The 115,343-nt window shown below is 64.5% G+C and carries 104 protein-coding genes and 1 tRNA gene (2 of these 105 running past the window's edge); 35 read left to right on the top strand and 70 right to left on the bottom strand.

Going from position 1 to position 115,343, the window contains the following annotated elements; all coding sequences use genetic code 11:
• The 3 genes in view from xerD to ABJ363_09010 are tightly spaced (at most 7 nt apart) and all read right to left on the bottom strand, a layout consistent with a single transcriptional unit that may run on beyond the window.
• Positions 1-552, bottom strand: partial view of a site-specific tyrosine recombinase XerD gene (xerD, locus tag ABJ363_09020; GenBank protein ID MEP4379127.1) — the 5' portion only. The gene continues 405 nt to the left of window position 1, outside the view; only the first 552 of its 957 coding nucleotides appear in the window; the start codon lies at positions 550-552; its stop codon lies off the left edge, out of view.
• On the bottom strand, positions 549-2,555 hold the full coding sequence (locus ABJ363_09015) for a hypothetical protein (GenBank protein MEP4379126.1): 2,007 nt from the start codon (positions 2,553-2,555) through the stop codon (positions 549-551). The genes xerD and ABJ363_09015 overlap by 4 nt, the downstream gene beginning before the upstream one ends.
• A gap of 7 nt (positions 2,556-2,562) precedes the next feature.
• Positions 2,563-2,694 (bottom strand): hypothetical protein, encoded by a 132-nt coding sequence (locus ABJ363_09010; protein MEP4379125.1) that lies wholly within the window; start codon positions 2,692-2,694, stop codon positions 2,563-2,565.
• A 164-nt stretch (positions 2,695-2,858) separates the two neighbouring features.
• On the opposite strand from ABJ363_09010, the gene ABJ363_09005 reads away from it, so the two are divergent.
• The 4 genes from ABJ363_09005 to ABJ363_08990 all read left to right on the top strand — a co-directional run bounded on the left by ABJ363_09005 (position 2,859) and on the right by ABJ363_08990 (position 6,578).
• On the top strand, positions 2,859-3,464 hold the full coding sequence (locus ABJ363_09005) for a shikimate kinase (GenBank protein MEP4379124.1): 606 nt from the start codon (positions 2,859-2,861) through the stop codon (positions 3,462-3,464).
• Positions 3,461-4,591, top strand: coding sequence for a 3-dehydroquinate synthase (gene aroB, locus ABJ363_09000; GenBank protein ID MEP4379123.1), 1,131 nt, complete (start codon positions 3,461-3,463; stop codon positions 4,589-4,591). Before ABJ363_09005 ends, aroB begins: the two co-directional genes overlap by 4 nt.
• 25 nt (positions 4,592-4,616) lie before the next feature.
• A complete protein-coding gene (locus ABJ363_08995) occupies positions 4,617-5,912 on the top strand; it encodes an HlyC/CorC family transporter (GenBank protein ID MEP4379122.1) in 1,296 nt (431 codons plus the stop codon).
• Between the two features lie 102 nt (positions 5,913-6,014).
• Positions 6,015-6,578: a DUF2889 domain-containing protein gene (locus tag ABJ363_08990; protein ID MEP4379121.1), complete on the top strand. Its 564-nt coding sequence runs from the start codon at positions 6,015-6,017 to the stop codon at positions 6,576-6,578.
• Between the two features lie 41 nt (positions 6,579-6,619).
• Here the strand turns inward: ABJ363_08990 and ABJ363_08985 are convergent, their stop codons facing one another.
• A complete protein-coding gene (locus tag ABJ363_08985; GenBank protein MEP4379120.1) occupies positions 6,620-6,928 on the bottom strand; it encodes a ribbon-helix-helix domain-containing protein in 309 nt (102 codons plus the stop codon).
• 99 nt (positions 6,929-7,027) lie between these two features.
• On the bottom strand, positions 7,028-7,312 hold the full coding sequence (locus ABJ363_08980; protein ID MEP4379119.1) for a BolA family protein: 285 nt from the start codon (positions 7,310-7,312) through the stop codon (positions 7,028-7,030).
• An 81-nt stretch (positions 7,313-7,393) separates the two neighbouring features.
• On the opposite strand from ABJ363_08980, the gene ABJ363_08975 reads away from it, so the two are divergent.
• The 4 genes from ABJ363_08975 to ABJ363_08960 are packed head-to-tail and all read left to right on the top strand — an operon-like array spanning position 7,394 to position 11,929.
• Positions 7,394-7,972: a J domain-containing protein gene (locus ABJ363_08975; GenBank protein MEP4379118.1), complete on the top strand. Its 579-nt coding sequence runs from the start codon at positions 7,394-7,396 to the stop codon at positions 7,970-7,972.
• A 46-nt stretch (positions 7,973-8,018) separates the two neighbouring features.
• Complete coding sequence (cobS, locus tag ABJ363_08970) at positions 8,019-9,026, top strand: cobaltochelatase subunit CobS (protein ID MEP4379117.1); 1,008 nt, start codon at positions 8,019-8,021, stop codon at positions 9,024-9,026.
• Positions 9,027-9,033: 7 nt separating this feature from the next.
• Positions 9,034-10,920, top strand: a complete 1,887-nt coding sequence (gene cobT, locus ABJ363_08965) for a cobaltochelatase subunit CobT (GenBank protein ID MEP4379116.1) — start codon at positions 9,034-9,036, stop codon at positions 10,918-10,920.
• Positions 10,921-10,972: 52 nt separating this feature from the next.
• Entirely contained in the window at positions 10,973-11,929 is a 957-nt protein-coding gene (locus ABJ363_08960; GenBank protein ID MEP4379115.1) for an esterase-like activity of phytase family protein, read from the top strand.
• A gap of 23 nt (positions 11,930-11,952) precedes the next feature.
• On the opposite strand, the gene tgt is transcribed toward ABJ363_08960, so the two are convergent.
• The 11 genes from tgt to ABJ363_08905 all read right to left on the bottom strand — a co-directional run bounded on the left by tgt (position 11,953) and on the right by ABJ363_08905 (position 26,916).
• Complete coding sequence (gene tgt, locus ABJ363_08955; protein MEP4379114.1) at positions 11,953-13,188, bottom strand: tRNA guanosine(34) transglycosylase Tgt; 1,236 nt, start codon at positions 13,186-13,188, stop codon at positions 11,953-11,955.
• Between the two features lie 117 nt (positions 13,189-13,305).
• Positions 13,306-13,593: a 50S ribosomal protein L28 gene (gene rpmB, locus ABJ363_08950; GenBank protein ID MEP4379113.1), complete on the bottom strand. Its 288-nt coding sequence runs from the start codon at positions 13,591-13,593 to the stop codon at positions 13,306-13,308.
• Positions 13,594-13,691: 98 nt separating this feature from the next.
• Entirely contained in the window at positions 13,692-14,696 is a 1,005-nt protein-coding gene (gene meaB, locus ABJ363_08945; protein MEP4379112.1) for a methylmalonyl Co-A mutase-associated GTPase MeaB, read from the bottom strand.
• An 8-nt stretch (positions 14,697-14,704) separates the two neighbouring features.
• A complete protein-coding gene (locus ABJ363_08940; protein ID MEP4379111.1) occupies positions 14,705-15,181 on the bottom strand; it encodes an Lrp/AsnC family transcriptional regulator in 477 nt (158 codons plus the stop codon).
• A 212-nt stretch (positions 15,182-15,393) separates the two neighbouring features.
• Positions 15,394-18,417 (bottom strand): hypothetical protein, encoded by a 3,024-nt coding sequence (locus ABJ363_08935; GenBank protein MEP4379110.1) that lies wholly within the window; start codon positions 18,415-18,417, stop codon positions 15,394-15,396.
• A complete protein-coding gene (scpA, locus tag ABJ363_08930; protein ID MEP4379109.1) occupies positions 18,417-20,573 on the bottom strand; it encodes a methylmalonyl-CoA mutase in 2,157 nt (718 codons plus the stop codon). The genes ABJ363_08935 and scpA overlap by 1 nt, the downstream gene beginning before the upstream one ends.
• Positions 20,574-20,635: 62 nt before the next feature.
• A complete protein-coding gene (locus ABJ363_08925; protein MEP4379108.1) occupies positions 20,636-22,474 on the bottom strand; it encodes an adenylate/guanylate cyclase domain-containing protein in 1,839 nt (612 codons plus the stop codon).
• A gap of 103 nt (positions 22,475-22,577) precedes the next feature.
• Positions 22,578-23,453, bottom strand: coding sequence for a TIGR01459 family HAD-type hydrolase (locus ABJ363_08920; protein ID MEP4379107.1), 876 nt, complete (start codon positions 23,451-23,453; stop codon positions 22,578-22,580).
• Positions 23,454-23,584: 131 nt separating this feature from the next.
• Complete coding sequence (locus ABJ363_08915) at positions 23,585-24,823, bottom strand: EAL domain-containing protein (GenBank protein MEP4379106.1); 1,239 nt, start codon at positions 24,821-24,823, stop codon at positions 23,585-23,587.
• A 68-nt stretch (positions 24,824-24,891) separates the two neighbouring features.
• Complete coding sequence (locus ABJ363_08910; protein MEP4379105.1) at positions 24,892-26,070, bottom strand: M20 aminoacylase family protein; 1,179 nt, start codon at positions 26,068-26,070, stop codon at positions 24,892-24,894.
• 21 nt (positions 26,071-26,091) lie between these two features.
• A complete protein-coding gene (locus tag ABJ363_08905) occupies positions 26,092-26,916 on the bottom strand; it encodes a carbon-nitrogen hydrolase family protein (protein MEP4379104.1) in 825 nt (274 codons plus the stop codon).
• A 139-nt stretch (positions 26,917-27,055) separates the two neighbouring features.
• Between ABJ363_08905 and ABJ363_08900 the strand changes: the two genes are divergently transcribed.
• The 5 genes from ABJ363_08900 to ABJ363_08880 all read left to right on the top strand — a co-directional run bounded on the left by ABJ363_08900 (position 27,056) and on the right by ABJ363_08880 (position 32,359).
• Positions 27,056-28,471: a mannose-1-phosphate guanylyltransferase/mannose-6-phosphate isomerase gene (locus ABJ363_08900; GenBank protein ID MEP4379103.1), complete on the top strand. Its 1,416-nt coding sequence runs from the start codon at positions 27,056-27,058 to the stop codon at positions 28,469-28,471.
• A 91-nt stretch (positions 28,472-28,562) separates the two neighbouring features.
• Positions 28,563-29,966: an aminotransferase gene (locus tag ABJ363_08895; protein MEP4379102.1), complete on the top strand. Its 1,404-nt coding sequence runs from the start codon at positions 28,563-28,565 to the stop codon at positions 29,964-29,966.
• Positions 29,967-30,016: 50 nt separating this feature from the next.
• Positions 30,017-30,433 (top strand): cupin domain-containing protein, encoded by a 417-nt coding sequence (locus tag ABJ363_08890; protein ID MEP4379101.1) that lies wholly within the window; start codon positions 30,017-30,019, stop codon positions 30,431-30,433.
• 152 nt (positions 30,434-30,585) lie between these two features.
• Positions 30,586-31,797 carry a 5-aminolevulinate synthase gene (hemA, locus tag ABJ363_08885; GenBank protein MEP4379100.1) on the top strand — a complete coding sequence of 404 codons (1,212 nt, stop codon included), beginning with the start codon at positions 30,586-30,588 and terminating at the stop codon, positions 31,795-31,797.
• A gap of 7 nt (positions 31,798-31,804) precedes the next feature.
• Positions 31,805-32,359 carry a hypothetical protein gene (locus ABJ363_08880; GenBank protein MEP4379099.1) on the top strand — a complete coding sequence of 185 codons (555 nt, stop codon included), beginning with the start codon at positions 31,805-31,807 and terminating at the stop codon, positions 32,357-32,359.
• A 3-nt stretch (positions 32,360-32,362) separates the two neighbouring features.
• Here the strand turns inward: ABJ363_08880 and ABJ363_08875 are convergent, their stop codons facing one another.
• From ABJ363_08875 to ABJ363_08850, 6 genes are all read right to left on the bottom strand, one after another.
• Positions 32,363-32,917, bottom strand: a complete 555-nt coding sequence (locus tag ABJ363_08875; protein MEP4379098.1) for a cupin domain-containing protein — start codon at positions 32,915-32,917, stop codon at positions 32,363-32,365.
• Between the two features lie 326 nt (positions 32,918-33,243).
• Positions 33,244-34,029 carry an SDR family oxidoreductase gene (locus ABJ363_08870; protein ID MEP4379097.1) on the bottom strand — a complete coding sequence of 262 codons (786 nt, stop codon included), beginning with the start codon at positions 34,027-34,029 and terminating at the stop codon, positions 33,244-33,246.
• 51 nt (positions 34,030-34,080) lie between these two features.
• Positions 34,081-34,341: a hypothetical protein gene (locus tag ABJ363_08865; GenBank protein MEP4379096.1), complete on the bottom strand. Its 261-nt coding sequence runs from the start codon at positions 34,339-34,341 to the stop codon at positions 34,081-34,083.
• A gap of 113 nt (positions 34,342-34,454) precedes the next feature.
• A complete protein-coding gene (gene pdxH / locus ABJ363_08860) occupies positions 34,455-35,036 on the bottom strand; it encodes a pyridoxamine 5'-phosphate oxidase (protein ID MEP4379095.1) in 582 nt (193 codons plus the stop codon).
• A gap of 42 nt (positions 35,037-35,078) precedes the next feature.
• On the bottom strand, positions 35,079-35,879 hold the full coding sequence (locus ABJ363_08855) for a class I SAM-dependent methyltransferase (GenBank protein MEP4379094.1): 801 nt from the start codon (positions 35,877-35,879) through the stop codon (positions 35,079-35,081).
• Positions 35,876-37,162: a YihY family inner membrane protein gene (locus tag ABJ363_08850; GenBank protein ID MEP4379093.1), complete on the bottom strand. Its 1,287-nt coding sequence runs from the start codon at positions 37,160-37,162 to the stop codon at positions 35,876-35,878. The genes ABJ363_08855 and ABJ363_08850 overlap by 4 nt, the downstream gene beginning before the upstream one ends.
• Positions 37,163-37,307: 145 nt before the next feature.
• Here ABJ363_08850 and fabI point away from each other — a divergent pair, with 145 nt between their 5' ends.
• From fabI to ABJ363_08825, 5 genes are all read left to right on the top strand, one after another.
• On the top strand, positions 37,308-38,150 hold the full coding sequence (gene fabI, locus ABJ363_08845; GenBank protein MEP4379092.1) for an enoyl-ACP reductase FabI: 843 nt from the start codon (positions 37,308-37,310) through the stop codon (positions 38,148-38,150).
• A gap of 28 nt (positions 38,151-38,178) precedes the next feature.
• Positions 38,179-39,297: a chorismate synthase gene (gene aroC / locus ABJ363_08840; GenBank protein MEP4379091.1), complete on the top strand. Its 1,119-nt coding sequence runs from the start codon at positions 38,179-38,181 to the stop codon at positions 39,295-39,297.
• A gap of 280 nt (positions 39,298-39,577) precedes the next feature.
• Entirely contained in the window at positions 39,578-40,204 is a 627-nt protein-coding gene (locus ABJ363_08835; protein MEP4379090.1) for a peroxidase-related enzyme, read from the top strand.
• 287 nt (positions 40,205-40,491) lie between these two features.
• Positions 40,492-41,118, top strand: coding sequence for a DUF1007 family protein (locus ABJ363_08830; protein MEP4379089.1), 627 nt, complete (start codon positions 40,492-40,494; stop codon positions 41,116-41,118).
• Positions 41,109-42,065: a nickel/cobalt transporter gene (locus tag ABJ363_08825; GenBank protein ID MEP4379088.1), complete on the top strand. Its 957-nt coding sequence runs from the start codon at positions 41,109-41,111 to the stop codon at positions 42,063-42,065. The genes ABJ363_08830 and ABJ363_08825 overlap by 10 nt, the downstream gene beginning before the upstream one ends.
• Before the next feature lie 116 nt (positions 42,066-42,181).
• On the opposite strand, the gene ABJ363_08820 is transcribed toward ABJ363_08825, so the two are convergent.
• Complete coding sequence (locus ABJ363_08820; protein ID MEP4379087.1) at positions 42,182-43,477, bottom strand: class I SAM-dependent RNA methyltransferase; 1,296 nt, start codon at positions 43,475-43,477, stop codon at positions 42,182-42,184.
• On the bottom strand, positions 43,467-44,240 hold the full coding sequence (locus tag ABJ363_08815) for a TlyA family RNA methyltransferase (GenBank protein ID MEP4379086.1): 774 nt from the start codon (positions 44,238-44,240) through the stop codon (positions 43,467-43,469). The genes ABJ363_08820 and ABJ363_08815 overlap by 11 nt, the downstream gene beginning before the upstream one ends.
• Before the next feature lie 211 nt (positions 44,241-44,451).
• Here ABJ363_08815 and ABJ363_08810 point away from each other — a divergent pair, with 211 nt between their 5' ends.
• From ABJ363_08810 to ABJ363_08800, 3 genes are read left to right on the top strand one after another with little or no spacing between them, the layout of a single operon-like run.
• Positions 44,452-45,372 carry an NAD(P)-dependent oxidoreductase gene (locus tag ABJ363_08810; protein MEP4379085.1) on the top strand — a complete coding sequence of 307 codons (921 nt, stop codon included), beginning with the start codon at positions 44,452-44,454 and terminating at the stop codon, positions 45,370-45,372.
• Between the two features lie 36 nt (positions 45,373-45,408).
• A complete protein-coding gene (locus ABJ363_08805) occupies positions 45,409-46,266 on the top strand; it encodes a mechanosensitive ion channel domain-containing protein (GenBank protein MEP4379084.1) in 858 nt (285 codons plus the stop codon).
• A complete protein-coding gene (locus tag ABJ363_08800; protein MEP4379083.1) occupies positions 46,266-47,438 on the top strand; it encodes an alpha-hydroxy acid oxidase in 1,173 nt (390 codons plus the stop codon). The genes ABJ363_08805 and ABJ363_08800 overlap by 1 nt, the downstream gene beginning before the upstream one ends.
• 301 nt (positions 47,439-47,739) lie before the next feature.
• On the opposite strand, the gene ABJ363_08795 is transcribed toward ABJ363_08800, so the two are convergent.
• From ABJ363_08795 to ABJ363_08775, 5 genes are all read right to left on the bottom strand, one after another.
• On the bottom strand, positions 47,740-48,927 hold the full coding sequence (locus tag ABJ363_08795) for an acyl-CoA dehydrogenase family protein (GenBank protein MEP4379082.1): 1,188 nt from the start codon (positions 48,925-48,927) through the stop codon (positions 47,740-47,742).
• A gap of 137 nt (positions 48,928-49,064) precedes the next feature.
• Positions 49,065-50,987, bottom strand: coding sequence for a 1-deoxy-D-xylulose-5-phosphate synthase (dxs, locus tag ABJ363_08790; GenBank protein ID MEP4379081.1), 1,923 nt, complete (start codon positions 50,985-50,987; stop codon positions 49,065-49,067).
• Between the two features lie 31 nt (positions 50,988-51,018).
• A complete protein-coding gene (locus tag ABJ363_08785) occupies positions 51,019-51,921 on the bottom strand; it encodes a polyprenyl synthetase family protein (GenBank protein MEP4379080.1) in 903 nt (300 codons plus the stop codon).
• Between the two features lie 2 nt (positions 51,922-51,923).
• The gene (locus ABJ363_08780) at positions 51,924-52,187 is read right to left on the bottom strand and encodes an exodeoxyribonuclease VII small subunit (GenBank protein ID MEP4379079.1); all 264 of its coding nucleotides are present in this window, start codon (positions 52,185-52,187) and stop codon (positions 51,924-51,926) included.
• A 42-nt stretch (positions 52,188-52,229) separates the two neighbouring features.
• Positions 52,230-53,156 carry a histone deacetylase family protein gene (locus ABJ363_08775; GenBank protein MEP4379078.1) on the bottom strand — a complete coding sequence of 309 codons (927 nt, stop codon included), beginning with the start codon at positions 53,154-53,156 and terminating at the stop codon, positions 52,230-52,232.
• A gap of 281 nt (positions 53,157-53,437) precedes the next feature.
• Between ABJ363_08775 and ABJ363_08770 the strand changes: the two genes are divergently transcribed.
• From ABJ363_08770 to ABJ363_08760, 3 genes are all read left to right on the top strand, one after another.
• Positions 53,438-54,730 (top strand): efflux RND transporter periplasmic adaptor subunit, encoded by a 1,293-nt coding sequence (locus ABJ363_08770; GenBank protein ID MEP4379077.1) that lies wholly within the window; start codon positions 53,438-53,440, stop codon positions 54,728-54,730.
• A 5-nt stretch (positions 54,731-54,735) separates the two neighbouring features.
• On the top strand, positions 54,736-57,918 hold the full coding sequence (locus tag ABJ363_08765; GenBank protein ID MEP4379076.1) for an efflux RND transporter permease subunit: 3,183 nt from the start codon (positions 54,736-54,738) through the stop codon (positions 57,916-57,918).
• 67 nt (positions 57,919-57,985) lie between these two features.
• Positions 57,986-58,684 (top strand): Crp/Fnr family transcriptional regulator, encoded by a 699-nt coding sequence (locus ABJ363_08760; GenBank protein ID MEP4379075.1) that lies wholly within the window; start codon positions 57,986-57,988, stop codon positions 58,682-58,684.
• Between the two features lie 344 nt (positions 58,685-59,028).
• On the opposite strand, the gene ABJ363_08755 is transcribed toward ABJ363_08760, so the two are convergent.
• The 3 genes from ABJ363_08755 to ABJ363_08745 all read right to left on the bottom strand — a co-directional run bounded on the left by ABJ363_08755 (position 59,029) and on the right by ABJ363_08745 (position 63,033).
• Complete coding sequence (locus tag ABJ363_08755) at positions 59,029-60,474, bottom strand: hypothetical protein (protein ID MEP4379074.1); 1,446 nt, start codon at positions 60,472-60,474, stop codon at positions 59,029-59,031.
• A 92-nt stretch (positions 60,475-60,566) separates the two neighbouring features.
• Positions 60,567-62,828 carry an adenylate/guanylate cyclase domain-containing protein gene (locus ABJ363_08750; GenBank protein ID MEP4379073.1) on the bottom strand — a complete coding sequence of 754 codons (2,262 nt, stop codon included), beginning with the start codon at positions 62,826-62,828 and terminating at the stop codon, positions 60,567-60,569.
• Positions 62,829-62,880: 52 nt separating this feature from the next.
• Positions 62,881-63,033, bottom strand: a complete 153-nt coding sequence (locus ABJ363_08745; protein ID MEP4379072.1) for a hypothetical protein — start codon at positions 63,031-63,033, stop codon at positions 62,881-62,883.
• A gap of 149 nt (positions 63,034-63,182) precedes the next feature.
• Here ABJ363_08745 and ABJ363_08740 point away from each other — a divergent pair, with 149 nt between their 5' ends.
• Both ABJ363_08740 and ABJ363_08735 read left to right on the top strand, forming a co-directional pair.
• Complete coding sequence (locus ABJ363_08740; GenBank protein ID MEP4379071.1) at positions 63,183-63,308, top strand: hypothetical protein; 126 nt, start codon at positions 63,183-63,185, stop codon at positions 63,306-63,308.
• 49 nt (positions 63,309-63,357) lie between these two features.
• Positions 63,358-65,016: a FecR family protein gene (locus tag ABJ363_08735; GenBank protein ID MEP4379070.1), complete on the top strand. Its 1,659-nt coding sequence runs from the start codon at positions 63,358-63,360 to the stop codon at positions 65,014-65,016.
• 21 nt (positions 65,017-65,037) lie between these two features.
• Here the strand turns inward: ABJ363_08735 and ABJ363_08730 are convergent, their stop codons facing one another.
• Both ABJ363_08730 and ABJ363_08725 read right to left on the bottom strand, forming a co-directional pair.
• Positions 65,038-65,799 (bottom strand): aldolase/citrate lyase family protein, encoded by a 762-nt coding sequence (locus ABJ363_08730; protein ID MEP4379069.1) that lies wholly within the window; start codon positions 65,797-65,799, stop codon positions 65,038-65,040.
• Positions 65,800-65,879: 80 nt separating this feature from the next.
• Complete coding sequence (locus ABJ363_08725; protein ID MEP4379068.1) at positions 65,880-67,241, bottom strand: MFS transporter; 1,362 nt, start codon at positions 67,239-67,241, stop codon at positions 65,880-65,882.
• A gap of 200 nt (positions 67,242-67,441) precedes the next feature.
• On the opposite strand from ABJ363_08725, the gene ABJ363_08720 reads away from it, so the two are divergent.
• The gene (locus tag ABJ363_08720) at positions 67,442-68,890 is read left to right on the top strand and encodes a SidA/IucD/PvdA family monooxygenase (protein MEP4379067.1); all 1,449 of its coding nucleotides are present in this window, start codon (positions 67,442-67,444) and stop codon (positions 68,888-68,890) included.
• A 15-nt stretch (positions 68,891-68,905) separates the two neighbouring features.
• Here ABJ363_08720 and ABJ363_08715 read toward each other — a convergent pair whose 3' ends face one another.
• From ABJ363_08715 to ABJ363_08700, 4 genes are read right to left on the bottom strand one after another with little or no spacing between them, the layout of a single operon-like run.
• Positions 68,906-69,556 carry a PA14 domain-containing protein gene (locus ABJ363_08715; protein ID MEP4379066.1) on the bottom strand — a complete coding sequence of 217 codons (651 nt, stop codon included), beginning with the start codon at positions 69,554-69,556 and terminating at the stop codon, positions 68,906-68,908.
• Positions 69,517-69,819: a YciI family protein gene (locus ABJ363_08710; GenBank protein ID MEP4379065.1), complete on the bottom strand. Its 303-nt coding sequence runs from the start codon at positions 69,817-69,819 to the stop codon at positions 69,517-69,519. Before ABJ363_08710 ends, ABJ363_08715 begins: the two co-directional genes overlap by 40 nt.
• Positions 69,820-69,854: 35 nt before the next feature.
• Entirely contained in the window at positions 69,855-71,063 is a 1,209-nt protein-coding gene (gene pcaF / locus ABJ363_08705) for a 3-oxoadipyl-CoA thiolase (GenBank protein ID MEP4379064.1), read from the bottom strand.
• 26 nt (positions 71,064-71,089) lie between these two features.
• Positions 71,090-72,154, bottom strand: a complete 1,065-nt coding sequence (locus ABJ363_08700; GenBank protein ID MEP4379063.1) for a maleylacetate reductase — start codon at positions 72,152-72,154, stop codon at positions 71,090-71,092.
• A 212-nt stretch (positions 72,155-72,366) separates the two neighbouring features.
• On the opposite strand from ABJ363_08700, the gene ABJ363_08695 reads away from it, so the two are divergent.
• Both ABJ363_08695 and ABJ363_08690 read left to right on the top strand, forming a co-directional pair.
• Positions 72,367-73,761 (top strand): DUF3179 domain-containing protein, encoded by a 1,395-nt coding sequence (locus ABJ363_08695; GenBank protein MEP4379062.1) that lies wholly within the window; start codon positions 72,367-72,369, stop codon positions 73,759-73,761.
• 146 nt (positions 73,762-73,907) lie between these two features.
• A complete protein-coding gene (locus tag ABJ363_08690; protein ID MEP4379061.1) occupies positions 73,908-74,510 on the top strand; it encodes a cupin domain-containing protein in 603 nt (200 codons plus the stop codon).
• Between the two features lie 109 nt (positions 74,511-74,619).
• Here the strand turns inward: ABJ363_08690 and ABJ363_08685 are convergent, their stop codons facing one another.
• Both ABJ363_08685 and ABJ363_08680 read right to left on the bottom strand, forming a co-directional pair.
• The gene (locus ABJ363_08685; GenBank protein ID MEP4379060.1) at positions 74,620-75,765 is read right to left on the bottom strand and encodes an NADH:flavin oxidoreductase; all 1,146 of its coding nucleotides are present in this window, start codon (positions 75,763-75,765) and stop codon (positions 74,620-74,622) included.
• A gap of 65 nt (positions 75,766-75,830) precedes the next feature.
• A complete protein-coding gene (locus ABJ363_08680) occupies positions 75,831-76,676 on the bottom strand; it encodes a sulfurtransferase (GenBank protein ID MEP4379059.1) in 846 nt (281 codons plus the stop codon).
• 103 nt (positions 76,677-76,779) lie between these two features.
• Between ABJ363_08680 and ABJ363_08675 the strand changes: the two genes are divergently transcribed.
• Entirely contained in the window at positions 76,780-77,682 is a 903-nt protein-coding gene (locus tag ABJ363_08675; GenBank protein ID MEP4379058.1) for a DUF1932 domain-containing protein, read from the top strand.
• Here the strand turns inward: ABJ363_08675 and ABJ363_08670 are convergent.
• The 9 genes from ABJ363_08670 to ABJ363_08630 form a co-directional block, all read right to left on the bottom strand.
• Positions 77,645-78,178, bottom strand: coding sequence for a hypothetical protein (locus ABJ363_08670; protein MEP4379057.1), 534 nt, complete (start codon positions 78,176-78,178; stop codon positions 77,645-77,647). The two genes, ABJ363_08675 and ABJ363_08670, sit on opposite strands and share 38 nt — an antisense overlap.
• Positions 78,175-78,738, bottom strand: coding sequence for a SprT-like domain-containing protein (locus tag ABJ363_08665; protein MEP4379056.1), 564 nt, complete (start codon positions 78,736-78,738; stop codon positions 78,175-78,177). The genes ABJ363_08670 and ABJ363_08665 overlap by 4 nt, the downstream gene beginning before the upstream one ends.
• Before the next feature lie 13 nt (positions 78,739-78,751).
• On the bottom strand, positions 78,752-79,258 hold the full coding sequence (locus ABJ363_08660; protein ID MEP4379055.1) for a thioesterase family protein: 507 nt from the start codon (positions 79,256-79,258) through the stop codon (positions 78,752-78,754).
• A gap of 63 nt (positions 79,259-79,321) precedes the next feature.
• On the bottom strand, positions 79,322-80,656 hold the full coding sequence (locus ABJ363_08655) for an FAD-binding oxidoreductase (protein ID MEP4379054.1): 1,335 nt from the start codon (positions 80,654-80,656) through the stop codon (positions 79,322-79,324).
• Between the two features lie 29 nt (positions 80,657-80,685).
• On the bottom strand, positions 80,686-81,795 hold the full coding sequence (locus ABJ363_08650) for a hypothetical protein (GenBank protein ID MEP4379053.1): 1,110 nt from the start codon (positions 81,793-81,795) through the stop codon (positions 80,686-80,688).
• A gap of 105 nt (positions 81,796-81,900) precedes the next feature.
• Complete coding sequence (locus ABJ363_08645) at positions 81,901-82,377, bottom strand: RidA family protein (GenBank protein MEP4379052.1); 477 nt, start codon at positions 82,375-82,377, stop codon at positions 81,901-81,903.
• Positions 82,378-82,432: 55 nt separating this feature from the next.
• A complete protein-coding gene (locus ABJ363_08640; protein MEP4379051.1) occupies positions 82,433-83,467 on the bottom strand; it encodes a hypothetical protein in 1,035 nt (344 codons plus the stop codon).
• 175 nt (positions 83,468-83,642) lie between these two features.
• Positions 83,643-84,209: an NADPH-dependent FMN reductase gene (locus tag ABJ363_08635; protein ID MEP4379050.1), complete on the bottom strand. Its 567-nt coding sequence runs from the start codon at positions 84,207-84,209 to the stop codon at positions 83,643-83,645.
• A 120-nt stretch (positions 84,210-84,329) separates the two neighbouring features.
• Positions 84,330-86,021 carry a GMC family oxidoreductase N-terminal domain-containing protein gene (locus ABJ363_08630; GenBank protein ID MEP4379049.1) on the bottom strand — a complete coding sequence of 564 codons (1,692 nt, stop codon included), beginning with the start codon at positions 86,019-86,021 and terminating at the stop codon, positions 84,330-84,332.
• Between the two features lie 174 nt (positions 86,022-86,195).
• On the opposite strand from ABJ363_08630, the gene ABJ363_08625 reads away from it, so the two are divergent.
• Together ABJ363_08625 and ABJ363_08620 are read left to right on the top strand one after the other, a co-directional pair.
• Entirely contained in the window at positions 86,196-87,860 is a 1,665-nt protein-coding gene (locus ABJ363_08625) for a thiamine pyrophosphate-dependent enzyme (protein ID MEP4379048.1), read from the top strand.
• Between the two features lie 8 nt (positions 87,861-87,868).
• Entirely contained in the window at positions 87,869-89,143 is a 1,275-nt protein-coding gene (locus ABJ363_08620) for an MFS transporter (GenBank protein ID MEP4379047.1), read from the top strand.
• Between the two features lie 49 nt (positions 89,144-89,192).
• On the opposite strand, the gene ABJ363_08615 is transcribed toward ABJ363_08620, so the two are convergent.
• The 4 genes from ABJ363_08615 to ABJ363_08600 form a co-directional block, all read right to left on the bottom strand.
• Positions 89,193-89,684, bottom strand: coding sequence for a tetratricopeptide repeat protein (locus ABJ363_08615; protein MEP4379046.1), 492 nt, complete (start codon positions 89,682-89,684; stop codon positions 89,193-89,195).
• 178 nt (positions 89,685-89,862) lie between these two features.
• Positions 89,863-89,938 (bottom strand) — tRNA-Glu (locus ABJ363_08610).
• A gap of 88 nt (positions 89,939-90,026) precedes the next feature.
• Positions 90,027-91,094 carry a beta-eliminating lyase-related protein gene (locus ABJ363_08605; GenBank protein MEP4379045.1) on the bottom strand — a complete coding sequence of 356 codons (1,068 nt, stop codon included), beginning with the start codon at positions 91,092-91,094 and terminating at the stop codon, positions 90,027-90,029.
• Positions 91,095-91,104: 10 nt separating this feature from the next.
• Positions 91,105-91,419 (bottom strand): hypothetical protein, encoded by a 315-nt coding sequence (locus ABJ363_08600; protein MEP4379044.1) that lies wholly within the window; start codon positions 91,417-91,419, stop codon positions 91,105-91,107.
• A 119-nt stretch (positions 91,420-91,538) separates the two neighbouring features.
• On the opposite strand from ABJ363_08600, the gene ABJ363_08595 reads away from it, so the two are divergent.
• Both ABJ363_08595 and rpoH read left to right on the top strand, forming a co-directional pair.
• On the top strand, positions 91,539-92,501 hold the full coding sequence (locus ABJ363_08595) for an RluA family pseudouridine synthase (GenBank protein MEP4379043.1): 963 nt from the start codon (positions 91,539-91,541) through the stop codon (positions 92,499-92,501).
• Between the two features lie 105 nt (positions 92,502-92,606).
• Entirely contained in the window at positions 92,607-93,500 is an 894-nt protein-coding gene (rpoH, locus tag ABJ363_08590; protein MEP4379042.1) for an RNA polymerase sigma factor RpoH, read from the top strand.
• A gap of 54 nt (positions 93,501-93,554) precedes the next feature.
• Here rpoH and ABJ363_08585 read toward each other — a convergent pair whose 3' ends face one another.
• The 3 genes from ABJ363_08585 to ABJ363_08575 form a co-directional block, all read right to left on the bottom strand.
• Positions 93,555-94,046: a hypothetical protein gene (locus ABJ363_08585; GenBank protein MEP4379041.1), complete on the bottom strand. Its 492-nt coding sequence runs from the start codon at positions 94,044-94,046 to the stop codon at positions 93,555-93,557.
• 2,151 nt (positions 94,047-96,197) lie between these two features.
• Positions 96,198-97,490, bottom strand: a complete 1,293-nt coding sequence (locus ABJ363_08580) for an adenylosuccinate synthase (GenBank protein ID MEP4379040.1) — start codon at positions 97,488-97,490, stop codon at positions 96,198-96,200.
• 12 nt (positions 97,491-97,502) lie between these two features.
• The gene (locus tag ABJ363_08575; protein MEP4379039.1) at positions 97,503-98,687 is read right to left on the bottom strand and encodes an ATP phosphoribosyltransferase regulatory subunit; all 1,185 of its coding nucleotides are present in this window, start codon (positions 98,685-98,687) and stop codon (positions 97,503-97,505) included.
• A gap of 171 nt (positions 98,688-98,858) precedes the next feature.
• On the opposite strand from ABJ363_08575, the gene ABJ363_08570 reads away from it, so the two are divergent.
• On the top strand, positions 98,859-99,941 hold the full coding sequence (locus tag ABJ363_08570; GenBank protein MEP4379038.1) for an outer membrane beta-barrel protein: 1,083 nt from the start codon (positions 98,859-98,861) through the stop codon (positions 99,939-99,941).
• Positions 99,942-100,032: 91 nt separating this feature from the next.
• On the opposite strand, the gene ABJ363_08565 is transcribed toward ABJ363_08570, so the two are convergent.
• The 14 genes from ABJ363_08565 to ftsH form a co-directional block, all read right to left on the bottom strand.
• A complete protein-coding gene (locus tag ABJ363_08565; protein ID MEP4379037.1) occupies positions 100,033-100,386 on the bottom strand; it encodes a hypothetical protein in 354 nt (117 codons plus the stop codon).
• Between the two features lie 248 nt (positions 100,387-100,634).
• A complete protein-coding gene (locus tag ABJ363_08560) occupies positions 100,635-101,690 on the bottom strand; it encodes a VCBS repeat-containing protein (GenBank protein MEP4379036.1) in 1,056 nt (351 codons plus the stop codon).
• Positions 101,690-103,267: a phosphoglycerate dehydrogenase gene (gene serA, locus ABJ363_08555; protein ID MEP4379035.1), complete on the bottom strand. Its 1,578-nt coding sequence runs from the start codon at positions 103,265-103,267 to the stop codon at positions 101,690-101,692. The genes ABJ363_08560 and serA overlap by 1 nt, the downstream gene beginning before the upstream one ends.
• 63 nt (positions 103,268-103,330) lie before the next feature.
• Positions 103,331-104,512: a phosphoserine transaminase gene (locus ABJ363_08550; protein ID MEP4379034.1), complete on the bottom strand. Its 1,182-nt coding sequence runs from the start codon at positions 104,510-104,512 to the stop codon at positions 103,331-103,333.
• A gap of 111 nt (positions 104,513-104,623) precedes the next feature.
• Complete coding sequence (locus ABJ363_08545) at positions 104,624-106,498, bottom strand: SLC13 family permease (GenBank protein ID MEP4379033.1); 1,875 nt, start codon at positions 106,496-106,498, stop codon at positions 104,624-104,626.
• Between the two features lie 57 nt (positions 106,499-106,555).
• On the bottom strand, positions 106,556-107,011 hold the full coding sequence (locus ABJ363_08540; GenBank protein ID MEP4379032.1) for a MaoC/PaaZ C-terminal domain-containing protein: 456 nt from the start codon (positions 107,009-107,011) through the stop codon (positions 106,556-106,558).
• The gene (locus ABJ363_08535) at positions 107,008-107,466 is read right to left on the bottom strand and encodes a MaoC family dehydratase (GenBank protein MEP4379031.1); all 459 of its coding nucleotides are present in this window, start codon (positions 107,464-107,466) and stop codon (positions 107,008-107,010) included. The genes ABJ363_08540 and ABJ363_08535 overlap by 4 nt, the downstream gene beginning before the upstream one ends.
• Positions 107,467-107,534: 68 nt before the next feature.
• Positions 107,535-108,434, bottom strand: a complete 900-nt coding sequence (locus ABJ363_08530) for a methylated-DNA--[protein]-cysteine S-methyltransferase (GenBank protein ID MEP4379030.1) — start codon at positions 108,432-108,434, stop codon at positions 107,535-107,537.
• Between the two features lie 119 nt (positions 108,435-108,553).
• Positions 108,554-109,441 carry a DMT family transporter gene (locus ABJ363_08525; GenBank protein ID MEP4379029.1) on the bottom strand — a complete coding sequence of 296 codons (888 nt, stop codon included), beginning with the start codon at positions 109,439-109,441 and terminating at the stop codon, positions 108,554-108,556.
• 16 nt (positions 109,442-109,457) lie between these two features.
• Entirely contained in the window at positions 109,458-110,366 is a 909-nt protein-coding gene (locus tag ABJ363_08520) for an EamA family transporter (GenBank protein MEP4379028.1), read from the bottom strand.
• A 13-nt stretch (positions 110,367-110,379) separates the two neighbouring features.
• Positions 110,380-111,189: a bifunctional hydroxymethylpyrimidine kinase/phosphomethylpyrimidine kinase gene (gene thiD, locus ABJ363_08515; protein MEP4379027.1), complete on the bottom strand. Its 810-nt coding sequence runs from the start codon at positions 111,187-111,189 to the stop codon at positions 110,380-110,382.
• A 19-nt stretch (positions 111,190-111,208) separates the two neighbouring features.
• A complete protein-coding gene (gene glmM, locus ABJ363_08510) occupies positions 111,209-112,558 on the bottom strand; it encodes a phosphoglucosamine mutase (protein ID MEP4379026.1) in 1,350 nt (449 codons plus the stop codon).
• Between the two features lie 77 nt (positions 112,559-112,635).
• Entirely contained in the window at positions 112,636-113,802 is a 1,167-nt protein-coding gene (gene folP / locus ABJ363_08505) for a dihydropteroate synthase (protein MEP4379025.1), read from the bottom strand.
• A gap of 21 nt (positions 113,803-113,823) precedes the next feature.
• Positions 113,824-115,343, bottom strand: partial view of an ATP-dependent zinc metalloprotease FtsH gene (gene ftsH / locus ABJ363_08500; protein ID MEP4379024.1) — the 3' portion only. 409 nt of this gene lie beyond the right edge of the window; only the last 1,520 of its 1,929 coding nucleotides appear in the window; the start codon falls outside the window, past its right edge; its stop codon occupies positions 113,824-113,826.

The raw sequence follows: 115,343 nt of genomic DNA, 5'->3' as shown, positions 1-115,343 counted from the left end.
CCGCACGATCAAAACCTCCGGATCGCGCTGCACCGCCGCGAGCGGCAGACCGACAAGCTCCGTGACCCGCATCCCTGTGGCGTAGCAAAGCTCGACCAACGCGCAGATCCGTTTTCCTTCGGGGTCGTCGCGCGCCGCCGCCGCGCCGAGCAGCGCGCCCACATCGGTCTCGGAGAGGATCTTCGGCAACGAGCGTCCCTGCCGCGGGCTTTCGAGAATGGCGCTCGGATCGTCGGTGCGCAGTCCGTCCGCATACAGGAAGCGATAGAACTGACGCAGGGTGGACAGGCGCCGGGCCGAGGTTCGCGCAGCCATACCGCGGCCCTCGAGATGCTTGAGGTAGCGCCGCAGGTCATCCGTCGTGGCGCCGTCGAGCACCGCCCTGCCGCCCTTGTCGGAGCCGTCAAGGAAAAGCGCCGCGTCCTCGAGGTCGCGCCGGTAGGCCGCGACCGTGTTGGCCGACGCCCCCCGTTCGGCCAATAGCAGTTCCAGAAATGCATCGAAATACCGGCTGACAGCCGCCGATGAAACGGGCTCGCGCCGCCGGCTCATTGCACCCGCGCGGCCAGCACGGCACGAGCGATGGCCTGTGCGTCGGCTTCCAGCCCCACGCGCTGCAGACCGCGCACCACAGTACCGACCACGCCCGCATGGGGTGCGTCGCCCGCCTGCCCGAGTACGATCATTGCGTAGGCCGTGGTCTCGGCGCGCCGTCCCGCCGCCGAGGCACGCGCCAACCCGGCAAGCGCGGCGACACTTGGCATCGTTGTCGTGCCTTCTGTCGCGCCGTCGGCCGGGGCATCATCTACGACCGCGGCGCTGCGCCAATGTTCTTCCGAAACCGGGTCACCCAGTATCTGCAGGAGGTATAGCGCCGCACCGATATCGGTCGTCCCGGCGTTGTTGCCCGCCAGGTCGATCCACCGGCCCAAACGCGTCGGGCTCCAGGGCACCGGCTCGCGGAGGGGTTGCGAAACAACCAACTGCTCGAGTGTTCCCGAAGCGGGTATACGTCCGATTGCGCGCGTGACGGGCGCCGCGATACTGGCTGGCACACCGGTTTGGGGTGCGGTGGGTGCCTCCGGAGCTTCAATCGGCTCAGCGTCGGCTGCATCGGGCAGATTGCGACCGATGATCCGCATCTCCGGCCACAGGAGCGCCGTAGCACGGGCCATATCCGCCACGGAACGCGCCTGACGAACGACGAGCTGATACCATTCAATGGCAAGTTCATCCTCACCCGCCAGCAACGCCGCGCGTGTCGCCGCAGCCGCGAGCCAGCCGAAATCCGATGTCACCGGAATATCCGCCAACAATGCCGCGGTGGTGGTCATGACGATATCGCCCACTTCCGCCGCCTGCGCGAGCGTCCATGCTTCCCACAGGGCCTCGGAGCGGGCGATCGCGACGCTCTGATTACGGACCGCGAGATACAGATAGGCGAGCCAGATGTCCCGATCGACGGAATCCGGGTCGATGAGCACCGCGGCGATGTCCGCATCGCCCGCGCCCAGTGCATCATAGACGGCCACAACATCACCGGTGCCGACCACACCGCGCCGCAATGCACGATGGGCCAGGGCGAGTTTTCGCGCCGGTTCGAGTTGCGCTGAGGCCAGCATCGCGCGCACCAACGCCGGATCATTGCTCGCCAGCATCCAGTCTGGCGGCGCGGCCTTGGCGACGGTCAGAATCGCAAATGTCAGGACATCCGTGGCCTCGGGCGTTTCGAGCTGTTCCGGCGTGACCGGTGCGCCCACGGCTGCGGAGTAGGCAACATTCTGAAAAACGCTGTCGGTATCGCCGCGCTCCTCGCGCAGCAGATCGAGCCCGAGGGACGCTTCGGCACCCTTCGCGCCGGCGATCTGGCAGACGATCAGCGCCTTCTGCCAGAAGCGTTCCACATAGCCGGCCTCATACCTGGCGAGCACCTCACACCCTGCCGCGAGATCGCCGCGCAGAAAATGAGCTTCGACGATTGAGCGTGCAAGGTGGTCCGGCACATGGCGCGAACTCACGGCCCGTGCCAGTTCGATTGCATCACCCGGCGCTCCGATCGCGACCAGGCCCGCCACGCGTGCTGCCAGGAGACTGGCGTTTTCGCTGCCGGCAACCGGCCCGCCGCCCGCCGGCGGCGTCGCGATGGACAGCAGGAGACGGCGGGTCAGGTCGCGCACTTCCCCGAGCGGGTAGCGTGCCGGCAAGTTCGTCAGAAGACGAACCGCCGTGGTGCGATCGGTCCCGGCCCACATGTCGTCACCCAGGCCGCCATTCGATGCGTCCAGCACACCGACCGTGTCCTCGTCCACAGCACCGAGGCCGCGAATCACCACGCCCCCCGGCTCGAGGGTAGTGTCCACCGGCGTAACGGCCGGCTGCGCATCAGTGTTGTCGGCGGGATCGTCGATGGGTCCGTCGGCGCGGGTCTCGGGCGCCGGCAGCGGCGCCAGACGGATCGGACCGGACTGCTGCGCGCCCGTCGTCACGACGGTGCCGGCCAGGACACCCAGCGCGAGCGCAAAAATCGAAGCAAATGTGACGGCGAACTGGCGCATGGGACTGTTAGCGCGGGAAACGATCGTTGGGGATCGTTTTCTCGACGCTTTCCGTCGGCGCCGGGATGTCCCATGTCGCGAGGAACACACCACCGGCGACGATCACGGCAAGAAACAGGACAATGATGTACTTGGCCACGCGATCCTCCTAGCGAATCTGATGGGCGGTTTGAGACACGCGGCCCGTGCCATGACAATCTCCGGTCTCGCAGGGCAACGCGTGAATGCTTATTATGCCATCCGAACCATGGCGATATCGCGGCGAATTCTTTGCCGGACCGAATCGCATCAAGATAGCAGCGCATGAGCGATTCTGAACAAGCCGAAGGCGAACACAAAGCGGCGGAAATTCGACCGGCAGCACGCGACCGGGATCGTTCCATCGTGATGGTCGGCCTGATGGGGGCCGGCAAGTCATCCATCGGGCGCCGTCTGGCGGAACGTCTGGACCTGCCCTTCGTCGATGCCGATACGGAAATCGAGGCTGCGGCCGGTTGCAGCATTGCCGAATTTTTCGAACGCCACGGCGAGGCCGAATTTCGCGACGGCGAGCGTCGGGTCATCGCGCGCCTGCTGGAGGACGAACCCAAGGTCCTGGCTACCGGCGGCGGCGCCTTCATGGATCCGGAAACCCGCGCCGCGATCGCCCATGCCGGCATTTCGGTCTGGCTGCGCGCCGATCTCGACACGCTGGTGCGACGTACGTCCCGGCGCACGGATCGTCCGCTTCTCAATGACGGCAATCCCGCGAGCACACTGGAAAGCTTGATGGAGACCCGCCATCCGGTCTATGCGCAGGCAGATATTGTCGTCGAGAGCAACGACGGCCCGCCCGACGATACCGTCGAGCGGGTGATCGACGCTCTGGCGACGTTCAGGGACAGGACGGAGGCATCGCCCGCAAAATGAACTCTTCGGCACAAAGCATGCGCACCATCCGGGTTGACCTTGGCGCGCGCTCCTACGATATCGCGATCGGCCCCGGGCTGATCGACCAGGCCGGCACGCTGCTCGCCGAACGGTTGGGCGAACGCCGGGTGGTCATCATCACCGACACGAATGTCGGCCCGCTCTATGCGGACCGGCTCGACGCTGCGTTGTGCCAGGCGGGGCACCAGACGCGGATAATCACGGTTGCAGCGGGTGAGGCGTCGAAGTCATACGCCCAGCTCGAAACCCTGCTGGAAGACCTGATCGACGGCGGTCTCGAACGCGGCAGCGTCCTGATTGCGCTCGGTGGCGGTGTGATCGGCGATCTCACCGGGTTTGCCGCCAGCATCGCGCTGCGCGGGGTCGAATTCGTCCAGGTACCCACGTCGCTGCTCGCCCAGGTCGATAGTTCCGTCGGCGGCAAGACCGCGATCAATTCCCGCCACGGGAAGAATCTGGTCGGCACATTCTACCAGCCGCGGCTGGTCATCGCGGATACCGACACGCTCAAAACCTTGCCAGCTGCGGAACTGCGCGCCGGCTATGCGGAAACCGCCAAGTACGGCCTGCTCGGCGACGCGGCCTTCTTCGAATGGCTCGAGACCAACGCGGCCGCGATCCTCGGCGGCGATGCCGCCTCCCAGATACATGCGATCGAGCGAGCCTGCGAGATGAAGGCCGAAATCGTCAATCAGGACGAGCGCGAGACCGGCCGCCGCGCGCTGCTCAACCTTGGCCACACCTTTGCTCATGCACTGGAAGCCGAAACCGGATATGGCGCGGGCCTGCTCCATGGCGAAGCCGTCGCCATCGGCATGGTCCTGGCGTTCAAACTGTCGGCGCGCATGGGTTTGTGCGCGCCCGACGACGCAGCGCGGGTCCGGGCGCATCTCGATGCCGCGGGCCTGCCCACGGGCTTCCCCACCCATCCGGGAACCGGTTGGGACGCGGATATCCTGCTGGCCCATATGGGACGCGACAAAAAAGTCCAGGAAGGACGCCTCACATTCATCCTGGCGAACGGTATCGGCGATACGTTCGTCACCAACGAGGTGGCGGCCGACGATGTGTCACGCCTCCTTACCGAGACGGCGACCGCCGCCTGACGCAAATCCAACAGGTTCTATAACCATGAGCGATCCCCTCACTCTCATCGTCATCGGAATTGTCATTCTCCTGGCGCTTTCGGCGTTCTTCTCGGGCTCCGAGACGGCGCTGACCGGCGCATCTCGGCCGCGCATGCATCTGCTGGAGAGCGAGGGCAACCGACGGGCCGGGACCGTCAACCTGCTGCACGCCCAGCAGGAACGCCTGATCGGCGGCATCCTGATCGGCAACAACATCGTCAACATCCTCGCCTCGGCGCTGGCCACCAGCGTGATGATCACCCTGTTCGGGGATGCCGGTGTCGCCTACGCGACGATCGCCATGACAACACTGGTCGTGATTTTCTCCGAGGTCCTGCCGAAAACCTATGCCATCCGGCATGCCGACGACGTCGCGATCGCCGTCGCGCGGCCGATCCGTTTCGTGGTCCTGGCGCTGACGCCGCTTTCACGCGCGATCGAAATGATCGTCGGACTGCTCCTGAGTTTGATGGGCGAGAAAACGTCCGCGGAGGAGGACGCCGCGCGCGAGCAGGAACTGCGTGGCGCCATTCGCCTGCACGCCGACACGAACAGTGTGTCCGCGCATGAGGGGCTGATGCTCGGCGGGGTGATGGATCTCGACGATGTCGAGGTCGGCGAGATCATGACCCACCGCACCGATGTCCAGATGGTCGATGCCGGCCTGTCGGCCAGCGAGATCGTGACCAGGGTCCTGGATTGCCCGTTCACCCGATTGCCGCTGTATGTGGACGATCCCGATAATATCGTGGGCGTGCTCCACGCCAAGGCGCTGCTGCGCGAAGTCCAGAACCACGACGGCCATATCGACGAGATCGATATCCGCGCGGTGGCTTCGGAACCCTGGTTCGTTCCCGAATCGACCGACTGCCTGCGGCAGCTGCACGAGTTTCGCGACAGGCGCGAGCATTTCGCACTCGTGGTCGACGAGTATGGCGCGCTGCAGGGCGTCGTCACGCTGGAAGACATCATCGAGGAGATCGTCGGCGAGATCGACGACGAGCATGACATTCCGGTTCCCGGCATGCGCCGCCAGGCCGATGAGACGTACATCGTCGACGGCCGGGTGACCATCCGTGATCTGAACCGGGAGTTCGACTGGAACCTCTCCGATGAGGAAGCGTCAACCATCGCGGGTCTCGTGCTGCACGAAGCGCGGTTCATTCCAGAAGAGGGACAGAGCTTCGATATCGAGGGCCTGAAGATCGACATTCTCCGGCGCACCGGCAATCAGTTGCGCTCACTGCGGATTACGCGGCGCGCGCCCGAGACCGAAGCCGACGGCCCCCCGAAGGCCTAGCGCCTCGCCACCGCGCGTCTGCCCCGAGGGGCGCCATTCTTGACCGGGACCGGGACGATCCTATAGTCCGGCCCAACGATATTTCCTTCGAGGATCAAGCCCATGCCACTGTCGAGCCCGGTCGCGCGCGAACATATTCACAATCGGACCGTCGAGTGCAACGGCTACCGGCGCCAGGACGGGCTGTGGGATATCGAGGGTCGCCTTGTCGATGTGAAGGCCTACACGTTCCACAACAATGAGCGCGGCGACGTGCCGCCGGGCGAACCGGTGCATGAAATGTGGATTCGTCTGACCGTCGATGACGACCTCACGATTCACGGCGTCGAAGCGACGACGGAATACAGCCCGTTTTCAGTCTGCAAGCAGGTGGCGCCGAACTTCGAGCGCCTCGTCGGGGTCTCCATCGGCCCGGGTTGGCGCAAACGGGTGCGCGACCGGGTGGGCGGCGTCGAGGGATGCACCCATATCGTGGAAATGCTTGGCCCGGTCGCCACCACGGCATTCCAGACCATCTACCCGCTGCGAAACAAGGAGAAGCCCGAAGGCGAAAGCGTTTCCACGCGCCCGCCGCGGCTGTTGAACACCTGCCATGCGTTTCGCAGTGACGGTCCGAAGGTAAAGGAATTCTGGCCCGAGCATTACGACGGCCCCGCCGGCGACTAGCAGCGGGTGACCAACGATCAGCGAAGAGCGGCGTTGAGACTCTAACCGACGGCGCGGGTCGCCGGGACGTAGGGCGCACGGTACGACGCGGGCCGTTCGATCATCGCGGGGGTCTTTGCCGTCGCCGCGAGGCTCTTGCGGGTCCGGATTTCCGCAAAGTAGCTGGCGATGAAGACACGGATCGCCGCCGTGCGCCCCAGTTCGCCCGCATTGGCGTCGATGACCGTGCAGAGGCGGTCAACCGCCATCTGTTCACGTGCCGCGATATCGGACAAGGCTTCCCAGAATTGGGGTTCCAACCGCACGCTGGTGCGCAACGAACCCACTGTGATGTTGCGATTTACAAGCATATTGGCTGCCCTTTCGACCCCTTCCGGGATTCGCGAATATCAACTGGGAGCAAGGTAAGGCGCTCGCAACAAATTTGCAACAGATAGAATATTATTGTTTCAGTTTGTTTCGTTCTGTGCTTCCTCCGGCGTTAACGCACGCATCGAAAGTGCATGCAGACCACCCTCGAATTCCGTGGAAAGCATGGCGAAAACCGACCTCTGTCGATTCACACGCGATTGCCCGACGAAATCCGGACTTACGATCACAATATCGAAATGTGTTTCCCCCTCGGGTCGTGCACCCGCGTGGCCCGCATGGAGGTGTGAGTCGTCCCGCACCTCGATTCGCTGGACATCGAGCCCCTTCTCAAGCGCGACCCTGATGCGTTCTGCGCGATTCATCGAATTCTCCAACCTTTGTGTCCTCTACGTATTTGCGTGCCTGATATTGCCTCGAACAGGTCCACCAGACATATTCCGCCCATGACACGGCGGCGCAAATCCATCGATCTGGACGACCTGCTCACCGAAGGCGGTGACGGCGCAACCGGCCTGCGCATGTGCGCGCAGTCCGGCTGCGAACTCCCGGGTGAATTCCGGGCCCCGAAGTCACGCGACAATGTCCGCGAGTATATCTGGTTCTGCCTCGATCACGTGCGCGCATACAACAGTTCGTGGAATTACTATGCGGGAATGTCGGAAGACGAAATCGAAACCGACCGGCACGGCACCACATTCTGGCACCGGCCGACCTGGCCGTTGAACGGCAAACGCCCCGGCGAAGGCATCCGGGACGATTTCGGTTTCTTCGAGTCGGAAGCCGATGCGGCCGCAGGGGCCACGGCCGGCGCCCATACCGCCGGAATGGACTCCGAAACTGTTGACGCCCTTGATATAATGAAATTGTCGCCACCGTTGACCGCAGACGCTATAAAGCGGCGCTACAAGGAGCTGGTCAAACAGCATCATCCTGACGCGAATGGCGGCGACAAGCTGGCGGAAGAACGTCTCAAGGCGATCAACCAAGCCTACGCAACGTTAATGCAATCGGTCGGCCCCTGAGGGAGCCGCACCGCACGAAGAAAATTTGACGAAAGTGGACCGGATTATGGAAGCAACTGAATCGATCACAAGTGCAGATATGCCCGTCAACCCGGAGCCGGACATCAAGGTGTCGGCCCGCCAGGTTTTCGGCATCGATTCCGACATGGAGGTTCCGGCCTTCTCCGAAGAGACTGTGCACGTACCGGCGCTCGACGAGAGCTACCGGTTTGATCACGACACCACGCTCGCGATACTCGCCGGCTTTGCCCACAATCGCCGTGTGATGATCCAGGGTTATCACGGCACCGGCAAGTCCACCCATATTGAACAGGTCGCCGCACGCCTCAACTGGCCGTGCGTCCGGGTCAACCTCGACAGCCATATCAGCCGCATCGACCTGATCGGCAAGGATGCGATCGTGCTGCGCGACGGCGTGCAGGTCACGGAATTCCGCGAGGGCCTGCTGCCCTGGACCCTGCAACATCCCTGCGCCCTCGTCTTTGACGAGTATGACGCGGGCCGACCGGACGTGATGTTCGTGATCCAGCGTGTGCTGGAAGCCGACAGCAAGCTGACCCTGCTCGACCAGAACAAGGTCATCCGCCCCCATCCCAGCTTCCGGCTCTTCTCCACGGCGAACACCGTTGGTCTGGGCGACACGACGGGCCTGTATCACGGCACCCAGCAGATCAACCAGGCGCAGATGGATCGCTGGAACATCGTCACCACGCTGAACTACCTGCCCCATGAGCAGGAAGTCGACATCGTGACGGCGAAATGCCCGGCCTATGACAGCAAGGAAGGCCGCGAGAAGATTTCCGCCATGGTCGCGACTGCCGACCTGACGCGTTCCGGCTTCGTCGCCGGCGACATCTCAACCGTCATGTCGCCGCGAACCGTGATCACCTGGGCCGACAACGCCGAAATATTCGGTTCGATCCCGCTCGGCTTCCGGGTCACCTTTCTGAACAAGTGTGACGAAGTCGAACGTTCGACGGTCGCCGAATATTATCAGCGCTGCTTCGGGACCGATCTCGAAGACGGCGTGGTCGCACCGGCCCCGACCCAGTAAGACGCCGATGGCGGGATCAAACAGAAGCGGCAACGACGGACCGGTCGAGGAGTTCCGGCGCGTCACGGCTGCGGCCATGCGCGCCATCGCCCGCGAGCCGGAACTCACTGTCTCGTTCACACCTGACCCGCCGGGCATCAGCGGAGAAGAGGCGCGCCTGCCTCTGCCGAATCGTGACCTGCCGGCAGAGGATGTCAGCGTGGTGCGTGGCGAGGCCGACGCGCTGGCGCTGCATCTGCGCCATCACAACAGCGAACTGCACGCGACCCGATTGCCCTCGGCACCGGCCGCACGCGCGCTTTATGACGCGGTGGAGCAGGCGAGGGTCGAGGCCATCGGCGCCAACCGGATGTCCGGGGTTGCCGACAATCTGGGCGCCGCACTCGAAATGCGCTGCCGGGACAAGGGTTTTGCGCGGGTGACCCAGCGCGAACAGGCGCCGGTTTCGGAAGCCGTGGCCCTTCTGGCGCGGGAAGCGCTGACCGGCGCACCGCCACCGCCCTCAGCCCGCCAGATGGTCGACGTGTGGCGGCCCTTCGTGGAATCCAAGATTGGCGGCGCATTGTCGGAACTGAGCGACAGCCTGGATGATCAAGTCGCCTTCCAGGATGTCATCCGGCAAATGATCACCGATCTCGGACTTGCCGATGAAGAGATGGCCGCCGATACCGATTCCGACGACAGCACCGGAGAGGATCAGGAGAACGCCGACGGCGAGAGCACCGGTGAGGGCGAGAGCGACGGCGAAGCGCGGGCCATGGACGGCGAAGGCGAAGACGAAGAGGCCGGTGCCGAGAGCGAAGAAATGGACATGCCGTTCGAGGATGGCGATGGCGATATGGAGCAGGGCGCGGGCGAGGAAGATCCCGACGCACCGGGTCAGCCCTGGCGCCCGCCCGAGTATGGACACAACCAGGGCGAACAGTTCGTCTATGGCGCCTACACGACGGAATATGACGAAATCGTCGAGGCCCCCGACCTTTGCGACCCCGATGAACTCTCGCGCCTGCGCCAGCAACTCGACCAGCAGCTCGGCCATCTGCAGAGCGTCATCTCGCGGCTCGCCAACCGGCTGCAGCGCCGCCTGATGGCGAAACAGACGCGAAACTGGGAATTTGATCTCGAGGAAGGGCTGCTCGACACCGCGCGCCTGACCCGCGTCGTGACCAATCCGGCGCATCCCTTGTCCTTCAAGATGGAGGAGGACACGAATTTCCGCGATACGGTCGTCACCCTGCTGATCGACAATTCGGGCTCGATGCGCGGCCGGCCGATATCCGTCGCCGCCATGAGCGCCGATATTCTGGCGCGCACATTGGAACGCTGCGGCGTGAAGGTCGAAATCCTCGGCTTCACGACCCGCGCCTGGAAGGGCGGCCAGGCGCGCGAAAACTGGCTCGCCGCTGGAAAGCCTGCCAACCCGGGCCGGCTCAACGACCTGCGCCACATCATTTACAAATCCGCCGATGCGCCGTGGCGCCGCGCCCGCAAGAATCTCGGCCTGATGCTGCGCGAAGGCCTGCTCAAGGAAAACATCGACGGTGAAGCACTGTTGTGGGCCCACAACCGTTTGCTCGCGCGCACGGAGCAGCGGCGCATCCTGATGATCATCTCGGACGGTGCGCCGGTGGACGATTCGACCCTCTCGGTGAACGCCGGCAATTATCTGGAGCGTCACCTGCGCCAGATCATCGATTGGATCGAGACCTACTCGCCCGTCGAACTGCTGGCCATCGGCATCGGCCATGATGTGACCCGCTATTATCGCCGCGCGGTGACGATTGTCGACGCCGAGCAGCTCGGCGGCACGGTGATGGATCAGCTGGCCGAGCTCTTCGACGAGGAAGACGGCGCGGCCCGCAAGCCGCGCGGCGGATCGCGGCGCGTCGCCTGAAGCCGGTCACTTCGGTCATGTTCGTGCTGCGGAATGCGGCTATAAAAGACCCATGATCCGGCTTTTCACCTGTTTCCTGATTGCCTGCGCAATCGCGCTGCCGCCGGCGCTGGCGGACACCACACCGATTCCCCTGCACAAGGGACTGAGCGGACAGGACCGCGTGGGCCGGCTGGTCTGGCGCGGCGGGATCGAGATGAACTTTGACAATCCCCGCTTCGGTGGCATCTCGGCCATGGAGATCGAAGCCGGCGGGCGGACCCTGACCGTGCTCACCGACCGCGGCCACCGGGCAGAACTGTTCCTCGAGTATGATCCGTCCGGCGACCTGTCCGCCGCAAAGCTTGTCGACCTGGAACCCGTGACCGGTGCCGTCGGTCGGTCGATCGAGGACGACCGGAATTCCGATATCGAGGCGATCGCGCGGATGCCCAACGGGGGCTGGCTTGTCGCCTTCGAGCGCAATCACCGGCTGCTGCACTTCCCCGCATCCTACGCACCGCTGCGCGCCTCCCCGCGCCTGCTTTTGACTCCACCGGGGCTGGAGCGCGCGCGCTCGAACCGGGGCATCGAGGCCGCGAGCGAAACCGCCGACAAACAGATCCTCCTGATCTCCGAAGACCTCAAAACTACTCCCGCATTCAACTTCGCCTGGCTCGGTAACGGCGCCGACTGGACGCCGATGTCCTACACGCTGTTTCCGCCCTACAAGCCTACCGGCGCGGCGTTACTGCCCAATGGCGACATCGTGGTGCTGGAACGTCGGTTCACACCGCCCGGCGACGTGGGTTCCCGGATCGCGCGAATCGCGCGCCGAAGCCTGCGCCCGGGCGCACCGATCCAGACGCGGGAACTCGCCCGACTCGAGAGACCGTTCGTGACAGAAAATTTCGAAGCGGTGACCGCGCGCTCTGCCGGGCGCGGACAAACCCTGATTTACATCGCGAGCGACAATAATTTCTCGGACAAGCAGCGAAATTTGCTGCTGATGTTCGAACTTCTACCCTAGTCCATTGGGACAGCGCGGCCCGATCAGCCGTCGATCCACCAGGCCCGCCGCACGGCGTAGTCATCATTGTCGATTGCGGCGCGCACGTCTTCGAGCAGACGGTTCATGAACCGCACATTGTGGACCGCCAGCAGCGACACCGCGTTCAGTTCACCCGCCTTCACGAGGTGGTGCAGGTAGGCTCGCGAGACGCTGGTGCAAGTCGCGCAATCGCATTCGGGATCGAGCGGCGTGGGGTCCTCGCGAAACCGCGCATTCTTGATGTTGATGAACTCGCGGCCATTGTCCGTCTCACCCAGCCCGGGCCTGATATAGGCGCTGCCATGGCGTGCCAGACGGGTCGGGTTGACGCAATCGAAGGTGTCGATGCCCTTGGCGACCCCGTTCCAGACATCGCGCACGCTGCCCACGCCGAGCAGGTGGATCGGACGCGGGGTCGTGGCTGCGGCGTTGAGTGGCGCCATGGCGAGGGCGACCACCTCGTCCATCTCTTCCGGCGTACCGCCGAGACAGCCGCCGACCGCGTAGCCGAAATAGGGCTGGGCCGCGGTGAACTCCGCGCTCTCCTTGCGAAGGTCTTCATAGACCCCGCCCTGGATGATCCCGTACAGCCCCTGCGGTCCCGCCGAGCCTTCCTCGGCTTCCTGGAAGGCCGTGATAGAGCGCAACGCCCAGCGGTGGGTCAGCCCCATCGATTGGGCCGTGTAGTCACGATCGACATGGTAGGGTGTGCACTCGTCGAGGACGAGAATGATGTCGGCGCCGATCTGGCGCTGAATACGGATCGAATCTTCCGGCGTCAGCGTCACCCGGGCCCCGTCGACATAGGAACGGAACGACGCGCCGGCCTCGTCGATCGCCAGCAGGGACGGGTCGCGAACGTCCGTGCGGCTGCCCTTGATTTCTTTCTCATCCCCGCCCCGACCCAGGGAAAAAATCTGGAATCCGCCCGAATCCGTCAGCATCGGACCGTCCCAGCCCATCATCTTGTGCAGGCCGCCCAATGCCGCCACGCGCGCCGCGCCGGGCTGGAGCATCAGATGGTAGGTGTTGCCGAGAATGATCTGGGTGGATTCGGCCCGCGCCTGGGCTGGCAACACGCCACGCAACGCGCCGCGGGTCGCACAGAATATAAAGGCCGGGGTCTCGATCACCCCATGGGGCGTGGTGATACGGCCGCGCCGCGCCGCATCGGGCCAGCCGTCCTGGCCCGTCACGCGGCGGGTCACTTCAAAATCGAAACCTGGATAGTCGGTCATGCTCGGTTCAATCCGGGTTGTCGGCACCCCGACGATATCGGGGCGCGATCATATACATCACGGGCGCAAAAAAGCCCGCGAAACGCGGGCCTTTGTCGTGATCGAACCGAGTCGCGGCTAGGCGGCCACGGCGACCTTTGCAAGATCACGTTTCATGCGGCGCAGTTCGCGCGGCAATTTCGCCGCGGCCGTGCCGCGCAGGAACGCATCAACGCCACCCTTGTGCTCGATGGTGCGGATCGCTCGCGCCGACAGATTCACGCGTACACCGCGCCCGAGGGACTCGCTGTACAGCATCGTGGACTGCAGGTTCGGCAGGAACCGGCGGCGGGTCTTGTTATGGGCATGACTGACGTTGTTTCCGGTCAGCACACCCTTGCCTGTAATGGCGCAGCGGCGCGACATAGTACTCGCTCCATGAACAGCTAACGCGCCGAAATCGGCGCGAACGGCGGTGGTTTTAGGCGATGGCGGGGGTCGGGTCAAGCCCGCCGGACAACGAATTAGGCACTGCGAAACGCCTCGAGCAACGACTGGGCTGCCGCGGACGGCGTGATCTCCGCGTCCGAGACCTGGCGTTCGAGCGATTCGAGCTTCTCACGGACCGCGGGATGGCGCCGAAAACCGACCAGCAAATGCTCATCGACCTCCCCCCACATCCAGCGCCGGGCCTGGGCGGCGCGCCGTTCTTCCAGCGTACCGCCCGCCGTGGCCTGGGCGCGATAGGCCTCGGTCGTCTCGCGAACTTCCTCGATACCGGTTTTTTCCACCGACGAGCAGGTCAGCACCGGAGGTATCCAGTCGGCCGTAGTCGGGTGCAACAGGCGGATTGCACTGGCATATTCGGCCGCGGATCGCTGCGCAGCGGCGGCCATGTCTCCATCCGCCTTGTTGACGACCACAAGGTCGGCGAGCTCCATGATTCCGCGCTTGATCCCCTGAAGCTCGTCGCCGCCCCCCGGCAACAACAACAGCAGGAACATATCAACCAGGTCCGCCACCGCGGTCTCGGACTGGCCCACCCCGACCGTTTCGATCAGCACCACATCGAACCCCGCCGCCTCGCACGCGAGCAACACCTCGCGGGTTCGCCGCGCGACCCCGCCCAAGGTGCCCGCAGTCGGCGATGGACGGATGAATGCGTCCGGTGATCGGGACAGCTGTTCCATGCGCGTCTTGTCCCCCAGGATCGAACCGCCGCTTCGTTGGGAAGACGGGTCCACGGCAAGGACGGCAACCTTGTGGCCCCCGGCGATCCAGTCCTGCCCGAAGGCTTCAATGAAGGTCGATTTGCCGACACCCGGCACCCCGGATATGCCAATGCGCACCGCGCCCCCCGTGTGCGGCAATAGATTTTCAAGCAACTCCCCTGCCTGGGCGCGATGATCCTCACGGGTGGACTCGATCAGCGTGATCGCGCGGGCCAAAGCCCGGCGATTGCCAGTACAGACCTCGGCCGCCAGGCGGGCAGGGTCTTCGGTCGATGGATTCCTGTCGCTATCCGCCATGTCCCAACCTAGCGCGCTGTCGCCGGGGCCAACAATGCGCTGTCCGTGCGCGCCGGCTTGCCGTCGACCGGCGACGAGAGAATCACCGAACTCTGCGCCGGGCCGATCTTGCGAAACCGGGAGATGACATCCTCGAGTTCGGCGATGGACGAAACCGCCACGCGAATGACGAAACTTTCCTCGCCCGTGATGTGATGGCACGCTACCACCGCATCCAAGGACCGGCACAAGCCCGAGACCCGCTGAAAATCTCTGTCCGACACCGTCAGGCGAATAAACGCGCCAATCTCCTGACCGAGTGCGGCCCGGTCCACCCGGGCGGCATAACCCATGATGACGCCCGCCGCCTCGAGCCGACGAATGCGGTCGGCCACGGCGGGGGTCGACATGCCGATCCGCCGGCCGATCTCACGAAACGATAAACGCGCATCCGCCTGGACGACATCCAGCAACATATGATCGACCGCGTCCAATAAACCTTCCATTTGTCAGGCGAACCTAAGCATCATATTTCATACGGAATTCATATTATATATTCTACTTACATTCAATCGTTTTATTGATTTGTTATATTACGTTTAGAATATTTTTCTTATCCGTACCATACATTCGTGCGAAGACAGCCTCATCCGCCTGACGATTGTCAGGCGAATTGCCGGCGATCGTCCAGGCCTCCCTGGATCACCGCAGAAATTCGTTATTTGTGCCGGTCGACGGCGCGCGACAAAAGAAGATAGGCCTTGCCTACATCCGCCGTCAGCAGGCTGGCGCTGAGCAGTTCGTCCGGGTCGGCCTCACCCGCTTGGGTCAACAAGCGCTCGAATTCACGCAGATATCGGCTCGCCAGCGTCCGGAACGCATCGTCGTCCTCGTACAGCTCGCGCACCCGGTTAAGGGCGATGGGGTCCTTCACGCGGGCTGAAATCCGGCGCAGGGCGACCCCGCGATCACCCTTCGCGAACCGGCGCATGATCTCGGGTGCGACATCGCCTTCCAACATGCCGTCCAGCTCGATGCCCAGAGACCCCAGCGTATCGAGCACCCGATTGACGCTGTGCAGCAGTACGCCGCGGTTTGAATCGATATACCCTTCACGAACATCATCGGCCTTCCGGCCCGCCTCTTCGGCGGCCTCGATCAGCGCGCGTTCCTGCATCCGGAATGTCGCCGCGATGGATTCGGACCGTTCGGCCACCTGGTCGATCGCCGATTGCATGTCGCGGGCCTGTTCGCGCAGCTGGTCACGCAGACCCTCTACCCGACCCTCCATGCGGTCGGCCGAGTTGGACAACTCGCCCGTGTGCCTGTCGAGAGATTGCATCGTGACCTCCGCGCGAGCGACGGCACCCTCTCCGGTCTCTCGCAGGGTCTCTGCACGGCCGACCAGCATCTCACCCAGTTCCCGCCAGCGCTCCAGAATGGACTCCACCGTTTCGCGCACATCGCGGCTGCGTGCCCCCAGCGATTCTTCGGTCTCGCTTGCCGCGCGGCGCATTTCCTCGGTGCTTGTCGTCAATTCCTCGCGGCGTTGGCGCAGCGCACCGGCCACCTCCGACAACCCCTCCGAGGCGACGCGGGCATTAACCTCGACCGCTTCACTTTCACGCTGAATGAGATCACGGACCTCGGACAGGCGGGCCAGAGATTCCGCGGCCGACTGTTGCAATGCTTCGGTGTGCTGGGTCAGGGATTCGCCCAGCGCCTCGGCGCGCGCACCGGCCGTCACGCTCGCATTCGTCAACTCCTGCGACTGGCGACGCAACGATTCATGCGCCCCGCGTGTGGCTGTTTCGGCGGTTTCCGAGGCTTCCGTGATTTCGCCCGCACCAACCCGCAGCGCCTCACTCAGCGCCGACAACCTGGTTTCGGCCCCGGTAACGATCTCGGACATGAAATGCTGGTCGTTGCCAAGCTGTTCGCGCAGATTGCGCAGATGCGCGCTCGCGCGCTCGGCGGCTTGGTCGAGCGATTCGGTACTGTCGCCCAGCGTGTCGCGAATGGCCGTGATGCGGGCCAGTGACGCATCCGCAGCCGATTCCAGTGTGTCGCGCTGCGCCACGATCTCGTCGCGTGTCTGCTGCGCCCGGCTCATGGAGAGGGAGAACTCCGTCTCTGCAATTCGCGCATGCTCACCGAGCGTATCGCGCGCATCATTGGCGCTGACGGTCACCTGTGCGGTCGATGCAGACAAGGCCGCCGCTGCGTCGCGCAATTCCGTCGACAGGCGTTCGGCTTCGACCGCGGCATTGCGCGCCACATTCTCCAGTGTGCTCGCCTCGGTGCGGAACATGTTGCCGAGCGCGCGGCCCTTTTCATCTGCGCTTTCGCCCGCTGCCGTCAGTTCATTCGCAAACCCGAGCAATCGTTCGCTGGCGCCATCCACCTGTTCGATGCTCGACCGTGAGATCGCCGCGAAGGCATCCGCCTGTTCGCGCAAATCCGCGGTCATGCTCTCGGTCTGCTGCCGGATGGTCGAGACACTGACCCCCAGCGCCTGTGCCGTTTGGGCCATCTCTGATGCCGCCGCCTCGGTCATCTCGCGGGCCTCCTGGCCCGCATTCTTCGTGACTTGCGCCATCTGTCCGGCCATCGCCGAAGCCACCCGGTCCAACGCGGCACCGGCCTCGTCCATCTGGCCGGTCATGTCCTGCATCAGCCGGTCCGCATGCGCCACCGCCTCTTCCGACATCGCGGCCAGCTTCTCCGACGCGCGTGCGACCGCTGCCTCGAATACCGTGCCCGCATCGGCGGCGCGCCGCTCCATATCCTCGCCCAGGGCACGGCTCCGGGTCAGCGCTTCGTCGGATGCCTGTGCGATCGCCCCGGCCGCCTGACTGCCCGCATCGCTGATCGCGGTGCTCGCATTGCCCGCCTGCTCCGTGACCGCGTTGACCGCTTCCCGGGTGCTGCCGAGCACCTGTTCCGTCACCGCGCGGATTTCGCCGGCCGCCGTTTCTCCCGCCCCGGCGACACGGCCGACGGTATTGGTCACCGCCTCCTGGAAACCCGTCTCGATCGCCTCGACCTGGTCATGCAACGCGGCGACCAGTTCGCGCACCATATCTGCCGCGCGGCGTGACGCCTCATCGATCACGTCAGCCTCGCCCTGCCCGATCTCGCGAATTTCCTCGAGACTGGCCCCGACACGCGCCGTCATCTGCGCCAGCTGCTCGGCCTGATCGCCCGCGGTCTCGTTGGTTTTCACCATCAGCGCGCGAAGCGCCGTGGCGATGGCTTCCATTTCGGCCGCCTCGCGTCCGAACCCGCCACGCAACTCCTGGAGATGCGCGCGCGCATCATTGATGGATTCTTCCAGCGCCTGCCCGTACAGGACCAGCATCTCGCCAAGCTCGGAAAGTTCCGAATTGGCATGCGAGAAGGGCGCCTCGAGCCGTGCGACCTGGCCCTCGAGCGATGTCAGCATATCTCCCAGGCGCTGGCGGCGTGACGTCAATGCGGCGAGAGCAAACAGAACCGCCGGCGGCACCAGAAGTCCAGCAACGAGGCCGCCGATTTCGTGGGGCAACAGTTGCGGCACGATCGTCCAGCCGACACTGCGCTCGACGAAAAGCACGAAAAACACCAGCCATGCGAAACCCGAGAGGGACAACAGCCAGCCAACAAAGTTCACGCGCCGTCGCCGCACGGGAGCCGCATCCGACCGCTCATCCGACCGGTAGGCTTCTTCGTCTTCGTGCCAAGCGTCCTGGTTTTCGGACATCAGGCCGCTTCGCGCCGGCGTACCCGGACCATATCGAGGACCTCGCGCGCGGCGGCCGGAATATTCGTGCCCGGTCCGTAAATGGCCGAGACACCATTGGCGTTCAGAAACTCATAATCCTTGGCTGGGATTACACCCCCACAAATCACAACAATTTCCTCTGCGTTTGCCGCCTGTAACGCCGCGACCAGCTGGGGCACCAGGGTCTTGTGGCCCGCCGCCTGGGTCGATACGCCGATAATGTGAACATCGTTCTCAACGGCCTGCTGCGCCGCCTCCTCCGGGGTCGCAAACAGCGGCCCCACATCCACGTCGAATCCCAGATCGGCGAACGCCGTCGCGATCACCTTGGCACCTCGGTCATGCCCGTCCTGGCCGAGCTTGACGACCAGCATGCGCGGGCGCCGGCCTTCCTCCTCGGCAAATGCCGAAACGTCGGCGAGCACCTCACGAAATCCCTCATCGCCCTCATAGGCGGCGGCATAGACACCCGATATCGACTTCACGGTCGCGCTGTGACGCCCGAAGGCCTCTTCCATTGCATCAGACATCTCCCCCACAGTAGCGCGCGCGCGCGCGGCATCGACGCAAGCCGCCAGCAGGTTGCCGTCGCCGGATTGCGCAATTTGCGTGATCGTTTCGAGAGCCGCCTGGCAACCGGCCGCGTCCCGGCCCTCGCGCACGGTCTTGAGCCGGGCGATCTGTGCCTCGCGGACCCGGCTATTGTCGATATCGAGCACGTCCATTTCATCGGCCGTGTCCGGCTGGTACCGGTTGACGCCGACGATCACATCCTCGCCCCGATCGATTCGCGCCTGGCGGCGCGCGGCAGCTTCCTCGATGCGCAGCTTCGGCATGCCGGATTCGACGGCCTTCGTCATCCCGCCAAGCGCCTCGACCTCGTCGATTATCTTGCGGGCCTCGACGACGAGCGCCTGGGTCAGGCTCTCGACATAGTAGGAGCCGGCCATCGGATCGACGACCTGCGTGATGCCGGCTTCGTGCTGCAGAATCAGCTGCGTGTTGCGGGCCACCCGCGACGAGGCCGGGGTCGGCAGTGCTACCGCCTCGTCGAACGAGTTGGTGTGCAGCGACTGGGTCCCGCCCAGGGTCGCCGCCAGCGCCTCGATCGTGGTGCGCACAACGTTGTTGTAAGGATCCTGCTCGGTCAGGGATACGCCGGATGTCTGGCAATGGGTGCGCAGCATCAACGAGCGTTCATCCCGGGCGTCGAACAGATCACGCATGGCATGGGACCACAGGTAGCGGGCCGCGCGCAGCTTGGCGATCTCCATGAAGAAATTCATGCCGATGCCGAAAAAGAAGGACAGGCGCGGCGCGAACCGATCCACATCAAGGCCGGTCGCCTTCGCCACCCGAACATACTCGATTCCATCGGCCAGTGTGAACGCAAGTTCCTGGACCGCCGTCGCACCGGCTTCCTGCATGTGATAGCCGGAGATCGAGATCGAGTTGTACCGCGGCATATGCTCGGCGGTATAGGCGATGATGTCGGCGACGATCCGCATCGACGGGGTCGGCGGGTAGATATACGTGTTTCGGACCATGAACTCCTTGAGGATGTCGTTCTGGATGGTCCCCGAAAGTTTCTCCGGCCCGACCCCTTGTTCTTCGGCGGCGACGATATAGCTGGCCAGCACCGGCAACACGGCCCCGTTCATGGTCATCGACACGCTCATCTCGTCGAGCGGGATTCCGTCGAACAGAATTTTCATGTCCTCGACGCTGTCGATCGCAACACCGGCCTTGCCGACATCCCCCACGACCCGCGGATGGTCGCTGTCATAGCCGCGGTGGGTCGCCAGATCGAAGGCCACCGAAAGGCCGCGCTGGCCGCCTGCGAGCGCCTTGCGATAAAAGGCGTTGGATTCTTCCGCCGTCGAAAAGCCCGCATACTGACGTACCGTCCAGGGGCGCCCGGCATACATGGTCGCCTTGGGGCCGCCCACGAACGGCGCGAAACCCGGCATGCTGTCCAGCCATGCAATATCCTCGAGATCGGCCGCCGAATAGATCGGCTTGATCTCGATTCCCTCGGGGGTCTCGCCGATCAGATCGCCGGGTGAGCGGCCACGCAATTCCTCGGCGGCACGGGCCGTCCAGTCGGCAAGCGTATGTTTGGGGAATTCCGCCATTTTTCGGCTCGTTGCACTCTTCCGCTGTGGCCGGAAAGTATAGTGCGTGGCCGTGGGCCGGTCTATTGATCGCCGGATGCCATGTTTCGCGTGGTCTCGTCGATGCGCAGGAACTCGACCCGACCGTCGAATCCCCTCAATTCTGCGGATTCTTCGGTCACTTTACGTTGTGCCAGCAATGCGGCAACAGCCGGATCCCCGGCGAGGCTCGTCGACACGATGATATCGCCGCCCCGGCTTTGCCCTTCCAGCCGTGCCGTCATGTTCACGGTGGTCCCGAAATAATCGAGTCGGTCGTTCAGGGTGACGGCGATACAGGGCCCGCCGTGAATGCCGACCTTGATCGCGATCAAGTTGTCCCCGCCCGCCGCCTGCGCATGGGTGCGGTTGAATTCCGCGACCGCCTGCTGAATCTCCAGCGCCGCGGCAAGCGCCTGCCCCGGCTCGACGAAGGCCGCCATGACGGCATCGCCAATGGTCTTCACCACCGCGCCGTCATGTTCGCGCACGATACCCGTCAGGAACGCGAAGTGGTCGCGCACGAGGCCGTAGGCCCGCGCATCGCCAATGGATTCATATAGCGCGGTTGACCCCTGCAGGTCCGTGAACATCAGCGTGACACGCTGGATCGCCACTTCGTCACCGGGCCGCAGCAGCTGGTCCGAGAAGAGGTCACGGAACGTCTGCAACGCGGTCACGCGGTCGGCCGTCAAGGCATCGCGTTCCCAGGCCCGCTCCTCGACGACGACATTGCGGTCATGGGTAGATTTATTGATCAGGCGCAGGGTGCCCGGCGCGACGGCCGTACCGACAGACACCGTCCCGTCACCGATCTGCACCTCGGGAAACCCGCCACCTTCGAAATCGAAATCGGTTTCGGGGCCGGCCTCCAGCGTCCGCACCAGATAACGCCCGGCGGTGAACGGTGCTTCGAGCTCGCGGGTGGCCCCGGCGGCGACGCAAACTTGCGCTACGATATGCGGCGTACTCATCGGCCCGAACAGGCAATACTCGCCGAAGGCAACGGGGCGAATTCCCGCCGCTGGCTGGAAGCTCAGCTCCACATTGCGGGAGAAATCGCGGTCATAGTCGATGTTGCAGGTGCCGCAATGCGCACCTGTCGGCATCTCGTCCAGGCTTTGAGAAATCGACTTCGCGACCCGGCAGCGCGGGCACAGAATGTCCCAGCGCAGATCGAGCAGCCCGGCGCGGGTCGCTTCGAGGCACAGTTCGATCACGTCGCGCGGGCGCGCACCCCAGCGCCGCGCCAGCGCCAGGGGCCGTATCTTCACAACATCGACTTCCTGTCCTGTGGTCGCGTGCCGGGCCAACTGCTCGGCAAGCCCGTGCGCGTGCGGCGTGGCGTTGATGGCCTCGACGGCCTGGGCAATCCGTTGCCTGGTCGCGTCGTCGAAGGCGGGCGGCGTGGCCTCGAAGGGCGTATCGCGTTCCCCGCGCGCATAGTCCGCTGTCGATTCGATGAGGGCCGCAAAGGTCTTATTGGTGGATTTGAAAAACACCGTGCGCAGCGCCAGTTCGCCCAGCAGGTTCGCCGCCTCCACTTCCAGCATGTAGTGGACATGGCTCTGCTTGCCGTCCGGGCCCGCCGGCTCGATCCTGAGGGTTGCACAGAGCATCTTGAGTGGTCCCCGGGTGAAATGCCGGCGGTGCTCAAACCATTTGTTGGCGATCCAGTTTACCGGCTCCTCACGCCAGGCAAGCGTGAGCGGCCCCTGCTTGGCAACGGCCGTGAACAGGACCGACCCGTCATCCTGAGGCGTTTCCGTAATGTCGTGCTTCGGAAGGCCGGCAGCTTCGTTGAACCGGGCCGTGTCCGACAGGATCGGCCAGATGACTTCCGGAGGGGCGTCGAAGGACCATTCCCAATCGTGACGATGCACGCGCAAATCTGTGCTCCCCGTTTCGTTGACACAAATACCGAATGGCCGCGGTAACCTCGCAGCCGCACCCACAGCACCTACTACATCCTACGTTAGGAGATGGTTACCAGATCAGTCCGGGCATGGCGTATCGGGGCGCCTGGCCGGCATCCGCAAGGACGACCGACAGTTTCTCGGGCGCCGGCAAGGTCCCCGGCGCGGCGCCGAGCCGTTCGGCGGCGATGCCGCCGACGATGAAAGCGGCATCGATACCCGCTGCGGCGGCACCCGCGACATCGGTCAGCAGGCCGTCACCGATCATCAGCACGCGGCCCCGGTCCGGATCGCCCAAGTGCCGCAGCACCGCGTCAAAGACCGGGCGGTACGGCTTGCCGTGCCAGGCCACATCGCCGCCATAGCGGGTCTCATAGGCCTCGGCCATCGCCCCCGCACATATCTCGCGCACGGACCCGCGCAACACCTCGCGGTCGGGATTGGTGCAGACCATCGGCAGCCCCGCCGCAGCCGCGCGGCCCAGCTCGGGAAGATAATCCTCCAGCACATCGCCCGGATCGCGCGGACCGGTGCAGATAAAGAAATCCGCATCCTCGATTTCGACGGCGGCGTCGATGCCGGGATTGTCGAGCATGGGCCGATGGCGGTCCGGCCCGATGAACGCCGCGCGCCGGCCGAGCCTTGCATGCCACGGGTCCACCCGGTCGCGAATGGCGTGCCAGGCAACTTCGCCGGAACAGAAGATGTCTTCATAGATGGTGTCGGGAATACCGATCTGTCCCAGGACATCGCGGACACCGGCCACACGAAAAGGCGCGTTGGAAAGCAGCACGGTCCTGGCGCCCGCAGCGCCAAATTTTTCCAGGCAGTCAACCGCGCCCGGCAGGGGGTCGATACCGTTATGCAGGGTACCCCAAAGATCGACGATCAGATGATCATAGCTGTCCGACAGGCTTTCAAAGCCGGGGAGAAGTTCTGTTTTCATGAGGCAACCGGATCGTGGCAACGCGATGTGACAGGCGTATGCCATGCCCGGATGCTCGAAGGAAGGGGATGAATTCCGCGGCGCGACGGAAGCCGGGTTCGGCGGGCGGGCGGCGGGCCCGCCGGGCGACGTCAGTCGGTACGGCTCAACCGGGGTTCGCCGAAGAGATAGCCTTGGCCGAAGTCGATCTCGAAATCGAGAAGTTCGACCACCTGGCGCTCATCCTCGATCTTTTCGACAATCAGGTCGAGACCGTCGCGGTCGAGCATCTTCTTGATATCCTGGCGGGCGATATCACCGACCAGTTCATCGTTTCTGTCGAGCAGGAACGACGCATCCACCTTCACGAAGCGGAAGTTCTTGGCCGAGAGGCCCTGAATATCGAGGTTCAGATGGGTGACCTGATCGAGCGAGAACCGGAAACCGAGATCTGCGAGCCGCGCCAGATTGCCGATCGTGGCCGGCGGCGCCGTTTCGATATCCCCCTGGCCGAACTCGAAGAACAGCTTCGGCGCCAGATCGGGATTCTCGGACACGAAATCGACGAAATCACCGATGAAGGCCGTGTCGCCAAGGCTTTCGCGGGAGATATTGCAGAAGAAGGCGGTATCGTAGTTCCGCTTCTGGGTGCGCCGGATCAGCTGCACACAACGGAACAGCAGCATATTGTCGATTGCGCTGACCATGCCTTCACGCTCGGCCACGCCAATATACTGGCCCGGCCCGATCACCGTGCCGTCCTCGCTGCGGATACGCGTGTAGCATTCGTAGTAGCGGTTCTTGCGCTGGGGCAGGCTGACGATCGGCTGCAGATAGACATCCACCCGATCAAGACGCAGCGCCTCGCGCACAATATCGATGACCTCCGGGTCGTCGACATCGGAGAAATCGGCGCCCGACGGCGCACTGACTGCCTTGCCACCCTCGACGGCGACGAGCTTCGGTCGCTCGGCGAGCTGTAATTCGCCGGCCGCCAGGGCGCTGGCTTCCTGTTTGCGCGAGAAGACCTCGATCAGGCCCTGCAGGACCTTGACCTCGGCGATCACTTCGGACACCCGCTGTTCACCCGCCCGGCCCGCCTGATCGACGGTCTGGCGCATTTGCAGCGCCTGGGTCTGGGTGCTGAGCAAATCCTCGGCAATTTCACGTGTCTGACGACGGACGACCGTCAATTCGCGCAAGAGGCGGCGGTTACGCTCCGACTGGGCGAACATCACATGCGCGATCGCGCATCCGAGGAACACCATCCCGGCCGCCAACGGCGCGACATCCGTCGACAGCGCCGGCACGATACCGGGGGCGACCAGCGCCACCGCGCTCGAAAGCACGAAATAGGACGCGATGATTATGATATGCAGAATCAGTGACATGGCTTCGGGGCACAGATTGCCGCCGAAGCCTTGCGATATGGTTAACATGAATTAAGGCTGTTGCCGCGCTATTCCGGCCGTTCGGCCGGGAGAATCTGCTCCACCAGGGTCGACCAGTAGGTCACGCCAATCGGGATGATCTCGTCGTTGAAGTCATAGCCCGGGTTGTGAAGCATGCAGCCACCCGCCCCGGCACCGTTGCCGACCCACACATAACTGCCCGGTTTTTTCTGCAGCATATAGGCGAAATCCTCCGACCCCATGCTGGGCACCGGGCTGCGTTCGATATTGTCGCTGCCGACGATGGCCGAAGCCGCCGCTTCCGCGTTCTCGGTTTCTTCCACGCTGTTGACGGTGGCGGGATAGCGCCGCTCGTATCGCAGCTCCGCCGTCCCGCCGAACGCGGCACAAACCCCGTCGGCGATCCGCCGCATGGCGGGCTCGACGCCGTCGCGAACCGCCTCGCTGAAGGACCGTACCGTGCCCCGCAGAACAACTTCGTCGGGGATGACGTTGTAGGCATCGCCGCCGTGAATTTGCGTCACCGACACGACGAGCGAATCGATCGGGTCGATGTTGCGGCTCGCGATGCTCTGCAGCGCGTCCACCACCTTGGACGCCATGACGATGCTGTCGATCCCCTGATGGGGCATCGCGGCATGGCTGCCCTTTCCCTTGATCACCAGGTCGAAGATGTCGAATGCCGCCATCATCGCACCCGGTGCCACGGCAAACTCACCCACCGGCATGCCGGGCCAATTGTGCATCCCATAGATTGATTCAACCGGGAACTTCTCGAACAGGCCGTCCTTGACCATCACCTCCGCGCCGCCCTCGGCCTCCTCGGCGGGCTGGAACACGAAATACACCGTGCCGTCGAACTGTTTTGTCTCGGCGAGATACTTGGCCGCGCCCAACAGCATCGTGGTGTGGCCGTCATGGCCGCAGCCATGCATCTTCCCCAGTGTCTTCGAGGCGTGGTCGAATGTATTGCCTTCTTCCATGGGCAGCGCGTCCATGTCGGCGCGCAGCGCGATGGCGCGATTGCCGGTGCCAACCTTGAGTTGGCCGACGACGCCGGTCTTGGCCAGGCCGCGATGCACCTCAACGCCAAAACTCTCGAGCCGTTCGGCCACGAGCGCCGACGTGCGCTCTTCCTCGAAGGCCAACTCCGGATGGGCGTGGAAATCCCTGCGCCACTCGGTCAGCAATGCGTGATCGCGCGTGATCTCATCCTTGATATTCATCTGATCCTCATTTCGGTCGTCTCAAAGAACACGATGCTCGGCGACGGGGATACGTTGGCGCACCTGGGCCGCATATGCCGGCTCGACCGTCGCCGTCGCGTGCCCCGTCCCCTCACGCGCCTGGGCCAGAATATGCCCCCAGGGGTCGACAATCATCGAATGTCCCCAGCTCGCACGCTCGTCATTGCCCTCGTGATAGGTGCCGGTCTGTGCCGCAGCCACCATATAGGTCTGTGTCTCGATGGCCCGGGCCCGCAACAGGACCTCCCAATGGTCCTTGCCGGTCTGCAGCGTAAACGCCGCCGGCACCATGATCACGTCGGCGCCGGCTTCGGCCAGCGCGCGGTAAAGCTCCGCGAAGCGAAGGTCGTAGCAAATGCTGCAACCCACTGTGATGTCATCGGCTCTGTAGGTCACGATCTCGGACCCGGCGCCGAACGTAGCGGACTCCCTGTATTCCCGGCCGTCCGGCGTCGAGACATCGAACAGATGGATCTTGCGATAGCGCGCCAGTTCCTGGCCCGCGCGGTCGAAGGCGACGGTCGTGTTGAAGAATTCATCCCCGGCACGTTCGACGAAACTGCCGCCATGCACGAACACGCCATGATCACCCGCCAGCGCGCGCAGGGTTTCAAAGGCCGCGCCACCGCCATGTCCTGGTTCGGGCAATTCTTCGGCAGCGTCCCGCTTGTCGGCGACCGAGCTCCCCATGAAGGCGAACACTTCGGGCAGCACCAGCATGTCCGGCGAGTCCACCGCGACTGCATGAACCGCCAACGCGCGCGCCTGTTCCAGGTTGGCCGCCTTGTCGCTGCGGGTGTTCATCTGAAGCGTCGTGATCTTCATGTCACCATCGTACCGCAGCTCAATATTCATGTCTTGCCGCCAACAATTTTCCGCAACGCAATCACACCGGCGTTGGCCTCGGCGCAAAAACCGGCTAGCAAGAACACGCAACCCCGTGCGGGTCAGAAGGAGATTTCGATTGGCAACCGGCCGCATCACGCCCGTCATTCTGTCCGGGGGCTCAGGCACCCGCCTGTGGCCCATGAGCCGCCGTGATTATCCGAAGCAGTTTCTGCCGCTCGCGGGCGACCAGACGATGCTGCAGGAAACCGCATTGCGCGTCTGCGTGCCGCAACGCTTCGCGCCCGTGCTCGTCGTCTGTAACGAGGAGCACCGGTTCATGGTCGCCGAACAGCTGCGCCGCCAGGAACAGGAAGCGCAGGGCATCCTGCTAGAACCCGTCGGGCGCAATACGGCCCCCGCGCTCACCGCGGCCGCCCTTTGGCTGCTCGACCGTGACCCCGACGCGATCATGCTCGTGCTGCCGTCCGACCATGTGGTGCAGAACGTCCCGGCGTTCCGCGAGGCCGCCTATATCGCTGCCGAGGCTGCCCGGTCGGGCCGGCTCGTGACCTTCGGCATCGCGCCGCGCGCGCCCGAAACGGGTTTTGGCTATATCGCGGCCGGCGGCCCGACCGAAGGCATTGACGGCGTGCGCGATGTCGACGGCTTCGTCGAGAAACCCGACCTCGCAACCGCGCAGGAATACGTCGCCGGCGGCAACCATTTCTGGAACAGCGGCATGTTCGTCTTCCGCGCCGATATATTGGTCGCGGAGATCGACCGGCTGACCCCGGAGACCGGTGTCGCCTGCCGGGCCGCCCTGAAAAACGGCTCCGAGGATCTCGACTTTTTCCGCATGGACGCCGACGCATTCGGGTCCGCGCCCGCAACCTCCATCGACTACGCGGTGATGGAAAAGACCGCGGACGCGGCCGTCGTGCCCGTCGATATGGGCTGGTCGGATGTCGGGTCGTGGCGTGCGCTGTGGGAAATCGGCGCCAAGGACAATGCCGGCAACGTCGTGGAGGGTGACGTGGTGCAGGTCGGCGCACGCGATTGCTATCTCCGAAGCGACGGCACGCTCGTCGCCGCCATCGGGCTGGAAGATTTCGTCGTCGTCGCCTCGGCCGACGCGGTGCTGGTCGCGCCCAAGGACGAGGTGCAGCAGGTCCGAGACATCGTCGAGGCGCTCGGCAAGTCCGGGCGCAAGGAAGCCGTCACCTTCCCCGAGGTCTACCGCCCCTGGGGCTGGTACAAGACCCTCAATTCCGGGCCGGGGTTTCACGTCAACCGTATCTCCCTGCACCCCGGCGGTCGCGTGAACCTGCGCCGCCACCGGCATTCGGCCCAGCACTGGATGATCGTCGACGGGACGGCCGACGTCACCCTGGAAGGCGCACAGCATGAATTGGAGCCGGGGGAATCCATCTCGATCCCGGCCGGCGCGGCCCACGCGCTGGCGACCGCCGACAACCGTCCGCTCACCCTGATCGAGGTGCAGGCCGGGCCGAACGCCGGCAAGGACGAGTTCGAACGGCTGGAAAACACCTGAATCCCGGGCAACCCCCTCAATACTTGCCGGGATCGCTCCGGGCGCCTAACGTTCGGGCGGAAACGCATGACAAACCAATAAGGCAAGCACCATGGCACCGTCCGACCGGACCCGATTTGCGCCCAATTCCGCGGCCGCCCGCGACATCGCGTATTACCTGCACCCCTTCACCAACCCCAAGGTGCACGAGGAAAACGGCCCCTTCATCGTCAACGAAGGCAAGGGCATCTATGTCTATGACGATCAGGGCAAGGAGTATATCGAGGGCATGGCCGGTCTGTGGTGCACGTCACTCGGTTTCGGTGAAGAACGGCTTGCGAGGGTCGCCTATGAGCAGATGCTGCGCCTGCCCTACATCCAGGGCTTCACCCATCGCTCCAACGAAGTGGCCATCGATCTTGCCGAGAAGCTGATCTCGATAGCGCCCAACAACATGGGCAAGGTGTTCTTCACCAACTCCGGATCCGAGGCGAACGACACCCAGGTCAAGATCGTCTGGTACTACAACAACGCCCGCGGCAAGCCGGAAAAGAAGAAGATCATCGGCCGTCAGAAGGCCTATCACGGCATCACACTGGCCGCCGCCAGCCTGACCGGCGTCGACTATGCCCATAAGGGCTTCGATGTGCCGCTCGACCGGTTCCTGCATGTCACCGCCCCCCATTACTGGCGCGAGGGCCAGGAGGGCGAGAGCGAAGAGGATTTCGCGGGCCGGCTTGCCCAGGAGATCGACGATCTTATCGTCAGCGAGGGCCCCGACACGGTTGCTGCGTTTATCGCCGAACCGGTGATGGGCGCGGGCGGCCTGATCCCGCCGCCAGCGACCTATTTCGAGAAGGTCCAGGCGGTCCTGAAAAAGCATGACGTGCTGATGATCGCCGACGAGGTAATCACGGGCTTCATGCGCACCGGCAACATGTTCGCCTGCGAGACCTACAACATCAAACCGGACCTGATGTCGATCGCCAAGGCGCTGTCATCGGCCTATCTGCCCATCGGCGCGGTGATGATGACTGACGAGATCTATCAGGTGCTGCGCGACGGCAGCGACAAGTTCGGCATGTGGAACACCGGCTATACCTATTCGGGCCATCCCGTGTCGGCCGCCGTCGCGTTGGAAACGCTCCGCATCTATGAGGAGCGCGATACGCTGGGGCATGTCCGCTCAGTCATGGGCGGTTTTCAGGAACAGATGCAGCAATTCGCCGATCATCCGCTGGTGGGCGAAGTGCGCGGCGTGGGCCTGTTTGCCGCACTCGAGCTGTCCCCGGACCCGGAGAACAAAGGCAGTTTCGACCCCGCCGCAAAGGTGTCGCCGGGCATGATGGCGCGAACCCAGGCCCACGGCCTGATCTCGCGCGCCCTGCCGGGCGACGGCATCGCACTGTGCCCGCCACTGATCATCACGGAAGAGCAGATCGGCGTTTGCATGGAGCGGTTCTCAACCGCACTCGATGAGACATGGGCGCATGTCCAGGCCGAAGGGCTCGTTTAGCCGAATCACGTGAAATCCCACGACCGGAAACCAAAAAGGGAGCAATCGCAATGAGTGAAGCAGTCGTACTGGATGACGCACCGGGCTACGAAGTCCGCCGCAAGGACGATCCGCAGTTCGTCGAGGGCCGCCGCAACTTCTTCGAATATATCGATCTCGGGACCCAGGAGGCCAGCGACGGCAAGATGCGGGTGCAGATCACCCGCGCCAAGCAAGGTCTCGTAGAGCCGACCGGCTGGCATACGCATATCTGCGAGGGTCAGTTCGTCTATATGCTCGAAGGCTTCCTCGATCTCGCTTTCGCCGACGGCACGGTTCATCTGGAGGCCGGCGATTCCATCTACATCCCCGGCGGCATACCCCACAACGAAACCGCCACCTCGGACATGTTCGACCTGATCGAGATTTCGATTCCGGCCAAGATGAACACCGAGCCTTGCGACCCGCCGCCCGGAATGCCTGCCTGATCAAGCAACACGGCTTCATCGCGCGATACGCCGCAATTTGACTGCGGCGGCTCGCCGCGATGGAAAAATCAGGCCCGAATGCTATATTCAGGGCGTTATTCGAGCGTCGGCGGCTTGCCCCACCGTCGAGACCGGCTGATGGACCCCGGCTGATGGACTACGAGAAGCATTTTGCAAACAGTTTGAATGGCCTGCGGGCCGAAGGCCGCTACCGTGAATTCGCGGATCTGGAGCGCACGTCGGGCGATTTCCCGCGCGCCGTCCGCTATGTCGATGGCGGCACCCAGGAAATTACGGTGTGGTGCGCCAACGACTATCTCGGCATGGGCCAGCACCCCGACGTCCTGGCGGCGATGCATGAGGCGCTGGAGAAATGCGGTGCGGGCGCAGGCGGCACGCGAAACATCTCGGGCACCAACCATTACCATGTGCTGCTCGAGGAAGAGCTTGCCGACCTGCACGGCAAGGAAGCCGCACTTCTGTTTACATCCGGCTATGTGGCCAACTGGACGGCGCTGTCGACCCTGGCTTCCATGCTGCCGGAATGCCTCGTCGTGTCGGACGCGCTGAACCACAATTCGATGATCGAGGGCATCCGCCACGGGCGCTCCGAGAAAGCCATTTTCCGGCACAACGACGCCGCCCATCTGGACGAAATCCTGTCGGGTGTGGATCGCGACCGGCCCAAGCTGGTGGCGTTCGAATCCGTCTACTCCATGGATGGCGACATCGCGCCGATCGCCGACATCGTCGAGGTGGCCGAGAAACACAACGCGCTGACCTATCTGGACGAGGTCCACGCGGTGGGCATGTACGGCCGGCGCGGTGCCGGCGTGGCGGAACGCGACGGCCTGATGGACCGAATCGACATCGTGCAGGGCACGCTCGGCAAGGCCTTCGGCAATGTCGGCGGCTATATCGCCGCTTCGGCGAACCTGGTCGATTTCGTGCGCTCAAACGGTGCGGGTTTCATCTTCTCGACGTCCCTGCCCCCCCATGTGGCCGCCGGCGCGCGCACGGCCATCCGCATTCTCAAGGCCGACAACGCGATCCGCGAACGCCATCAGGAGCGGGCCGCGACCCTCAAGCGCCGCCTGAGCGCTGCGGGCATGGAGGTCATGCCGTCTGTCAGCCACATCGTGCCGGTATTCGTCGGCGACGCGGCCCTGTGCAAGGTCGCCAGCGACGAGCTGCTCGACCGCCACGGCATCTACGTCCAGCCGATCAACTTCCCGACCGTGCCGCGCGGCACCGAACGCCTGCGCATCGCCCCCACCCCGCTCCATGACGACGACATGATGGATGCCCTGGTCGCCGCTTTCGAGGACGTCTGGACGCGCCTCAACCTGCGGTCGGCGGCCTGAGGCGCGCATGTATCGCGACAAGACACTCATCCCGACCGAGGCGCTGCGCTTGTGCATGCTCGGTACCCTCGCGATTCGTACCCACACCTATGCCCAGCTGGCGCGCGAAGTGCGCGCCTTCGCAAGCCGCATCGTCGGCCCGTCTCTCGATGTGATGGGGTTGTCGATCGAGGTCCTGCGGGCCGAGGGGCTCGTGAAGCCCGTCGAAGAAAAACCCGACCCGGCCGATGAGATACTCGAACTCACCGACGACGGCCGCGAAGAACTGCGCATGCTGATGATCACGAACCTGCGCAGCCCCGTGGACGGCAATTCCCAACTCGTCTTCGCGCTGAAGCTGCGGTTCCTCCACCTGCTGTCAAACACGGACGCCCGGGACCAGGTCGAGCGGATGCGCGAGATCAGCGAGACCGAGTATGCCCGTCTGGTGGACCTGCGGCAGCGCTACGGATCCGAGCCGGGTCAGTTTCATGCCTGGCTCGATCTCGAACTGGCCCAGGTCGAGGATCGCCTCGAATGGCTGGCGACCGTCAAACCGGACGTCAAACCCGCCGGCTCGTAGCCGCTACTCCGCCGCGTCCGGCCAGGCGCCCGCGGCCTTCAGTTCCTCGACCGCTTCGGGCGACCATTCGACACCCGGCTTGTCCCCGCCGACGATGGCCATGATCGTGCCTCGCGTATCGCCATCGCGCGCGCTCTTGCACTCGAAGCGGCGCTGGATACCCGGCGGGAAGGAAACGACGTCCTTCTCTTTGAGGATCACATGATCGTCGCCCTCGTCACCTTCCCACTCGAACATCCACATGCCCTCGACCACCACGAAGGTCTCGTTCGTATCGTGGGTGTGCATCATGACACCCTGACCCGGATCAGCCGTGACATACCCGACCCCGAAACCCGCCTCGAGGTGTGAAATTTTCGGCAACGCCTCGTCGCCGATGGGCGAGAAGACGTCCTCGCCACCGGACGGCTGCGCAAAACCAAGGGCGTTGCGAAAGGTCCGGAAATAGCCATCGACCTTCTGGTCGGGCAGGCCGCCATCGACCGCGTCGATCTCGTCGTAGCGCGCGACGCATTTGAGAACGTCCTCTTTCTTCGGCTTGTAGACTGGAATGGCCATGGGTTCATTCTCCTCCGAATTGTATTGCCGGAATAATATAACAATCGCGCCGTGCGAATTTGCACTAAATCAATCGTGCCGCGATGAACCGGCTACTCGGCCGCCTCGTCATCCGGCCAAAGGCCCTCGGCCTTGAGGCGTGCAACCGATTCCGGTGAATACTCGCCGCCGGGCGTATCGCCGCCGATGACGCCGAGCAACACGCCCTTCTCCGCACCGTCGCGCGCGCTCTGGCACGAGCGAACCCATAAAAAACCCCGCAATGATCTGGCTGCGCGACCTGATCCGCACCACGGCCGCCGGCATCGATTCCTGATCGCCGAAGCCTAGTAGAGGTGCTGACCGCCGGTGATGAATATCTCGGTCCCCGTCACATAGGAGAAGTCGGGGTTGCAGAGCTGGAACACCGCAGACGCGACCTCACCGGCGGTGCCCATCCGGTGCATCGGGATCCGGTTCACCAGGGGCTCATACTCGTCGCCCACCATTTCGGTTTCGATCTCACCAGGCGCTACTGCATTCACCCGCACCCCGAGTTCGGCAAACTCGACTGCCATCTCGCGGGTCAGCGCCGACAGGGCCGCCTTCGATGTGGAATAGGCGGAACCCGCGAACGGGTGGATCGCATGGCCCGCGATCGAGGTGATATTCACGATCGAGGCGCCGCCGTCCGTTCCGGCCGTGCCCGCGGCATCCTCGTCGTCCTTCCCCGCCCGCGCCAGGGCGGGTGCGAAGCCCCGTGCGAGCGCCAGCGGCGTGAAGAAATTGAGCTGGAATACCTCGCGCCAATCGTCCAGCGGGCCGTTCAGGCAACCGAGCCGTTCCTGGAAATCCGTCTTCGGCGAGACGGCCGCATTGTTGACCAGCGCGTTCAACGGCGTGTCACCCAGCAGCTCGAGTGCTTCATCGACAAATCGCTCGACATCGGCCGGGTCGCCCAGGTCGGTGGGAATATGTGACGTCCAGTTGGGGTCGCGCTCGCAATGGGCCGGCACCGGATCGCGCGAACAGGTGATGATCTGCCACCCCTCGTCGGAGAAGCGTTTGACGGTGGCGTGGCCGATGCCACGGCTGGCACCGGTCAGGATCAGGCTGCGGCGGCTGTCGCTCATGCCTCCCTAGGTAATCCACCGGGGCGGCGATGGGAAGCCGGCAATGCGCTGCTATGGATGAGGGTGATGCTCGACGAAGTGCCGCAGCACGGCCACCAGCTTCGCCATATGGGCAACATTTCCACTTTTTCGGGCCGTTTCGATATCGTCGACGATCATACGTTCGATCCGCGCCTCGCCATTTGGCGCGTGGCACAGATACTGCCCCATCTCCATGGCAATCAGTTCGGGCACATGCTCGTGCTCGGCGATCGCCGCGACCTCTTCCTCGGTCAGTTCACACAGGGCCAGGCAATCTTCGCGCGTCAGCATTTCATTCTCCAGGCAGCGCACCCTCGCGGGCGCCAGCACGGAAACAATGGCAGTTCTGTGACCTACCGTAATTGGGATGGATCAATTGCCGGCGAAACGTTGCCGACCACCCGCTAGGGCTGAAGTCGGGTCTCGCGCCAGCCATCGCCATGCCGGTCGAAGGCCTGACGGTCATGCAGGCGGTCGGGACGGTCGGTCCAGAACTCGATCCGGGACGGCACCAGCCGGAATCCCGACCAGTGGGGCGGGCGCGGCACGTCGCGGCCGTCATGCTCTTTCTCGAGATCACGCACCCGATCTTCGAGAATTGCCCGGCTCTCGACCGGCGCCGACTGCTCGGACGCCCAGGCACCGATCTGGCTGCCGCGCGCCCGGCTGGCGAAATAGGCGTCCGCCTCATCGTCGCTCACCGGTGCCGCCGGCCCGTCAATTCGCACCTGGCGGCGCAGCGACTTCCAATGGAAACAAAGCGACGCATTGGGATTGGCCAGCAGGTCCCGGCCCTTGGCGCTGTTGAAGTTCGTGTAGAAGACGAAGCCTTCCGGACCATGGTCCTTCAGTAACACCAGGCGCGTCGAGGGACGCCCCTCCGCCGAAACGGTGGCCAGGGTCATCGCTTCGGGAAGGTTCGGCTCGACCGTAACGGCTTCCTGAAACCAGGCATCGAATTGGACAAACGGGTCGGTATCGGACATGTCCGGGAACTGCCTTTGAAAATCACCAGATCTATCAGCGCATCATATCGATGCCGCCTGCTTTTCGAAAACCGCCTGCACGGCCCGGAGACGGCCGGCTTCGAAATTCTCGCGCAAGTTGGCGATCATGCTTGGAAACGCCGGTCCCATCACATCGCGCAACGAGGGCCCACCGGTCCCTTTCGGTGGTCGCGCGTTCGCCAGCCATTCCCGCGCCGCCGCGCTTTCGTCGTAAAAGTGCCGTTCGGTCCAGCCGGCTTCGGTTGCCACGCTGCGCAACGCGGCCGCATCGATCAGATGGCTGCGGGAGGCATCGCTGGCCCAGGGCACCGGATAGACGAGCGCGGCCACGTCCGCGCCGGCCACAATGTCATACAGCGCCAGCACGCCGCCGGGCCGCGTCACCCGCAACAGCTCACGATAAAGCGCGTCCCGGGCTTCGATATTCATCGCCACATGCTCGGTCCAGATCGCGTCGAAGCTCGCGTCCGCGAACGGCAGGGCCAGCGCTTCCGCGGCACAGAACCGGGTCGTTGCCGCAATTTGCGAACGCACCGACAATGCCTGCGCGATTCGGCAGAAACCCGGTGTCAGATCGATCCCGGTGACATCGGCGCCAAACTCGCCCGCAAGAATTCGCGCCGGTCCGCCCAGGCCCGAGCCCAGGTCAAGGACCGCCAGCCCCTCGCGCAACTCCGCGCGCGCGGCCAGGCGACGTGACGCGGCGGCACCGCCGACATGAAACTGGTCGAGGGCGGCAAGCCTGTCCATCCGCGCCGGGTCGAGCGACGCGAGCACCCGTTCGGCGACGTCCGCGCCCCCGTAATGGTCGGTTCCACTCAACTGCGGTCGCTGACAACCCGCGGCCCGTCCCCTCCTGCCACGGCGTCGGTGATCAGGTCCCTGATCAGGGTCCCCATCGTGTCATCACGCGCGCTGTTATACGCCGCGATCAGTTTCGCCAGCGGCTCGGTCCAGCGCGGGTCTTCGTCCTCGTCCAGATAGGGTTCACCCGGCCCATAGCCGAGTGCCAGATACAAATTCGCGACCGTGACCCCGTCGAGATCGCGGACCAGCACAGGCTGGTTCTCATCCGTGTGCGCCAGAAACCCCGAGCCCTGTAGTCGCGCCAGAACCAGCCCCAGGCCCGCACCGTCGCCGCCGGTCGCGTCGAGCAAACGGTCCTCGTCGACCACGCTGTTCTCGCGCGATGCCGCCAACAGGCAGCCGATCACCTGCAGGGCGCGCAACAGCGCGCGCGCCGGAGTCAGCGGCCCGAAATCCTCCGCCCGCCGCGCGGCCAGCCATTCGGGCCGGGTTGCAGCGACGATGGCGCCGAACAGCACCACCGCCCAGACCAGATACATCCAGATCAGGAACACCGGCAGGGCGGCCAGCGAGCCATAGACGCTCTCGAAGGTGCCGGCGTTCTGCAGATAGACCGCGAATGCGGCCTTCAACACCTCGAACAGAATTCCCGCGACCAGAGCGCCCGACAGGGCGTAGCGCAGCCCGACCCGGCGGTTGGGAAGCGCGAGATAGAGAATGGCGAAGCCGCCCACCGCGAACAGGAACGGCAGCATGCGTAGCGCGAAATTGCGGATCACACCGAAGTCCAGTCCCAGCGGCATGACGTTGTTCATCGCGAAGGCGGTGCTGACGGACAGGCCCGCGCCGAGCAACAACGGCCCGAGGGTCAGGGTGGTCCAGTAGGCGATCAGACGCGTGCCGAGCGGCCGCGACTTCTCGATCCGCCAGATGGCGTTGAACGCGGCCTCGATGGTGGACAGCAGCATCACCGCCGTCACCGCCAGCCAGACGACACCCAGTGTCGTCAGCTCACTGGTGTTCGACACGAAGCGGTCGACATAGGTCTCCAGCTCGCCACCGATATGGGGGGCGGTGTAGCTGAGTATGATGGACAGCAATTGCTGGGTCATGCCGTCGAAAACCGGGAAGGCCATCATCACCGAAAAGGCGATGGCGAACAGCGGCACAATCGCCAGCAGCGAGGTGTAGCTCAGGGACGCGGCGGCCACCAGGACGCGGTCCCGGGAAAACCGCCGTACCACGGTCCGCGCGAACTGAAGCTCATCCGTCAGCCGCTTGAGTCGTTTCTCGTCCATCGCCACCCTCGTTCGATGCGGCTAAACCTATCAGAACAAAAGGAAAAAACCATCCAATCCCGTGCGCCGCCCCGGCCTTGCCGCACCAATCCTTTGCTGTAGGATGCCGCACATACGGGGTAAGGGTTCGATCAACGGGGATTTCATGAGCGCTGCAACGCAACTAATGGCCGGCAAGCGCGGCCTCATCATGGGGGTCGCAAACGACCGGTCCATCGCCTGGGGCATTGCCAGGATGGCGGCCGAGCATGGCGCTGAACTGGCGTTCACCTTTCAGGGCGAAGCGCTGGAGAAGCGCGTGCGCCCGCTTGCCGAGTCCGTCGGCGGATCGATGGTCCTGCCCTGCGACGTCACCGACGAGGCGAGCATGGACGCGGTCTTCGCCGAGATCGAAGCGACCTGGGGAAAGCTGGACTTCGTCGTCCACGCCATCGCCTACTCCGACAAGGACGAACTCAAGGGCCAGTATGTCGACACCAGCCGCGCGAACTTCCAGCGCTCCCTCGACATCTCCTGTTTTTCCTTTACCGATGTGTGCAAGCGCGCCTCGGCCATCATGCCCGACGGCGGCAGCCTGCTGACGCTGACCTATTACGGTGCTGAACGGGTGATGCCCCACTACAATGTCATGGGCGTCGCCAAGGCCGCACTCGAGGCAAGCGTGCGCTACCTGGCCGTTGATCTCGGTGGCGCCGGTATCCGGGTCAACGCCATCTCGGCCGGACCGATCAAGACCCTTGCCGCCAGCGGCATCGGCGATTTCCGCTACATCCTGAAATGGAACGAGCTGAACGCGCCGCTCAAGCGCAACGTCACCATCGATCAGGTCGGCGGTGCCGGGCTGTATCTGCTCAGTGATCTGGGCGCGGGCGTCACGGGCGAGACCCATCATGTCGACAGCGGCTACAACGTGGTCGGCATGGTCGCGGTGGACGCTGCGGCCGAAGTTGCGGACCTGCTCTCGGGCCTCAAACCCGACGACGCATAGGCAAACGCCCAACCAAGGAGTACCCGCCATGGCCGGCAACAGCTTCGGCCAGATTTTCCGGTTCACCACCTGGGGCGAGAGCCACGGGCCCGCCATCGGCGTCGTCGTCGACGGCGTGCCGCCGCGTGTGCCCTTCGCCGAAGACGACATCCAGGGCTGGCTCGACAGACGCCGCCCCGGCCAGTCGCGCTTCACCACCCAGCGCAAGGAGCCCGACACAGTGAAGATCATGTCGGGCGTGTTCGAGGGCCAGACGACCGGCGCGCCCGTCTCGATGATGATCGAGAATGTGGACGCGCGCTCGAAGGATTATTCCGAGATCGCCCAGAAATACCGGCCCGGCCATGCCGACTACACCTATGACGCCAAATACGGCATCCGCGACTATCGCGGCGGCGGGCGCTCGTCCGCGCGCGAGACCGCGAGCCGGGTGGCGGCGGGTGCGCTCGCACGCAAGGTCATCGACCATCTCGTCCCCGGCACCATCATCCTGCGCGGCGCGCTGGTGCAGGTCGGCACCATGGCCGTCGACCGGGCCAACTGGGACTGGGGCGTGATCGGCGACAACCCCTTCTGGTGCCCCGACCCCGCAATGGCCGGCAAATGGGAAGAATATCTCGACGACATCCGCAAGGCGGGCTCGTCCGTCGGTGCGGTCATCGAAATCGTGGCCGAGGGCGTGCCCGTCGGGCTGGGCGAGCCGATCTACGGCAAGATCGATTCCGATCTGGCCGCGGCCATGCTGACGATCAACGCGGTCAAGGGCGTCGAGATCGGCGCCGGGATGGCGGCTGCAGCACTCACCGGCGAGGAAAACGCCGACGAGATGCGCATGGACGGCGACAAGGTCGCCTTCGGCTCCAATCAGGCCGGCGGCGTGCTCGGCGGCATCACCACCGGGCAGGACCTGGTGGTGCGCTTCGCCGTGAAGCCCACCAGCTCGATCCTCACCCCGCGCGACACGATCAGCCGCGAGGGCGACGATACGGACATCTCCACCAAGGGCCGCCACGACCCGTGTGTGGGCATCCGCGCCGTGCCCGTGGGCGAGGCCATGATCGCTTGTGTGATTGCCGACCATCTGCTGCGCCACCGCGCCCAGATCGGCACCTTCGATTCCCAGGCCCCCCACGCGAGCAAGGGCTAAGCGTGTGAACAGCGGGCGGGTCGTAGACCCGCCCCTACAAACCGAGTTAGCCGCCGTAGGGGCGGGTTTCAAACCCGCCCGCCATCCTAAAATTAGAAAATCGTCATACGCGGACTTGATCCGCGTATCTCAGCGCAATCCGAGACGAGATGCCCGGATCAAGTCCGGGCATGACGATATTGTCGGAGCAGGACGAGTTTGGTGGCGTAGGACGCCATTGGTTGCCCGCAACCGGCACCCTATAATTGGGCCAACCCGATCGATCCCCCCGGAGAGCCCCATGGCCAAGAAGAAGCGCGAAACCCCCGATCAGCTGCAGCATGTCTCGAAGCTGCCGATCCCCGATCCCGACGGCCTGCCGGAGGATCTGCAGAAATACATGCGCATCTGCCAGGAGAAGCTCGGGCTCGTCCCCAACGTGATCCGCGCCTTCTCGCTGCGCCCCGAGAAACTCCGGACCTTCATCGGCAAGTACAACGAGCTGATGCTGGGCGAGGACGCTCTGCTGACCCGTCTTGAGCGCGAGATGATCGCCGTCGTCGTGTCCTCCCACAATCACTGTGTCTACTGCATCACCTCCCACAGCCAGGCGGTGCGCGAACTGGCCGATGATCCGGTGCTCGGCGATATCCTGATGATCAATTACCGCGAGGCAAACCTGACCGAGCGCCAGCGCGCGATCCTCGACTATGCCTTCAAGCTGACCTCGAACCCGGCCGAGCTGGGCGATGCGGACCGCCAGAAATTGACCGATGTCGGGCTGGGACCCAAGGAAATCTTCGAGGTGACCGACACGACGGCCTATTTCAACTACACCAACCGCATGACGCACGGGCTGGGGATGCTGCCGAACGAGGAATATTTCGGTATGAACCGCCTGCCCGACCCGGGCCTCCACGACAAGTAGGCGGCGTAACGATGCACCACGGGCGGGTCACAAATCCGCCCGGACGGCAGCAACAGATATCGACAAGCGCAGGCCCGCCTGACCCCTTCGAGACGCCCTCTGCGCGGACTCCTCAGGGTGAGTATGATTCTCAAAAACCCTCATGCTGAGGAGCGTTCCGCAGGAACGCGTCTCGAAGCACGCGGCGACAATCGCACGAAGTTGTTCCGGCGCCGCGGAGCCCCCATGTAGAATGTGCGTGCCGAAGCCCCTGCAGGAGATAACGGGTGCGAAGACGATCGAGATACATGGGCGTTCTCGCGCTTGTGGCCGGACTCTTTCTGGCCGGCGGACACGCCGGTGCGCACCCCCATGTCTGGATCGATCTCGAGACGAAGCCGGTGATCGACGCCAACGGTAACGTCGCCGGATTGGAGGTCGCCTGGATCTTCGACCCGTTCTACACGGTGTTCGCGATCGAGGATAAAATGACCGAAGACGGGGTCGATCAGGAGAGTTTCCTCCGGATGGTCGCGGAAAACCTCGAGAATCTGCGTCCCCACGATTTCTTCACGGACATCCGGGCCGGCGGCGCCAAGGTAACGCTCGGTCCGGTCGAAACCTTCGATGCCGGGCTGCTGGAGGGCAAGCTCTGGATGCGCTTCGTCGTCACGTTTGAAGAACCCGTCGATCCGCGGGTCGACGTCCTTTCCTATGCCGTCTACGACCCAACTTTCTATATCGAGATCGCCTACGCAGACCCCCGGAAGGCCAATCTCGATGCCGTCGCGACACCCGGTTGCGAGGCGCAACTCGAGGAAGCCAATCCGACGTCGGAGACGATCACACTCGCCCAGTCGCTGGACGCCGCCGCGACCGGCCCCGACACGCTCGGCGAGATGTTCGCCCAACGCGTGCGCATCGCATGCAACTAGGGGCCGACCGCAGCGCGCTGCGGGGGTTCGCAATCCCGCTCCTGCTGGCCGTCGGCATCGTGGCACTCTGGCTGGTCGCGATCTTCCTGTTCAATGACACCTGGCTTTTGGTCCTGTCCGATATCCAGGCGATGCAACGAGAATTGCAAAGCGGTCTTGCCGATGCGACCCGCCTTGTTGCCGAAAATGGCGCGGGGGCGGCCTGGACACTGATTGGTTTGAGCTTCGCCTACGGGACCCTGCATGCCGCCGGACCGGGTCACGGCAAGCTCGTGATCTCGACCTATCTTCTGACCAATGAGGGCGCCGTGCGGCGGTCTCTCATGCTCTCGATTGTGGCCGCCATGATGCAGGGCGTGACCGCCATCGTTATCATCGAAGTCGTGCTGGCGGTCATCGGCGCCAGCCTGCGCGAAGCAACCGGAATCGCAAACAAGCTCGAGATGACCAGCTACGCCCTGGTCGCCGTGCTCGGTCTGATTCTCGCGGGTGTCACGGCGCGCCGGCTGGTCCGCCGTGCCCGCGACCCCCATGCGGTCGATGCCTGTGGCACCTGCGGGCATGTCCACGCGCCCGACGCCGCCCATGTGGCCGACAAGGGATCATTGGGCGCGCTGGCCGCGATCATTTTCTCGATCGGGCTGCGGCCGTGTACCGGCGCCATCCTGGTACTGATCCTGGCGAATGTGCTGGGCCTGCGGTTCACGGCCTGGGCTGCCGTCTTTGCTATGTCGGCCGGGACGGCGCTGACGGTGTCCGCCATCGCGCTGGCCTCGGTCTATGCCCGCCAGGCAACGCTGCGCGCCGCCGACCGCTGGCCCCAGAGCTCGGGAAAATTGCCGGTGATGCTCGATGGCATCGCGTTTTGTGGCGGGGTCCTGATCATCGCGCTGGGCGTATCGCTGCTGCAAGGCGCGGTGACAATCGCAAACCACCCGCTCCTCTAGCCGCACAAACTCGTCATGCCCGCGCAGGCGGGCATCCATAAACATCAATGCATTGCCGGTTGAACGCCTGCGGTTATGGGTTCCGGCCGTCGTGGGAACGACAACCGAGGTGAAAACTACTTCGAAAACACCGCCACCAGCTCAACATGCCCGGTCCAGACGAACTGATCGACGGGCGTGATCCGCTCCAGCGTGTAACCACCCCCCACCAGCGCGCGCGCATCACGGGCAAACGTCGTCGGATTGCAGGACACGGCGACGACCCGCGTCGCATCTGTCTGCGCAATCTCCGCGGCCTGGGCCGCGGCCCCGGCGCGCGGCGGGTCGAAGACAATCGTCTCGATCCGCCTGAATTCCTCTGCTGCCATGGGACGGCGCACCAGGTCTCGCGCCTCGGCCATCACCTGACCGCCGAAGCCGGCGGTCCCGGCCGCATGGGCCAGCGCCGCTATCGCGGCATCATCGCCATCCACGGCCATGACCGACGCGCCGGCGGCGGCCAGAGGCAACGCAAACGTACCGACCCCGCAATAGAGATCGGCCACGCGTAAACCCTGGCTGGCTTCAACGACAAGTCCTGCGAGTATCCCTTCGGCCTCTGCACTCGCCTGCAGGAACACCCCCGGCGGAATCTCCACAGGCACGCCCGAGAGTTCGAGTACCGGCATCCGGTGCAACGCCACCGGCTCGATTTCATCCCGGCTGCGTCCTTCCAGCTGCCAGGCGATCCGCGCGAGCCCCTCGGCATCGGCAAACATGGCCAGCGCCATGCTCGCATCCGGCCCCGGCTCATGGGCGGCGACGATCAGAACGTCGAAGCCGTTGTCGGCACGGGTCACCGAGACATCCCAGCGCGCGCCCGGCGGCACGATGTCGGCCAGCACCTGGCGCAGCTTCGGCACCAGCGCCATCAGTTCGGGATGCAGGATCAGGCATTCCTCCAGCTCGACCACATGGCGGCTCGCTCGGGTGTGAAACCCGAAGAAGGTCTTGGAATCCTTCGCGCGCGGCCGGAATGCGGCGAAGGTCGCGCGCCGGCGGCCGTTGCTTTCCGTCGCAACCAACGGCGCGACGATTTCCCGGTCGAACCCCAGGCGTTCGATCGCGGCGACCACCAGCTCGCGCTTCCAGGCACGGTAGGCGTCCACCCCCAGATGCTGGACACTGCAACCGCCACAGGTCGCGAAATGCCGGCAAGGCGGTGCGGCCCGGTCGTCTGACGGCGTGATGATCTCCAGCAGTTTCGCCTCGAGCCCGTCGCCGCGCTTGTTGCCCGGGCGCACCCGCACCCGCTCGTCCGGCAGCGCGCCGGCGATATAGAGCCGCCCCCGCGCGCCGCCCCCCGGGTTTTTCGCGATCCCGTCGCCGCGCGGGCCGAGCGTCTCGACCTCGACCGTCACTTCATCCGCCATAAACAGCCCCGATCAGAAATTCCTTGTTGCCCTCGGGACCCGTGATCGGGCTCTCCTCCAGGCCGATCACTTGCCAGCCGGGCAGCCCGTCGATCCAGCCCCGGATGCGCGCGCAGACCGCGTCATGCAGGGCCGGGTCGCGCACCACGCCCTTCTTGCCGACATCGGCCTTGCCGACCTCAAACTGGGGCTTGATCAGCGCCACCAGCCGCGCGCCCGGCGCGGCCAGCGCCATGGATGCGGGCAACACGACCTCGAGCCCGATGAAACTCGCATCGCAGACGATCGCATCCACCGGTTCGGGGATGTGCTCTGCGGTCAGGTGCCGGGCGTTGGTTTTCTCCAACACCACCACCCGCCCTTCGTTGCGCAGCTTCCAGGCGAACTGCCCATGCCCCACATCGACGGCATAGACTCGCGCAGCACCGCGCGACAGCAGCACGTCCGTGAAACCGCCCGTGGACGCCCCTACATCGATCGCCACGGCGCCGGTCATGTCGATACCCAGCTCGTCCAGCGCATGGTCGAGCTTCAGCCCGCCCCGGCTGACCCACGGGTGGTCCTGCCCGCGCAGCTCCAGCGGCGCGTCGTCGGCGATATTCTCCCCCGCCTTCTCGACCCGGCGTTCGCCGGAGAAGATTTTCCCCGCCAGGATCAGCGCCTGGGCGCGGGTGCGCGTCTCCACGAGGCCGCGGTCCACCAGCGCCGCGTCGGCGCGGGTCCTGGACGGTCTCTTCTGCGGTGATTTGGAGTGCTGTGCCACGAGTGGGGATTAGCACGAATGGTAGTGTGCGCCCATCGTCCTTCGAGACGCCGCCAGTCGGCGGCTCCTCAGGACGAGGATGGTAAGAGGCCGCATCCTGAGGAGCCCGCGCAGCGGGCGTCGCGAAGGAGAGGCCCTGCGTGACGCCGCATGTCCAAGGCCGTAAGATCACTGCCAACAACAAGATCATTCGCACACGGGGAAAATTCACATGACGCGACGTATCGGACTGGTGGGCATGGGCCTGATGGGCCAAGCCTTCATCAAGCATCTGCATGAGCATCAGTACATCGTGCAGGGCTTCGACCCGGACCCCGCGCGGATGGACCAGCTGGCCGCAGCCGGCGGCCACCCCGTCGATACCCCCGCTGCCGCGGCGAAGGACGTCGACCGGCTGATCATCTCCGTCCCGACCAGCGACGTCGCCCGGACGGTGATCTTCGAAGACGGCAACGGCATCGCCGGGGCCGCGTCCGACGACCTGATCATCATGGACACGACCACCGCGCGGCCCGTCGATACGGAGCGCACCGCCGCGGAACTCAAAGAACGGGGCATCCGTTATCTCGACAGCACCGTCTCGGGCACCTCGACCATGGCCCAGGCGGGCGACCTGGTGGTCATCGTCGGCGGCGAGGAGGCCGATTTCGAGGCCTGTCGCGAAGCCTTCGCGGGCTTCTCGCGCGCCGCCTATTACATGGGCCCTTCGGGCTCGGGCGCGCGCACCAAGCTGATCATCAACATGATTCTCGCCGGCAACCGGTTCGTCTTCGCCGAGGGGCTGGTGATGGGCCAGAAGGCCGGGCTGGATTCCGACAATCTGCTCGCCGTGTTGCAGGACGGGGCGTGCAGTTCCAAGACGATGGTCGACAAGGGCCCGAAGATGATCGACGCCGACTATTCCCAACAGGGCAAGGTGGCGATCAGCCTCAAGGACGCGCGCCTGATGATGGAAATGGGCCAGCAGCTCGGCGCGCCGGCGATGGTGATCCAGCAATATGCGCAGATCATGCAGGCCGCGCTGGAAAAGGGTTACAGCCAGAAGGACACGGTCGCCTTCTTCGAGATCCTGCGCGGCATGGCCGGCCTCGAGGAACGCGAAGGGATCGACGACGTGCCGTTCGGAAAATAGACGCAACAATGCTTTGCACCACCCCTCGCCCACCCCATGACCGCCTTCCTCGCTGATCTCGCGAACTGGCAGCGCGTGGCGCTTGTCGGCGCCGTCGCGCTCGGCGCGCATCTGCTGGTGTATCTGATCCGCCTGTCGGCCACCCGCGCCATGACCAGCGCGGTCGCCGCGCATATCTCCAAGTCCCGCACGATCATCAGCCTGGTCACCAGCGTGCTGATCTTCGCTTTGTATTTCGGTGCCGGCGGCTTCGCCCTGTCGGAGCTCGGCGTGTCCCTCAAGACCTATTTCGCCAGCGCCTCGATCATCGGACTGGCCGTCGCGTTCGGCTCCCAGGGCCTGGTGCAGGACGTGGTCAGCGGCATGACGGTGGTGTTCACCGACCTGTTCGATATCGGCGACGTGGTCGAGATCAGCGGCCAGGTGGGCGTGGTCGAGAAGTTCGGCATGCGCTTCACCGTTTTGCGCAACCCGATGGGCGCGGAGGTGTTCGTGCCCAACCGGTCGATCACCAACGTCATCGCCTATCCGCGCGGTTATGTGCGCTGCCTGGTCGATGTGGTGCTGCCGGATGAGGCAGCCGAGAAAGCAGAAGACACCACCCGGCGCATGACCGACGCCGCCGTCGAGCAGTTCCCCGGCATCCTGCGCGCGCCCGCCGAGATCACCGGTCCGCACACCAACGCGGCGGGCAACAGCTATCTGCGGATCAAGTTCCGCATCTGGCCGGGCCGCGGCGCGCCCATCGAGGGTGCGTTCCGCCAGGGCATGATCCAGGCAATCCGGCAGCTCGACCCGGACTATGCGGACTGGATGGTGACGGTCAATTACGAGGTCGAAACCTACGCGCCGCGCCAACGCCGGCGCACACGCCGCAAGTTTTTGAGGAAATGATGACCAATCTATCGCGTAAAGCCCTGAACATCGAAGACCTCCGCCTGATGGCGAAACGCCGCCTGACCAAGGGGTTGTTCGACTATATCGACCGCGGCTCGGAGGACGATGTGGCCCTGCGCAACAACCGCGCCGCACTGGAACGGATCAAGCTGCGTTCGCGCGTGCTGAACGACACATCGGAACGGCACACCCGTTCGACACTATTCGGGAAGCCCGTGGACATGCCCGTGGTGATCGGCCCGACCGGCCCGGCCGGGTTCCTCTGGTTCCGGGCCGAGACCGACCTGGCGAAGGCCGCCGCGAAGGCCGGTATCCCGTTCACCCTGGCCAGCACCGCCAACACGCCGCTCGAGCAGATCATGGAGCGGGGCGGCGGGCGCCAGTGGTACCACCTGTATGTCTGGCGTGACATGGAGGCCTCGCTCAGGGTCGTGCCGCGGGTCGAGGCGGCCGGATTCGAGACGCTCGTGCTGACGGTCGATTCCACGATCCCCTACAATCGCGAGTTCGACATCCGCAACGGCACCACCATCCCCGTGCGCCCGACACCGCGGACGATCTACGACCTGGCCACCCATCCGCGCTGGCTGTTCGGCACCATGGGGCGATACCTTATGGCCGAGGGCCATCTGCCCCGCTACCGCAACATCGATATGCCCGAAGGCCTGTCGCCCACCGGGGTGCGCGACTTCCTGTTCAAGAACGACACGCTCGACTGGGAGTTCCTGAAGCGAATCAGGGACATGTGGCCCCGCACCCTGATCGTGAAGGGCATCCTTCACGCCGATGACGCGGTGAAATGCGCGGAACATGGCGTGGACGGGGTGATCATCTCCAACCATGGCGGGATCGCCTCGGACACCGCACTGGCCCCGATCGACGTGTTGCCGTCGGTCGTGCGCGAAGTGGGCGACCGGATGACCGTGATCGTCGATTCCGGTTTCCGGCGCGGCTCGGATATCCTCAAGGGACTGGCGCTCGGCGCCGACGCCGTGATCGTCGGTCGGGCCACACTCTACGGAGTCGCGGCGGCGGGCGAGGCCGGCGCGTGCCGGGCGCTGGAGATTCTCCACACCGAAATGCGCCGCACCATGGGTGTCATGGGCCTTTCGGACCTCAAGGACATGACCCGCGATCATGTCGTCATGGCCCATGAGTTGCCGCTCTAGGCAGTTCACAGACCGGGCATTGCCACTCTGAAAGCTTGCGCGCGACGCCTGCCGGATTGCACCCCGGCGGCGAAAGTTCGCAGTCCGAAATTGCCCATTATTTCGTCAATGACCGTCCCGGGAATCCGAACGAAAGCGGTATTATCGCGCTCAGACAACAACACGCATTTTCGGAATCACGCAATGCCCGCGGTCCTGTCGCTCGCCATCGCCGCAACTGCGGCCATCGTCATCGGGACGGCGATCCCGGTGCTGGCCGCCAGCCGCCGCAAGGGCAGGTCAGCCGACAAATAGGACCGGGCTAGCCCTTGTAGAGGTAGTCTGCCGCCTTGAGGAACAGTGTCCGGTTGACGCCGTCCGAATGCAGGAACGCCGCCGCGTCACGCACGCGTTTCTCCAGACCGATCTCCTTCATGAAACCGCTGCCGCCGTGGATCTCCATGGCCCAGGTCGCAATCTGCCACCCGATCTGGGAGGCATAGATCTTCGGCAGGGCGCCGAGCGCCGGGTCCCACGGCACGGTGTCCCGGTTGTCCGCCGCCCAGGTGGCCTTGCGAATATACGTGCGCGCGATATCGAGCATCATGTGCATCTCGGCGAGCTGGACACGGATGCCGTCATGCTCGATCAGCGGCTTGCCGCCCTGGATGCGGTTCTTCGCCCATTCCAGCGTCATCTCGTAAGTCGCGACAGCGTTGCCCAGAACCGAGGCCCCGGCATAGGCGTTACTGGCCGGGAAGAAATCGGCCAGAATCTGGAAGCCGTTGCCGACCTCGCCGACCACGTCGGCGTCCGGCACGAAGCAATCCTGGAAGATCATCTCGGCATTGTTCGCGAGGCGCTCACCCATCTTGTTGTGGACCTGACCGAGGGAGAAGCCCGGCGTCTCGTTCGACAGGATGAAGCAGGTGCTGCCGCTGAACAGGTCCTTGCCCTTCTCGGTCTGCACAAACAGCAGGAAGACGTTGGCCCGGTTCGAGTTCGACACGAAATGCTTCATGCCGTTGATCTTCCAGCCACCATCGACCTTCTCGGCGCGGGTGTTGAACGCCCAGTCGCCATGGATGAAATAGTTGGAACCGTTCTCCGGCTCGGTAATGCCGATCGCGAGCAGCCCGCGCGGATCGTCGCGGAAGCGCGGAATGAAGCGCTCCTGCTGATCTTTCGACAGCGCTTCCATCATGATCTGCGCGATCTTCAGAGTCTGCGCCATGACGACGGAGATACCGATATCGCCCTTGGCAAGCTCCTCGACGACCATCCCGGTGGTGAGGTAGTCGGCACCGATCCCGCCCCATTCCTCGGGCAGGGTCATGGTGCGGATGCCGGCCTCATCCGATTTCTCGATGATATCCCAGGAGAAGCTCTCCTCCGGATCGGCGTTGGCGTCGAGATCGGCCGCGACGGGCAGGATTTCGTCGGTGACGAAGCGCCGGACCGAATCCAGGATCGCTTCCTGCATTTCATCGATAACGAAGGGTCCACTCATGTTGCTCTCCCGGGCAGGCACGCCGCAGCAGGGGGCGCGTTCGAATTGGTGTTTGCGGAATTGATACCGACGCGCCGCACTGAGGTCCAGTGGGCGGCGGCGAGATGGTGGGCCCGCGAAGGTCGGCGCGGCAACGTCTAGGCGCGGACGCCCGTCGCCTCTTCCTCGCGGCCCAGCGCGCACAGGACCCTGGCGACAATACCCGACGCCGTGAGACCCGCCTGTTCGTACTGAACTTCGGGCTTTTCATGGTCGATGAAGATGTCCGGCAGAGTCATGGGTCGGAACTTGAGGCCGCCATCGAGCAGTCCCGAATTGGCCAGGTCGGTCATCACCTGGGTCGCGAACCCGCCGATTGCCCCCTCTTCCACCGTGACCAGCACCTCATGCTCGCGCGCGAGCCGGTGCAGAAGATCCGTATCCAGCGGCTTGGCGAACCGCGCATCGGCGACGGTCGCGCTCAGCCCGTGGGTGGCCAGGTCTTCGGCGGCGCGCAGGCATTCCTGCAATCGCCCGCCATAGGACAGCAACGCCACACCCGTGCCCTCGCGCAGGACCCGTCCCTTGCCGATCTCCAACGGCTTGCCGCGCGCGGGCATCTCCACGCCAACACCCTCGCCGCGCGGATAGCGGAACGCCGACGGGCGATCATCGATCACCGCGGCGGTCGCCACCATATTGACCAGTTCAGCCTCGTCGGCCGCCGCCATCAGCACGAAGCCCGGCAGACAACCGAGATAGGCCACATCGAAGGATCCGTGGTGGGTGGCGCCGTCAGCGCCGACAAGACCGGCGCGGTCGATCGCGAACCGCACGGGCAGTTGCTGAATCGCGACGTCGTGGACCACCTGGTCATAGCCGCGCTGCAGGAAGGTGGAGTAGATCGCCACGAAGGGCTTGAAGCCCTCGGTCGCGAGGCCGCCTGCGAACGTCACGCCATGCTGCTCGGCGATGCCCACATCGAAGCAGCGTTCGGGAAAGGCGCTGCCGAAGATATCCAGTCCGGTGCCCGACGGCATCGCCGCGGTCACGGCGACGATCTTGTCGTCGTCCTCGGCTTCCCTGACCAGGCTCTCGGCAAAGACCTTGGTATAGCTCGGTGCGTTCGACGTCGCCTTAACCTGGGCGCCCGTGACAACGTCGAACTTCGACACGGCGTGATACTTCTCGTCACCGCCCTTGTCGGATTCGAAGCCCCGGCCCTTCTGGGTCACGACATGGACCAGAACCGGCGCGTCCTGCTTGCTGTCGCGCACATTCTTCAGCACCGGCAGCAGATGGTCGATGTTATGGCCGTCGATCGGGCCGATATAGTAGAAGCCCATCTCCTCGAACAGGGTCCCGCCGGTCACAAACCCGCGGGCATACTCCTCGGCCCGGCGTGCGGCTTCCTCGAAGCTCTTCGGGAACCGGTGGGCCATGTCCTTGGCGACCCGGCGCAACGACCTGTAACTCTTGGACGAAATCAGGCGGGACAGATAGGCGCTCATGGCACCGACCGCCGGCGCGATCGACATGTCGTTGTCGTTCAGCACGACGACGAGGCGCGAATCCATCGAACCCGCATTGTTCATGGCCTCATAGGCCATGCCGGCGCTCATCGAGCCATCGCCGATGACCGCGACAACATTGTTGTCGTCCCCGGCAAGGTCCCGCGCCACGGCCATGCCCAGCCCGGCGGAAATCGAGGTGGAGCTGTGCGCGGCGCCGAAGGGGTCGTATTCGCTTTCGACGCGGCGGGTGAAACCGGACAGACCACCGCCCTGGCGCAGGGTGCGGATGCGGTCGCGTCGGCCGGTCAGTATCTTGTGGGGATAGCATTGATGGCTGACATCCCAGATCAGCCGATCGCGGGGTGCCTCGAAGACATGGTGGAGCGCCACCGTCAGCTCGACGACGCCAAGCCCGGCTCCCAGGTGTCCACCGGTGATCGAGACCGCATCGATCGTCTCCTGACGGAGCTCATCGGCAAGCTGCTTGAGCTGCTCGGGCGTAAAATCCGCCATATCCGCCGGAATCCGGACGGTATCGAGAAGCGGGGTTGTGCTGTTATCGCTCAAAAAACGGGTCCAATCGTGGCCCTGAATACAATCATACGCGCCGATCGATCAAGCGTTCGGCAGCAGCCCGCAATAAATCTGCCTTTTCCCCAAAGAAATCAAGGTTCCCGACCGCCTTGCGGACATATCGTTCCGCGATCTCGCGCGCGCCGTCCAGGCCGTGGCGAGAGACGAAGGTCGCCTTGCCGCGTGCCGTGTCCTTGCCGACCGCCTTTCCAACCTCGGCGGCATCGCCGATCTCGTCGAGAATATCGTCGGTGATCTGAAAGGCGAGGCCGAAGTCGGCCCCGAAATCCCGCAACTGTTGCCGCGCGGCGCCGTCCGCCCCGGCCGACACCGCGCCCGCCTCGCACGACCAGGCGAACAACGCGCCGGTCTTCATCGCTTCGAGCCTCATGATCTCGTCGTCATCATCGATCGGCTGACGTTCCGCCTGGAGGTCGAGCATTTGGCCGCCGGCCATGCCATCCGGTCCACCGGCCCGGGCCAGGCCGAGCACCAGTTCGGCGCGGATTCCCGGATCGGCGTGGGTCCGGGGGTCGGCCAGAACCTCGAATGCGAGCGTCAGCAGCGCGTCGCCGGCGAGGATCGCGGTCGCCTCGTCGAATTTCTTGTGCAGGGTCGGCTGGCCACGGCGCAGATCGTCGTCATCCATCGCCGGCAGATCGTCATGGACCAGCGAGTAGGTGTGCATCATCTCGACCGCCGCGGCCACGCGCAGCGCCACGTGCCGATCACCGCCGCAGATCTCCGCCGCAGAAACCACCAGGAAGGGGCGCAGGCGCTTGCCGCCCGCCAGCGATGCATAGCGCATCGCACGCCATAGATTCGCGACCTCGTCGACCTGGCTCGAGGGGCGATCGAGGAGCGCGGCTATCGTCGTATCGACATCCGCCGCGACGGCCGCCAGCGCGTCGGCGTAGCTGCTGGACACGGTCAATCCGAGGCGACCGGTTCGGTATCCGGCGTGCCGTCGGCACCGAGCGATATCTTCTCGACGCGCGCCTGCGCCTGTCGGAGTTTCGATTCGCAGTGCCGCTTCAGCGCCGCACCACGCTCATAGGCGGCAATCGCGTCATCAAGCGCGCTGTCGCCACCTTCGAGATTGCGCACGATCTCTTCGAGTTGCGCCAGCGCATCCTCGAAGGACATCTTCGCGATGTTCGCCGGAATCTCGACCTTCGTTTCGTCTTTTGCCATGTTCAATCCTCTACCGGCCGCGGTGCGCGCCGTCAAATCGGTTCAGCCCATCAGGACGCCCACATGCGCGGCGGCGGATTCGCCCAGAGCCGTCAAATCGTAACCCCCTTCGAGAGTCGACACGACCCGGCCACCGCACACAGCTTCCGCCAGGCGACGCAGTTCATCGGTCGCCCACGCGAAATCCTCGGTCTCGAGCGACAGCTGCGCCAGCGGATCGCGGCGGTGGGCGTCGAACCCGGCCGAGATCAGGATCAGGTCGGGGCCGAAATTCCGCATGGCCGGCAGCACGATCTCGCGCATCGCGGTGCGAAAATCGTCCGAGCCCGCGCCGGGCCAGAGCGGCGCGTTGGCGATGTTGCCGTGGGCGCCGGTCTCGGTCTTGTCACCCGTGCCCGGGTAAAGCGGCCATTGATGTGTCGAGGCGTAGAACAAATCCGGTTCGTTCCAAAACATCGCCTGGGTGCCGTTGCCATGATGAACGTCGAAATCCATCACCGCGACCCGCTCGGCCCCATGGGCCCTGCGCGCATGCTCGGCGCCGATCGCCACGCTGTTGAACAGGCAGAACCCCATGGCCTGCCTCGGTTCGGCGTGATGCCCCGGCGGGCGCATCGCACAGAAGGCATTGTCGGCCGCACCCATCATCACCGCATCGACCGCATCGATCAGCGCGCCGGTCGCGCGCAAGGCCGCCGCACCGGACTTCGGCGACATGATCGTGTCGGCATCCACACGGGCATAGCCCTCTTCGGGTACGAGGCCGAATATCCGGTCCACATGGGTGGCCGGGTGCATCAGTTTCAGATGTTCGCGCGTCGCTTCCGGCGGCGTGTGACGCTCAAGCGCGTCGAATGCCGGGGCGTCCAGCACATCGGCGATGGTCCGCAACCGCGCCGGCGATTCGGGGTGTCCCGGTGCGGGCTCGTGCTCGATGCAGACCGGATGAAAATAGAAACGGGTCGTCATACGCCGACTCCGGGTTGATGCGTGGTTTGCCATTCTAGCGCCCCGCGGCGGCAACCACAGCAATTGCATTGGAGGCGCGCCGACCGGGTCCCGAAATTGTGAGAATCACAGGGTATCCCGGCATCTGATCCTTATTGACAGATGCATCAATTCGGCGTGTTGTCCGCACCCGCGTCCAGGTCGATGCGACGCGCATGTCCGCATATGGCGGACAAACGAAAAAATGGTTGGTTAACATGCGCATAACTCCCGGTTTTTATCTCCCGAACAGGCCAAACCTGATGATCGGGGCTGCGCTGACGATGGCGTTCCTGCTGACATTCGCGGTGCCCGCACTGGCCCAGTCCACCGAACTATCCGATCGCGCCAAGGCGCTGGATGCAAACAGCAACGGTGTGCTCGAAAAATCGGAAGCGCGCGGTCCCGTGCAGGCCAATTTCGACAGCATCGACAAGGACAAGAGCGGCACCCTCGATGGCGCCGAGATCAGTGCGTTTTTCCAGGGTGGCAGCAACGGTCCCGCGCGCGGCGGTCCGCCTCCTGCGACGGTCGTCGTCGATGCCGTCATCGAAGAAGTGATCGGACAGACGACACCGGTCGTCGGCCGTTTGGTCGCCCGTCAGGCCGGCCCCGTCGCCGCCCGGATCGGCGGCGCGGTGGACGAATTGCGGGTCCGCGTCGGCGACCGTGTGGAGACAGGCGACACGCTCGCCGTGCTCGACCGCGAACGCCTCGACCTGGAACGCGATCGCTATGCCGCCATCGTCACACAACAGAATGCCAGCCTGACCGCCGCGCGCGCGGACCTCGGCATCAAACAGAACGAACTCAAGCGCCTCGAGGGTATTCGCAAATCCGCCGCCTTTTCCCAGGCGCGTTTCGAAGACGCCGAACAGAATGTCGCGATGCAGTCGGCCGACGTCGCGCAAACGCGTGCGCAGCTGGTCCAGGCCGAAGCGCAGCTCAGGCGCGCCGAGCGCGATTTGGAGGACGCCGAAATCCGCGCGCCCTTTCCGGGCGTCGTCAGCGCCACCCACACGGAGGTCGGGGCCTATCTGACTGTCGGCAATCCTGTCGTGACCCTGATCAATGATCTGAACCTCGACATCGAGGCCGATGTTCCGACCGGCCGTCTCGCCGCGCTCGCCCCGGGGCTGAGCGTCGGTGTCCGCCTTGATGACGGCGCCGCATTGCGCGCGAGTGTCCGCGCCATCGTCCCGAACGAAAATCCGCGCACGCGGACGCGGCCGGTCCGGTTCACCCCGCGTTTCAACGAGATCGACAAGCAGCTCGCCGACAATCAGAGCGTCACGGTCATGATCCCGGTCGGCGAATCCCGCAACGCGGTCACCGTTTCCAAGGACGCAATCATCGAGCGCAACGGCAGCATGACCGTATTTGTGGTCCGGAACGGCGCCGCGCAGCCGACCCCGGTCACGGTTGGCGACGGGACAGGGGATCGTTTCGTCGTGCGCGGCGGCGTGAAGCCCGGGGACATGGTCGTGATCCGCGGCAACGAAGGGCTGCGCCCGGGTCAGCGGCTCAACATCGTCAACGGCGCCAGCGGAGGCTGAACCGAATGAACCTGATTTCGGCTTCAATTCACCGGCCGATCGCGGTCATCGCGGTCGTCATCATGGTCTTGATGTTCGGCTGGGTGGCGCTGCAGCGCATCCCCATCCAACTCGCGCCGGATGTCCGACAACCCGTTATCATCGTTGATACATCCTGGGGTGGCGCATCCCCCCTGGAGGTCGAGCGCGAGATCATCAACCGCCAGGAGGAAGTCCTCAAGGGCATTGAGGGGGTGCAGAAAATCGAGAGCCGGGCGCGCACCGGCCGTTCCGATATCACGCTCGAATTCAGCCCGAGCCAGAATATGGACCGGGCGCTGCTGCTGGTCGCCAACCGGCTCGATCGCGTTACGGGATATCCCGACGAGGCCGACGAACCGACCCTGCGTACGTCGGGGACCGACGACAATCCGATTGCCTGGTTCCTGCTGACCCGGGCGGCGGGTAACGACCGCGACATGATCACCTATGGCGACTTCCTCGAGGATGTCGTCCAGGAACGGGTCGAGCGGATCGCCGGCATTTCGGGGGTCAATATCTTCGGCGAGACCGAACGCGAGATGCGGATCATCGTCGACCCTGAACGGCTGGCCCAGTTCCGCCTGACCGTCAGCGACGTGGTGAACCGTCTGCGCGCCGAGAATGCCTCGATCTCCGGCGGCGACGTGGACGAGGGCAAGCGCAGCTATACCGTGCGCACCGAGGGCGATTTCACCAACACCGACCAGGTGCTGGACATCGTGCTGCGCTCGGATGCAGACCTCGGAAACGGGCGAATCGGCCGCGTCACCGTGCGCGACATCGCCGACGTGGAACTCGGCTACAAGGAAGCCCGCGCCCTGCCCCATCGCCGTGACGACCGTGCGATGGCGTTCAACATGACCCGCGAACAGGGCGCGAATGTCCTGACCGTAATGGACGAGGTCCACAGGGTGGCCGCCGACCTCGCAAGCGGTGCGCTGGCCGATGTCGGCCTCCTGCTTGAAAACGTGTTCGACGAAACCCTTTACGTGAATTCGGCGATTTCGCTGGTCCAGCAGAACATTGTCATCGGCGGCATCCTCGCCGCCCTTGTTCTGATGCTGTTCCTGCGTTCCTGGCGCCCCACCCTCGTTGTATCGCTGGCGATACCGGTGTCCGTGGTCGGCTCCTTCGTCGCCATGGCCGCGCTCGGCAGAACGCTCAACGTCATCAGCCTCGCCGGAATCGCATTCTCTGTCGGCATGGTCGTCGATGCGGCCATCGTCGTGCTCGAAAACATCTACCGGCTGCGCCAGGAGGGCTTGTCCCGCGCCGATGCCGCCCAGAAAGGCGCATCGCAGGTCTGGCCCGCCGTGCTCGTCTCATCGCTGACGACCGTGATGGTCTTCATCCCCATCCTGATCATGGAGCTCGAGGCCGGGCAATTGTTCCGTGATATCGCGGTTGCGATCTCCGTGTCGGTCCTGCTGTCGCTGCTGGTCTCGGTGACGGTTATCCCGGCGCTGGCCAACCGGCTCCTCGTCAACAGCGCTGCGGAGGGCGGCGATGTCTTCCGCATTCCCGTGATCGACGACTTCGCCCGCGCCTTCGTCACCTTCTGGCAGGATTTCACCAGGATGGTCGTGCGTTCCAAACTACGCGCGCTGGTGGTGGTCGGCGCGATCACGCTGGCGTCCGGCGCATTCACCCTGACATTCGCACCCAAGCTCGACTATCTGCCGACCGGCAATCGCAACTTCGTCTTCGGCATCGTCAACGTGCCGCCGGGATATAATCTCGGCACCGTGAACGAGATAACGGAACGGATCGCCGAACGCACCCGCCATCTCTGGGCCAGCGAAACGGGTCCGGAGTCCGAGCGGGGACAACCGCCGAAGTTTGACCGGTTCATGCGCGTGCCCTTCTCCGGCCGCGCCTTCATCGGGGGTACATCGGTGGATCCGAACCGGGCCGCCGAACTGGGCCCGGTGCTCGAAGAAGCCGCTTCCCATGAGCCCGGCACCCGCGCATTCGCCCGCCAGCCATCCCTGTTCGGCCGGTCGCTGGGCAGCGGACGGACCATCGATGTCGATATTCGCGGCGCCGAACTCCAGACGATTTACGATACCGCGCAACAGACCTTCTTCAGGCTGGTCCAGACCCTGCCCTTCAACGAAGGGCATCGCACCCGTCCGATCCCCAGCCTGACCCTGTCGGCGCCCGAAGTGCGCGTTGAACCGGACCGCATCCGCCTCGCGGATAACGGGCTGTCGGCCCAGTCGCTCGGCCAGTCGGTCGATGCGTTCAACGACGGGGTGCGGGTGGCCGAGATTACAGTCGATGGCAAACGTATTGACCTGACCCTTACCGGCCCGCGGGACATGATCGGCCAGACCCAGGGCATCGGCGCGCTGCCGGTCGTGACCAACGACGGTCGGATCGTGCCCGTCGAAGGCCTGGCGAATGTCCGTATCACTTCCGGGCCGACGGAAATCCGGCGCGCCGACCGCGCCCGTACGGTCACCCTGCAGGTGACACCGAATGCGCAGACCCCGTTGCAGGAGGCGCTGGAACTGATCCAGAGCGAGGTGATCGAACCCATGGAGGAAGCTGGCCTGCCCGACGGCGTCAGCCTCCATCTGACCGGTACGGCCGACAAGCTTATTGAGACGTGGAACGAGATGGTCATCGACCTGGCGCTGGCGATCATCATCGTCTATCTGGTCATGGCGGTCCTGTTCGAGAGCTTTGTCTATCCGTTGATCATCATGCTGACGGTTCCCGTCGCCGCCGCTGGCGGAATTGCAGGCCTTGCGCTGTTGAATATCTGGGTCAATCAGCCCCTCGACATGCTCACGATGCTCGGATTCATCATCCTGACGGGCATTGTCGTGAACAACGCGATTCTGCTGGTCCATCAGACCCTCTATCACATTCGCGAAGACGGCATGAAGGCCGACGACGCGATCATGCTGGCAACCCAGAACCGGGTCCGGCCAATCTTCATGTCCACGCTCACATCGGTGTTCGGGATGTTGCCGCTGGTAATGTTCCCGGGCGCCGGGTCCGAACTTTACCGCGGGCTGGGTTCGGTCGTGCTCGGCGGATTGTCGCTGTCGGCAGTGCTCACCCTGGCGATCGTGCCGCCGATGATGTCGATCACCGTCGGCTGGCGCGAGCGAAATCGCGCCGTCCAGACAGATCCGAGCCCAACGCCGGCGCAATAGCGCCGTCACCACACCGGCATCGCGGCACCTCGCCTTTGACCGTCGGCAGCGCTACGATGGCGCCACCATGACCGGACCCGGACACAGCCTCGCAGACATCCCGTTTCTCGGACCGTTGAGCGAATCATCCCGCGCCGCGCTCGAACAGCGCGCGCGCTGGGTCCGCTATTCGGCCAACGACACGATCATCGACCGGGAGAGTGAATCCCGAGACGTGTTCTTCGTGGTCGAGGGCCGTGTGCGGGTTGTGAATTTCTCCATTTCAGGGCGCGAGATCAGCTTCGACGAAATGGAACCCGGGGGTGTCTTCGGGGAACTCGCCGCGCTCGACGGTATGCCCCGATCGGCCGCCGTCGTCGCGCTGGCCGATACGCTCGTGGCGACGATTTCACCCGACACGTTCCTGAATTTGCTACGCGACCATTCTGATCTCGCCATCGGGGTGATGCAGCAACTGGCCAAGATCGTGCGCACATCGACGGAACGCATCATGGATCTGAGCACCCTGGGCGCGCACAACAGGGTACATTCGGAAATCCTGCGCGAGGCGCGCGCGCAGGCCGACACGGACGCCAACACCGCCCACATCTCGCCAATTCCGGTCCACGCGGATATCGCCGCCCGGGTCAGCACGACCCGCGAGACGGTCGCCCGCGTGTTGAGCGACCTCGCCAAGCAGGGCCTGGTCAAACGCGAGAAAGACGCCCTCGCCATCCTCGATCTCGAACGTCTCGAGGACCTGGTTGAGGAAGTTAGGGACTTTTAAGTCTCTGTTCCGTCTGTTTTTTTATTTTTATTGTCCGGCCTGTGACTGCCGTCACTGGGGAATGGCTGGTTGCGCATTAGGTTTGTATCAACGGCGACGGATCATCGCCGCACACCAACCGAAACGGAGCCGACCATGTCACGACAAACCCGCATCAACGTCGCCGCCCTCCTCCTGGCAGCCCCGATGGTGATTTTCGGAATGTCGGTGACACCGGGCTTCTGACTTCGACAGGTGTGATCTTTTCGCACTGATCCAACCTCCCTGTGGACTTGCGGCCGGCTCTCACGAGACCGGCCGCCTTTCTTTTCCAGCCCTGCGAGGCGTCCTGCCTGCGATCGGCATCAGAACGTCCAGCGGCGGTTGAGGCCGACGGACAACCGGTAATTGTTGTAGGTATAGTTGGTAATCGACGAGACCTGCCGGAACGCTTCACCGCCGAATGTAAACGTGAAAGGCTGCCAGAATTCACCCGCATTGGTGAACACGCTTCCCCAAGGAATGCCGTAGGTCATCCGTGCGCGGCCGCCCCAATCATGCCGGTTGCGCGCACTGATCGACGGGTCTCGATCGTCATACTGGTCATAGTTGACGGTGAGCGAACTGAGCAGAAAATCGCCGTCGCCGAACAGCATCGTGTGGGTCACACCGATTTCGCTTTGTTCGTACGAGTTGAAACTGCGCGCCGCGATATTGCGAGTCTGCGTCAACGTCACGCGCACACGCTGGCGCGGAGTGAGAATCTGCGACATTCCCAGCTTGGCTTCATACTCCCGGCCGCTGCGTTGCGTGGCGGTAAGGCTGCTCGTGATGTTGTTGTAGGACTGATACTTCATCGTCCCGCCGGCAAACACCGACCAGGTGTTGGACAGGGCATAGACCCAGTCGACCGTCGTCCCGATCGCGGTCAGGTATTTCTCACGCGACAGATCAATGCGCTCATACAGGAGGCGTGGCGTGATCGTCGACGGTGCGAAATCGAGTTCATATCCGAAATCTGCGGTGATCGCCCGCAGGTCGAGGTCATCCTGCTGGGTCTGCTCGCCCTGATAGAAAACCAGCCCGCCCAGCATCTTGTGCTGCTTCTGCAGGCCGAGATCATGTTCGAAGGAAAGCTGCGCCAGCCCGTTCATCGCGATGTCGTCCTGGCGCGAGGAACCGTCGACGGTGCGGGTCGGCAAGTCGGCCGCGAGGCGAAGTTCCGATTTGGGCGACGCGTTGCGGTTCCAGTCATACTGGGTAGCGAAGTTCACCGCGAGGGTGAAGATCGTCTTCTTGCGGCGTGCCACAATCTGATCGAGATACTGATCGATCTGGCGCCGCAGCTGCGCCTCCAGATCCAGCTCCTTCAACGCGACGAGTTCGCGCTCGGCCTCATCGAGATTGTCGAGCCGGAACAGGACAATCGCGAACAGGACCCGCACCACGGCCAGGTCGGGCCGGATCAGCAGGACCCGTTCCAGGGTCGCGCCCGCGCCGCGTACATTACCCTCGCGGATCTGGGTCAGCGCATACCGGACATTCAGCTCGATGTTGTCGGGGTCCTCCAGCACCTGCTGGAATGTGACGGGCGGACCCCTGCTGAAAGCCTCCAGGTCGAGGGCCTCCTGGGCCGTGCGCTCGACTTCGCGTCGTGTCTCGATCGATTCCCGGACGTCGCTTTCACGCGATTCCGTGGCCGACTGCTGGGCATGCGCGGGCAACGCGAACGAGATCACGCCGCCAATCAGCAACCCATAGCGGAAACTGCGGCGCGCTCGCCCACATGCGCGCAACAGAATACTCGGCACTCGCACCAACAAAACCCCCAAAGTATGGAGGTATTAAGCATGATGTGCCAAATCGGGGCAAGCGCGAGGGAGCGGCCTAAGCCCTTGAGAAATCATTTCATTTCTGCGATGTGGACGCCCTGCCAATCCTCCGGCGGGGGATCGAAGGAATAGTGGAAAATACGCTCGGCATACAGATCGTAAAATGCGCCGACGGCGCCGGGCATTTCGACGCAGACATTGAGCACATCTTGTGCGCGATCCCAGTCGCGGGCGCGATAGGCGTCCAGCATCAGCCCATGCTCGCGTTGCAGGGCCTTGAAGTCCTCGCTCGCCGCGTCATCGGCATCCCCCAGCAGCGCATAGATACGAACGGCCTCCCGCTTTCCCTTCACCGCAATCAGGTCGAGTTCGAGGAACGCGAATTCATCCGCCACCTGATCGCGCGTCGACTCACCCACAATGATCGGCATCCCGTAGGGCCGCGACTGGCCCTCGAGTCGGGCCGCGAGATTGACCGCATCGCCCAGCACCGAATAGTCGAACCGCTGATCTGATCCCATATTCCCGACCACGCATTCGCCCGTGTTGAGACCGACCCCCACGGCGATCGCGACCGCCTCCGGATCCTCCGCCAGACGCGCCTCATTCACCTGCCCGAGTGCGCGCAGCATGGCGAGCGCAGCGTCACACGCGTGCGACGCATGGGCCGGGTCGTCGATCGGCGCGTTCCAGAACGCCATGATGCAGTCGCCCATATACTTGTCGATGGTCCCGTCACGCTCCAGGATTTCGGCCGTCATGGGTGTCAGCAGGCGGTTGATCAGGGCCGTCAGGGCCTGCGGGTCATCGCGATGTTCTTCGGATATGGAGGTGAATCCCCGGATATCGCAGAACAACAGCGTCATCTCGCGCGTCTCGCCGCCCAGCCTCAGGCGCTCGGGCTGGTCGGCGAGCTGTTCGACCAGCGCCGGAGACAGATATTGCCCGAAGGCCGTGCGAATCTGGCGGCGCTGGGTCTCCGATTGCAAATAGGTGATCAGCGAACTCGACAGATAGACCACCAGCACCACCAGCGCCGGAAACACCGGATCGATCAGAACCCCGACGGAGGTAAAGGCAAACCAGCCCGCGGCCACCCCGGCGGTGATTGCCGTGAGGCAAACGACGGCACTCGCGGCGACACCAAGTTTGGGCAGCAGCAGGACCAAAAAAACTCCCAGCAGCGCAAACGCCGCCAGCTCCGCTCCCAGCGTCCAGTCCGGGCGCGTCAGAAAGCTGCCATCGAGGATCTGCTCCACAAGCTCGGCATGCACCTCAACCCCTGGAATGATCGAATTAAGCGGGGTCGCACGCAGGTCGAACAGGCCCGGCGCGCTCGTCCCGACCAGGATGATCGCGCCCTCGATACCGTCTTCGGCACCGAGCGGTTCGGCCGCCGACCAGAGCCGCCAGGCCGGCACGTAGCGCGCCGGTTCATGACCGGTGTAGCGCAACCAAACATGGCCATCGCCGCTCGTCGGCACCCGCAACTGCCCAATCCGGATATTCGCGATTCCCGAACTCTCATCGACCCCACCCTCGCCGCTCGCATCGGACATGCGAATATTGAACCCTTGCGCGCCCTGCGCCACACGCAGCGCCTCGGCTCCGAGCGTCGGATAGAGCGGGGGCAGCTTGAACGGGTCGTCATAGGTCGGCGTCGTGCCCGGCGCCACATACTGGGTAAACAGCGGCACTCTGCGGATCAGCCCATCGGCGTCGGCTTCGAAGTTGATGTTGCCGATTCCGGCCGCCGCGTCGCCGAGCGCGGGAAGATTGGCGATCGCCGCCCTATAGGCCGGCAGGAACGGGTGCGGCGGCGATCCGCCGAGTCCGACACCCGCCTTCGGCGCGGGCGGCGGCGCGGTTTCGCGGGAACGCGTGAACGTAAACCCGGCAACCACCCGCCCGCGCGCAAACGCTTCGGCCAGGAGCTGATCATGGTCGGGCAGCGCGGCAACCCGCGCCCGGAGATCTGCATCGTCGGGGCCGTCGGGCCAATCCGCCACCACATTGGCCGGCGACGTCCTGTCGGGTTCGGCAAAGAGAATATCGAACACGACCACCGCCGCGCCCCTGGCGTGCAGCCGGTCGACCAGCTCGGCGATCCGCGAGCGGGGCCAGGGCCACTGACCGATTCGCGCCAGGCTTTCATCGTCGATGTCCAGAATGCGCACCGGCAAGGCGCTGTCATATACGCGCGGCTCGATCCGCTGATAGGTATCGAACGTCCACAGTCGTGCCAGTTGCACAGGCTGCGGGTCTTCGACGCGCAGCAACAGCGCGAACACGAGAATCAGGAGCGGAATGATACGGGCTTTCCAGGAGATCATGCCCGCAATCTAGCCCAGTGTGCGATTCCGGAGAACGCCGGTGCAACTCTGCCTAAAGCGCAACCGATGCAACCGAAATCAAGCCAAGGGCCAGAAAGGATGCCGCCCCCCATCGCAGATACATGCGCAGGATGGTGCGGTTGGCATAATTCTCGAACAGACCATTGCTCGCCAGATGATGTGTGAGGGCGGATCGTCGGGTCATGCGTTCGTCGTCCGGTTGCAGTTGAAGTCCACGGACAACATGCCCTGCCCCCACCCACCTGTCTGTGACGCCCGTCACTGTGATCCCCGTCACTTCCCGCGCCGTCTTTCGTCGCTAGGTTTAAGGCACCACAAAGCACGGAGAGCATGATGATCACCTCGCAACACAACACCCGAAAGCTGATCGGACGCAGCACCCTGATTGCGACCGGAATGCTGACCGGCGGCCTGGGCGGCGCCCTGTTCGTCATCTTGGCGGCCGCCACCGGTATTTAGGCACGCGAACGCCTTTTCGATGCCAACTGAACAACTTAGGATGCACCTCATGTTCAATCGCTCCGCCACTCTCTTTACTGTCGTCACGATCGCATTGACCTCGGCCTCGGTCGCACACGGCCAGGGCAATGTCGGACGCGCCGGCGTCGCCGCCGCCGTGCGCGGCAATGTGGTCCTGGTGGCGGCCGCACCGCGCCCGGAAAGCCGCGCCGTCGGCCAGAATGTGCAGAGCGGCGACCCGGTTTTCCTCGGAGACACCATCGAGACCGGCCCCGACTCCGGCCTGCAGATCATGCTCATGGATGAGACGATTTTCACGATCGGCCCCGATGCCGCGTTAATCATCGATGAGTTCGTCTATGACCCCGAGACCAGCGCGGGCAAGGTCACCGCATCGGTTCTGAAGGGTGCATTCCGCTTCGTCTCCGGTCGCGTCGCCAAGGAAGAGCCGCGCAATATGAATGTGAAGACCCCCGTCGGGACCATCGGCATTCGCGGCACGTCGGCGGCCGGCCGTGTCATCCCGGCCAACCCGAACGATCCCGACAGCGAAATTTCGGCCGACATCGTGCTGCTCGGCCCGGGCGTCGACAACAATGCGAACGAACGCGCCGGCCGCATCATCGTCTCAAACGCCGACACCTCGGTAGAGATTTCGCGGTCGGGCTTCGGCACGAACATCGCCGGCATCGACGCCGCGCCGACAATCCCCGTGCGCTTCGAGCCCTCAGTTGTGTCCGGCCTGACCGGTGATCTCGGCACAAATGGCGGCGCGCGACCCGCATCCCGGCCAGCGGCGGGGTCCGATGCCCAGAACGCAAACGATCAATCGGGCGGCGGTGACGGCGATCAATCGAACGGTGATGCCGGCCCGGACAACGGCAACGGTTCGGCGACGGCCCAGCCCGCAGGGTCGGCATCCGGATCAACGTCCGGGTCAACGTCCGGCACGTCGACAGGGTCCGCGAGCGGACCGTCGAGCGGACCGGCCGCAGGCCCGAACACGGCGGGCAATCCCGCGGCCGGTGGAAATGTGGCGGCCGCACCCACCGTCGGCGGCGGGGCGGCCGGCGGCATCGGCCTCGGACAGGTCGCGGCATTGTCGGGACAGACAATCGGCGCCGGCGTCGTGAATGCCGGCGTGCTGAGCCAGCTCGGCACCAGCCAGAACCAGGCCCAGCAGCTCCTGCTTGCCGCGGTCGAAGAAGGTGCCGGGTCATTCAACAACACGATCGCGACATTTTCCCAGCTGCAGGCGATCGAGACCGGCACCGCGACCTTCGAATTCGGCACGATCGATCTGAAATATGTCAGTGGCGACCATACCAACAGCGGCGGCAGCTACAACGCGTCCGCCAAGATCGATTTCGGCGCACGGACGATCGATCTTACGGTGGCGAGCATCAGCTATTTCTTCAACGGTGGCGCCGGGCAGTTGACGGTGTTCAACGACGAAAACGGCACCGGCCCGACCGCCGGAACGTTTGACAGCGACAACGGCCCGGTGGCGAAAACTTGGGATTCGGCCGTCGACACGGCAAATTTCCCAACGGCACCGACCGACGGCGCGAACGTAAAGGTGTCTGCGGCGATCCTGAACAATACCGAAACGGGGGTCATTGCCGCCTCCGGTCAGATCAACGTGCGGATCCAGGAGAATGGCGGCAACACCGTGGTCGCCGGCGGCAATACAGTCGCGAAACAGTAGGCACCGGTATCGGCGGAAGCCCTAGCTGGCTTTCAAGGCGCCAAGAACCTCCGGCGCCGCACCGGTCAGCATCCGCAAATCCGATGTCGGGGTCACCATGTCGAATCCGTCCGCGATCATCCGGGCCGCATAGTCGATCCGGGTGGCGTGGACCCCGGCGCGAATGCCTGCGCCGTGAGCCGTCTCCAGAATCTGCGCGATCAGGTCCGCGACGGGGCCCTCGAAATTATCGTGCTTGGGCGGATGGCCGTGGGAAAACGCCAGATCCGTGGGCCCGATATAGACCGCGTCGAGCCCGGGCGTCTGGGCGATTTCCTTGAGGTTCGCCACCCCTTCGCGGGTCTCGATCATGGCCAGGGTGAGGAGTTCCTCATTCGCGTGTTCGAGATAGTCGGCCCCGCCATACAGTGTCCCGCGATACGCGCCGTTCGATCGGTACCCGTCAGGCGGATAGCGGCACGCACCGACAAATCGCTCCGCGTCATCCCGGTTGTTGATCATCGGGCAGATAATGCCGTAGGCGCCGGCATCGAGGACCCGCATGATGACCGATGGTTCGTTCCACGGCACCCGGATGATCGGCACCGCATCCGTCGCCGACATGGCCTGCATCATCGGGATGGCATCGGGCACGTCGAGGGGGCCGTGCTGCAGATCGATGGTGATGCTGTCCCAGCCCTGATGCGCCATGATTTCGGCCACATAGGGGCTGGGCACCGTCAGCCAGCCATTGACCGCCGCCTGACCCGACGCCCAAATCTCACGAAGTCGGTTCTTGCGCATGAAACCCCTGCTCCTGCCGATTGTCCGAACCGGCAGTTTGGCATGCGCACAAGTCGATCACCACCGGCGCAGATCTTCGCTCAGACGGACTGCCGTGCGAGGATCTCGGCGCGCAGCCGGGCCTGGCGTTCGGCCGTCAGCGGATAGCGCCAAACAATGGCAACGGCCGCGAGCTTGAAAATGATCGGACAGACTGCGAACAGAAAGGCGAGCACGAGCAACGATTCCGCGTCGTTGTACATATCGGGCACAAACCCGACCATATCGAGCAGCTTGAGCGAAATCCCGACGACCAGTGCCGCGGCGGCCTTCGCCGCCATGGCCCAGACCGCGTAGAAGATTCCGGTGCGCTGCTTGCCGGTCTCCAGAACATCCTGGTCCACCACGTCCGCCAGCATCGAGGCGGGCATCGCCAGGTCGGCGCCCAGCGTGATTCCGGCGACCGTCGCGACGAACAGGAATGGAATCACGTCGCCCGAACCGAGGAACGGCACGATGGAGAATGCGAAAATCGCGAGGATCAGCGCGTAGCGCCAGGCCACATGCTTGCCCAATCGGTTCGCGACAAACATCCAGATCGGCGTGCCCGCTATCGCGGCGACGAAATAGACGGCCAGATAAATGGCAGTCCAGTCCGGGCGTTCGATCACCTGCTTCACGTAGAAAAACAGCAGCGTGACGGGAAAGGCATTGGCGAGCCCGTTGACGAAGTAGCAGGCGAGAATTCGCAGATAGGGCTTGTTGGATGCCATGAGGCGGATGCCCGCCCGCCAGTCCATGTCGGCGCCCGTGCGCCGGACGGGGATAGGGGGCTCGCGCACGAGCAGCGCCGTGACAATAATCGGAATGGGCAGCAAAAGCGTTCCCACAACGGCGATCAGCGCCAGCGCGTCGCGCGCGGGGAAGAAGGCCGTGCCACTCTGGTTCGCGACAACAAACAACAACGCCGCCCCCAATGTCCCAACCACCGCAAACAGATGGCGGTAGAGGAATATCCGGCTGCGCTGATGATAGACCGTGCTGAGCTCCGCTCCCATCGCAGTGTAGGGCATGAACAGCGCGGTGCCCGACGTAAACAGCACGAAACTCCAGACCCCGAGATGGACGGCGCCGGCATCGGGCGGCGGCAGGAAAAGTTTGTAGACGGCGAAGGTCAACGGCACCCAGGCGAGCACCATCCACGGGATGCGGCGTCCGAACCGGCCGCGCGTCTTGTCGCTCAACCATCCGATCAACGGATCGGTTGCAAAGTCCCAGAGACGGGTGACCAGGATGATGACTCCGACATCACCCATGGACATGCTGCCGAGCGACGAATACACGCGCGGCACAAACATGAACATGCCGATCGCGAGCAACGAGATCGGCATGGAAATCGAGCCGAACACGATCAGCGTCGTCAGGTTCAAACGTTCCGTGGCATGATCTGCCTGTGCGGTCATATGTTCGCGTCGCGGGGCCAAGCCCGTTCCCCATCACCTGTCAATCCGACACCCCCTGCCGGACCCTAGATATAGCTCCTGGGAAAGCGCGTGGCTGTAACGTAGTTGTTAACCTGCCACCGGCGTGATTTTCTGACGGTCAACGTGAGGGCCTTGAGAAAACAAGGCCGAAATCAGACAAGAGTTCGTAGAGGCGTCAAATGAGCACCGATCCCGTATACGCAGAATCACTTGGCGCCCTCGAAGCGCGTGTGCGCCATGAGCTTGCGCTGCTCGATCATCCGAAAAACGCGTGGGTTCCGCCGCGCAACCACAGATCGGGGCTGCCGGTCTTCGACGTGTTGATGGTGGGTGCCGGCCAAAGCGGGCTCGGCACATTGTTCGCGCTGGGTCGCGAGAAAGTGACGAACATTTTGGCGGTCGACCGCAGCCCCGCCGGCCGGGAAGGCCCCTGGGTCACCTTCGCCAGGATGCGCCAGCTTCGCACCCCCAAGGACGCTGCGGGGCCCGCGCTGGGTATCCCGTCTCTCACGCCGCGCGCCTGGTATACCGCGCAATACGGTCCCGCCGCCTGGGACGCGCTGGTCCGAATTCCGCGCACCGACTGGCAGGAGTACCTGAACTGGTACCGCAGAATCCTCGACCTGCCGGTCTGGAACGAAACCGAAGTCGGCCCGCTCACGCCGGACGAGCCCGATAACCCCGACAGCCTGATCCGGGTACCGCTGACGGCCACCGGGCCGAACGGTCACACCGAGACCGTACTTGCGCGCGAAGTCGTTCTCTCCAATGGCCTCGAGGGATGTGGTGTCTGGCACATTCCCGAGATCCTGACCGACAATCTGCCCGCCGATCGCTACGTCCAGGCCAACACGGAATTCGACACCGCCGTGCTGCGCGACAAGCGCGTGATCGTGATCGGCGCAAATGCCGGCGGCTTCGATTCCGCTGCCGCGGCCCTCGAAGCCGGGGCCACCAGTGTCGACCTCCTCGTGCGCCGGGACGAAATCACACGCGTGAACGCCCACCGGCCCATCGACAGCGTCACCTGGCTCAAGCATTTCGAGGATCTGGATGACGCCACGCGGTGGCGTCTTATTGTCCATGTCATGCGCAGCCACCAGCCACCGCCCCAGGACAGCTTCGACAGGGCCGCCGGGATGCCGGGCTTCCGGATGCTTGAGGGTGCGGCCATGACGGCGGCCTACATGGCTGACGACGAGGTGATCATCGAGACAGCGGCGGGCGATACGCTGCACGCGGATTTCGTTATCGCCGCGACGGGCTTCATCAACGATTTCTGTCTGCGGGTCGAAACTTCCGCGATTGCCGACAAGATCGCGCTCTGGCGTGACTGCTACACGCCGCCGGACGGCGAGGACTGGGCGCCCATGGGCACTTACCCCTATTTGGGAAAATCCTTCGAGTTCACGGAGAAGACGCCCGGTACCGCACCCTGGCTGCACCACATCCATTGTTTCTCACTGGGGACCAAGCCGAGCCTTGGTCTCTCCGGCGCCTCGGCGCCTGCCATGCGCTATGGCGTTCCCCGGCTGGTCCAGGCGCTGACACGCTGCCTGTTCCTGGACGACGCGGAATATCACGCAGACGCACTACTGACGTTCGACGATGAAGATCTTGTTGTCTGAACGCGGGCGCCGCGCCTAGCTCCCGGGCACTTCGCCGGGGATGTGTGCGAACGCCTCTTCCGGCACGAAATCGAGCTGGCCCGACCCGCCGGGCTTCAGCCAGTACAGCTCGAGCGTCGACGTCACTTGCTTCTCGAAATAGAGCAGGCGCAGCGGGTACCAGCCCAGCGTGGTGATCTCGACCGGGACCAGTTCGGAGAACCGGTCGCTATGCACATCGGGGTCATGCACGACCCGGACGCCGCCAATATTCAGGTCCACCCCGTCATTGGACCGCATCGCGATGGTGTAGGTGCCCGCAACGGGAAAATTCAGATATCCTCGAATGTCCGCGCCGACATGGTCCGTCCGCCCGCTGGTCAGGACTTCCCCATCGCCGACGAAATAGTCGAGGATCAGGATCGGCTCGCCGGGCACACCATCCCGGTATTTCGCCCAGTCGGGAATCTCGCGCGTGTTGTCGAACTTCTTGAAGTAATAGGTGACCGCGAGGCCCGGCTTCAGCTCCGCGGCCGCCGGCTGCGGCGTGGCCGGCTTCAGGCCGGAGACCAGGTCCGCGGCCATCGCACCCGGCGCGGCAAGGGCCAGCGCAGCGGCGAACAGCGTTGCTGCGATCCAGCCGCGCATTACCGGGGCCCATCCGGATTGCCGACCGTCCAGTTCCACGGCCGGACCTCCACATCGGCGAACAGCCCCGCCTGGGAATAGGGGTCGGCGGCGGCGAAATCGCGCACGGTCTCGATAGTGTCGCCCTCAACCACGATGAGCGAGCCCGTGACCCGCGACCCGTCTTCGCTGGGCGTCGGCCCGGCCATCAACAGCCTCACCTCCTTGCCGTGATCGCGCAGATATGCGAGATGCGCCTCGCGCGTCTGGTTGCGCAATTCGATGCCGTCGTCCCTGTCGGTATTGACGATGATGAAATGCAACGCCCCCTCCCCCGTTTATACCGGTTTCCGTCCGGCTATTTCACCCGCTCAAGGACGGTCGCGATGCCCTGCCCGACCCCGATGCACATGGTGCACAGCGCGTATTTCACATCCCGCTCCTGCAGCTCGTAAGCCGCGGTGGTGGCGAGACGCGCGCCGCTGGCGCCCAGCGGATGGCCGATTGAAATGGCGCCACCGTTCGGATTGACATGCTCGGCATCGTCGGCGAGCCCGAGATCGCGCGTGACCGCCAGTGCCTGGGCGGCGAAGGCCTCGTTGAGCTCGATCACATCGATATCACCGATCTTGAGGCCGAGCCGTTCGAGCAGCTTGTGGGTCGCAGGTGCCGGGCCGAAACCCATGATCCGTGGCGGCACACCCGCCGTCGCCGTCCCGACGACCCGAGCGATCGGGGACAGGCCATATTTCTCCACCGCGTCCTCCGACGCGATAATCATGGCACATGCGCCGTCATTCACGCCCGAGGCATTGCCCGCCGTGACACTGCCGCCCTCGCGGAACGGCGTCGGCAATTTTTCGAGCGCCGCCATATCCGTGCCCGGGCGCGGATGTTCATCGGTGTCGACCACCACCGGATCACCCCGGCGCTGGGGCACTTCGACGGATACGATTTCCCGTTCGAAACGCCCGCGCTCCTGTGCTGCCTTCGTGCGTTGCTGCGACCGAAACGCCAGCGCGTCCTGGTCGGCGCGCGAAACCTGGAATTCCTCGGCCACGTTCTCGGCGGTCTCCGGCATGGCGTCAACGCCGTACTCCGCCTTCATCTTCGGATTGACGAAGCGCCAGCCGATGGTCGTGTCCTCGACCTGGTTCGATCGCGAAAAGGCGCTGGTCGCCTTGGGCATGACGAAGGGCGCGCGCGACATGCTCTCGACGCCGCCGGCGACAATCAGGTCGGCCTCGCCGGTACGGATCGCCCGGGCAGCCGCGGTCAGCGCCTCGAGTCCGGAACCGCAAAGCCGGTTCACGGTTGCACCGGGAACATCGGAGGAGTAGCCGGCCAGCAACAGCGACATGCGCGCGACGTTGCGGTTGTCCTCGCCCGCCTGATTGACATTGCCGTAGTAGACCTCGTCGACCTTGTCCCAATCGACATTGGGGTTACGGTCCATCAGCGCCTTCATGGGGATGGCGCCGAGATCGTCGGTCCTTACGCTCGACAGGGAACCGCCATAGCGGCCGAAAGGCGTGCGCACCGCATCGCAGATATAGGCTTCGGGCATTTTATCTCTCCTGTGTAATTCGTTGGTCAGGCCGCTGTCGGGCGGCGCCCATGGAAGGCGTCATCGAGCAACGCGCGGATTCCCTCGCGCGTGACCGGTCGCGGGTTGTAGTAGGGATTTTCCACGGCGATATCGGCGGCGCGATCGAGATCGGCCTCCGTCATGCCGAGGTCGCGCAGCGCCAGTTTTGCGCCGATCGCGCCCGCCAGATCGAACAGCGCGCCCGCCGGATCGTCGGTCTCCAGCGCCCGCGACAGGCGTTCCCGCGCATCGGGCGCGGCACCAATATTGTATGCGGTCGCATGGGGGATCACGATCGTATGGGTATCGGCGTGGGGCAGGTTGAAGCTGCCGCCCAGCGTGTGACACAGCTTGTGATGCAGCGCCATGCCGACCGCCCCCAATGATGCCCCGGACAGATAGGCGCCATACAGCGCATCGGTGCGCGCATCCATATTGTCGGGCGCGCGCACGACCAGCGGCAGCGCGCGCGCAAGCGCACGCACGCCTTCCTCGGCCATCATCGAGACAATGGGATTGGCGGTCTGTGAATACATCGCCTCGACGCAATGGGCGATCGCGTTCATGCCGCTGGGGGCGGCGATCTGCGCCGGCAGCGTGCGGGTCAGCGCGGGATCGTACACCACAGTTGTCGGCAGCACCTTCGTGTCGCGGCCGGTCTTCTTGATTCCGTCCTCGGTCAGGCCCCAGATCGGCGTCATCTCCGACCCGGCATAGGTGGTCGGCACGGCGATGATCGGCAGCCCGAATTCGAGCGCGATAGCCTTGCCGAGACCGATGGTGGAGCCGCCGCCCACAGCTACACATGCATCTGCACCGAGCCGCTCCGCTTCTGCGCGCGCGGCCTGCGCCACCTCGATGGGAACATGCATCTCGGCCTTGTCGTAGACCCCGGCGGACCGGTTCCCCAACCGGCGCGCCACGTCTTCGGCCTGCTCACGTTGTTGCGGGGTGGAGAGCACCAGCGCCTTGGCAACATCCAGGCGTGCGACCTCCTCGGCCAGCCGGTCCAGGCTCCCGAGCCCGAACACCACGCGACCCGGCAGGGCTTCGTAGACGAACTCACGCATGAACATTCCTCCCCAGAAATCGCGGCGAAACTATTGCACACCGGAATGCCCGCATACAGGCCGACGCAGCGCCGGCACGACCGACCGGTTCGCCATACGAACCGCCGCCGGAAGCCGCGAGAAAGGCCGCATTTCCGCCTATGTGCTGTCCTACAGCCAAGAGAATGTGATTACGCCCGATCTCGCTCCGCCCCTATGTTGAAACCATGCGAATGCTTTCACACCCGCATCGGGCCGCATCCCTCGCCACAGCGCTGTTCCTCGCGGCGGCCACGCCGTCTCTGGCACAGGGCAACACACCGCCACTGCCGGGCGCCGAACTCAGTAACGCCGAGGTCCAGGCACTGTCCCGACAGATTCTCCAGCTCGGCACGCTCGAGCGTAACGGCGTGATGGCCCGCCTCGTGGAACGGGGTGACACCGACGTCGTGCCCGCGCTGATCCAGTCGCTCCGGTTTCTGGGACAGGACCCCTGGACCATCGTCGACGCGCTGAAGGTCCTGACCGGCGAGGATCACGGCACGCGCTGGCATGACTGGATGCTATGGCAGGAAGGCCGGCCGGACATCACCCCGTTCGAGGGATTCGACGCGTACAAATCCTGGGTCTACGCCCATATCGACCCCAATCTGGGTGCGTTTCTCTATGCGGGCATGCCCCACACGATCCGGCTCGAGGAAATCGCATGGGGCGGCGTCATCAAGGACGGCATCCCGGCACTGGTCAATCCGAAGCACATTCCCCCCGCCGAGGCCGACTACATCACCCCCGACGAGCTGGTATTCGGCGTCGAGATCAACGGCGACGCCCGCGCCTACCCGCTGCGGGTGATGGACTGGCACGAGATGTTCAACGATGTGATCGGCGGCGTACCGGTAGCACTCGCCTATTGCACACTGTGCGGCTCGGGTATCCTGTTCGAGACCGACGTGGCGGGCCGCGCGGCACCGTTCGAGTTCGGCTCATCCGGCTTCCTGTACCGCTCCAACAAGCTGATGTTCGACCGGGAATCCGACTCCCTGTGGAACCAGTTCACGGGCAAACCGGTCGCCGGAAAACTCGTCGGCGCCGACATCGAACTCAAGGTCCGCCCCGTCGCCGTCACCAGCTGGGCGAAATGGCATGCACGCCATCCCGACACGACGGTTCTCTCGCTGGATACCGGATTCGAGCGCGACTATACGCCCGGCAGACCCTACGCGCCCTATTTCGACAGCCCGGACCTGATGTTCCCGGCCCGCGTCCATGACACACGGCTCGCACCCAAGGATTATGTCTTCGCCCTGCGCATGCGTGATGCGGAAAAAGCCTGGGCGCTCAGCCTGTTCGAGGATCAGCCGGTGATCAACGACACGATAGATGGTCGCGCGATTGTCCTCGTCGGCGATGCAGACTCGCGCACGGTGAGGGCCTATGAGGCCGGCGACCGGGACTTCGCTGCCCATGCCACCGAGACCGGGATCCTTGTGTCAGGCGGCAACTGGCGCATCACCGAGGCCGCGCTGGTCTCGGACGCGGGCAAGACCCTGGCGCGCTTGCCGGGACACATCGCCTACTGGTTCGCCTGGCAGAATTTCCGACCCGGTGCGGAAACCCGCTTCGAATAGGGACGGGTGCGACCGCCGCCGCCAAAAAGCGCATGGCTGCAAGAACCAGATCGTGTCTCCCGCCGATCCGGGCTTTGGTTTAGGCTTTCCCCCAACCGTTCCCGATTGACGGACAACGCCATTCGCACCAAAACGAGGGGAAACAGATGAAAACCACCAGTTTCACGCCCGAGGAAATGGAAGCGCGAGTCGCGCGCTTCAAGTCGCTCAAGCCGCAGAGCAGCACCTACGACACCGATGTGGGCATCCCGCAGGAAGTCTACGAGATGATGACGGCGCGGACGCTGTATCTGCTGATGTCGCCGGAAAACCAGGGTGGCCCGATGGCCCAGCATCCCGCGGTTACCACAGAGGACATGATGAGCGTTATCATCGCCGAATGCCCGCCGGGCGACGGCCCCCTGCTCCATGCCCATCAGTTCACCCGCGAGACGTTCTTGTGCCTCAACGGCCGGTTTAAGATTCAGTGGGGCGACGAGGGCGAGAACGAGCTTTTCCTCGATCCCCTCGACATGATCGCCGTGCCGCCGGGCGTGGTCCGCCGGTTCGAGAATGTCAGCGACGAGACCGCCCGCCTGCTGGTCTGGATCAACGGCGATTCCGAGGAGGCCTTCAACGACATCGACCATCCGCAGATCGAGGCAGACAAGCTCGCCGCGAAATTCGGCGACGAGACCCTCGACAAGCTGCGCGGCATCGGCGTCAGCTTCGAGGCCGGCGTCGTGGACGGGCGCGACGCGGCGGAATAGCCGGACTTGAACAGACAAAAAGGGGCGCCCGCAGGCGCCCTTTTCTTATGACCTCAATGGTTCGAACCGTCTATTTGGACGCGCCCTCGGTGACATCTCGCGCCGCGACTTACGCCTTCGACTTCCCGTCCGGGTTCTCGGCCCAGAAGGCCTCGTTACTGTCGAGCGTCGCATACGGCATGGTCATGCCCGGATCGAACGGATAGGGCGCCTCATCGGCCGCGATCTTCCGCGGCCATTCCGAATCGGCCAGCGCACCCTTGCCGATGGAAACAAAGTCACCCTCCTCCTCGACAATCGCGCGCTCCGCCGCCAACGGGTCCTGCAGCTTGCCGTTGGCGAACACCGGCAGGCCGGAATAGCGCCGCGCCAGGCCCGACAGGGAATGGTCGGTGCCGAACACATGGCCGAGGCCCAGATGGGCGCTGCAATCGAGAAAATCGATGCCCGTCGCGGCAATCGCTTCGAACACCACCTTCGCGTCGTCGTCGCCGCCCGCCCATTCATGGGTGTAGTCATTCACCTTGGTCTGGGAGATGCGTACGCCCACGGGGACATCCGGCACGGCGTCGCGCACGGCCTGCATCACCTCGCAATGGAATTTCACCCGGTTTTCGATCGGCCCGCCATACTCGTCCTCGCGCAGATTGGTGTGCGCCGTCAGGAACTGGTCCGGCAGATAGCCGTTCGCACCATGCACCTCGATCCCGTCGAAGCCGACATCGACCGCGCGTCGGGCCGCGGCCGCATAGCTGTCGATCACTTCGGCCATCTCCTCGCGGGTGATCTCACGCGGGGTCTGGAAGCCGGTACCTGCGCCGCGATAGCGCGGGATCTGTTCGCCGATCGGCGTGACGGCAGACGCCGAGATCGAGCCCTCGACCCAGTTGTTGCCCTGGTTGATCGCGCCGCAGTGAAAAATCTGCATGAAGATCGGCGCGCCCCCGGCGTGGACGGCGTCGACGACCTTGCGCCAGCTTTCCGCCTGCTCGTCCGTCGCGATGCCGGGCTGGAACGTGTAGCCCTGACTGTATTTGAGATCGATATAGACGCCCTCGGTCATCACCAGACCCCAGCCGCCGCGCGCATACCGCGCGTAATATTCGGCCATCTGGTCGGTGACGATGCCGTCCTCGGTGGCGCTGGCGCGGGTTAACGACGAGACGACACAACGGTTCGCCAATCTGACGTCCCTGAGCTCGCCCGCCTCGAAGATATGCGGATACTTGTCCACGCCCGGTCCGCTCAAATTCATCTCGCCATTTCCCTGTTTGGATTTTTGTTCTGGACAACCAGGCCCGGTCCGGGCGCCAGCAAGGCCTATTTCTCGATCGGTACACCCACGAGGCTGCCCCATTCCGTCCATGAGCCGTCATAGCTGCGCACGCTGTCATAGCTAAGCAGCTGGGTCATGGTGAAATAGCAAAGCGTCGCGCGGTGGCTGAGCCGGCAATAGGAAATCACGTCCTTGTCCGGGGTCGCGCCGACGCCTTCGAGCAGCGCGCGCAACTCATCCTCATCGCGGAACGTCATGTCGTCGTTCAGCAACTCGTCGAAAAAGAGATGCTTGGCACCGGGGATGCGCCCCGCCCGCTCGGCACCGACATTGTCCGCACCGATCATGTTGACCCGCTCGCCGCGATACTCCTCGGGCGAGCGATGATCGATCAGCGCGGTCTTGCCGCCGGCCTTCACATCGTCGAGGCGTTCCAGAATTTCGGTGAAACGCACACGCATATGGTCATTGCGGCTCGTGCCCGGCGTGTAGGTCACCGGCGTGGGTGTCGGAACGTCGGTCGTGGTCGGTCGGCCTTCCTTCTCCCACAAAACCCGCGCCCCGTTCAGCAGCCGCACGTCCTTGTGGCCGAGATAGGTAAACACCCACCAGCCATAGGTGCCGAACTGCACCGGGTCGCCATAGCAGACGACCGTTGTATCGTTGGAGATTCCGAGTTCACCGCAACGCTTGGCGAACAGCGCCGGCGACGGGAAGTCGCGGATGTCGTCGTCCCACAGGATGTCCTTCCAGAAGAAACCGTGGGCCCCCGGGATGTGCCACTTGTCATAGGATTCCGTGCCGGTCCAGTTGAACTCCAGGATCACCACGTTCGGATCGTCGAGATGTTCCTCGAGCCATGCGGGCTCCACCAGTCTGTCCGTCGCCATCACTCTGTCCCCGTCCGGTTGCTACGATGTTAGAATGCGCGCGATGTAACCGCGCCGGGCGGAGAAAATCAATCTTGCCGGCGGAATTACGGGGGAACGCCGCATGACTATTCAGACCATTGGTATCGTCAGCACCGGCGACATGGGCCATGCGGTCGGGCGCACCCTGCGCGAGGGCGGCTTCCGGGTCGTGACCGCGCTCGACGGGCGCAGCGAACGCTCCCGCAAGCTCGCGGCACAGGGCGGCATCGAGGATGCTGGCGATCTCGCGACCCTGATCGGCCAGGCCGACCTTCTGGTGTCGGTCATGCCGCCGGCCGCAGCGGTCGGATTCGCCACGGAGGTCGCCGCCATAATGAAAACCTGTGGCGCCACGCCGCTGTTCGCCGACTGCAACGCCATCGCACCCGCGACCAGTCGGACGATCGCCGCCATCATCGGGGATGCGGGGGCGGACTATCTGGACGGCGGCATCATCGGAGCGCCCCCGGGACGCAGCGCGCCGACCCGGCTCTATGTCAGCGGGAACGACCCGGACCGGCTGGAGGCGCTCGCGCGTCCGGACCTCGTCATACGAACACTGGAAGGCGGGGTGGGCGCGGCCTCGGGCATCAAGATGTGCTACGCGGCCCTCAACAAGGGCGCAATGACCCTCGAGGCTCTCGTCCTTATCGGCGCAGAACAGCTTGGGCTATCTCGCGAACTGCATCAGGAACTATCGGAAAGCCAGGCCCCGATACTGGCACGCATCGAACGGCGGGTGCCGTGGCTCGCCGCCGACGCCGAACGCTGGTCGGGCGAAATGCTCGAAATCGCCAGGACCTTCGCCGATGTCGGACTGACACCCCGAATCCATGAGGGTGCGGCGGACGTGTTCCAACTGCTCGCCGAATCATCCCTGGCGTCGGAGACCCGCGAGACCGCCGACCGGTCGCGAACCCTCGAAGACGCAGTGGCCGCGTTTTCGGCTAGCCTTTCCGCCCGCGCCCGCGACGCGGCGGACTAGCATTTTTCGCCGGGTCGCCGCCGCGACCACCGCGGCTCGCCGTTGCCTTTGCAGCGGTTGAACGCGCGGCGGCCCCGCCGCGCCCGGTTTTCCGCAAATGCTTGAGCAAGGCGTTCAGCTCTCGCCGCTCGAAGCGCAACTCTTCCTCGGCCTTGGCCTCGCCACGCACCGCGCGGATCTGCTGGTCGAGCTGATTCATCACATTCTCGATCGCCCGGGTGACTTCGTTGACCTGGCTGCGGTCACGGCAGCGAAGCACGACCTCCTGATTCATCATCAAGTCGGAGAACGCATCCGCGTCGCTGTCCGCCAACCGGGTCAGGGTGCGGTCGATCTCGGTCCAGGCGGCGCGCCAGTCGGCGAAAACCGTGGGGGCCTTCGCGCGGCCGCGCGCCCGAGCCACCGTCTCGAGCTGCACCATGATCCGGACGAATTGCCAGACGATGATGCGTAACTCGGTGGAGGCGTTGCCGCCTTCCGTGCGGGGTTTGTTCATTGCGGTGTTTCCTCGCGCAGGCGGCCCCGATCAGGCCCGCATTCCGCGCAGTAGCAATCCTTGAGCCGCCGCCGGGGACGGCGCACATAGTGATAGGCCTGGTCGCAGCCGGTGCAGCGCCAGACGATTTTCGCATTGGCCTCGCGCGATAGGTAGGGGATGCGGTGCCGCACATTCGGCACCTCGCCGAGCAGCCGCATCATCTCGCGCCACGGGTCGCCATGACGGCAGGGCCGCTCGTGAAACAGGTCCGCCAGCACATGCGCGCATTCATGCAGGAAAGTCGCGTCGCGGTCCGCCTCGCAGCCATTCTCCAGCAACCGCGCGTTCAGCACGATCCGCCGGTCGGCTGCATAGGCGGCCCCGGCCAGGGTCCGGGCACGGCGGCTGATCACGACGGCGCAATCGAGCATCTCGCGGAATGCCGGCCCCTTGTCGGCCGCACGCGCAAGCCGTCCCGCCAGGCCCCAGCGCTCGGCGATCTCGCGCACGGTGCCGATCTGGCGATGCCCCTTTATGCGTGCGTTAACGCTCGCCTCAAGGGATGCATTGTCGGACATGTTGGCCGTCGCATTAGCGGACAATGGAAATAACCCTCCCGGCCTGTTCCGGATGGGGCAGTTTATCATGGGTCGCCGCGACCGCGTCGAGCCGTGTGATTACGCTCTCGGGCATGGGTGCCGACCGCCGTTCCGTCATGTCCACATGCAGACTGATCAGCTCGTTCGTCGAAGCCAGATAGCCCGCGTCGGCGTGATACATGAAATGGATGTAATGCAGCCGCTTGGCGTCATGGGCCAGCAGCTGGGTCTCGAACCGCATGGGCGCGCCAGCCATCAACTCGCGGTCGTAGGTGATGTGTCCTTCCAGGGTGAAGGTCGAAGCATTGCCGGCCTTCAGATAGGCCTCACCGAGTCCGATAAAGTCGAAGAACGCGTCCGTCGCATGGTCGAAAGCCAGCATGTAATAGGCCAGATTCATGTGGCCGTTATAGTCGATCCAGCCCGGGTCCACGCGCTCCCGGTGCAGGGTGAGCGGCGCTGCGATTTCGGCTGAATTCTCTGACGTCTCCGCGTTCATGGGCGGAGCATAGTGGGTCGCCGGCGCTTCGCAAATCCCCGCCTCAAGGCGCGCGAATAGCGCCTAGGGGTGTAGCCGCAACCGCCGACCCATATCCGACTGAAATCTTCCCTCGGGGTCGATCCGGGCCAGCACGTCGCGGAATTCATCCAGGCGCGGGAACATCGCGGCAAAACTCTCCGCGGTCATCAGCGCATCCTTGGCAATATAAAGCCGCCCGCCGTGATCGAGCGTGATCCGCTCGATCTCCTTGTGCAGCGCCTCGACGCCGCTCCGCCGTGGCAGGTCGATCGCATAGGCCATGCCCTCCATCGGGAACGACAGCAGGCCCGCACCCGGCCCGCGCATGGGCTTCATGACGGCGGCGAAGGAGCCGGCCCGCGCTGCGGTGATCGCCTCCATCACCGCGACGATCCCGGCGCGTTGCATCGCACGCGGAAACCCGGTGTGGATCGAGTAGAACCCGCGGCGGCCATAGACCCGGTTGAACCCCACGATATTGTCGATCGGAAACAGGAACTGGGGGAGATGCACCCGCGCCGCACGGCCGCCCGGCGGCATCTTGCGGTACCGGCGGTCCGTTATCCGCCGCAGGATCGCGGGGTGCAGCAGAAAAGACGGCGGCTGAAAGCGGATACGCGTCGTTGCCGGTTCCGGCGCCTGACCCTCATCGGAGTTGGCGAGGTTTCCCAGTTCGAGGATACCCCGGCCGAGACCCCTTCCGGTCGCCATGGCATCGACCCAGCCAAACAGGAACTCATGGGTGTCACGCGATGCCTCGATCATGTCGATCATCGCGTCGACATTCGCCAGCGGCCGGTATTCCGCGTCGGCGGAGCGGGACGGCACCCGCATCAACCGGAATCCGACGCGCATGATGGTGCCGGTCAGGCCCGCCCCGCCGAGGCTGGCATGAAAGATATCGGCGTTCTCGTCGCGCGATGCGCGCACGAGTTCCCCGCTCGCCAGCATGATATCGATCCACGATGCGTGATCGCCGAAACTGCCGACCCGGTGATGGTTCTTGGAATGGATATCGTTGGCAAACGCGCCGCCGACCGTCACCTGGGCGGTCGCCGCCGAGACCGGAAAGCAGAATCCTTCCGGCAGGACGCGATCGAGGAGCGAGGCAAAATTCACCCCGGCCTCGCAGACCACCTCGCCGGTCATCGAGTCTAAGGCGACAATACTGTTCAGCGCCGACGTCAGGATCGTCTGGCCGCGATCGTCGAGCGCCGCGTCGCCGTAGCAGCGCCCGCCGCCATAGGTGATCACGCCGCAGGCATGACGCGCGCACACGGCATCACGCAGTCCAGCCTCGTCTGACGGTGCCGTGGTCGCGGACCGCGCAAACCGCGACCGCCCCCAGGTCGTCAATGTCGTGTCGGTCCAACTCAAGCCGGGTTCTCCCCTTGCCTGCAGGGTGTCTAGTCGCGACGCGCGATCGCCGGGCAGTTTACCAGAATTCCGTCCGACCGGACGGCATCGCCGCCGGGTCCATGGACAAGCCCCGCCGCCGCCAATGTCCGAACCATGGCCTCGCTGGTGATCAGCCGCCGCCGGTCGAGGCTGTCATCGTCCCAGAACACCGGATGGGACGCCCAGAGCGGGCTGTAACCTCCACCCAGTGTCGGCACATCCCCGGTCACGTTGCCCGGCGACAACCCGTCGGCCAGCGCACTCTTGAGTCCCTGCCGGGCGGCTTTGTCGGCCCCGGTCACGCCATTGATCACCACATAGATCGGCTCGACCGCGCTCCAGGCGGTATCGCCCTGGTCGGTCGGCACATCCGAAAGACGCGGGGTATAGGTCGCACCCTCGAGCGCCGCCACCACCGCCTCATTGGCCTCGCTGGAGATATATTCGATGCGTTTTCCGCCCGAAAAACCACTCGTTAGCTGCAAGGTGACCGTCCCGTCGCGGGGGCAGATATGCACCACCTTGTCGTGCAAAAGCGTGTAATCGGGCGCGCCGCGACAGAATTCGTCGAGCGTCTCCGCCTCGACATCGAACGCGACCACCGGCGCGTTGAAAACATGACCGCCGCCATTTGTCACCCGAACAAGTGGCGTGTAGTCCTCGTCGCCGACCGACCCCGGCATCGCCAGCGACGGGGGGAACGACGCGCCCGCCGGCCCCGGCTCGACCCGGCGTTCGGGTGCAAAATCAACCGTGCCCGCATCGAACACGAGCGCGCCGTCCGGAGAGATTTCGGCATCGCGCACCGCGCGCCCGATCCCGGCATTGGCGAGCTTGCCCGACCAGTTGATCCCCAGGCGCTCTGCCGTATCGCGATCGCTCACATCGAGCAACACATGCCAGACGCTCTCGCCGCTCGCCATGCGGCCTGTCTGGAGAGGCAGGGTCACCGTGCCCGCCGCCAGATCGACCGCACCGGACGGGACCAGGTTGACGGCCGGGTCCTGCGCCTGGCCATGGGCCGCACCGGGCGACAATCCCACCACCGCCAGCACAGCCAGCACGGCTCCCCGCAGTGCGCGGCCCGATCGATTGCTGGATCGTGAAAAAAAACTCATCTGATGTTCCGTTCCTCTATTGGTTGGCGCGGCCGACCCGTACACCCGGTCAACACCGGACGCGCCGAATTGCTTCCGGAATGCCGGCAACCTCCGACAAGCGTATCAGGCCAGTTCGAAGATCGCCTCGACTTCGGTCGCCACATCGAACGGCATCACCGCCACCCCGAGCGCCGTGCGCGTATGCTGGCCGGCGTCTCCGAACACATCGATGACCAACTCCGACGCCCCGTTCACCACGGCGGAAATCGCGGTAAAGTCCGGCATCGCGTTGACGTATCCCTTGAGATTTACCACCCGCACGATCCGGTCGAGATCCCCGTCGAGCGCGGCGCGGGCCTGGGCCAACACATTGAGCGTGGACAACCGCGCGGCGGCCTGCCCCTCCTCCAGGGTGAACTCGCGTCCGACCTTGCCGACGAATCGAAGTTCGCCGTTCCACTGGGGCACCATGCCGGAGACATACAGCATACGGTCGACGATCATCGCCGGGAGGATCTTCGCCACACGGGTTTTCTGCGGGACCGGCAATTCGATCCCGAGTTCCGTCAGACGGGTCTCGATCACAACTGACACGCGCATCTCCTATCGCTGAAGACGCCACGTTAGTCAGCGGCAGCAGGCCAAACAAGGCGATTCAGACCGCCGCATCTCCGCGTTCGAACCAGGTGGTAACCCGGCCATATTGGCGGTTCTCGTCGAGGCGCGCGTCGTTGGCGAGGAGAAGCGCCCACGTGTCGGCGGGCATGAAGCGCGGTGCCAGATACTTATAGAGATCGCGCAACAGGGGGGCGACGGCATAGGGGTCGGAGATATTGACCGGCAACCGAGCCCAGGCTTCCGTGATCTCCTCCCACGGATTCAGATGTGCGAACATCTCGTCGCGGATGTCGCGGATCGCCCGACGGTGAAAATCGAAATTGCCGAACAGCGAGACAACACCCGAAAGCCGCGCGTCGACTTCGGCCAGCTTGAGCCCCAGCGCGTGAATGGGGATCGAAATCAGACGCGAGACCGGATCGACGTCCCCGACGACACTCGCATGATGCGCGAAGTCGCGGCGCACCTTCTTCAACCGGGATCCCACCTGGCACACGGCGAGATAACGCTCGCGCAACGCCTCGATATAGGAAATCTCCTCGACGGCCGCGTCCATTGTTCCCGAGACGGTCTCGTTGTCGACGTCGCTCCCGAGTTGCGTGGCGAGCCGGGCGAGCGCCTTGCCGACGGCGATGTCGTTGACATGCGCCGCGATGAAACGCTCGAGCCGGATCGGGTCGCTCAGGGCGACGGGTCGTTCCATCTGCCAGGCGGTAAGATAGGCACCAATTCGCTTGAGGGCCGCGTCGCCGTGCAGCTTGCTCGGCTCCCACGACGCGTCACCCGTCAGAATCTCCGGCGGTATCGGATCGCCGATGCCCAGCAGGCTGACAAACTGCAGACTGCGCTCCACCGTGTTGAGCATGACGGCGTCATGGCCATATTCGCGCATGGCGAACTCACGCTTGATGCCGGCAAAGGTCAGCGCAACCTTCTGAGCACCGAGGCCGAACGCGTAAACGGGGACGCCCTCGCTCTCGTCGAGCCGGAAATGCGCGTCCGGGAAGGACGAAAAAAACCGATGGTCGAATGCGACAACATCCGGCGCCTTGAAAGTCAGAATCTGGCCCAACGTCCATTACCCAAAGCAAGAGCGTCTACAATTTTCGCACAATGCGATCCTGTTCCGTATTCTTGCTTTGGTTGTTTAATGAATCGTAAAACCCGCCTTTGGTGTTTCGGAGCCGCGCCGCATCGCGGGCGGCATCACGGCCCGTTCGGCTTCGCGTCCGGCTTCCCTTTCGGTCTTACGACCCGTAGCGCCCGACATAAGTGGCGAAGGCCGCGAGATGGTCCGTGACGAACTTGCGCGAGGCCTCATCGGTCAGGCGCCCCGAATCGGCATCGATGCGCTGGCCGGCCAGCCCGACGAAGATCTCCGGCTTGTTCATGACCATAGCGTCGAGGAAGACCAGGACCTGGCGCAGGTGATACTGCACCCGCGCGCCGCCGAGCGGGCCGGGCGAGGCCGTCTGGATCGCGATCGGCTTGCCCGCGAAGGGCTGATCGGGAAGGCGCGAGACCCAGTCCAGCGCGTTCTTCAGGCCGCCGGGAACCGAGAAATTATACTCGGGCGTGACGATGATCACGCCGTCCGCCGCCGCGACCGCATCCGCCAGCGCCGTCACGGCTGCCGGGACACCGTCCGCAGTCAGCACGTCACCGTTGAACAGGGGAATGTCGCCGATCCCCGGGGCCTCGGTGATTTTCATCCCGTCCGGCGCCATCTCCGGCAGGCTGTTCATCAGCATGCGGTTGAGGGAACCGGCGCGCAGGCTGCCGCAGATAGTGAGGATATTGATGTCTTTGGCCACGTTAGCCTCCACGTTTGAGGGGCGTGAAACGCCCGGAATTCATCGGCGCGATTTTGGTGAAACGGGCGGGTCCGGTGCAACCGCTAAGTTTCGTCGCCGTGCGCAGTATGAACGGCATCGCTAGGCACCGGCCAGCATCCCCGCCGAGATTTTCTCCGCCATCATGATGGTCGGAATGTTGGTGTTGCCGCGCGGCAGGCTTGGCATCAGGGACGCATCGACCACCCGCAGGCCCGCGACACCATGGACCAGGCCCTCCGCGTCGGTCACCGCCGCCGGATCATCCGCCGCCCCCATCCGACAGGTGCCGGCCGGGTGGAACACCCCGGCGACGGATTTGCCGACGATATCGTCGAGCGCCGCCGGATCGTCGGCCAGCGCGGCGATGTCCACGCCCGGTTCCGAGAGGCTCGCCAGCACCGGGCGCCCCACGGCGGGTACCGCATCGAACAGCCCGGCGAGGATCTTCGCCCGTGCGCTGTTGAACACGGTGATGTCATTCAACGCGCGCATCTTGTTCGGTCGCGAGACCGGGTAGGCGCAATGCCACAACGGGCGCACCTCCGGCGACAGCAGGATGTCGATGGCATGGCGCACCCCGCCGACCAGGCGCAGCCGGTCGCGTTCATTGTCGAGATAATTGAACTCGATGCGTGGACTGACCATCGCGCCATCCCGCACCAAACTGACATCGCCGGACGAGGCGGGTTTGAGCAGGGTCGGAATCAGCGCGCCGACCCGCCGTCCCAGGGCGTGCCAGCCGATCTTGCTGGAAATCGACATGCTCATGTCGAGCGGCCCGCAGCCTTCAATCCCCGACGAAAATCGCTCCGTCGCGGTGGAATGAGACTTCATCGCCGCCGGCTGGGCGGCGTCCCGGCGCAACTGGGCCACTACATAGACGACCGCATGGTTCAACAGGTTCGCGCCGACCCCGGCCCGGTCCGCCACCACCGTCACACCCGCATCCCGCAACGCGGCACCGGGCCCGATGCCCGCGCGCAGCAGCATCACTGGCGACTGCAGGGCGCCCGCGCATACGATCACCTCGTTGGCGGCGAATTCCCGTGCCGCGCCATCGACCTGGGCCACCACGCCAGCCACCCGCGCACCGTCCGTCACCAGCCGCTCGACATGGGCGTCGGTGACGATAGTCAGGTTTGGACGCGCACGAACACCGGCGTCGAGATAGCAGATGGCGGTCGAGGCGCGCTTGTCGGCAAACCGGGTGAGCGGCAAGGCACCGACACCCTCGCGGAACTCTGCATTGAGGTCGTGGATCGGCGCGACCTGGCGGTTCCGGCTCCACCCGTCGACGCCGGCCACAAACGGCGGCCATTCCGCACGCGGCACCCGGCTGATCGGAACCGGCCCGTCACGGCCATGCACGAGGCCGTCACCGGCGCAATCGACGTCCGTCTCCAGCATCCGGAAATAGGGCAGCACCGCGTCCCAGCCCCATCCGCCGGCCCCCATATCGGCCCATTCGTCGTAATCCATCGGCGTACCGCGCAGCGCCACGAGGCCGTTGATCGAGGATGTGCCACCCATGATCCGGCCCTGGCGAAACGGTGCGGCCGGGGAATTGTCGTGGCGGCGCGCATGGCCGCGCAGGGCATTCCAGGCATAGGCCGGGTTGAAGTAGGACATCGGATAGGTGTCGAGTACATCGGCGGGTTCCGCCCCGGGCGCGGTGTCCCGGCCCGCCTCGAGCAGCAGCACCCGGTTCCCCGACTTCGCCGACAGGCGGCTGGCCATCACGCAACCGGCCGAGCCGGCCCCGACGATCACATAGTCGTACATGCTGCTCATCCGACGTTCTTCCAAAGCATTAATCAGACCGGCGCCTCTTATAGCGAAGCGCGGGAAATGAATCAGGTGCACATGAAATCGATTCCGATCCGTTTGAACCCCGGCGCCACGGGTCTAGTATGGAACCAACATGAATAGGCGCGACGAACGCGCACCAGCACGGGGGAAACAATCATGCAGAACGAGATCACCGGCGCATCGGCCTTCCTTGCGCTCCTGCGCGACGAGGGTGTGACCCATCTTTTCGGCAATCCGGGCACGACAGAATTGCCGCTCATGGATGCCATGCCGAGCTACACCGACGACATCAACTATGTGCTCGGGCTCCAGGAATCCCTCGTCGTGGCCATGGCCGACGGCTACACCCGCGCCTCGGGTGAACTCACCGCGTGCAACGTCCATGTGGCACCCGGCCTCGGCAACGCCATGGGCGCGATCTACAACGCGCGCTTCACTCACACCCCGATGATCATCACCGCCGGCCAGCAGGAAACCGGCCACGGCCTGACCGAACCCCTGCTCTATGAGCCGCTGGTGCCGATCGCGACACCGCTGGTCAAATGGGCCACGGAAATCACCCGGCTCGAAGACCTGCCCAGAATGGTCCGCCGCGCCGCCAAGGTGGCGATGACCGCGCCGACGGGTCCTGTGTTCATCTCGCTGCCCGGCGACGTGCTGAACGACCGCAAGGGCATTGATCTGGGTACCCGCACCCGGGTGGACACTGCCATGCGCCCGTCCGACGACGGCCTTGCCGCCCTGGCCGACCGGTTGCTCGCGGCGAAGCGCCCCGCGATCCTTGCCGGCAACGAGGTGGTCACGTCCGACGCGCTGAACGAGGTCGCACGGTTTGCCGAAGTACTCGGCGCGCCGGCGTTCCAGCAGACCACGGCCTACGGCTCGTTTTTCCCGTCCGAACACCCAGCCTTCATGGGGGCGCTGTCGCGCAACCAGAAAGAAGTGCGCGGCATTCTGGAAGACTATGACCTGCTGGTCGTGGTCGGCGCCGATGTGTTGCGCATGTCGGTGATGAGCGAGACCGAGCCCCTGCCCGACGGCATGCCGATTGTTCAGATGGGGCTGTTCGACTGGGAGATGGGCAAGAACTATCCCACCGAAATGGCCGTGCGCGGCGACGTGCGCGAGACGCTGGTCGCGTTAAATCCCGTCATCGAGGAACGCGGCGGCGCATCCCATGCTGACACGGCCGAAAAGCGCATCGCGGCCGTCGCCGACAGCAACTGGTCGGCCAATCGCGCGCGTCGTGCCGTCGAGCTCGCCGCCGACGCCGACGTGACGCCGATCAAGTCCGACTGGCTGATGATGACCATCGTCGACGCCCTTCCGGAAGGGGCCATCACCGTCAACGAAGGCCTGACCACGGGCTGGAATCTGCTCCAGTACCTGCCGTTCCGCGACCGCTACGACTTTCAGGCCTACGCCAGCGGCGGCATCGGCTGGTCCCTGCCCGCCGCCGTCGGCGTCCAGCTTGCCCAGCCGGGTCGCCCGGTCGTGGCGCTGGTGGGCGACGGGTCGGCGATGTATTCGATCCAGGCCCTGTGGACCGCGGCGCATCTGCGTGTGCCCGTGACCTATGTGATCCTCAACAATCAGGGCTACCGCATCATCAAGCAGCGGCTCAAGGCATTCCACGGCAACGAAAACTTCATCGCCATGGACTTCGAGGATCCGCCCATCGACTTCGTCACGATGGCTGAGTCCATGGGGGTTCCGGCCACGCGCGTCACAGAGCCGGGCGCGGTGCGCGCGGCGCTTGAGGCCGCCATCGCCAACCCGGGCCCGAACCTGATCGATATCTGCGTGGAGCGCGGCGTCTGAGCATGCCGATGTCCGGGGCACCGGAAAAACCGGCATCCATCCTCGCACCGTTCGCCGTCCGCAGTTTCCGCTTCCAGTGGCCGGCGGACCTCGCGACCTCCTGGTCGTTCGAGATGGAGACGCTCATCCTGGGCTGGTTCATCCTGGTTGCGACGGATTCGGTGCTCCTACTGACGCTTTTCGCCGCCCTGCAATATGGCGGCACCCTGGTGGCGCCGCTGTTCGGCGTCGCGGGAGACCGCGCCGGCGCGCGCAGCGTTCTCTGTTCGATGCGCGCCTTCTACATGGTCCAGGCCACCATGCTGACAGGCTTCATCTACTTCGACGCGCTGGGGCCGGTGCAGGTGTTCGTCATCGGCGCACTGATGGGGATCGTCCGCCCGTCGGATATCGCGATCCGCTATTCCCTGGTCGGCGAGACCATTCCCTCCAAGCGCCTGATGGGGGCAATGGGCGTCTCGCGCACCACCACGGATTCAGCCCGCGTCGCCGGCGCGCTGGCCGGGGCGAGCCTTGTCGCCAGCATGGGCATGGTCTGGGCCTACGCCGCCGTCACCACCTTGTATACGATCTCGCTGCTGCTGACGTTCGGCACCGCGCGCCGCCCCCAGGATGAGACCTCCGGTCTGGTATCCGGCGGAATTTCAACCGCCCGCGCATCACCCCTGCGCGATGTGGCCGATGCCTTCGCCTATGTCTGGCGTACGCCCCATCTGCTGGCCGGCATGACGCTGGCGTTACTGGTCAATCTCTGCGCCTACCCGCTGATGAGCGGCGTGCTGCCCTATGTCGCCCGCGAAGTATACGGCACCGGCCAGGCCGGGCTCGGCTATCTGGCCGCGAGCTTCGCCTTCGGCGCTCTGGTCGGCTCGGTCGGCCTGTCGGCGAACCGGCGGGTCATCCGCCCGGGCCGCATGATGATCGTCTTCACCCTCGGCTGGTTCGCGATGCTGCAGGTGTTCGCCTGGGTGGACGTGATGGCGGTCGGCATTGTCGTCCTGATGATCGCCGGGCTGTGCCAGTCGGTCGGGATGGTGCCCCTGTCGGTGATGCTGATGCAGAGCTCGGATCCGCGCATGCGCGCCCGGGTGCTGGGGCTGCGGATGCTGGCGATCTACGGCCTGCCCATGGGCCTGCTCGCCTCCGGGCCGATCATCGAGGCCTTCGGCTTCGGCGCCACGGCGACCGGCTACGGGATGTTCGGTATGATCGCGACCGCCCTCATCGCCTGGCGCTGGCATGCGCAGATCTGGCGGCTGGACGGGGTGGCGAACGGGGGGTGACCGTGTGGGGAGTAACTGTCAGGCCGCACTGTGTCGGAGGACTAAGAAATTAGCAGCCCTTGTACCTCTTGCGGGCGCACTCGCGGACAAGGGCTTCTGCTCTTTCAAGCTGGACCTTGGATAATTTCCCCTCAATGCTTTTTTTGCTTCGGAGCGCGGTCCGGTCCAGGGATGTTGCGGCGATATGCCACCACATGTAGGCGTACACATAGTCTTGCGCGACACCGTTTCCGTCGGCGTACATCCCGCCCAGTTTGACCTGGGCAAAAATATCGCCTTGTTCTGCAGCACGCCTGAACCAAAACACCGCCGTCTTGTTGTTCTGCCGAACACCGGCTCCCTGGCGGTACATTTCACCCAGTCTCCCCTGGGCATCGGCATTCCCCTGATCGGCAAGCGGGGTCCATTCGCTCAGGGCGGTCGCGTAATCCCGGCGTTCGTAGGCGGCGACACCCGTTTGAAAATCAGCACTCCAGGAGATTCCCGTGTTTCCAAGGAACACGGCAATCGTCAGGCAGAAGGTGGCGGTCAGATTTCTCATGATTCCCCCCGTGCTTTGTCTGAACAGTTTAGCCCGGACGGGCCGGTTTTCTGCAACCCCGGGTAGAAAAACTTCTGATGGTCGATGTCAACAAGGCAAAGGCCGGCTATAATTTGTCCATATCATTTCCGAAACGGCACAAAAAAGCCGCCCGAAGGCGGCTAATTCACAAAAAAGTTGGTATCCCGTAGGGGAGTCGAACCCCTGTTTCCGGCGTGAGAGGCCAGCGTCCTAGGCCACTAGACGAACGGGACATCGTGGCGCTGCTAAACAGGATGGACGACATAGCCGAACCGCCCGGGCATTTCAACCCGCGTTCGCCGCGCCCGGCATGGCTCGCCCTCAGCCCGCCGCCATATGGCCCTGCGTGGCGGCGATGAAGCCGTCCACGTCCGCGTCGCTCACGCTCCACGGCACCACCAGGCGGATCGTGCCGTCGCCGCCCACCCGGTAGAAGCCGAAGCCGTCGGCCTCCAGCCGGTCGAGCACCGCCAGCGGCAGCTTGGCGAACACGATATTGGCCTCCGGCGCCCGCAGCAGCGCCGCGCCGTCGATGCCCCCCAACACCTCGTCCAACCCCGCCGCCAGTTTTGCCGCGCCCGCATTCGCCACCCGCGCCGCCCGCAGCCAGGCGTCGTCTTGCAGGTACCCGTCGAGCTGGGCCGAGACGAAGCGCATCTTCGAGACCAGATGACCACCGCGCTTGCGCCGCTCGCCGAAGTTCGCCGCGAGGTCCTCGCGGAAGAAGATCACCGCCTCGGCGGCCATCGCCCCGCCCTTGGTCGCGCCGAACGACAGCACATCGACCCCGCGCCGCCAGGTCGCATCCGCCGCGCTCACGTCCAGTGAGGCCAGCGCGTTGGCGAAGCGCGCGCCGTCCATGTGCAGGGCCAGTTGATGCTGCCTGGCGATATCCGAAATCGCGTCCACATGCGCGGCCGAATAGACCGTGCCCGCCTCGCTCTCCTGGGTGATGGTGATCGCCGCGGGGGGCATGTTGTGGACCCCGTGGGGCCGGGCTGTCTCAACCGCCGCTTCGAGGACAGACGGGTCGATCCTGCCGTCCGGCCCGTCGATCAGGGTGAGCTTCGCGCCACCGGTGTAGAATTCTGGCGCGCCGCACTCGTCGGTGTTGGCGTGGCTCGCCGGGTGGCAGTACACCGTGCCGAATGGCGGACAAATCGCGGACAACGCCAGCGCATTCGCCGCCGTACCCGTGGCCACGGGAAAGGCCCAGAGGTCGCACTCGAAGATGTCCCGCAATCTGGTTTCCACCCGTGCGGTCCACGGGTCGTTGCCATAGGGCATGGCGCCGGTCGATGCGGCGTCGGTCACCGCCGCGATCACCTCGGGCAGCGCGCCGGCCACATTGTCGCTGGCGAAGTTCGCCGGGTTTTCAGTCGTGCTCACCGGTTCACACTCAAGGCCGGATTTCGGCCTGAATCCGGCCGCTCGACAGCTGGATCACGAACACGCGGCGGCATTCGGGCAGGTCCGCGGGCCCGCCGGTAATGATCGTCAGGCGGCCGGCATTGGTGGTCGCCTGCTCGATCAGGCAGACCGGCGACGGCAGGCCGAGCGAAAGCCGGTCGGGCATCGCGCCGCCCGTCTCACCCCCGGCGACAGCGCCGCTATCGCCGTCATCGTCGAACGCCGTCCAGATGATGGCGCCGAAGACGGCCAGAATGAGAACACCCAGGACGATGACGATCGTGCGTAAAACATGTATGGCCAATGGACCCTCCGAATTCCGAAGCGCAGTCTAGGGCCGTGACGCAAAAAGACAACGATACGCAAGACGACAGCTTGTTCGACGAGACCGTGACCGATGACAGCCTGGCGGACGCGACCGTCATGCACGTCACAGCCGGCACCGATCAGGCGGGCGAACGGCTCGACCGGGTGCTGGCAGACGCCCTCGAAGAGCTGTCGCGCTCGCGTCTCAAGGCCTTGATCGAAGACGGCCAGGTGCGCCAGGGCGGCAATGTCGCGCGCTCTCCCTCGGCGAAGGTCAGCGCGGGCGACGCCTTCGAGATCACGATCCCCGCGCCGGTCGATGCGGTCCCCGTGGGGCAGGATATCCCGCTGGACATCCTCTATGAAGACGATGATTTGATCGTGCTCGACAAGCCCGCCGGGCTGGTCGTCCACCCCGCGCCGGGTAATCCGGACGGCACCCTGGTCAACGCGCTGATCTACCATTGCGGAGACAGCCTCGCGGGCATCGGCGGGGTGCGTCGGCCGGGCATCGTCCACAGGCTCGACAAGGACACCAGCGGCGTCATGGTCGCCGCCAAGACAGCCGTGGCCCATGCGGATCTCGTCGAACAGTTCTCGGCGCGCAGCGTCGACCGGGCCTACCACGCGATCGTCTGGGGCCTGCCCAAGCCCGCGGCGGGCGAGATCGAGGGGGCGATCGGCCGCCATCCGAAGAACCGCAAGAAGATGGCGGTTCGCGAGACCGGCGGCAAGCATGCCCTCACCCGCTACCGGACGCTGGCGGTCTATGGCGACGGGCTCGCGTCGCTGGTGGAGTGCCGGCTGGCCACGGGCCGCACCCACCAGATCCGGGTGCATCTCGGCCACCGGGGGAACCCGCTCATCGGCGATCCCCTGTATGGCCGTTCGACGGGGCGACGCGACGCGGTGTCGGGCCTTGATCCGGACACAAAACGCGCAATGGCGGCGTTTACGCGCCAGGCCCTGCACGCGCACATCCTGGGGTTTGTCCACCCGACAACGGGTCAACATGTTGATTTTAAAACAGAACTACCCGATGACATGGCAAATCTTAAGGAAATATTAGAATCTCTCTAAGATATTGCAGTCCAGCATGAAAACACCATATTTGTGTGACAGGTTGAGCCTCATCGAACGTTCAGCACATACCATTCGCGTCCGCGGATGGCGGGAGCTCTAAACATGGCATCACCGGCCCTTCCTTCGCTTACCCCCGACGGCAATCTCTCGCGCTACCTGCAGGAGATCCGCAAATTCCCCATGCTCGAGCCGGAGCAGGAATTCATGGCGGCCAAACGCTGGGTCGAGCATGAAGATGTGGAGGCCGCGCACCTGATGGTGACCAGCCATCTGCGCCTCGTCGCCAAGATCGCGATGGGCTATCGCGGCTACGGCCTGCCGGTCGCCGAGCTGATTTCCGAGGGCAATGTCGGCCTCATGCAGGCGGTCAAGAAGTTCGATCCCGATCGGGGCTTCCGTCTGTCGACCTACGCGATGTGGTGGATTCGCGCCGCCATCCAGGAATACATCCTGCATTCGTGGAGCCTCGTCAAAATGGGCACCACGGCGGCGCAGAAGAAACTGTTCTTCAATCTCCGACGAATGAAGGGCCAGCTCAAGGCCTTCGACGAGGGCGATTTACCGCCCGAGCAGGTCGAGTACATCGCCAAGGAACTGTCCGTCGCGGAAAAGGACGTGGTGATGATGAACCGTCGCCTCGCCGGCCCCGACGGGTCCCTCAACGCACCCTTGCGCAAGGACGGCGACGGCGACGGCGAGTGGATGGACTGGCTCGTCGACGAATCCGAATCCCAGGAGGCCGAGCTCGTCGAACAGGATGAGCTGGAAAATCGCCGCCGTTTGCTGAATCAGGCCATGGAAGGCCTCAACGAGCGCGAACGCCATATTCTTACCGAACGCCGGTTGCGCGAGGACCCCGTGACACTCGAGGATTTGTCACAGGAATATGACATCAGCCGCGAACGCGTCCGGCAGATCGAAGTCCGGGCGTTCGAGAAGCTGCAGAAGGCGATGAAGAACCTGGCGATTGAACAGCAGGTCGCCGCACCTCAATAGCGCGGCCATAGGGCAGCCACGTTGCCGCCAACCTGCGGCGCGAAGCTGCCGGCGTCAGGCCTTGGCCGGCGCCTTGACCTCGGGGCCCCACTCCTCGACGAGCCGTTGCTGTTCACGGCGCATCATCTTGATCTTGGTTTCGTTCGTGACCTCGATATAGACAACTGCGACCTTGGGCATTCCCAGGACCAGCAACCAGCCGATCCCCGCCGTGCCGAACATGATGGCGATCACAAACACATCCGACAGCATCGTCATCGCCCGCGCCATCGTCGGCCCGGCAACCAGCAGTTCCACGACGAAGGGCGCCACCCCGGCCACGTTCGCCGCAGCGACGGCCAGTGTTGCGTTCCGGCCGGGCTCACGGTCCACGATATAAGCCACCATCGCCGGGACACAGCCGACGGCAACCAACAGCAGGGCCGGCGCGGCAAAGATCATCAGACCCGAGAGGATCACACTGAAGAGCACAAACACATAGGCCCCCCCGCCCTTCTTGGCGGGTTTCTCGGGAGCTGATTTCGCGGATTTGTTTGTGGAGGCCATGCCGTCATCCAATCCTGGAGAAGACCAACGCCGCGACCACCAGCACACTGACGATAATGGAAACGTTTGCCGCGATCTGCCCGCCGAGCAGGTTTGCCTGACGCTGGAGACGCTTTTCATCGGTCTGCATCTTGTTGATTTCAGCTGCGAGTGCGGCATAGCGGTGTCCGGCCGCCGCGGCACCGCGTTCGTCCCAGCGGCGCCTTTTCGAATTGTCGACGATCCTGATCAGGTCGGCCAACCTGCCCTTGGACGCCGCCTTTTTCGAATCTTTCATTATCTCCTCGCGGAGCGTCACATTGCGAAAACAGTTAATCGCGGGCTGCAGTTCCTCAAGGAATATCTTGAAGAGTTCCTTGGTCACCACGGCGCTGTTCTTGTTCTGTACGAAGGCCAGCAGACGCAACTGTGCCGAGATCTTCTCGATATCGCTCGTTGCCGACCCATAATCGTGCAACTCCCGGTCAATCCTCCCGGTGATCCGCGCGGCGAGAAACGCCGCGATGTGGCGGTCGAACAGCAGCTCGCCGGTTTCGGCATGCCGTTCGATGCATTCCATCAATTCCCGAGGTTGCAGCGGAACGCGCCCCTTCAACTGCGGGCTCAGGCAAGGCAGTGCCGGATTGAGTTCATAGACGCAGCGCTCGATCGAAAATCCAGGCGCCGTATCGGCCAGAAAAATGGCCGCCTTGCCGACGACTTCGGACGCGGTCAGCATCCAGGTCTTGGGGCGCGCCTGGCATTCGTGCCAGAAACTCATCAACTTGCCGAGAACCAGGTCCGTATAGTCGGCGGACATTTCCTTGCTCTGCACCGCAGGGATCGACGCCTGGCCAATTGCGTCAGGCATCACGACCATGCTGCGGAAACGGATCGGGCCGGTCGGATCGAGTTTCGTGATGATGCGAGACAGACGTATATCGTCGGTCAGGTTGCGTGGCCCCGAAGCACCGATCAGGCCGCACTCGGATATTTCCTTCGCAAGCTCGCTATTCTTGAGAGAGCGATCGACCCAAAGCTCGATAGCGTCGTCACTGGCAAACTTTAGAGCCGCATCCCAGTCGGACGCCAGATAATACGCCAGTTCGCGCCTCGAGTGGGCGCTGCGACCGGTGAACTCCAGCGGCCTGTCCGCGCGCGTTTCCGGAAGCGGTTGTGAGGGATTGACGCGGCCGCTGTTCGCCCAGTTCGACAGGTCGGGGAGCGTCCAGCGTTCGTGTTCGTCATCGCGGAGCAGTGAACGAACAGCCGGCGCCAGGTCGGCGTTAATCTTGTTTTTGCCCAGCAGCGCATTGTAACTGCCATGCGCGATCCGACGCCGGAGCAGTTCTTCTTCATCCATCCCGGCAACCGGGTTGAAGCCCAGTCCAAGCACCAACATCGTCACGCCGAGTGCAAAAAGTTCATCCGACAGGTCACCGATCCCACGACTGATCGGCGGACACATGGCCCGCTCGATGGTCTCGAACATGGATGGCTGTTCGAAGCCCGGTGGCGCGCTATAGATCTGGCCCGACACGACCGATTCATCGCTTTCCCGCCTGTAAAGATTTGTCGGCCGGATGTTTCGATGGGTTAGCCGTTCATCTTGCATCCGGCCAAGCAAATCCATGATCGGCATCAGGAAATCACGTTTGATTTCACGAACCGTCCAATATTGCGTTGTCGAAGTCATGCTCTGCAGCAATGGCGGTCCCGGTGGCTGCGGCAGGATGATGACAATCTCTTCACGACCACTGCCGGACCAATCGACCTGTCCCCAACGGATGGGTTTCATCAGCGCATCATGTGGAATGTCTTTTGCCGCATGGATGGCGGTCAGACGGGCCGGCACCTTGTGGTCCAGCACCAGCGCGTAGAGCTCCCGGTTCGGATCCTCGGCGTCATAGGTCAGATATGCGCGCGCCGTGGAGGTTGCGAGATGCGGCAGGAGGACGCCCGGCTGAATTTTGTACCGGCCGGCGAACACCACTTCGTCATTCGAACCCATGGACGGCGGCGGGGATCTCTCCCCTTCCGGCACACGCGGTTCTTCGGCTCTCAGTGTCGCGTCACTCATCCTGTCCGCCCATAAATGGCTCAACCCACGGCGCGGCTCACCGTGAGTTCGGTAATTTAGGCAGGATGTTGGTAAAAGAAGGTTAACGCCGGTCAGTCGGCAAACGGGTCTCGCACCAGGATCGTGTCGAGCCGCTCCGGGCTGGTGGACAACAGCGCGACCGGCGCATCGATCAACTCCTCGATCCGGCGGACATACTTGATTGCCGTTGCCGGCAAATCGGCCCAGCTCCGCGCGCCGCGGGTGCTGGTCTGCCACCCTTCCATCGTTTCATAGACCGGCGTCACGTTGGCCTGCGCACGAATTCCGGCCGGGAAACGGGGCACTTCGACTCCGTCAATCGTGTAGCCGACGCACACCTTGAGTTCCTCGATACCATCCAGAACGTCGAGCTTTGTCAGCGCGATGCCGCTGATCCCGCCGACCCGCACCGCCTGGCGCACCATCACCGCATCGAACCAGCCACAGCGGCGGCGGCGGCCGGTCACGGTGCCAAACTCATGGCCCCGTTCGCCCAGAAGCTCGCCGACCTCATTCTGCTGTTCGGTCGGGAACGGGCCGCTGCCCACGCGCGTCGTATAGGCCTTGGTGATGCCGAGCACATATCCGATCATGTTCGGCGCAACCCCCGATCCCGCCGCGGCCTGCCCGGCCACCGTGTTGGACGAGGTCACGAACGGATAGGTGCCGTGATCGACATCGAGCATGGCGCCCTGGGCGCCTTCGAAAAGAATGCGCTTCCCGGCCTTGCGCGCATCGTCGAGAAAGTCCCAGACCGGCGCGGCATAAGGCAGCAACCGGTCGGTAATCTCGTCGATGCGGGCCATCAACTCCGCCTTGTCGACCTCGTCTGCGCCCAGCCCGCGCAGCAGCGCATTATGATGGAACAGCAGATGGTCGATCCGCACATCGAGCGTTTCCCGATCCGCCAGATCACAGACGCGAATGGCGCGCCGTCCGACCTTGTCTTCATAGGCCGGGCCAATACCGCGCCCGGTCGTGCCGATCTTGTCCGCGCCGCGCGCGATCTCGATCGCCTGGTCGAGATAGGGGTGCAATGGCAGGATCAGGCTCGCATTGTCCGCGACCTTGAGGGTCTCCGGGGAAACCTCGACCCCCATTTCAACGATTTTGTCGATCTCGCCGAGCAGCGCCCAGGGATCGACGACGACGCCGTTCCCGATGATGCCGATCTTGCCCGGACGCACGACGCCCGACGGCAGAAGGCTGAGCTTGTAGACCTTGTCGCCAATAACCAGCGTATGCCCGGCATTGTGCCCGCCCTGGAACCGGACCACGACATCGGCGCGTTCCGAGAGCCAGTCGACGATCTTGCCCTTGCCTTCATCGCCCCACTGGGAGCCCACCACCGCTACATTCGCCATCAATCCTGCCCGCTAAATATCACTGCCGTCGGCTCTCGCCGGCGTGCCATCAACCAGTAGATGGCTACATCCCAATCGGTTCGCCTCCGCCGCCGCATCGCCTTCCGGCGCCATCCCCGCGACCGTGATCCATCCCGCGTCACGAAATTCCGCACCCGCCTGAAACGGCGTGCCGTGGGGCAGATAGAGCCGGTCGACAGGTGCCGGAGCGGGCAAGGCGCGAAGGATCGAGTCCATATACAGCGACACCCCCGTCGCCGCCTCGCCCGCGCCGGTGATATAGCGTCCCCCGCGGCCCAGCTCTCCCCGCACGCCCTCGGCAAACAGGGTGAAACTTACGCCCGTGTGATATTCGAAGCCCCGATACTCGACCGGATCAAGGGTCAGCGGCAGATCGGGCACTGCGGCATGAAGTCCGGCGACAACGGCCGCCAGGCGTTCGACTTCGGCCTGCGCGCCATCCGGCAGCGACAAAGCCTGCAACTCGCCGATCACGTCATCGGCGGGGCCCACGGTTTCGATCAACGCACACAGGGCCTTTGCGGCATCCGAGAATGCGATCCCGTTGCCGCGCAGAATATCGCCGGTCGCGTCTTCGTCCTTGCGGTCGAGCGCGGCGCGAAGATCGGCGGTCGTCGCCTCGTCGAGATCGATCTGCGCGAGAATATTCGCCACCAGGGCCGGCGAATTGAGATCGACCGTGGGCCGCGGCACACCGGCGGCCACAAGCGCGTCCGCCGCCAGTGAGATCACCTCGACATCCGCGCTGATGTCCGCGGCGCCGACCAGCTCGAGACCGACCTGGGCAAACTGGCGCTCGGGCCGCAGCTGGTTGCCGCGCACCCGCAGGATTTGTCCCGCATAGGACAGGCGCAACGGCCGCGGTTCATCGTGCAACCGCGCTTCGGCAATCCGGGCGACCTGCAACGTGATATCGGCCCGCACGGCCATCATGTGCTGGCTGACCGGGTCCATCATCCGGAACATCTGACCCGCGAGGCTGCCGCCACCATTCGTGCCGTTGCCCACGAGCGTGGATTCGAACTCCACGAGCGGCGGTTTGACCTGCTCGTAGCCGCAGGCGCGGAAGGTGTCCATGATCCCGGAAATGGTCGCGGATTCCTGCGCCGCGCGCGGCGGCAGGAGATCGTGGAGGCCCGCCGGCAGCAGTGCCCTGTTTTCACCTGAATCAGTCATGACGCGCGGGGTTTAAACGGTTTGGCATGTGTCGGCAATGGTACGCCCGGCACAGAGAGTCGGATATGCGCGAACGCGGGGCATATCGGCCTTGCTCTCGCCCCCTTTAGGGTCGATAAGGACATTTGACATACTGGTGTCACGAACCAAAACCGACCAACGGAGTGCGCGATGAAAATCCGCAACGCCATTGTCTCAGCAACCGCCGCCGCGAGCCTGTTCTTGCTGGCCGGCCAGGCTGTCCAGGCACAGGCCGACAAGATGGAGATGCGCGGCGCCGATCGCGGCTGGTACATCTCCGGCCTTGTCGGTCTCAACAAGGCGAATGACTCCGATATCGACGGCGCCGGGATCGCTGCCGAGGCGGAATTCGATTGGGGTCCCGCCGCGCTGGTCGGCATCGGCTTCGACTATAGCAGCAACTGGCGCGCCGAGGTGGAAGCAGGGTACCGCGATGGCGATGTCGACAGTATCTCCGGCACCGCGAGCAGTGGTGACAGCGACGCGCTGAGCCTGATCGCGAACGTCTTCTACGACATCAACATCGACAGCGTTTTCGAGCCCTATGTGGGTGCCGGTCTGGGCCTGGCGCGGGTCTCGGCGGATGGTTTCAGCCCGGTTTCGACCACGTCGATCGACGATGATGACTACGGTTACGCCCTGCAGGCGGCCGCGGGCGTCGCCTACCCGCTGAACGAGCGGCTCAAGCTGACCGTGGATTACCGTTTCCTGTCGGTGCAGGACCTGGACTACACGACCGCATCCGGGGTCGGGGTCGAAGCCGACTATAACGACCATGCCATTTTCGTCGGGCTGCGTTTCGCGCTGAACCCGCCGCGCAAGCCGGCACCGAAGCCCGCACCGGTCGCACAGGCACAGCCGGCGCCGCCCGCGCCGGCCCCGGCGCCGACACCGCCGCCGGTCACGCGCAACTTCCTGGTCTTCTTCGACTGGGACAGCAGTGCCTTGACGCCACAGGCTCTGGCCATTCTCCGCCAGGCCTCGGACGCGGCCAAGACGCTCGACGGCGTGCGCGTTGTCGCAACCGGGCATGCCGACCGCTCGGGACCCGCATCCTACAATGTGGGCCTGTCCCAGCGCCGCGCCGACGCCGTGCGCGGCGAGCTCGTCCGCCTGGGTATCGCGGGAGGCGAGATTGCCACTCTGGCGAAGGGTGAGACCGATCCGCTGGTCGCAACACCCGACGGTGTCCGCGAACCGCAAAACCGGCGGGTCAGCATTATCCTGAATTAGGACGAGGCTGTCCTGAACCTCTTTGTTCCGGGAAATACTTTTCCGAAAGGGATTGTCGGGGTGATGCCAGGCGCGTACCGACGGTAAAAAGCTAGCGCGCAGTCAGTCCGTTCGCGGCTTCCTGGACGATACGAACGCCCGAATCCACCAAGCGCACGCGCCGTGAGAGTACCTCGGCGAAGCTGCGTTTGGCGCTTGCGCAATAGGCGTGACGCGCCCGATTGCTGCGACTGGATGCGTCGTTCGCAAGTTTCGTCACGAACCGGTCGAGGGCCAGTTGGCCACCTGCACCATGGGTCCGGGTAAACATCGACCGCAGAACACGACCGTGGGACACGAGTTCGGTCTCGAACTCGGCCACGACGGCGTTGTACTGGTTGCGGAGGCCGCAGGACAACGCCGCGACCATCATTTCGCTCTGGACCACCCGCGCGCGCACGGCCATTCGCTCGTCGGGATTGCTGATCTCAAGCGCCCGGGCGGAATGCGCCGGCGCCAGAACCGTTATCGCCGCGGCACAGCATGCCCCGGCGAGAAGTCCTCGAAATTTGGTCGAACAGTTCAGCGTCTTTCCCCACCCATCAGCAACAGGGTTCGCATTGAGCACCCAAATTGTTAACGGCACATTAGCGCCAATATTTCGTGCTGGCGAGCCGTTTTAAACAGCATTTTCATGACTTTGCAAATTCGGCCTTATTCAGCGCCCGTCGGGCGCGCTGCAATAATTGTACCGTCCGCGAGGCCATAAACCGCATACACGACGCCGCTCCCGTCGAGCGTGGCGGGCCGTACCGCCGTCACGATCAGTTGATCATGGGGGATCCCGTCGAAATCGTGCAAACGCCCGTCGGCGAAGGTCACGAAGCGCAGGGCGCGCCGCCGCGCACCGGGCACCGCGATATCGGCCACCCCGTCGCCGGTCCAGTCATGCACCGCCGCCAGATCCTGCTCCCGGCTGCCGATGCCGTGATTGGAAAACCCGCGTGCGGCGTGATCGGCATGCAGCGTGCGATCACGAAACTCGTACAGGCGCAGGGTCCCGCCGATATGCGGCGTTTCGACGAAAGCAATCTCGGTCCACCCGTCGCCGTCGAAATCGGCGGCCCCCACCGGGTTGAGCCAGCGGTTCGCGCGGCCGATCGCCGGCACCTCGGACAGGAAGGCCACGCCCGAATCGGCGAGGCCGAACACCGCCAGGGCCGCACCCGCATCCAGATAGGATTGCACGACAATCGCCTCGTCGCGTCCGTCACCATCGAGATCGATCAGCCGCACCCGGCGGTCCTCGAACACCGAGCCCGCGTCCAGCTTGTAGCGCGCGATCCCGCCATCGGCGCGTTCAAGCGCCAACCCGCCGGCTTCAATGGCGTCGCCCAGGACACCATGGGCATACCGTTCCGTCGGGTCCGTCAGCCAGGCGCGGGCAATATCGGACCCGCCGTAGGTCACGTCGCCATCTTCCAGTATGTCGGCCGGGCGTGAGGCCGAAGCATCGTCGGGGATCACTTCTTCGGACAGCGAGAGACGGCCGTCCTTCAGAATAAGTGTCCGGACCAGGCCATCCGCGCCACGCACCCCGACCGCCGATGGAGACTGGCTGATCCCGCCCTCAGTACCGGGCAAGCGCACGATCACATCCCCGTCCTGCAGACCCGGCGCGCGTACGATTTCCGCAGCGCGCAGATCGAAGGGACCGGCAAGTATGAACGCCAGGGCCACCGCAACATATGCAGTGACCCGACCCGGCATCAGAAGTTGAGCGCCTTGGCCTGAACGACGCTCGGAAGAGCGGCTACGGCGGCCAGCACGTCGGCCGGGACCTCCTGGTCGACCTCGACCAGCGCGATCGCGTCATCGCCCGCCGCGGTGCGGCCGAGCTGGAACGTCGCGATATTCAGCCCCGCATCGCCGAGCACCGTTCCCAGGTTCCCGATCAGGCCCGGCTTGTCCTCGTTGTTGACGTAGAGCATGTGCGCACCGAGTTCGGCTTCCATGGGCACACCCTTCACGTCTACCACCCGCGGGCGGTCGCCGCCGAACAGGGTCCCGGCAACACTGCGGGTGTGGTTTTCGGTCACGACGGTCAGGCGTATCAGCGTCTGATAGTCGCTCTCGCGCGCGGTCCGCACCTCGGACACGTCGATTCCGCGTTCCTGCGCCATGACGGGCGCGTTGACCATGTTCACACTTTCGAGCACCGGTGAGAGCAACCCCTTCAATGCGGCCGCGCTGAGCGGCTTGGTGTTCAATTCTGCCGCATGTCCCTCATATTCGATGGTCACACTTTTGAGACTGGATTCGACGAGCTGACCCGCGAAGCTGCCGAGCAGCTCGGCAAGCTTCATGTAGGGCATCAGGCGTGGCGCATCCTCGGCGGAGACCGACGGCATGTTGAGCGCGTTCACCACGGCGCCCGTAAGCAGATAGTCGGCCATCTGCTCGGCGACCTGGATCGCGACATTGACCTGCGCCTCGGTCGTGCTCGCGCCCAGATGAGGCGTGCAGACCAGATTCTCCGTGCCGAACAAGGCGTTTTCCTTGGCCGGCTCCTCTTCGAACACGTCGAGCGCCGCGCCGGCGACATGCCCGGATTCGAGCGCCACCTTCAGATCCGCCTCGACCACGAGGCCGCCGCGCGCGCAGTTGACGATGCGCACACCCGGCTTTGTCTTGGCCAGCGCCTCGGCGTCGATAATGCCACGGGTCTGGTCGGTCATCGGGGTGTGCAGGGTGATGAAGTCGGCCCGCCGCAGCAGGACATCCAGCTCCACTTTTTCCACCCCCAGTTCCAGCGCGCGTTCATCGCTGAGATACGGATCGAAGGCCACCACCTTCATCTTCAGGCCCAGCGCGCGTTCGGCCACAATCGAGCCGATATTTCCGCAGCCGATCAATCCGAGGGTCTTGGCGGTCAACTCCACACCCATGAAGCGGGACTTCTCCCATTTGCCTTCCTGTGTGGATTTGTTGGCCTCGGGAATCTGCCGCGCGAGCGCCATCATCATCGCGATGGCATGTTCCGCCGTGGTGATCGCGTTGCCGAACGGCGTGTTCATGACAACGATCCCGCGCGCCGTGGCCGCGTCCCGGTCGATATTGTCCACCCCGATGCCGGCACGCCCGATCACCTTCAGATTGGTCGCCGCCGCCAGGACCTTCGCGGTCGCCTTGGTGGCCGAGCGGATAGCCAGCCCGTCATACTCGCCGATGATGGCGATCAGCTCCTCTTCGGACAGGCCGGTCGTCACATCGACTTCGATCCCGCGTTCGGCGAAAATCTCCTTCGCACGGTCACTCATTTTGTCGGAAATCAGTACTTTCGGCATGGGGTCATCCTTCCGCGTTCGGGCGGGTTTCAACGTAATTGAGATGGTGTGGCCGCGGCCCGGTCAGGCGGCGGCAGCGGTGCGGTCGGCCTTGACGCTCTCGAACGCCCAGTCGAGCCACGGCATCAGCGCCGCGAGATCCGACTGTTCGACGGTCGCGCCGGCCCAGATCCGCAAGCCCGGCGGGGCATCGCGATAGGCCCCGACATCGAACGCGACGCCTTCGGAATCGAGCAGGTTCGCCACCGCCTTCGCGGTTGCCGCCTGATCGTCGTCATCGAGCGAAGTGAACCAGGGGTCAACGACCTTGAGGCACACGCTCGTGGTCGACCGCTGGTCCGGGTCGTCCGCGAGAAACGCCGCCCAGTCCGAGCCGGACACCCAGGCATCGATAACGCCGAAGTTGGCATTCGAACGGGCAACCAGCGCGTCGAGGCCGCCGATCTCGCGCGACCAGTCGAGCGCGTCGAGATGGTCTTCGACACAGAGCATCGAGGGCGTGTTGATCGTGCTGCCCTTGAAGATATCCTCGTTCAGCTTGCCGCTCTTGGTCAGGCGGAAGATTTTCGGCAGCGGCCACGCCGGCGCGTAACTTTCCAGTCGTTCGACCGCGCGCGGGCTGAGCACGAGCATCCCATGCTGTCCCTCACCGCCCAGGACCTTCTGCCAGGACCAGGTCACAATATCGAGCTTGTCCCAAGGCAGCTCCATGGCGAAGGCCGCGGACGTGGCGTCACACAGGGTCAGGCCCGCGCGCGCATCGGGAATCCAGTCCCCGTCGGGCACACGGACACCCGATGTCGTGCCGTTCCAGGTGAAAATTACGTCCTTGTCGAAATCGACCGCATCGAGATCCGGCAGCGCGCCATAGTCCGCCTCCAGCAGCCGGACATCGTCCAGCTTGAGCTGCTTGACCACGTCCGTGGCCCAGCCCTGGCCGAAGCTTTCCCAGGCAAGAATATCGATCGGCCGTGCGCCGAGAGCGGACCACATGGCCATCTCGAACGCGCCCGTATCCGAGGCGGGCACAATGCCGATCCGGTAATCCTCGGGAATTCCCAGAATCGACCGGCTGTCCTCGATCACGCGCAGGAGTTTGGCCTTGGGGCCCTTGGCGCGATGCGAACGGCCGATGCTCGCATCGCTCAGCGCATCCAGCGACCAGCCGGGTCGCTTGGCGCAGGGGCCAGAGGAAAAGAGTGGGGATACCGGACGGGTGCCCGGCTTATTCGATGTTTGCGTCATGACGCGCTCCTTACAGAACGCCGCACCTCGTTGGGGAGGTGTGGCCCGCCGCAGAAACTAGACGTATTTCACGCGGGGTCAATAGCCGCATTGTCGCAGGGCGTACGCCGGTCAGATAAGGCCGTAGTACCAGGGTGCGACCAGGCTGAAGATCAGCCAGACGATGATCAGGAGCGGCGATCCGACCCGGACGAAATCGACGAATCGGTAGTTGCCCGGCGCCATCACCAGCAGGTTGGTCTGGTAACCGACCGGCGACGCAAATGAGCAGTTCGCGGCGAACACCACCGCCACGGCGAACGGCTCGATGGGCAGCGCCAGGCCGTTGGCCAGCCCCACCGCGATCGGTGTGAACAGCACCGCCGTGGCCTTGGTGCTGATGATGTTGGCCAGCACCGCCACCAGCAGGAAGAAGGCGGACAGGATCACCGCCGGCGACGCATCGCCCACGACGCTCAACAGCAGGCCCGCGAGGAACTCCGCCCCGCCCGTGGCCTGCAGCGCACTGCCGAGCGCCAGCGCGGCGGCGATCATCATGACGATGGTCCGGTCGATGGCGCGGGTGGCCTGACGGATGTTCAGCACGCCGGTCGCCAGCATCGCGCCGGCACCGACCAGTGTTGCGATCTCGATGGGCACGACGCCCAGCGCGGCCGAGGCAATCACCGCGGCAAAGATCACCAGGGTGCTGCTGGCGTGATGCACAGCCGGCATTTCGGCGGCGGTCCATTCGACGAGGAGGATGTCCTGATTGCCGCGCAGCCCCTCGACGTCGCTGGCGCGCCCCTGCATCAGGAGAACGTCCCCCGGTTCGAGGCGAATGTCCGTCACCCGCGCCCGGATCATCTGCGATCGGCGCTGAACGCCCAGCACAACGCAATGATACTGGTAACGGAATCCGATCTGGTTGAGGTTCTGGCCGACCAGCCGCGAGGCCGGTGTGACCATCGCCTCGGCCAGGACCTGGTTGCCGACCTGCCAGCGCTGATTGCCATCCTCGGTTTCGAACCGCTCCCAGTCCTGATCCAGCTCGGGATGAAACTGCTCGGGCTCCCCCTTGAGGGCCTCGGTGAGCGCCGCGCGGGTCGCCGCGACCACAATCGTATCCCCGTCGGCGAGCTGAAAATCATCGTCGAATGGCGGAATGAAGGATTCACCGTCATGCAGGATCAACCGGACCGTCATGTCCTTCAAATCCGGGAAAAATCCGCCGCGCGGCTGCATGCCGTAGAATTTGGAATCCTCGGTCACGGCGATTTCGGCCATGAACTGGCGGCCGCCGCCGGCGATTGCATTCGTCAGCAACGCGCGTTCCGGCAACAACCGCGGGCAGGCGAAAATCACATAGACGACCCCCACCAGCGCCAGAGCGGCGCCGGGCACGGCAAACTGGAAGAACGAAAAGCCCTCATTGCCCAGCTCGATCAGCATGCCGGACACCAGAAGGTTGGTGCTCGAGCCGATTAGGGTCACCATCCCGCCCAGGATTGCGGCAAACGACAGCGGCATCATCAGCCGCGAGGGCGATTGCCCCAGGCGCGACGCCAGCGCCTGCATGATCGGGATGAAGATCACCACCACGGGCGTGTTGTTCATGAACCCGCTGACCACCAGCACCGCCACAAAGGCCAGCCCCGTCGCGAGTGCCGCGTGGCCGCGCCCGTAGCGGAAGAATAATTGCGCGCCGGCCTCCAGAACGCCCGTACGGGCGAGTCCCTCGCCCATCACGAGCAGCGCGATTACGGTCAGCAGCGCGGGGTTGGCGAAACCGGCCAGCAGCCGCGTCGGGTTGAGGATGTTGTTACCGTCGGCGTCGATCACGGGAACGAAGTGGAAGAACACCAGCAGAACGCAGATCACGCCGAGCGATGTCAGCTCGAAGGTCAGCCGTTCGAGCGTGTACATGACCAGCGCCACAACGATCACGGCGAAGGTCATCCACATCCCGAGCTGGCTCGGGTCCATATCGGCGATAAAACTGAACATCTTCTCTACGCAGGCCGGAGATTGGAAACGGCTTCCATTCTACCACGCGGCAGATTTCTATGCCTTCTCGCCCGCGCGGGCGCGCACGAAGATCGTGGCCTTAAATGTCAGGACCGGGCCCGATTCCGTCGCCACGGCGAACCCCAAGGTCACGACCCCACGCCCCGGATTCGAGCGCGTGGCCCGTGCCTCGATCACTTCCACGCGGGTCTGCAGGCTCTCTCCGGGACGCACGGGGGCGGTCCAGCGGACCTCGTCCAAGCCCGGCCCGCCCATGCCCGTGCCCTCCACCGCACCGGTCCGGATGAACTGGCCCGTCGCGATGGCCACGGACTGGAACCCGCTCGCGACATGTTCGCCGAATGCCGATTCTTTCGCGCGTTCCGGATCGGTATGAAAGACCTGGGGGTCATGCAACTCGGCGAACCAGATGATCTCCTCCGCGTCGAGCCTTACCGGTTCGGTCTCGAAGACCCGGCCGACCGTGTAGTCCTCAAGATACAGACCGGTCATGCCGCGTCCTCCGCCGGCCGCCGGCGCAGGAATGTCGTCGTGATCAAGCTGGAAACATCCTGATCCCCGACGCGAATCGAGAGACGTACGCGAATGATTCCGCGGTCCGGGCGCGATTTCGAAGCACGCAGTTCCACGACCTCGGCGGTAGTGTGCAGCGTGTCGCCGGGGCGCACAGGAGCCGTCCAGCGGATCTCGTCCATGCCGGGGCCGCCGAGCGCGTTCTCTTCGAACAGGCCAAGCCGGACGAACTGCGCGAAGGCCAGGCCGATCGTCTGATGGCCGCTGGCGATCAAACCGCCGTAAACGCTGTCTTGCGCGGCCACGGGATCGGTGTGAAAGACCTGCGGGTCGTATTTCTCGGCGAAGGCGATGATCTGCTCTTCCGAGACCGTGACCGGCTCGGTCTCGAAGACCTCGCCGACCGAATAATCTTCCCAATATCGCGCTGCCATGAGCCTCTTCCCGAAATTCAGGCGCGGACCCTACCCCTTCGCTTCGCGCGAATAAAGTGCGGCCGGCGTCAGGCCACGGGCGGCCCCGGGACGGTTGGCGTTGCCTCCGACCGGGCGGCCTCCCAGGCCAGGATCAGGCGCTTCTTGTCAGGGTGCCAGCGGTACCCGCTGATGCCGCCGCCGTTCCGGATCACCCGGTGGCACGGGATCAGCCAGGACACGGGGTTACGCGCCACCGCCCCGGCCACCGCGCGGGCCGCGCCCGGCGCACCGATACGTTCCGCGAGATCCGAATAAGTCAGGACCGCGCCCTCCGGGATGCACAGGAGCGCTTCCCAGACCTTGAGCTGAAACGGTGTTCCCCGCAGCATCAGGTGGATGTCGCCTTCGCCAAACGCCGCCGCCGCATAGGCGCGGGTCACGTCCGGGTCCTCGACCAGCGCGGCCGCATCGAGACTCCCGCACAGGTCGGCCAGGGTCGCGGCGCGGTCGCCAATACCATTGAACGCCAGCCCGCATACCCCGCGCGCACCCGCCACGATCAGGCACTCGCCGAACGGGCTGTCATGCCAGCCATAGCGCAGCTCCAGCCCCTCGCCGCGGCGCTTCCAGTCCCCCGGCGTGACCGCCTCATGGGTCACGAACAGATCATGCAGACGCCCCGCGCCCGACAACCCGGTCTCGAAGGCCACGTCGAGGACATTTCGGGATTCGTTGAGCGCCCGCTTGGCGTGTTCGAGGGTCAGGTACTGGACGTATTTCTTGGGGCTGACGCCGACATAGCGGGTGAACAGCCGCTGCAGGTGAAAGGCACTCAGGCCCGCCTCAGCGGCGATTCGCTCGAGACTGGGCTGATCGCGATAATTCTCGCTCAGCCAGGTGAGCAGGCGGCCGACCAGGGCGAAGCCGTAGTCATCGTCAAAACTGTTATCGAGTGTTTCGGGCTCGAATGTGTCGATCATGGCCATCTTCCGCATCTCCTTTTTACACCCGGCCGGCGGGTCTGTGCGATCCGTTTCGCACGCGCATCAAACTAGGCGGCCGCATCGGTCGGCCCCACCCGGTTCTTGCGCAAAACGGAGCGCCGCTATGCCCGCTCGCGCTGCACCAGCACCACACCGGCCAGGATCACGAAGGTCGCCAGCAGCAATGTCGGGGTCAGCGGCTCGCCGAGGATGACCGGTGCCAGGCCGATCCCGATAACGGGCTGCAGGAGTTGCAAGGCTCCGATGCGGGCGACCCCGCCGTCGGCAAGCGCCCGGTTCCACAGGAGATAGGCGAGAATCGTCGTCCCCCAGGCCAGTGAACAGATTGCGAGCCAGCCCCGCATATCGATCGCCGTGAGAGTCGCGACGCCGGCGTGAAACACGACCACCGGCGCGAGGAAGATGGCAGCCACGAGGACCGACCACATGGTGACCGTCAGGGCATCGAGTTCGGCCGTAAGTCTGGCCCCCGCGACATAGCCCACGACCCCCATGAACATGCCGAGAAACACCAGCGCATCGCCCTGCCAGGTCACACCGGCCACCGTCAGGCCGAGCGCCTCCTGGATCAGCAACAGCGCCCCCGCCGACCCGACTGCCACGCCGATCCACCAGGCCCAGCCCGGCATCCGGCGGTTCACCACGGCCATGATCGCACCCGCCATCACCGCGCCTGCTCCCGTGCCCGCGGCGGCGTGCCCGGCGGTGGTAAACTGTACGCCCCAACTGAAGATGACGGGGAACAGGACCAACCCGCCCAGGCCCGACACCAACAGCAGGACAATCGCATCCCGACGCAACGGGATCCGGCATCCCATGATCGCGATCACCATTGCGGCCACCGGCGCCGCGACGACCGCGCGCAACGCGCCGACCGTGATGCCGTCCGCGGTCAGGGTCCCGATCTTGGTGAAGACCGGGGTCACGCCATAGATGAAGACCGCGATCAGCGCGAAGGTGTAGAGGCGGGTGCGGTTAATCTCGGACATCGGCGCTCGCGAGGCTTCAACGCCGTTGCACGAGCCCGACGCCGAAAAGAATAATCACCGTGGCCGCGACGAGCAGCGGCGTCAACGGTTCGGCAAGGAATATCGCCGCCCCTGCGACCCCCACGACCGGCAGCGCGAATTGCCACACGCTCATGCGCCCGATCCCGCCGCGCGTCAGTGCAAAAATCCAGGTGATATAGGCCACGACCGTCGACCCCACCGAGAGATAGACGATCGCCGTCCAGCCGAGCGGCTCGATTGCAGACCATGCCGCCGCGTCCATACGCAGAAGCACGAACGGCAACTGGACGATGGCGGCAATGACCACGCTCCACATGGTCACGCCCACGGGGCCATAGCGCGGGGTCAGTCGCGCACCGATCACAAAACTCAGGGCCGCCGAGAATCCGCCCGCGGCCGCCAGCAGATCGCCCTGCCATGTCGCGTCGATGGAATCGAGACCGACCGCCTCGGCAATCAGGATCACCGCGCCGACGAAGGCAACCGACACGCCGATCCACCAGCGCGGCGGCGGCAGCTTGCGGCTGACCAACGCTTCCAGAAATCCGACAAAGACCGGCGTCGCAGCCGTCACGACTGCCGCATGACCGGCCGACGTCCGGCCCACGCCGAGCGTGAACAGGACCGGGAACCCGACAACGCCGACAATTCCGAATGCGAGGACCAGCCATTTGTCCTTGCCGCGCCACGGAAGCGGACAGCGCAAGACAGCGAGGATCAGGACTGCGAGCGGCAGTGCCATGACCGTGCGCAGAAGCGCCAAGGACAGGACATCCACCGATTCGACACCGAACTTGGTGATGATGGGTGTGCCGCCCCACACGAACACGGTGACGAGCGCGCCGGCAGTCGCGACGGAGAAGAATCCCACGGTCGCGGGTTGCGAGTTGGACGATTGGGTCATGCGGGCGCCAACGTCAGCTATCCAGGCGACCCGGGTCGAACGTCACCCCATGATCGAGCGGGCCGTGGCCCTGGCCGTAGCCGGGCGCCGCGGCGATCGCTTTTCGCACATAAGATCGCGCGCGGGTCACCGCGTCCCGCAATGCCATGCCTTGGGCCAACCCTGCCGCGATCGCTGACGCGAGCGTACAGCCGGTACCGTGGGTGTGACGGGTCTCGATGCGCGGATCGGCAAACCTGATTGTCTCGCCCGGCGTGACCAGCAAATCCACCACCTCCGGGCCGGCGATATGCCCACCCTTGACCAGGGCCGCGCCGGCACCGTGTTCGAGCAATCTCTCTCCCGCCCGGTGCTGGCCGTCCTCGTCATCCACATCGACACCCGTCAGGGCCGCGGCTTCGGGCGCATTGGGCGTCAGCAGGCTGGCACGCGGGATGAGCAGCGACAGCAGGGCAGAATGAGCGCTGTCATCGAGCAACTTCGCGCCGCCCTTGGCGACCATGACCGGATCGGCGACCAGGGGAATTTCGGCGTCGAGATCGGAAATCGTCGCGACTACCGTCTCGATAACGTCGACACTGTGCAGCATGCCTGTTTTCAGGCTGTCGGCGCCGAGATCGTCCAGCACGACCCGCATCTGCTGGGCGATGAAGCTCGTCTCAACCCCGAAGATACCGTGTACGCCCTGGGTATTCTGCGCGGTCAGTGCCGTCACGGCGGTCATCGCGAACCCGCCCAGCGCGGTGACGGCCTTGATGTCGGCCTGAATGCCCGCACCTCCGCCGGAATCCGAGCCGGCGACGATCAATACGCGTCCGTCCATGTTGAGATCGGGCCTCGCGCTATGCGGCCGGAACGTCGGCGATTGCGCCGGCAATATCGTCGACCACGGAAACCACAATCTCCGCGTCGAGGCCTTCGGCCATCACCCGAATGACCGGCTCGGTACCCGATGGCCGGATCAGCACGCGCCCGTCATTCCCGAGTTTTTCCTCGGCCGCCGAAACGGCGGACTTGACGCTCGCATGCTCCATTGCGTTCGTGCCGACCGCCGGCACATTGCGCAACAATTGCGGAAAGGATTCGAACACGTTTGTCAGCGTGCTCATGGCCACGCCGGATTCCACCAGTGCGGCAAGCACCTGAAGCGCAGCGATCAGCCCGTCGCCGGTCGTCGAGTAGTCACTCAGGATGATGTGGCCCGACTGCTCTCCGCCCAGATTGAACCCGCCGGCGCGCATCCGCTCGAGGACATAGCGGTCGCCCACCTTCGCCCGTTCCATCGACAGATCGATGGTTTCCAGGTAGCGCTCGAAACCGAGGTTGGACATCACCGTTGCAACGACCTTGCCGCCCTGCAACCGGCCGGTCGCCTGCCAGGACCGGGCGATAACGGCCATTACCTGGTCGCCATCGACGACCTCGCCATGCTCATCGCACAGGATCACCCGGTCGGCATCCCCGTCGAGCGCGATCCCCAGATGGGCGCCATGGGCTACCACTTGTTCCTGCAGGGTTTGCGTCGCCGTGGCGCCGCAGTCGCGGTTGATGTTGGTCCCGTCCGGATCGATCGCGACCGGCACGACGTCGGCGCCCAGCTCGTGAAACACCGAGGGTGCCACCTTATAGGCCGCGCCGTTTGCGCAATCGACAACCAGCTTGAGGCCGTCGAGACGCAGGCCACGCGGGAAAGTGTGTTTGACGAATTCGATGTAGCGGCCCGGCGCATCTTCCAGTCGCCGCGCGCGTCCGAGGCTGCTGGCATCGGCCAGGTGATCGAGCAACCCGTTCTCGACCAGCGCCTCGATCTCTTCCTCCACCGTGTCGGAAAGCTTGAAGCCGTCCGGACCGAAAAGTTTGATGCCGTTGTCCTCGAATGGATTATGCGAGGCCGACAACACGACCCCGAGATCGGCGCGCAGGGTCCGCGTCAGCATGGCGACCGCCGGGGTCGGCATCGGGCCGACCAGCACGACGTCCATCCCCATCGCCGTAAACCCGGCCTGCATCGCCGGCTCGAGCATGTAGTTGCTCAGCCGCGTGTCCTTGCCGATGATCACGAGGTGGCGGTGATCGCCACGTGTAAAGCGATGGCCAGCCGCCATCGCAACGTGTAACGCGGTCTCGGCGGTCATCGGCTCGTGATTGGCCTTGCCGCGGATGCCGTCGGTGCCGAAAAGCTTTCGTGCCATCGTCAAATCCCGAACATATCGAAGACCCGACTTATAGCACCGTGCCCGCGACCGTTAACAATCTTGTCATATCGTCGCTAGAGCGCCGCCCGCCATACATCGAAGGCTTGCCGGGTCGCCGCCACATCATGCACCCGCACGATCTGCGCGCCCCGGTCGATCGCCAACAGCGCCGCCGCAATTGAACCCGGAACCCGGTCCCGGGGGTCTTCCACGCCTGTGAGGGCCCCGATGAAACTCTTGCGCGACAGCCCGACCGCGATCGGACACCCAAGCCCGTGGAACTGGGCCAGCCCCGCCAGCAACGCGGCATTATGATCGACGGTCTTGCCGAACCCGAAACCCGGGTCGATCGTGATCCGGTCGGGCGCAATTCCCGCGTCGAGACAGGCATCCACACGCGCCGCCAGCGCGTCATAGACCTCGTGCACCACATCCGCATAGGTCGGATCGTCCTGCATATCCCCCGGCTGCCCCTGCATGTGCATCAGGATCACCGGCGTGTCCGACGCCGCGACAACCGCCAGCGCATCCGGGTCGTCGCCCAGCGCGCTCACATCGTTGATGAGGGACACCCCGGCGTCGATGGCCGCGCGCATCACCCCGGCGCGCCGCGTATCGACCGAGACGGGAATGCCGTGTGCGACCAGCGCGTCGATGACCGGCATCACCCGCGAGAGTTCTTCGTCCAGGCCGACCGGCGCCGCGCCCGGCCGCGTCGATTCTCCCCCGACATCGATGATGTCCGCGCCGTCCGCCATCTGCGCCCGGGCAAACCCGATCGCCCGTTCCGGCGTGGCATGATCACCGCCATCCGAGAAGCTGTCGGGCGTGACATTGCACACCGCCATGATCCGCGTCCGCGCGCCGCCGCCACTCAATGCGAGGCCTGCAACATCCGGTCGCGGTCGCGATACCCGTGCGATCAGCGCCGCCGGGCCTTCCGCGCCTTCGCGCGCCGCCTGGGTCGCCCAGCGCAGGAGTTCGGAGGCGGACAAGGGCCGGCCGCCCTCCGACGCCTCGGGCGCGTCCGTGCCCGTGATGTGCGCATGCGTAAATCCGAGGGGACCGCCGGCCAGCGCAAGCCCGGCCCCGGCGTCGCACAATCTGATCGCGGGATCGCCGGATACCAGTCCGGTCGGGGTCAGGCGCAGGCGGCTCGTGCCTGTGGCGGATTCCAACAGGGGCTCTCGCTTCGCCGTGAAAGCCCCCAGGGATTGTGTCTCGATCGGGCCGTTCGGCATCTGCCTGCCCCCGATACCGGCCTAGCCCTGAGGCTGCGGCTCCGGCTCCATGCCGCCGCTCGGCCGGTCTTTCTTGTTCGCCGTACCGCTCGTCGGAACCGACGAACGCGGGCTTCCCGCGGAATCCTCTTCGTCGTCCGACCGGTCGATGCTGTCGCCCCGGAGGAGCGCATTCACCTCATCGGCCGACAAGGTCTCATATTCGAGCAGGCCGTTGGAAATCGTGTGCAAATCCTCGATCTGTTCGGTCAGAATTCGCATCGCGTCCGATTCCGCCGCGTCGATGAGCGCCCGGATTTCCTCGTCGATGACCTTCGCGGTCGCGTCCGAGACGTTCTTGTGCTGGGACACCGAATGGCCGAGGAAGACCTCTTCCTGATTGTCCTCGTAACGCAGCGGGCCAAGCTTCTCGCTGAACCCGTACTCCGTGATCATTCGGCGGGCCAGGTTGGTCGCTTCCTTGATGTCGTTGCCGGCACCGGTCGTGACGTGTTCCTTGCCGAAAATGATCTCCTCCGCGGCACGTCCGCCGAACATCATGGCCAGCTTCGCCTTCAGTTCGTAGATCGAGTAGGTGTAGCGATCTCGCTCGGGCAGCGACATGGTGACGCCCAGGGCCCGTCCGCGCGGGATAATCGTGACCTTGTGCAGCGGGTCGCAGCCATCCATGTGCATGCCGACCAGCGCATGTCCGGCCTCGTGATAGGCCGTGAGCTTCTTTTCGTCCTCGGTCATCACCATCGAACGGCGTTCGGCGCCCATCAGCACCTTGTCCTTGGCGTCCTCGAACTCGGCCATGGTCACCATGCGCCGGCTCTTGCGCGCCGCGATCAGCGCCGCCTCGTTCACCAGGTTCGCCAGATCGGCGCCAGAGAACCCCGGCGTGCCGCGGGCGATGGTCTTGGCGTTCACGTCGGGCGCCAGCGGCACCTTGCGCATATGCACCTTGAGAATTTTCTCGCGGCCGATGATATCCGGGTTCGGCACCACGACCTGACGGTCGAACCGGCCCGGACGCAAAAGCGCCGGATCGAGCACGTCCGGACGGTTCGTCGCCGCCACCAGGATCACACCTTCATTGGTCTCGAAGCCATCCATCTCGACGAGCAGCTGGTTCAGAGTCTGTTCACGCTCGTCGTTGCCGCCGCCCAGGCCCGCACCGCGATGGCGACCCACGGCGTCGAGTTCGTCGATGAAGATGATGCAGGGCGCATTCTTCTTGCCCTGTTCGAACATGTCGCGGACGCGGCTGGCACCGACGCCGACGAACATCTCGACGAAGTCGGAGCCGGAGATGGTGAAGAAGGGAACATTCGCCTCGCCCGCGATCGCGCGCGCCAGCAATGTCTTGCCCGTGCCCGGAGGGCCGACCAGCAACACGCCCTTGGGGATCTGCCCGCCGAGCCGCTGGAACTTCTGGGGGTCGCGCAGAAATTCGACGACCTCCTCGACCTCCTGCTTGGCCTCCTCGACACCCGCAACATCCTCGAATGTGACGCGGCCGGTCTTCTCGGTCAGCATCTTGGCGCGCGACTTGCCGA

The sequence above is a fragment of the Alphaproteobacteria bacterium genome, assembly GCA_039980135.1.
Taxonomy (GTDB): Bacteria; Pseudomonadota; Alphaproteobacteria; order UBA6615; family UBA6615; genus UBA8079.
The sequence above is the reverse complement of the archived record's forward strand: the minus strand, read 5'-3'. Positions and strand labels throughout refer to the sequence as shown.

Bases quoted from the DNA above. Each gene is read 5' to 3' on its own strand.
- hemA (MEP4379100.1), top strand. From the start codon at position 30,586: ATGGACTACGAGAAGCATTTTGCAAACAGTTTGAATGGCCTGCGGGCC.
- ABJ363_08940 (MEP4379111.1), bottom strand. From the start codon at position 15,181: ATGGAAGGTTTATTGGACGCGGTCGATCATATGTTGCTGGATGTCGTC.
- ABJ363_08560 (MEP4379036.1), bottom strand. From the start codon at position 101,690: ATGCCGGGTCGGGTCACTGCATATGTTGCGGTGGCCCTGGCGTTCATA.
- aroC (MEP4379091.1), top strand. From the start codon at position 38,179: ATGGCCGGCAACAGCTTCGGCCAGATTTTCCGGTTCACCACCTGGGGC.
- ABJ363_08595 (MEP4379043.1), top strand. From the start codon at position 91,539: ATGCACGTCACAGCCGGCACCGATCAGGCGGGCGAACGGCTCGACCGG.
- ABJ363_08745 (MEP4379072.1), bottom strand. From the start codon at position 63,033: ATGACCCGACGATCCGCCCTCACACATCATCTGGCGAGCAATGGTCTG.
- folP (MEP4379025.1), bottom strand. From the start codon at position 113,802: ATGCCGAACGGCCCGATCGAGACACAATCCCTGGGGGCTTTCACGGCG.
- ABJ363_08525 (MEP4379029.1), bottom strand. From the start codon at position 109,441: ATGTCCGAGATTAACCGCACCCGCCTCTACACCTTCGCGCTGATCGCG.
- ABJ363_08540 (MEP4379032.1), bottom strand. From the start codon at position 107,011: ATGACCGGTCTGTATCTTGAGGACTACACGGTCGGCCGGGTCTTCGAG.
- ABJ363_08725 (MEP4379068.1), bottom strand. From the start codon at position 67,241: ATGACCGCACAGGCAGATCATGCCACGGAACGTTTGAACCTGACGACG.
- serA (MEP4379035.1), bottom strand. From the start codon at position 103,267: ATGCCGAAAGTACTGATTTCCGACAAAATGAGTGACCGTGCGAAGGAG.
- ABJ363_08920 (MEP4379107.1), bottom strand. From the start codon at position 23,453: ATGAAAACAGAACTTCTCCCCGGCTTTGAAAGCCTGTCGGACAGCTAT.
- ABJ363_08905 (MEP4379104.1), bottom strand. From the start codon at position 26,916: ATGAAGATCACGACGCTTCAGATGAACACCCGCAGCGACAAGGCGGCC.
- ABJ363_08850 (MEP4379093.1), bottom strand. From the start codon at position 37,162: ATGGACGAGAAACGACTCAAGCGGCTGACGGATGAGCTTCAGTTCGCG.
- ABJ363_08665 (MEP4379056.1), bottom strand. From the start codon at position 78,738: ATGTCCGACAATGCATCCCTTGAGGCGAGCGTTAACGCACGCATAAAG.
- ABJ363_08735 (MEP4379070.1), top strand. From the start codon at position 63,358: ATGTTCAATCGCTCCGCCACTCTCTTTACTGTCGTCACGATCGCATTG.
- ABJ363_08795 (MEP4379082.1), bottom strand. From the start codon at position 48,927: ATGAGTGGACCCTTCGTTATCGATGAAATGCAGGAAGCGATCCTGGAT.
- ABJ363_08750 (MEP4379073.1), bottom strand. From the start codon at position 62,828: ATGATCTCCTGGAAAGCCCGTATCATTCCGCTCCTGATTCTCGTGTTC.
- ABJ363_08800 (MEP4379083.1), top strand. From the start codon at position 46,266: ATGACCAATCTATCGCGTAAAGCCCTGAACATCGAAGACCTCCGCCTG.
- ABJ363_08680 (MEP4379059.1), bottom strand. From the start codon at position 76,676: ATGGCGACGGACAGACTGGTGGAGCCCGCATGGCTCGAGGAACATCTC.
- ABJ363_08625 (MEP4379048.1), top strand. From the start codon at position 86,196: ATGCAGAACGAGATCACCGGCGCATCGGCCTTCCTTGCGCTCCTGCGC.
- ABJ363_08825 (MEP4379088.1), top strand. From the start codon at position 41,109: ATGCAACTAGGGGCCGACCGCAGCGCGCTGCGGGGGTTCGCAATCCCG.
- ABJ363_08535 (MEP4379031.1), bottom strand. From the start codon at position 107,466: ATGGCAGCGCGATATTGGGAAGATTATTCGGTCGGCGAGGTCTTCGAG.
- ABJ363_08580 (MEP4379040.1), bottom strand. From the start codon at position 97,490: ATGGCGAATGTAGCGGTGGTGGGCTCCCAGTGGGGCGATGAAGGCAAG.
- ABJ363_08695 (MEP4379062.1), top strand. From the start codon at position 72,367: ATGCTTTCACACCCGCATCGGGCCGCATCCCTCGCCACAGCGCTGTTC.
- pdxH (MEP4379095.1), bottom strand. From the start codon at position 35,036: ATGTCCGATACCGACCCGTTTGTCCAATTCGATGCCTGGTTTCAGGAA.
- ABJ363_09015 (MEP4379126.1), bottom strand. From the start codon at position 2,555: ATGCGCCAGTTCGCCGTCACATTTGCTTCGATTTTTGCGCTCGCGCTG.
- glmM (MEP4379026.1), bottom strand. From the start codon at position 112,558: ATGGCACGAAAGCTTTTCGGCACCGACGGCATCCGCGGCAAGGCCAAT.
- ABJ363_08760 (MEP4379075.1), top strand. From the start codon at position 57,986: ATGACCGGACCCGGACACAGCCTCGCAGACATCCCGTTTCTCGGACCG.
- ABJ363_08675 (MEP4379058.1), top strand. From the start codon at position 76,780: ATGACTATTCAGACCATTGGTATCGTCAGCACCGGCGACATGGGCCAT.
- cobS (MEP4379117.1), top strand. From the start codon at position 8,019: ATGGAAGCAACTGAATCGATCACAAGTGCAGATATGCCCGTCAACCCG.
- ABJ363_08765 (MEP4379076.1), top strand. From the start codon at position 54,736: ATGAACCTGATTTCGGCTTCAATTCACCGGCCGATCGCGGTCATCGCG.
- cobT (MEP4379116.1), top strand. From the start codon at position 9,034: ATGGCGGGATCAAACAGAAGCGGCAACGACGGACCGGTCGAGGAGTTC.
- ABJ363_08880 (MEP4379099.1), top strand. From the start codon at position 31,805: ATGTATCGCGACAAGACACTCATCCCGACCGAGGCGCTGCGCTTGTGC.
- ABJ363_08645 (MEP4379052.1), bottom strand. From the start codon at position 82,377: ATGCGCGTGTCAGTTGTGATCGAGACCCGTCTGACGGAACTCGGGATC.
- ABJ363_08985 (MEP4379120.1), bottom strand. From the start codon at position 6,928: ATGCTTGTAAATCGCAACATCACAGTGGGTTCGTTGCGCACCAGCGTG.
- ABJ363_08780 (MEP4379079.1), bottom strand. From the start codon at position 52,187: ATGGCAAAAGACGAAACGAAGGTCGAGATTCCGGCGAACATCGCGAAG.
- ABJ363_08975 (MEP4379118.1), top strand. From the start codon at position 7,394: ATGACACGGCGGCGCAAATCCATCGATCTGGACGACCTGCTCACCGAA.
- ABJ363_08575 (MEP4379039.1), bottom strand. From the start codon at position 98,687: ATGACTGATTCAGGTGAAAACAGGGCACTGCTGCCGGCGGGCCTCCAC.
- ABJ363_08615 (MEP4379046.1), bottom strand. From the start codon at position 89,684: ATGAGAAATCTGACCGCCACCTTCTGCCTGACGATTGCCGTGTTCCTT.
- ABJ363_08550 (MEP4379034.1), bottom strand. From the start codon at position 104,512: ATGACGCAAACATCGAATAAGCCGGGCACCCGTCCGGTATCCCCACTC.
- ABJ363_08935 (MEP4379110.1), bottom strand. From the start codon at position 18,417: ATGTCCGAAAACCAGGACGCTTGGCACGAAGACGAAGAAGCCTACCGG.
- ABJ363_08990 (MEP4379121.1), top strand. From the start codon at position 6,015: ATGCCACTGTCGAGCCCGGTCGCGCGCGAACATATTCACAATCGGACC.
- ABJ363_08740 (MEP4379071.1), top strand. From the start codon at position 63,183: ATGATCACCTCGCAACACAACACCCGAAAGCTGATCGGACGCAGCACC.
- ABJ363_08730 (MEP4379069.1), bottom strand. From the start codon at position 65,799: ATGCGCAAGAACCGACTTCGTGAGATTTGGGCGTCGGGTCAGGCGGCG.
- ABJ363_08530 (MEP4379030.1), bottom strand. From the start codon at position 108,434: ATGGCCATGATCGACACATTCGAGCCCGAAACACTCGATAACAGTTTT.
- aroB (MEP4379123.1), top strand. From the start codon at position 3,461: ATGAACTCTTCGGCACAAAGCATGCGCACCATCCGGGTTGACCTTGGC.
- ABJ363_08545 (MEP4379033.1), bottom strand. From the start codon at position 106,498: ATGTTCAGTTTTATCGCCGATATGGACCCGAGCCAGCTCGGGATGTGG.
- ABJ363_08915 (MEP4379106.1), bottom strand. From the start codon at position 24,823: ATGTCACTGATTCTGCATATCATAATCATCGCGTCCTATTTCGTGCTT.
- ABJ363_08770 (MEP4379077.1), top strand. From the start codon at position 53,438: ATGATCGGGGCTGCGCTGACGATGGCGTTCCTGCTGACATTCGCGGTG.
- ABJ363_08565 (MEP4379037.1), bottom strand. From the start codon at position 100,386: ATGGCCGTGCGCGCGCGGGTGGTCCAGAGCGAAATGATGGTCGCGGCG.
- ABJ363_08620 (MEP4379047.1), top strand. From the start codon at position 87,869: ATGTCCGGGGCACCGGAAAAACCGGCATCCATCCTCGCACCGTTCGCC.
- ABJ363_08700 (MEP4379063.1), bottom strand. From the start codon at position 72,154: ATGCGTGAGTTCGTCTACGAAGCCCTGCCGGGTCGCGTGGTGTTCGGG.
- ABJ363_08960 (MEP4379115.1), top strand. From the start codon at position 10,973: ATGATCCGGCTTTTCACCTGTTTCCTGATTGCCTGCGCAATCGCGCTG.
- ABJ363_08630 (MEP4379049.1), bottom strand. From the start codon at position 86,021: ATGAGCAGCATGTACGACTATGTGATCGTCGGGGCCGGCTCGGCCGGT.
- ABJ363_08995 (MEP4379122.1), top strand. From the start codon at position 4,617: ATGAGCGATCCCCTCACTCTCATCGTCATCGGAATTGTCATTCTCCTG.
- ABJ363_08910 (MEP4379105.1), bottom strand. From the start codon at position 26,070: ATGAATATCAAGGATGAGATCACGCGCGATCACGCATTGCTGACCGAG.
- ABJ363_08820 (MEP4379087.1), bottom strand. From the start codon at position 43,477: ATGGCGGATGAAGTGACGGTCGAGGTCGAGACGCTCGGCCCGCGCGGC.
- tgt (MEP4379114.1), bottom strand. From the start codon at position 13,188: ATGACCGACTATCCAGGTTTCGATTTTGAAGTGACCCGCCGCGTGACG.
- ABJ363_08875 (MEP4379098.1), bottom strand. From the start codon at position 32,917: ATGGCCATTCCAGTCTACAAGCCGAAGAAAGAGGACGTTCTCAAATGC.
- ABJ363_08670 (MEP4379057.1), bottom strand. From the start codon at position 78,178: ATGAACAAACCCCGCACGGAAGGCGGCAACGCCTCCACCGAGTTACGC.
- meaB (MEP4379112.1), bottom strand. From the start codon at position 14,696: ATGGCGGATAGCGACAGGAATCCATCGACCGAAGACCCTGCCCGCCTG.
- ABJ363_08660 (MEP4379055.1), bottom strand. From the start codon at position 79,258: ATGAACGCGGAGACGTCAGAGAATTCAGCCGAAATCGCAGCGCCGCTC.
- thiD (MEP4379027.1), bottom strand. From the start codon at position 111,189: ATGGACGGACGCGTATTGATCGTCGCCGGCTCGGATTCCGGCGGAGGT.
- scpA (MEP4379109.1), bottom strand. From the start codon at position 20,573: ATGGCGGAATTCCCCAAACATACGCTTGCCGACTGGACGGCCCGTGCC.
- fabI (MEP4379092.1), top strand. From the start codon at position 37,308: ATGAGCGCTGCAACGCAACTAATGGCCGGCAAGCGCGGCCTCATCATG.
- ABJ363_08685 (MEP4379060.1), bottom strand. From the start codon at position 75,765: ATGAATTTGAGCGGACCGGGCGTGGACAAGTATCCGCATATCTTCGAG.
- ABJ363_08775 (MEP4379078.1), bottom strand. From the start codon at position 53,156: ATGACGACCCGTTTCTATTTTCATCCGGTCTGCATCGAGCACGAGCCC.
- rpoH (MEP4379042.1), top strand. From the start codon at position 92,607: ATGGCATCACCGGCCCTTCCTTCGCTTACCCCCGACGGCAATCTCTCG.
- ABJ363_08690 (MEP4379061.1), top strand. From the start codon at position 73,908: ATGAAAACCACCAGTTTCACGCCCGAGGAAATGGAAGCGCGAGTCGCG.
- ABJ363_08865 (MEP4379096.1), bottom strand. From the start codon at position 34,341: ATGCTGACGCGCGAAGATTGCCTGGCCCTGTGTGAACTGACCGAGGAA.
- ABJ363_08650 (MEP4379053.1), bottom strand. From the start codon at position 81,795: ATGAGTTTTTTTTCACGATCCAGCAATCGATCGGGCCGCGCACTGCGG.
- ABJ363_08720 (MEP4379067.1), top strand. From the start codon at position 67,442: ATGAGCACCGATCCCGTATACGCAGAATCACTTGGCGCCCTCGAAGCG.
- ABJ363_08520 (MEP4379028.1), bottom strand. From the start codon at position 110,366: ATGACCCAATCGTCCAACTCGCAACCCGCGACCGTGGGATTCTTCTCC.
- ABJ363_08810 (MEP4379085.1), top strand. From the start codon at position 44,452: ATGACGCGACGTATCGGACTGGTGGGCATGGGCCTGATGGGCCAAGCC.
- ABJ363_08870 (MEP4379097.1), bottom strand. From the start codon at position 34,029: ATGAGCGACAGCCGCCGCAGCCTGATCCTGACCGGTGCCAGCCGTGGC.
- ABJ363_09005 (MEP4379124.1), top strand. From the start codon at position 2,859: ATGAGCGATTCTGAACAAGCCGAAGGCGAACACAAAGCGGCGGAAATT.
- ABJ363_08570 (MEP4379038.1), top strand. From the start codon at position 98,859: ATGAAAATCCGCAACGCCATTGTCTCAGCAACCGCCGCCGCGAGCCTG.
- ABJ363_08980 (MEP4379119.1), bottom strand. From the start codon at position 7,312: ATGAATCGCGCAGAACGCATCAGGGTCGCGCTTGAGAAGGGGCTCGAT.
- ABJ363_08805 (MEP4379084.1), top strand. From the start codon at position 45,409: ATGACCGCCTTCCTCGCTGATCTCGCGAACTGGCAGCGCGTGGCGCTT.
- ABJ363_08890 (MEP4379101.1), top strand. From the start codon at position 30,017: ATGAGTGAAGCAGTCGTACTGGATGACGCACCGGGCTACGAAGTCCGC.
- ABJ363_08895 (MEP4379102.1), top strand. From the start codon at position 28,563: ATGGCACCGTCCGACCGGACCCGATTTGCGCCCAATTCCGCGGCCGCC.
- pcaF (MEP4379064.1), bottom strand. From the start codon at position 71,063: ATGCCCGAAGCCTATATCTGCGATGCGGTGCGCACGCCTTTCGGCCGC.
- ABJ363_08585 (MEP4379041.1), bottom strand. From the start codon at position 94,046: ATGGCCTCCACAAACAAATCCGCGAAATCAGCTCCCGAGAAACCCGCC.
- ABJ363_08830 (MEP4379089.1), top strand. From the start codon at position 40,492: ATGGGCGTTCTCGCGCTTGTGGCCGGACTCTTTCTGGCCGGCGGACAC.
- rpmB (MEP4379113.1), bottom strand. From the start codon at position 13,593: ATGTCGCGCCGCTGCGCCATTACAGGCAAGGGTGTGCTGACCGGAAAC.
- ABJ363_08835 (MEP4379090.1), top strand. From the start codon at position 39,578: ATGGCCAAGAAGAAGCGCGAAACCCCCGATCAGCTGCAGCATGTCTCG.